The sequence below is a fragment of the Halobacillus locisalis genome (assembly GCF_013694105.1).
In the GTDB taxonomy this organism is placed as follows: Bacteria; Bacillota; Bacilli; order Bacillales; family Halobacillaceae; genus Halobacillus; species Halobacillus locisalis.
In genome coordinates this window covers 401887-515063 of record NZ_JACEFG010000003.1, presented here as the reverse complement: position 1 = coordinate 515063, position 113177 = coordinate 401887, and the positions used below count along the sequence as shown (strand labels likewise).

Sequence of the window (113177 nt, the reverse complement as noted above, 5' to 3'; positions counted from 1 at the left end):
ATTGGAATAACCGGTATTTTCTAGCGATTCAAAAGTGAGAGAAACGACTTGATAGTGTCCAGCAATTAGTGGTTCATTTTCAGCTTTGTAGTTTTGAGAGTGTAGCTTATAAACACGCTGGTTCCAGTTATGCAACTTACGATGTTGAAAAACTCTTTGAATGACCTCATCCCACCTCGGATGCTGACCAACCGCTTCGAACTCTTCAAGATTCTCTTTCTTCGCTTGTTTTACTATGTATTCGTCTATAAAATGGTTGATTTCTTGGTTAAAGGAATCGTTGTCTTCTTGCCCTATAAAATAAAATCCAGCGTTATTCCCCAGCCAAACCATCCCCGTTTCAGGTTTGTGTTTATGATCAACAAAAATTCGACCAGGATTGTTTCCCTTGATGATGGCATTCACTTCAATACTCTTCGTCCGATCAACCATCGCTTCACAACGATGAAAATCACCTGGAGTCAGTTCGACCATCTCATCTTCTTCTCCCTTCCAAGTTTCGAAATTTATGAAATATCCAATCTAACATTAACATAAATATCCATATATTGAATCATAGGCACAGCCTTAAAGACAATATTCACACAATCTTTACAATAGATCAGTTGCAATATTCTAAACCATCAGTTATATTTGTTTGTTTTAAAAAGTAACAGGGTAAGGAATAGGAATAATTAAAGGAGGAACTACCATGTTATTTGAAATCCTTTTTGTACTTGTTCTCATTCCCGCTGTTGGATTCATCCTTTCAAAAGCAAATGACCAACTCGAAACAAAAAAATCCCCCAAAACCGAGTATCCCCAGCTAAGACTTGTCGTACCCAATTCCCCACGTGCACTAAGAAAAAGATGAGTTAAGATCAAACCCAAGAAAAATGACAAACTAAAACCTCAGCACATAGGCTGAGGTTTTTCTGTTAGTATAGTCTACCTTGTCTGTACATGATTGTTGATAATTTCATAACCGAATGGATATAGCAGTTTTGTCTCAATGGGAATGGATCACCGAAGAATTGCGGCAGAATCGTATCCATCGTTTCTTTCATTTTATCGAAGAGGCGTTGATACACTTGCTCTTCAGACATGAACTGCGCTTCCCTTCCTTGAATCCACTCATAATAGGAAACGATAACCCCTCCTGCATTCGCTAAGATGTCAGGAACAATCAAAACGCCTTTATCCGCCAAATAGGTATCTGCCCCCTCCGTAATCGGGCCGTTCGCTCCTTCAATAATGAGGCGCGCTTTGATGTTCTCCATATTATCTTCATGAATTTGATCTTCAAGTGCAGCAAGCAAAAGAACATCTACATCCAACTCAAGTAAGTCATCACGCTCTTTGATTTCAGCTTTAATGTCATGTTCTTCAAGCTGACTTTTCTCTGTTGGTAAATCTCCGTCATTATCTTCTGTGTATTTTACAAGTCCTTGCACGTCTAACCCATCATCGTTATAAAGCATCACATTGTGATCACTTACAGCCACTACTTTATTCTGTAAGTAGTTGCACTGAACGGCTTCTAAAGCAGCGACAGAACCTAAATTACCGAAACCTTGCACGGCCATCTTCAACTTTTTGTCCGCTTGATCAAGGGCCGTGTGTGCAAACGTATTCTCTGTATCTCTTAACCACTTTTTGTTTTCCTGAACGAAATTGTGCATCATGTAACGGAACGTAAAGTAGACACCTTTCCCTGTTGATTCTCTTCTTCCCTTCGAACCACCGTTCATAATGCTTTTACCTGTGAAACTATTTCGGTAAGGTTGGCCAGGGTGTGTCGTTTTATATTCCCCCATCATCCAATCCATTTCGCGCTCGCCTGTTCCTACATCTGGAGCAGGAATATCTTTATCAGGACCGAGAATATCATTGAAATACTGGACGTATTTCTTACAAATCAAATTCAATTCTTTCACCGAGTACTCTTTCGGATTGATGCCAACTCCACCTTTTCCTCCTCCGAATGGAAGCTCATGCAAGGCATTTTTCAGTGTCATCAACTTTGCTAAATTGGCTACTTCTTCTTCGTTTACGCTCTCATGGAAGCGAATACCGCCTTTATAAGGGCCTACCGTATCGCTGTGTTGAACACGGAACGATGGAATCCGAACGATACGACCGTTCTCTAACGTAATCCTCAAGAACGATTTATGTATATGGTTCGGTGTGGATAATAGAGCTACTAAAGATTTGAATGCTTGCTCTCTCGTCTGCGATTGTAAGTCAGGTAAAAACGTTTCATCTTCCATTAGTGCTTTAAGTGATTCTTCAATAATAGTTTGTTGGCGTTGCATCGTGATTTCCTCCGTTCGTGTATTTTTACTCACCTAAAAATAGCTTTCCCTAATTCGAAAGTATGAAACGTTTTCAAAAAGCCGTTTTCAAAAGAAAAGAAGCCTTCTCTTATCTAAGAGAAAGCTCCAACAATGAAAGTAACTTATTTACCCCAAAATGTTATAACCGGAATCTACGTAAACAATCTCGCCTGTTACTCCGCGTGATAAATGACTCATCATCGCCAGTGTCATATCCCCTACTTCTTCCTTCGTCACATTCCGTTTCAATGGGGCCGTTTCTTCAATCTTATGCATAATTTCATTGAAGGAAGGAATCCCTTTTGCCGCAAGCGTCCGGATTGCACCTGCTGAGATGGCATTGACACGAATATCATGCTTACCAAGATCTGATGCTAAGTAGCGAACAGAAGCCTCTAAAGATGCTTTCGCAACACCCATGACATTGTATCCTTCCACAACGCGTTCAGCACCGAGGTAGCTCATAGCGATGAATGAACCACCTTCTTTCATAAGTGGTTGAGCCACTTTGGCTACTGCTACAAGTGAATAAGCACTTGTATCTTGCGCGTACGCGAAGCCACTTCTTGAGGTATCGATAAAATCTCCTTTCAAGTCCTCAGCATGTGCAAATGCGATTGAATGAACAATCCCATGCACGCAGTCGACCTTTGATCCAATTTCATCGAAAGCCCCCTTTATACTCTCATCTTCATTTACGTCACATTGAACGATATGCTTCGCTTCAATATCATGCTCGCCAAGCAGCTGCTCGAGTTTCTTCAAGGAACGATCTTTCCGATATGTAAAAATCAAGTTAGCCCCAGCCTTATGAAGGGATTCGGCGACTCCCCATGCCAGGCTGCGTTTGTTGGCGACCCCCATGACAACGATATTCTTCTCTTGCATCTTTAATAAGTCTTCCATCGTCTACCTCCCAATAAAATTCATGATGTACTCGTAGTTTACCACAAATCACTTCTTACCTGACCAATAAGCTTGATCGCTCATATGAGCAAACGGAATATCGGTATCCACCTTTCCTACGATACGCTCATCCTTAAGATCCTCACCGTTCAGCCAAGCAGAAAAGTCAAATTCAACTGGTTGTTGATCGCCACCAAGAGCGAACCATGCTTTTCGTTCATTCGGCAAGTAGCCTGCTGTGTGGATCGTCCCAGCCCAGTTGCTGTACAACTTCGAGAAGACACCTTTATCTGTATCATTCATCAAACGGAATGCATCTTGGGCACTTCCAATAGATGAACGTGAGTGATTAATCGCATCCATCCGTTTCATTGAATCGACGAGGTGGTTTCGGTTTTCTTTTGTTAAGATTTCAAAGTGATTCGTGCATACATCAGCCTGACGGACTTCTACTCCTCTTGGAGACGCTTCGATGACATAGGTGGTGTTACTTCCATCAAACACTGTGTAACTGAATGAGTGACGATGAGGAATATCACGTAACATGTCAACTGCTTCTTCCACGTTTGCACAGGACTCCAAGATCATTCGTCCGATCATACAGCAAATGAATCCATTGCCCGGACGCTTACGGTGCATGAAATTATAGCCCATGACAAGCCCCTTTTCATTCATTCCGTCCATCCGTCCGGTGATGCGCTGCGTTGGACCGATGATCGCATAGCCTTGATCGGTCGGTTGAAACAAGCTGTAGCGTCCTTCATACGTCTTCGGCATATAATCATAGTTCCGAATCAGATACCCATCCCCCGTCATGATCGAGCAGCCTGATCGCTTGTAATCGACGCGGTACCCTCCGAATTCCATCATAATCCGTTCCATCGGCCAGCCGAGCGCATCCCTTAGTCCCAATAGTTCGTTCCATATCCCCGGGGCAAAACGGGTGATCGCCTCTTTCACTTCCTGTTCTTCCACCGTAAATCTAGGCTTTCTCACCTTCCATTGTTTAACGCGATTCGGCACTGTCAACGAGTCTTTCAGCAATTCCCCCTGTTTGTACCCGAAATCATAATGAGTGCCTCGAAACTGCAGAATATCGCTGTATATCTTCTGCATGCTACCATCCTTCTTTCTGCATATTTTATGGTCTCACTTTATCACTTTTCCTATGTACATCAAAAGATCAGGCCCTTACCTGTTCTTCTTCCATTTCCTTCTCTACTTCCTCAATCAATTCGGGTGATTGATTAATCACTTTGCCAACATAAAAGAATCCACCCATGATGATGAATGCCAATCCCCAATTAATGACCTGTCTGAGAATCAACCCTTTATCAAAGGCCTCTACCCCATATTCGGTTATAAGCCATGCTTTAATAGTGGCTAATAGAATGTCCTGAAATGCAAAGGCTATGACGATCCAGTTGAAAAGTTTGAATATCTTCTTTTTGTGAAAAAGCCGCTTACTGAATGCTCGACCATAGCCTTGCATCTCTACAAAATCTAACGCGAAATAGAGCGAGATCGGTCGTTTGATGACGATTGTCACAAGAAACAGGCCGCTCATCACATAAGCGTAAATGACATTATTCCATAACAGGCGAATCGCTGATCCAGACAGAACATCAACCAAAGTCCCGACTACCAGCGTCCCAATCATGTAAATTCCGAAGACATTGAGCTTTTTTAATGCCATGAATCGATAAACGGAATAGATGATTCCAGGTACAGATGATAAGAGCATCGCATAGTAATCCCCGATATGCTCTCGGGTCAAATGCCAGACCGCTAACGGAAAGACTAAATAGAAAATCACATCATACAAAACGAATTTATTTTGATTCACAGACATTCCCCCCTTTTTCATGTACGCACCATGACCAATAGATGTTTCAAAATTCGGCAACTTATATGAAGAAATGCTCAGTTCTTGTAGTTTTTGTGTCTATTTTTTGGTAGTCTTAAAAATGTAAGAAAACCGTAAGCGTTTTCGAAAATCGAAGAAAAAAACCTCCAATGAATAGCAACTCGGATGGATTTTGAAGAAGGTGGTGTGCAGGGATGAAGAGATTAGTGATTTTGGGTGGTGGATACGGCGGCATCAATATTTTGAACGGACTTCTTGAGAACGTACCGAAAGACGTTCGAATTACGGTTGTCGATCGCAACCCATACCATTCTCTCAAGACGGAATTTTATACAATCGCTGCCGGAACAGAGTCGGACAGACATTCACGTGTCGACTTCCCGACTCATGATCAGGTGGATTATGTTTTTGATGAAATTGAAAAAATCGACACAGAAAACGAACAAGTCATTTTGCGTGGCATGACGGAGAACCTCACTTATGATTACTTAGTGATTGGACTTGGGTGTGAAGATAACTATCACGGTATCGAAGGAGCCGAGCAGTTTACCGAGAGTGTCCAAACATTCGCCAAAGCTAGAAGCGCTGGATTTGCTATTGGAAATCTCGGAGCTTACAAGAAGGTGACTGTTGTCGGGGCCGGTCTTAGTGGAATCGAAGTCGCGTCAGAAGTTCGTGAGAGTCGTCCAGATTTGAACATTCGACTGCTCGACCGAGGGGAAACGGTCTTGAAAGCGTTCGATTCTAAGATTCAGAACTACGTAGAAAATTGGTTTGAGAAAAATGACGTAGAAGTCATTCACGGTGCCAATGTCCAATACGTCGAAAAAGATGGCGTTTGCAATAATGGGGTCTGCTATATGAACGACGTAACTGTATGGACGGCAGGCGTGCGCCCTAATTACTTAGTCCGGGAATTGCCTTTTGAAAAGGACCCTCAAGAGAAAGTCATTCTGAACGACTTTTACCAAGTTCCCACCCACCAAAACGTATATGTAGTCGGGGACTGCGCGGCATCAGAGTATTCTCCAAGTGCTCAGCTGGCTGGACAACAAGGGGAGAAAATCGCCGATATCCTTTCCGCTGTACTGAACAACCGTGTACCTGAACGTCCCGGTGAAGTGAAGCTGAAAGGCGCACTAGGTTCTCTCGGCAAGAATGACGGCTTCGGAAACATGTTACAGAAACCGATGACCGGCGTACTGCCACGCCTAGCCAAATCCGGCGTCCTCTGGTTAAGCAAACGTCACTAATTAATAAGGTTCAAACAAAAGCACCTGACATCATGTCAGGTGCTTTGCAGTATGTTGAGAATGCTACTTTCGGTTCTTCCAAGTTGAGAAGGGACCGGTGGCGTGGAAACGAGGAGACTCCCGCGGGAGAAGGACTCAAGCGAGACCCCACAGAGAGTGTTAACGAACGAGGAGGCTTGCCGGCTCCCCCGCAGGAAAGCGAGTCGTTTTCCATCCCACGTTATTCTTACATGATTTAACAGAACCTCTTCACAAACTTCTTCTAGCAGCTTGATAAAGAGCCTAACATACATCAGTCTGCCCATGTTACGTTGTGACCGCTTTTAATTGGCTTTCTAAATAGCGGGCAAGCTCTAGCATTCCGTATACACCCGCGACCTCTTCCGCATCTGAATTATAGTTCGTATTCGTGTTGACATCATAAGCATACACATTGCCATCTCGGTCCTCAATGGCCTCGATAGCCGCAACGTCCACTTCATTTTGTTCTAAAAACCGTTCATACGAATCTATGAAATCGGGACGATAGTTTTCCAGGATTTCAAATTTTGCTTTTGACGGTCCATCTGTCGGGCAGTGAAGATCTTCGATAGAACAGGCATCTGCCGGGCATAGTTCGAAACCTTCTGACGTATCGACTTTGACTCCATACAAAAATTTGCCGCCGACGAACTCATGACGAATGATAAATGGTTCCGGTGCTTCGACGTATTGCTGGAGAAGGGTAATCCCGTCGACAGGCTCTTCGAAAGATTCACCCTCTACATATTGGCGCAAGGCTTCATGAGAGTGGAACAACTGCACGCCCTGCCCTTTTCCTGCACGGTTATGTTTCGTAATGAAAGAATCTTCACCGAGCTTTTCGGCCGCCTCTAGAATCTGTTTCTTCCCGACAGCTGCTATCGTGGCCGGTGTCTCGACACCCGCTCCATTCAATGCCATATATTGATTCACTTTACTCACTTCAAGTCGAAGCGCACGACTTCCGTTGATCACCTTTCGTCCATGACGTTCAAGCCATGCTAAGACAGCTTCTGTATATTCAGGGGCAAAACGGTGGTCTCTCGTATGCGATGATGCGCTGATTCTATTATAAAAAATCCCTTCAGATGGTTCACTCGTCAAATCCAATTTCCCTTCATCGAGGTGCCACAATTCATAAGGTACACCTAACTCTTGTAATCGTACGACTAAATGATCCGTCCATTCATTATTCTCATGGATGACATAGATTTTACTCACAGAATGAACTCCTCCCTCTTTAAAACTACTCTCATTTTAACATAAAACCAATTTGATTACTCGGAATTAAATTCAACTTGATTAATCTATGAAACTATGGCAAAGTATGGTGTGAAGATTCGTTTATTCAATGGAATAGGTTATATGTAGGGGGACCAGTGGAGCTGGTTGAGATTGTATCCTTTTTGATACTGACCCTTAGAACCTGATCTGGTTTATACCAGCGTAGGGAACATCCGAAACGACTCATAACTCGTTAACGATATTCGGCACCCTAGGTATAACTAGGGTGCCTTTTTATATTCACCCTGTTACGCCTTGCGACGCCCCCTCTCTACACCTTCATGACTTAAACGAAAATCATTGATTATGGAGGGAACATACTTGAAGAAATTTGTGTTATTTTTAATGATCGCTTTGTCTCTGGCCGCTTGTTCAAACAGTGAAGGAGCAAGCACAGATGCACAGGAGACGAAAGACGTGAAACTCGTCCTCGATTGGACACCGAATACGAACCACACTGGACTTTATGTTGCAAAAGCCAAAGGGTACTTTGAAGAGCAAGGTTTAGATGTAGAGATCATGCTTCCTGGTGAAGCCGGGGCCGATCAACTCGTCGCCTCGGGGCAGGCGGACTTCGGAATCAGTGCTCAAGAAACGTTGACCGAAGCACGCATTCAGGATATCCCTGTCGTTTCGATTGGAGCGATCATCCAGCATAATACATCTGGCTTCGCTTCACCCAAAGACAAAGACATCACCTCCCCCGCTGATTACGAAGGCAAAACTTACGGTGGATGGGGAGCACCTGTTGAGAAAGCCGTTCTTGATTCGTTGATGAAGAAAGAAGATGCTGACGTTGAGAAGGTCGACATCGTCAATATGGGAAATTCAGACTTCTTCACAGCTGTTGAAAGAGATATTGATTTTGCCTGGATCTACTATGGCTGGACTGGCGTTGAAGCTGAGCTCCGCGGTCAGGAACTGAACATGCAATACTTAACGGATTATTCCGAGAAACTCGATTACTATACGCCGGTCATCACGACGAATGAAACGATGGTCGAAGAGGATTCTGAAATCGTTCAGTCCTTCATGGCAGCGGCAACAAAAGGATATCAGTTCGCCATCGATCACCCTCAAGAGGCTGCGGATCACCTGATCGAGGCTGTCCCAGACTTGGATCCGGAATTAGTCCGTGCCAGCCAGGAGTGGTTATCGCCGAAATATAAAGACGATGCAGAACGCTGGGGACAACAGGAGCTCTCTGTTTGGAGCAATTACGCCGAATGGATGCTTGAGAACGGACTGCTTGAAGAGGAGCTTGATGCAGAAGCGGCCTTTACGAACGAATTTCTACCACAATAAGGAGGATGCTAGATGAGTAATTCACTAGTCAGTATTCAAATTATCCCGAAGACAAAAGATGGAGAGGATGTCATCCCATACGTCGATGAAGCGATTTCCATCATACACAACTCTGGTCTTACTTATGAAGTCCATCCACTTGAAACGACGATTGAAGGGGATTTATCCGAAATCTTTGCTTTGATTGAAAGAATGAACGAAGCGATGATTGAACGTGGCAGTTCAAATGTCATTTCTCAAATCAAAGTCTTGTACCAACCAACTGGTGCCTCCATGAACCAACTGACAGAGAAGTATCGAGGATGAAAAAAGCGATACAAAAAGGATGGAGACCCATAGTGGTCCTCATCCTTTTACTTATTGTCTGGGAAATAAGCAGTCGAATGCTGCAGATTCCTGATTGGTTGCTGCCAGCGCCCACATTGATCTTCACAGAAGGACTACAAGGTTGGTCCAGCTATTCACCGCACTTATTTTCGACCATCCGGCTGACGGTCACCGGCTTCATCATCGGATCTGCTTTCGGGTTGATGGTGGCGACTGCCCTTCATCTTATGCCGCGCATACGAGAAGCCGTCTACCCCTTACTGATCGTGTCACAAAACATCCCGATTATCGTACTCGCACCACTGCTCGTCATTTGGTTCGGTTTTGGCGTATTGCCGAAGTTGATCATTATCGTTCTCGTTTGTTTCTTCCCTATCGCCGTTGCGACGATGGATGGATTCAGACAGACTAAGGAAGAATTCATTCACTATATGAAAATGGCAGGCGCTACGAAACGCCAAATTTTCTGGAAGGTCGAATGGCCGTATGCGCTCCCTTCGATTTTTTCCGGACTGAAAATATCGGCAACGTACAGCGTTATGGGAGCCGTCATTTCTGAATGGCTCGGAGCAAACAAAGGAATCGGCGTATATATGACGCTGGCCTCCTCATCGTTTCGAACCGACCGGGTGTTTGTCGCCATATTCCTGATCGTCGTTCTCAGTATGCTGTTTTTCTTATTGATCAATCAATGGGAACGTTGGGTGCTGCGTTATCAAAGGAAGGGAGATGAGAAGAATGGCTAAATTGGAACTCGATCGTCTTGCTAAAACATTCGGCAAGCATCAGGTCATTGATGGATTGTCGTTTGATGTAAAGGATAAAGAATTCGTATCTGTTCTAGGTCCTTCCGGCAGTGGAAAAAGCACCTTATTCCACCTCATCGGCGGGCTTTATCAGCCGGATGATGGTGACATTCGATTAGGTGGCAAGTCGATTGTCGGACAAAAAGGAGCGATCAGCTATATGCCCCAAAGCTCCACTCTCTTCCCTTGGCGAACTCTTGAGGAGAATGTCCTTCTTGGTGCGGAGATTGCCGGAAACGTCGACCGTGATCATGCCCTTTCGATGATTGAAAAAGCTGGACTGAGCGGATTCGAGTCCGCTTATCCTCATCAGCTTTCCGGAGGAATGAAGCAGCGCGCTTCCTTCATTCGCAGTCTTCTAAGCCCTCAATCACTCATATGTCTCGATGAACCCTTCTCCGCACTCGATGAGTTCACTAGACAGGAAATGCAGCAGTGGCTTTTGTCCACATGGGAGGAACATCAACGCTCCATCCTCTTCATCACGCATAATATTGAAGAGGCGATCTTTTTATCAGACCGCGTCATCGTATTGTCAGACCGACCGGCAACGATGCGGAAGGAATTCCAGATTCCTTTTGCAAGACCACGGGATCCTTCGCTTATTTTGTCTACCGAGTTTTTGGAATGGAAAAAAGAGATTCATCATTCACTACGAACACTTTAATAAAGAGAATGAAGCACCTTCCTTTATTCCGAGTAATACACTATGTATAATAAAATTAAAGGAAGGTGAAGCGAATGAGCATTCCAAAGCCACTCGTCCAATTAAACCAAGCTTTTATCGTATTGACTGTTATTCTAGGTCTACTCCTTCACTATACATGGTTATGGGTTCCATTCATCGTCGGGGTCGTAACCTTAATCTCGAAGAATAATCCTGTCATCAAGCTAGGGCAGAACTTCTTAAGGAAGCCGCTGAACTCCTATACACCAGAAGATGCGGATCAGCAGCGCTTCAACCAGTGGATCGCCACAATTTGTCTAGGCCTTGCTCTTGTCTTTTTCACAACAGGCATCGAGTTTCTAGGGATCGCGTTCAGCTTGATGGTATTAGGGGCAGCTGGTATTGCGTTAATGGGATACTGTATTGGCTGTACGATCAGATACCGTTATATGATGTGGAAAAATCGTCGCCTCAAAGCGCAGCGTTCTTAATATGTTCAAGCTAACAAACGACGACCAGATCAAGAGATCTGGTCGTTTGGTTTTCATAGACAATTGTAGATATCGTGTGGATAGTCTTTATTTCCCTTAACCGTTTTCCACGTTATGAAGCTTCGAAACTGCGGAGAGAACCTCTATCTCGTCCCTTTTATTAATAGAAAACTCTTAAAGGGGTTTAGACAGATTCTCTCAACTCTTTTGACGGATGAAGGTCACAAAACGGTCGAGAACACGGGGATCTCTACCATTTCCGAAAGCGATACTACATAAATCGGTTTAGAATAGCATTCCCATGCTAGACTCCTTCCCCAGCACAAAAACAGAGCCGCTTCTCTATTTGAGAAACGGTTCCCTTATGCGTTATCCAGCTTTTCGAACTATGTCTTCTTCGACTTTCTTTACCTGCTTCTGTTTTCTGAGGCGATACATGAACCAACCGACGACAAGCAGCCAAATCCCTGCACCTAGCACCATGGATAGGCTATAGGAAAGCCCGAAGCCTTCTGGTGCATAAAAAATGTAGGAACTTACGACAGCGGTCATAAATAAAGCCGGTACACTACAAATCCAGTGGAACTTGTTGTTTTCTAGTAAATACATAGCTCCCGTCCACAACATGACGGTTGCGACAACCTGGTTCGACCAACCTACATAACGCCACAAGAAACTATAGTCCATTTGCGTTAACATAAATGTCGGTACCGCTACGGGAATAGCCAGTAGCACCGGAGCCCATTTACTATCGAAATCTTTTTTGCGGATTTCTTTAAAAAAGTCAGCCAGCATCATTCTTGAAGAACGCAAGGCTGTATCTCCTGTCGTGATAGGCAGAATGATGACACCGAGAACCGCCAAGATACCCCCGAACGTTCCAAGTGTAGTCGTACTGATTTCGTTTACGACTCCAGCTGGTCCACCAGCATCAAGAGCGGATTGAAGCGCACCTGTACTTCCGAAGAAGGTCATACCGGCAGCCGCCCAGATCAAGGCTATGATTCCTTCTGCAATCATAGCACCGTAAAAGACTTTTCTTCCTTCACTCTCTTTCTTCAACGTTCGAGCAAGAATCGGACTTTGTGTACTATGGAACCCTGAGATCGCTCCGCAGGAAATGGTCACCATCAACATCGGCCAAATTGGCAGATTGTCAGGGTGTAGATTGTTTACGGTCAAGTTCGGAATTGATTGATCGAAGAAGAACATCCCGATTCCGATTGAAACGGCCATGAAAATAAGAACCGCTCCGAAGATCGGATACACTTTTCCGATGATTTTGTTGATAGGCAGCAATGTAGCGACAAGGAAATAAGTAAAGATAATAACGATCGATGTAAAGAACCCTAATGGAGTCACCTCTGCCATCAATTGGGCTGGTCCTGCCGTAAAGGCTGCAGCGACAAGCACCATCAACGCAATCGACAAAAGGTTGATGACCGAGCGTGCAGGTCTTCCTAAGTATTTTCCTACGAGTGTCGGATACTGAGCTCCGTTATGACGAAGAGATAGCATTCCAGAGAAATAATCGTGTACCGCTCCTGCAAAAATACTTCCGACTACAATCCAGATAAAAGCTACCGGTCCATAAAGTGCACCTAACACCGCGCCGAAAATAGGACCAAGACCTGCTATATTCAATAGTTGGATCAGACTCGCTTTCCACCAACTCATCGGCATATAATCAAAGCCATCATTTTTTGTGTACGCCGGCGTCTTCTGTTGATCATCGATGCCGAAAATTCGTTCAACCACCTTTGCGTAAACTAGATAGCCGACAACTAATAATAAAATGGACGCGATAAACGTGATCATCGCTGAGCCTCCCCTCAAAAATGAATGTAAGGAGTATTCTAGCGACATCTCTCCACGCTGACAACCCGTTTTCTGAAAATTTATTATTTTTATCTTTTTTTTCTTAAATATAAAGCGTTTCCACCTAACATATGCCCGCTTTTCGTTTAGGGCACGCTTTTGAATCCATAGAAAAAGCAGATCCACAAGTGGTCTGCACAAGAAAATATATCGTCTCTATTCCGTTTTATGATTTTCGTTGTACTAGTTCGTTGGATCTTGTTTAGCATACTGATTGAGTAACTGATCCAACTCCTGTGATACTTCAAGCAGTCGTTCATCCTGAGGGTTCTCTTCATACATCCGGTACATCTTCAAACGCAACACTTCGATTTGTTCTTCTAAACCGTTCTTCTGCTGCATCTTTTTCACTGCCTTTCGTAGATTGCATAGCTCATATAGAATGGATACATCCATAGATAGGTGCCCACAAAATCCTACAAGAGCGGGTGGATTTTTATTTCTGTATTCGTCTTCTCGTGTTAGGATGAGATAAACCAATCCCTACATAGGAGGAATGTTTTATGTTCAAACCGATTTCAACCAATCAAGCACCCGCTGCGATCGGCCCCTATTCACAAGCTGTAGATCTCGGCAATATGCTGTTCATCTCAGGCCAGATCCCTCTCGATCCGAACACCATGGAATTTGTGTCTGAAGATATCGAGGCTCAAACGCATCAAGTGATGAAAAACGTTGGTGCGATTCTAAAAGAAGCTGGACTGGATTATCAACACCTAGCGAAAGCTTCCATATTCTTGGATTCCATGGACGACTTCAGCAAAGTGAACGACATTTATGCAAGCTATCTCAGCGAACCATATCCAGCAAGAGCAGCCGTAGAAGTCAGTCGACTACCCAAAGGCGCAAAAGTCGAGATTGAAGCAATCGCTGTAAAAAACTAAGTCACCCAAAGCAGTGCAGTCATGCACTGCTTTTTCAATGTGCCCGAGAAAGCCACTTTCGGTTCCTCCACAATGAGAAGAACCGATGGCGTGGAAACGACTCCCTTTCCGCAGGAGGCGGTGAGCTTCCTCGATCGCTTCGCGACCTGCGGGATCTCACCCAAGCCTCAGAATCCTGCAGGAGTGTCGCCGTTTCCACGCCACCTCACCTCAGGAAGACTGAACCTCTAGAGATTCAACTATAAGGTTGAGCGCTACTGATGACAACACAATGTTTGGAGAGGTTCTGTTCTCACTATTTGTAGCATAGTGGGATGGAAAACGGGGAGACTCCCGCGGGAGAAGGACCTAGGCGAGACCCCACAGAGAGTGTCAACGAACGAGGAGGCTTGCCGGCTCCCCCGCAGGAAAGCGAGTCGTTTTCCATCTCACGGTATTCTTATATGATTAGCCAGAACCTCTGCGCTGCTTTTTTAATCTTCGTCTTTTACATCCGGGTCCTCAGGTATCGGTTCATCCAAATATGCTTGAATCATCGCCCGGTATTTCTCCATCTGCTCTAAATGAGACTGAAATTGTTCGCGGTTGATTAAGTATTGCTCCCCGTCATGAAGAAAACGTATCTGATTTTCCCTCACAAGACGAGCGATATATTCTTCCGGCAGTTCTAAATACTCCGCCGTTTGTTTGACTGTTAGATACATCCTATCACCTTCTCATTTTTTTATCATAACATATCTGATATTCAATTCTGATCTCCCTTCAATAGGTACTAGGTATCAACGTTAAGATTCCTAGTTTCTGTATTTCATTAATAGGGAAACACTTATACATCACAATCGAGGAGGATCGGTACAATGAGTGCAACCATGCAAGCAAAAGCATCATCAGAAAAAGCCAAAGAAGAAATCAAACCTTGGATTCGACGAATTGGCCGTTTCGGTTACATGTCAAAAGGCGTCGTTTATGCGCTTGTCGGAATATTAACATTCATGGCGGCTATCGGGGTCGGAGGTAAAATGACAGGTACGAGCGGAATGTTCCGAACCGTCGCAAGCGTCCCGTTCGGAGAATTCCTATTATGGGTCATCGGCATCGGCGTCATCGGCTATATCATGTGGTCTTTTATAAAAGCCATCAAAGATCCTCATAACAAGGGGAAGGATGCAAAAGGAATCGTGACGAGAATAGGTTATGCCGTGAGCGGTCTCATTTATACGGGGCTTGCTGTAAATGCGATACAAATCGCAATGCACTCGGGATCAGGTGGTGGAAATACCAACCAAACGATTTCTGCGATGCTGCTTGGTCAACCGTTTGGCAGGTTCTTGGTTGGTGCCCTTGGACTAATCGTCATCGGGTACGGAATCAAAGAGTTTTATCAAGGCTTCACAGAGAATTTCATGTCTAAATTCCAAACTTCTGAAATGGATCAACACGAAAGAAAGATTGCCAGAAACGCTGGTAAAATGGGCTTAATGGCTCGTGGTATCGTGCTTGGAATGATCGGGTTCTTCTTCACCCTTACCGCATGGACCGCTGATCCATCCGAAACGAAAGGATTGGATGGTGCCCTTTCAGAGCTCGCCCGACAGCCATATGGCAGCTATTTACTCGGTGCTGTAGCGCTAGGATTCATTTTATATGGTATTTATCAGATGGCGCGTGGGCGTTATCAGCATATGAGCTTCGGAAAATAAATCATCATAAATAGAAAAAAGCCTCCCTTCTTTGAGGGAGGCTTTCGAATTTTGAGGCGAATGTACCGACGACCACATTCGTCGTTTAGCTTTTCAGCATATACTCCGTCTTACACAAACAGCTCATCGCCTCCTTACTATACCACGGTCCACTTCCTTGCACAATAGAGAATCTGTTCCACCCCTTTCTTTTATAGGGGCGATTGTGATTCAGTCATGGGAACAGGCAGGGGAGATTGTGTTTTTCGTTGCTTACGATGAAGGAACTTCCCTCGTAAATACGTATTCATCGGCTTTTCAATCACGATATAGACGAGGCAGCTTGATAAGACAGACAACACGATCAAAAACAGGAGCGACAAGAAGGAACCGAACAACGCCTCCATACCGAGCCTACTCCAAATATAAATATAAAGTTGCAAAAAAGGACCGTGAGCAATATAGATCGAATAGGAGGCATCACCAAGAAAGGATAAGGGTGCAGGAACTTTACGATCTTTTTTGTCTTTTTCTGCGATTGCGGTTACGACGAGTATGGCAAATATCCAGTAGAATAAGACAGGAGACAGATCGATAAAACCATAGTTATTATTTACCCACACTCCTATGAACCCAGCTAATCCGATGACGAGCAGCCAATCAGGCTTTGGAATGGTGAATCGTAACGTAACATATGCGACCACACTTCCTGAAAGAATTTCGACGATGCTTATACTGAACCAGAACGGCTGCAAGAAAACAACACCTGGGATCGCTGCTAGCAAAGTTAAGATAGACCATATAAAGATAAGAGGCAAGAAGACTTTTGGGAGATATAAATAAGCGCTGAACAACAGATAAAAAGCGAAGATATAGGTTAATGACCACGCAGAAGCGAGTATAGGTTCACCAGGAAGAAGGAAGAACGACCTCCATATTTGACCGTCCGTCATCTCTTGAGCGGCAAACGGAAGAAAGAGGGCCGCGAGCAGTGCCACGGTTGTGAACAGCCAATACAGAGGGAAGATACGGATCGTTCGTTTCATCAGGAACTTAGATACTTTCCCCTTCTCCCCAGCCTGTCCATGATACATATAATAAATCATGAAACCCGTAATGATGAAGAAAAAGTCTACTCCCCCTGTCCGTTCCCAACTCCCCATTTGTAACCAGTCATAGCCCCACTCATCCAGAAACACGACATTGGCATGGCCGATCAATACGAAAATGATGGCGATAGCTCGTGCGATTTGGATCAAATTCAAGCGCCTTCGTCTCGTCTGCTTCACTGTTTCCACTCTCCATCCTGACCTCGCAAAGAACTCTACGAGGTCCTTGAATGTTTTTTGAATGCGTGAAACGAATAGTTTGCGAAATACCACATCGAATGAGGGATCGTAATCTTTCCTACTTTTCGATACGTATTCCACGTTTTTCTGGCTGACTTCCACTTGTTACTGGATAAGGACTGATCACATTTGCGGTAAACGGCCAATTCTTCATCTATGCCGAGTGCTGTAATTCCTTGAGATAGAATCGACAGCCAAAACCCGAAATCCTCGGAACAGTCCCGATACAAAGGCATCCTCAAAGGACCGATTGCTTTCTGATCGATCACGACCGTCAATGTTCCAATCGATGTATTCTTCAATAAGTCTTGATAGCTGACTTGCTGCGGTACGTGAAATACTACGTCTGATTGAATCCCGTCTTCACTCATGATTCGATATGACGTGAAAGAGAAAGCAGCTTGATGTTCTTTCATAAGTTCTAACTGTCTCGACAACTTGTTAGGTTTCCATACATCATCGCTATCCAAAAACGCAATGTAACGTCCGTTAGCGGCCTGAAGCGCTGTATTCCTCGCATGGGCCGGCCCTCCATTCTCGTTCAATGCGATCAAATGAATGCGCGGATCTTTTCGGATTTCCTCTTCAATGATGCGAACCGTTTCATCTTTTGAACAATCATCCACTATCCACATTTCCCAATTCTCATGAGTCTGAGATTGAACAGAACGTATGGTTTCCCTCACATAGCGAGCAGCATTATAAGCGGGTGTAATAATGGAAACTTTCTCTTCAACCATTCGGTCATCCCTCCTGAATTAGTGGACTGCTTTTTGATGGTTAAGTTTTCGCGCTGTCTCTTCTTCGCGCAGCACAGCCGGAATTGATTCCAACCCTTTCGCCTGTTCACGTTGAAGCATGACTCTTATGGTTTGTAGCAGAATCCGAAAATCAAGACCGAGCGAATATTGACGGACATACATCAAATCGTAACGGAGCTTATCTTCGACTGATGTCGTGTAATTTCCTGAAATTTGGGCGAGACCGGTAATTCCAGGTTTCACATTCATCCGTTGACGGTAGTTCGCGTATTGTTCATCAAAGAGCAGGACGAAGTGTTCCCTCTCTGGTCTTGGACCGATCAGACTCATGTCTCCTTTGAGGACATTGAGCAACTGAGGCAGCTCATCGAGTCTTGTCGCACGAATCATAGCTCCCACCGGTGTAATGCGAGGATCTTTATCTGTCGCGAGTACTGGCCCAGTCTTCTGTTCTGCATCCTGCACCATGCTTCTGAACTTATAGATATGAAATGGTTTTCCATTCAGGCCGAGACGCTCCTGTTTAAAGAATGCCGGACCTTTGGACGTCATCGATACCATCAAGTAGACGATGATAAAGATAGGGCTGGTGAGAACAAGGAGCATGATGGCAACGATGATATCCACACTCCTCTTCACGACTCTCTCGTCCTTCGATATATACAAAGGTCTTATGGAAAAAACGATCATATCATCCACTTGCTCTGTGTGAGCACTGCGAATCGATAAGTCGTACATTTCAGGAATGATCAGTACTTCTTTTCCGTACTTCTCCCCCATTTCGGATGCCATTCGCTTCTGCGTTTGGCTCATGGATGGACTGAGCAGCAACGTATCCACTTCATGCATCACAGAGAGCAGCCGCTCTTCATCAAATGCATCTAAGTGGCCGGTGATCTGCACCCGACCTTCGTGCTGACGCATCAGCTTTTGGATAAATGCCTGACTGTCCTGGGACCCTTCACCAATGAACCATACCGAACGTGGACGCCTCCATTTCTTACTTATGTGCCAAACGGTAATCCGAAGGCCTAGAACCAACACGGTCTGGATCGTCCCGGCGACAATGACGAATGAATAAGTAAACCAGGACGTAACAGTTGTCACCACCAACAGGGAAGCAACGCTGAGCATCATTCCTGACACAAGAGTGTAGAGAAGGGTCATCCACGATTTCCTCCTCCAGTCAGAATATACATCCAAAGAAGAAAAGATGAAGAAGGCTACACCAAGCGCTACGGCTATAGATAGGGGGGGTAATATCATTGAATGAAAGAAGAGTTCACGAGCCAGCCAAAACCCTAAAAATAGGAGAGTCAAATCGATTCCGGTCCAAAACGATTGCTTCAATCCACCATTGTTCAAATCGTTCATCATGGATATCCTCCCTATAAATCTTTTATGAGAACGTTTATTCTTTATAAAGAACAATCAACTAAAAAAAGCATCCGATGGTTTCTCTTTCAATGTTTGTTCTCTCTTCTTCATCCTTTTTGCCCTAGCTAAAAGAAATCGATGAATTTTTCTCAACAGGTGTTTCCCATGATATTCAATCCTTTTGCCGTCCATCAGCGCGACACCATTCACGAAAGATACGGTGTGCAATCCATCAGGATAGTCGCTCAAGGGATCGGGTTCGAGGCGATACGCCGGTTCTTCACGAAATTGTTCTGAACTCAACGCAACAATCCGGTTAATGACGACCGCTCCCCCATACGTACGGGAACAATCCTGAGAAGGGCGGTACAAGCTTTCTTCCATCACGAAAGGTGTACCTGCAGATCTTGAAGATCGGACATCGACTTTGACCGGGTTCAATGGGTGTTCCTTCCAATCGCCTAGTAAATCATCTGCATAGAACACATGCAATTCTTCATTGTGACTGTTCCCACCTGAAGCTTTCGTACAGAACATCCACCACTGGTCATCATAATACGTGACGGTAGCATCGACAGCCGCAAAATCGTGTAACATGGTTTTCACTACTTTCCAATGACCTGACCATTGATAAAGCACGACGCTTTTCGCTTCAGATGTTTCCGGTATGCAGTAGGTCGTTCCATCATGGTGAACGATATATGGATAAGACATGTGATGGGGCTGACTCAACGTTCGTTTGTATTCGGTCGGCTCATCTCCATCTCTCATCACCCATTCACTAATGAAGCCGTTCGGTTCATGGTGATCCATCTCTTCTGCTATAATTCTCCAATTTTCGCCGTCGTTGTAAAAAAAGGGGTCTGCGTAATAATGATGCTTCCCTTCCTTCAAAAAGCGGAGGCTCACTCCTTCCTGACTTATTGATGATAAGTCTTGGTTGGAAAACCCGACATTCCAGTACTCATAGGCGAAAGCTTTTTTCAACACTTCTTTGCCCAAGTGCTTCGTTTGGGATAGAACGACATGGAGTCGATCCGCTACCTTAGGATCATCATAAACGGTTGAGACGACGATGGAGTCTGGATATCCATTTATAAGAATGTCCTTCGCCGCTTGAGCCGGCCACTCCACCACCCCCTCCTCCATCGCTCTTTGGTGACGCCTCCTCGAGAAAGGATGCATGTGACGGTACCCTACTTTCAAAGACTGGTAATCTTCATCATGGAACAGCCGAGCCAGCATGACCTCCGATTCTGAATTACGTTCTCTATAGTGTTGGAAAAACGGAACCTTTTCCCACTGATGCCGGAACCCCCATACCCCGTAGGCAGGGAAGTCGATAATAGCGCCTTGCCACCTCCATTTTCCTAAGGATAACAGGACATCGACCGGATGCTCTTTCAACCATTTCATTGTATCGTTAGTCAGATGAACGTCTGTCACGACCGTTCCTGACACCCAGGGAACCCCTCCCCAGCTCGCTGTTTCAGAGACCGATTTCTTACCCCTGATCGTCATCAAATAGTGAACATCCACATGGGGAGAGGCTATCAGATGGTCAATCATTTCCGCCTGCCACTTTGGCATTGCGACGTCTTCGATTAATACGCCAAAAGTGATGGTGCTTCTGTTCATGCTTCGTCACCTCCCCGTACAAACTTAAGTATTCAACAAGCGTCTTTTGGATCATTCGCTCAAGTGAGAAGTGTTGTTCCACTCGTTGTCTCCCTCTACGCGAAATCTGGTCACGGATAGTTTGATGGCTTTTCAGATAGAGAACTTTCGAGCTGAATTCTGCCAGCGAATGATCTCGGATCAAGTAACCTGTTTCATCGGTTAAGATCGCTTCCTTGATCCCTCCGCGATCGATAGAAATAAGCGGAGTGCCTGTCGCCATCGCTTCGAGTACAACCATCGGAAAAACCTCCCGTGTCGAGGTCATAAGCAAAACATCCATTTCCTTGACGAACTCTTCTGGCTTCTCGACCATCCCTACCATCTGTACCCGGCCTTCTAGCCCGAGCTGCGTAATTTTATCCTTGATCCTAGATGTGTCCGGGCCGTCGCCGGCAATCTGGAAATCCAAGTTGCTGCAGCTTCTTAAGGCAGCTGCAATCTCTACGAAAAACGACTGGTTCTTCTCTTCAGAAACCCTTCCTAAGATCCCGACTTTGAATATAGGGTGATCGACTTTCTTAGAATAGGGGAACTGCTTCAAATCCACTCCGTTATGGATCGTCTTGACGATTTCAGGTGTTACACCGACAGCCGTCATGTTTCGCTTTTCAAAATCACTGACTGTGATGACCCGCGCCACTTGTGCATTGATCAATTTTGCAAAAATCCGAGGAAATTGTTGCTCTAATGAAGTCACATTGTGCTTCGTATAAACGATTGTAAGCGGGTGATATTTCTTCAATAGTGCGGCGTACATTACCATCCGCAAACTATTGGCGTGAATCAGATCGATCTGCTTTTTTTTCACGAACCGGGCGAGACTCCAGAGGTTCTTCGCGTGGTTGGTCCGACTCAACCTGAGAAAGCGCTCTTTATATTTCAGCCGACCTTCCAACTCCCCAGGTGCAGCTGCTGTAAAGCATTCTACATCCGGGTGTTCCAGGCAGTTTTCCAACTTGCAGTAATAGCTTTCTGCTCCACCGAATATGAGTTTGTCTGTTAAGAGAAGAACGTTCATATGGCTCCTCCTTTCACTTGCTTACGAACATGGAGATGAACGGACGATTTGTACGCTTGCATTTCCTGCTCTTGCTTCGTCATATACGTCGACAAAACAGCTAGATATAAGAAGAACATGTCGTTGATAATAACGGATAAGAAACCCATTTGTAGAACGAGTCCGATGAACGTCAAAAATAAGTAGGGGCGTTTTTTATACACTTTATATTCAATCAATTGATACAAAACGAGAAGGATAAAAAGAAGATAGCAGAAGATTCCTAACAATCCAGATTCCGATAATATGTCCAGATACGTGTTGTGTACGGTCAATGTATCCTGATATTCATGCCAGTTATAGTCGGAAAAATTGAAAGCTCCAATGCCGAAGAAGGGATATTCCGTGAAGTAATTCCAAGCTCTTCCCCAAAGGTCGAGCCTTCCGCTCCCCCCATCCTCGGTGAAGTCTTTCATCCGGGAGGTGAAGATGTCGAAAATCTGAAACTTGAAATAAACGATAGAAATGTAAGCTCCGAGCGATACCGAAAGCGTGAGAGCCGTGATTATTTTCAATTGTTTCATAGGAGGATTAAGGAACATATAGAGAAGGAAGAGAACGACCATGACCATTAAACCGCCCCTTGAGAACGTCAGCAAGTTCGTCACCACGACTAACAGCAACCCGATTTTATTCATCCACCCTTTCGCGTTCGTTAAGTAAAAAGCAAAGAATAGGGTGTTGTAGAAAACGAAGAAGTTCGGGTCTTGAAGCAAGCCGATCAATCGTGGGTAATCACGATCCAACATCAACCCATATTCGTAGACGCGGTCGCCCTGGAGAACGAATCCGACTGTCTTCAATCCGATGGAATAGAGTGTAAGGCTCATCGCGTTGAAGAAGATTCCGACCATCGATATACTCTTGATAATGACTCGTTCGCTCGCTTGCCCAATGATCGACTTCATCACGAGGTAGCAGGAAAGATAAATGATGATGCCGACGAGTATTCGTAAGCTGGACTCCGGATAAATCGAAAATGCTCCAGAAAGGCTGTACATCAAGTAAAAGACGACCATGGCAACCTCGAATAAATGGAAGCGGACAAACCGGAAAGAACCAATACATACGATCAAATAGATCATGGAAAACACCATGTACGGCTTCAAGGCGAATCCGATATAGATATTATAGTTCGCAAGCGTCACCAGCAAGAAGAGGAAGACAACGATCCAACGGTTTCTTTCCCTGTCTCCTTCTTTATACATGATCACGACCCCCTCCTTCCTCGTCAGCTTGTCGTCCCGTTGTGCATCACGCGTTTATATTTACTGAAGGCCTTCACTAGATTCAGGCGCAACTCTTGATCAAGTGCAATCAATACGACCATAATAGTGAGATGGACGGTAACCGCTGCCCATGGATTCCCTCCAAGGTAGACATCAATCATCCAAAGACTTCCCGCGAATAGGCTGAGATATGGAAAAAGAACGCGTTTGAAAAGTTCTGAACGAGCACGTGTGCAAACCCAGAATCCGATTAAACCGATACATTCAATGGTTACTCCAGCGAATGCTGCCCCGAGTACGCCATAACGGCTACTCCATCCGATATATAAGAAGGCACCGATTAAAATGGCGATCGCTTGAATGATGGTGCGGGCGTTCTGTCTCTCCATTGAGGTCAAACCATCCGCCAAAGCGATATTCACAGCCTGAAGAGTCAACATGAGCGACAGGATTTTTAACGGGAGAGCCGCTTCTGACCACTGTTCACCAAACAGGAGCCGGATGACCTCTTCATTGAAGTAAAAGAACGGGATCGTCATCATCATCCCGATCAACGCCATGATTTTTACCTGCATGCGTTGATGAGAGCGATGGTCATTCAACTGATCATTTTGAAAGGTCCGGAACAATACCGGGTAATAGGCACCAGCGACAACGAAAGGGATTTGCTGGAGAGCCTGAGGAATACGGTACGCAACGGCGAACAATCCGACTTCAGCCAGCGAAATGGTTTTTTCTAATAAAATCGGTCCAAGGTGAGGCAGTAGTACAAATAGCAGTCCGCCGATCGTAAATGCGCCTAAATTCTTCAATAACCCCCGGTGGAACGGTTCAGTGAAAGATAACCGGACGTGCCTACCTACGAGAATGATAGCCACTATGCCCGCTGTTAAATAAGAACCGCCGTACATCGCCGTCACGAGGAGCGGGTTCCACTGAAGGAACATCCCGACCGACATCGACAGGACCAATGCCGTTGCCGAAACCAACCGGATCAGACCATAATACTGCATTTTTTCGATCAATTGGAAGTAGGTGGTTCCGATGCTTTGAAGGGCGACTCCCGTGACCATCGGAACGATTAACACAAAAGCCGTCTGCATCAACTTGGCATTGTCACCGTTCATGATATAGATCACAAAAAACCCTAAAGCGAAAGTGAGAATCAGAAGGAGCAGCCTCATTTTCATGTAAGAAGTAAGCAAACGGGAGTGACCGACCTCCTGCTTCGCTCCTTCCCTAAGGACGATGTCACTCAACCCTGCGTCTGTAAAATAACTCATGATCATCGCGAAGGCTAAGGCTACACTGAATAATCCATATTGATTCGATTGCAGATAACCTGCAAGCACAATCAGCGCCAGGGCGTTAAGACCACTCGATAGAGCCGTACTGTAAAATAAATGAAGGATGTTGACGACTATGGAATTCTTCTTACCCCCCATTCATGAACCCCCTACCCGGTTTGCAGGATTACACCCCATATAGGGACGTTCGTCTGCTCAATGGCCTCCTTCGCCTCTCTTGCTTCTTCGTTCTTGGATTGATGTCTTCTCACCGTCATGACCACTCCATCACAATGATTCATCACCAAGTGAGCATCCGCATAAGCAAGCATGGATGGAGCCTCGAACAGGATCAAATCATAGTTTTGCCGGAATCCTTCTCCCCATTTGACCCATATATTCTGATTCCATAACATAGAAGGCTGTTGTGTATGGGGGCCTGTTGTCAGGACAGAAAGCCCCTTCTGGTATGTTTCGTGTACAAAATCTAAAGGAGAGTGAAGGGTAGAATGAAAGGCGGTCGTCCATCCACTTTGGTTATCGACTTGAAACCATTCATGAACCTTAGGGTAACGGACATTGCAATCGACGAGTAATACCTTTTTTCCTTGTTCGGCAAAAGAGAGAGCGAGTTTTGAAGAAATCAACGATTTTTGTTTCATCGAATCAGGGGACGTTACCATCAACGTACACGGTCCCGTCATTTTCGTCTCCAACCGCGTGCGAATCATCCGGATCTGCTCAGTGCTTATACTTGTATCCCCGAGTCTTACCTGCTGCATCACTTTCCATTGTTTCTTCGCTTTTCTAAACACGGACTTCGCCTCGCTTCCTTCTTTCCTTGACACTCAACTCTTCTTCGATTTCCGTCTTAAGTTGATGCTTTTTTATCGTCCTTTTCCTCTTCTTCATATCCACAACTCCAAGCACTGGTACACCCACCTGTTCCTCCAGCTCACGGGCCCCCTCGACCGAGTCATCCATATGCTCACGCAGCATCGCGATTCCGATACCAGCAAGGACCGAGACAACCACTCCTATACCGATATTGATCAAAATGCTACCGACTTGCTGCACTTGCCCTTCTCCTGTCGGGTCATCGAGAATGACAATATCGTTGACATCGAACAGTTCATTCATTTGCGTGACGGTGGTTCGGACGATGATCTCTGCCATTTTTTCTGCTTCATCAGGATGTGAACTTCTTACGGTCACATTCACGATTTGGGAGTCTTGCGTATTCCTGACGACAATCATCTCACTTAATTCTTCATAAGGAATGGCGAAGTCTTCTCTTACTGAACTCAGCACACTCGGACTTTGAATGAAATCAATCGTAGATGCGAGCAACATGTTCAATTCTCTGTTCTCTCCATAAGTACTGTCGTCTTTATTCAATTTCCCAATGACAAGATTGTGGGTCACTTCGTAGGTAGGCTTAAGGACATATACACTCACTGCGGCCGTAATCAGGGATAAAGTCATCGTAACGAGAAGAATGGTAAGGAACCTTCTCTTCACTACGGTCATGAAACGTTTCACATCCATTTTTTCATTCATTGATCATCCCACCATTGTTTAGTAAGTATGTTCCGTCGCTCAACCATCCTCTCCCTCCCTACTATATTCCCTCTTATAAAGTACACTAGTTCTTTATAAAGAACGTTTTCTTGTATTGATTATAAACGTTCACTCTGTAGAATGAAATCGCTAAAAAAGTCGTTTTTGTTCTTTAAAAAGAACATTATCGGTCAATCCCTCTATTTTTCTCCTATTTACTCAATATCTTACTTTTTCCAACAAAAAAAGCATTCAAGGTTTACGGGCAAATCCCCCACAAATTATGAATGCTCATTCATTATTAATTCCTTAATACAAAGGGCTGGTGGATTGATTCGTCGCCCCATAATCTTCCACTAAATCAGGTGGTAAATTCGACATAAACGAATTTCTCTGAGAATTTTCGTCGAATCGGATCATAGACTCCGAGGATGGAAACGACTCATAATCCCAGACCATTGCTTCGATCTGGTTGTCGGACCCCGTTATAGTGATCGCTGATTCTATATCATCAGTAAGCTGGATTTGAATGTTGATGAATTGATTCCCTGAGACTTCATTCGGTACAGATACCCCACTCTGAAGATTGATACAACGCACGCAATCTTCAAGGGTCAGATTGACGAAGCGGTTACCATTGACGAAATTATACTCCTCCCCCTCAGGAGGGTCTGCCTGAAGCTTGAGCCCTGTATGAAAACCAGTCACGGTTACACCCTCTACATCTACAAAGCTGATAAATTCATCTGATTGATCGGCGTGGAAGAGCACCCCTGTCCCTTGATTGGACCCGCTCGTATTGATGACCTTCACATCTTCAATTCCTGTTTGATCCCACGTCCAAAATTGTTCTTCACCGTCCAGATAGATGACTTCTGATGAAAACCCGTCTGTTTGCACCATCAATAACCCTCCCTCGATCCGGGCATTCTTCTCTACCTTTAGAACACGGAAATCCCCTTCAATCAACCACTCACTTTGATGACCGAATTGAATCTCTACACCCTCTTTAAGAACTATCCCTTTCTGGATGGTATATTTTTGGTGAGTTGTCATCACCACGGGTCCACGTTTTTGTTCCGCACTGGCATCGATCGCCCGTTGAATCGCTTCTGAATCGTCCTTCCCATCATTCCCGACTGCCCCGAAGTCTTCTACACGAAGTACATGATCAGGGGATTCACCAAAAAAGATCATCCATCCCAGAACGACAATCAAGCAAACACCTATCCCCGTCAACCCCATATTCACACCTTTGATGATGGGTCCTCCTCTCTCACTATCCTTAAAATTTCTACCTTTTCCGCGAAAATCCTTCTTCGGACTGAAATAGGTACCGATCCATTTTCTTTCACTGACGCACTGTGGTAGACTATGGTATTACGAAATATGCCAAACTTTTTGGTATAGAGGAGGAAACGGAACGCATGTTATCTTTTGAAGAAAAGCTGGCCGTCATTGAAGAGTTTGAGGAATTGGAAAGAAAGGACATTTCTTTAGGTCGTGTGAATTTCCACTTTGAAGACAGCCTTTATGATAAACAAATCGTCGTCTATCGCCTTCACCCGAATGGCAACGGCTTCGTCTTTGCCGGTGAAATCGAAGACTATCCAACGGACGATAAAGGGATGGTCAACATCCGTGATTATAACGCAGATGAACTACGCGAAATCATCCGCGAATCGATTGACTCTCTCGCCCTTTCCCCCGCTGAAAAAGATCCAGTCATGGAGGAATGGTTGAACAGCAACGACCAGGCCCTCGTGTTGATGAGGGAAGATGATGGCTATTTTGTGTATGCCGATGAGCAGCTTGAGGGTTCTTTCAACTCGTATGAAGAAGCGGCTGAGTTTTTGACGCAAGAAGGGTTCAAGCGTCTATAGGGTTTTCGAGCGACCAGAGCGTGTATCTGGTCGCTTTTTTATTGCATATCGAGGGCTATAGAATGGGTGTCCGAATTCGTGTGTTAATTGTCTGAATTACTCGTGTCGATGTCCGATAAAGTGCATCAATTGTCCGAATCGGGAGTGAATGTCCGGAATAGTTGATAGCTTGTCCGAATAGCCAGATTGGATGTCCTGAATAAAGGTCACCTTGTCCGAAACGGGGATTCCTTTGTCCGAATTTGTCTCGTTAAAAGCACGGAGCATTTCAAATCGACTACCTAGATTGGAACCGTCTGTTCCAATCTTCATATAGTAAGGATAAATGCACTATAGGAGGTCCTTATGCATCCTCATTTCTTCAATCGACAGGAGCAGTCATCGATTCTAGCTTTTGCTGAAGGCGATGTGAACGGTGATTATATACAAGATTATGTTTACATCGTCGGTCAACAATCATCAGACAGTCCGTACACAACGGCCCTCACAATCGTCGTCCAGGACGGAAAAACGAATGCGTTTTATAATATTCCTTTAAAAACGGACTCAGGCTATGAACCTGCCCTATTCCTGGGGGATTTCACGGGCAACGGGGTCGACGACATTTTCATCCGGATCAATTCAGGAGGCAGCGGTGGGTTCGGTTATTTTTATGTGTATTCATTCGCAAACAATCTGGCAAATATCCTTTTTGATTACGAAGTGTTTAACGGGGAAAATCAATATGCTGTCCTTTATGAAGACCAATACAGAGTCAAGGTCATCAACGAGACGATGAACCTGACATCTACAATTGACTTAAGCAATCGTGATCCGCAGTATTTAGCCGACTTGTATAACTCAGATGGCACGCTCATTCAACCACGAGAAGGATGGGTATCCGATTTGAACCAACTCTACCCTATCGATTTTGACGGAGATGGTGTGTACGAATTGTACGCGCTTCAGCGGATCATCGGGCAGTACAACGCGGACGGACTCGGTCTCGTGCAAACACCTTTGAGTTGGGACCAAAATAAGTTCAAACCGTTTTTCGACAATCAATATGTGGCTGTCCTTGGCCAGCCTTACCGATAACAAAAGACCTCTCTACGGGGTCTTTTTCTATGAAAATGGTATAATAGCACGTACCAATCATAGAAAGAGGTGCTGTACATGATACAAGTTGCTTTACTCAGCAAATGGCACGTCCATGCTGTCGATTACGCGAAAGAGGCTACTGAGAACCCTTCAATCAACATCAAAACGATTTGGGATGAAGATCCTGCTCGGGGTGAGAGTTGGGCACAGGAACTCGGCGTCGATTTCAACAGTGACTTAGAGAACGTTCTTTCTGATCCTGAAATTGATGCTTTCATCGTTTCAACACCGACGAACTTACATACCGATGTGATTCGTTCCGCAGCGAATCACGGAAAACATATTTTCACGGAAAAAGTCCTCGCTTTCTCTACGAGAGAGTGTGAGGAAATCTTCAAGGATATCGAGGAATCCGGGGTTCAATTCATGATCTCCCTCCCTCGTCTGACGAAAGATTACTATTTGTACGCCCAGCAGGTTGTCGACCAGGCATTGCTTGGGAGCGTTACGATGATGCGCTGTCGTGTCGCCCATAACGGGGCTGTCCCAACAGAAAAAAACCAAAACGGATGGCTGCCTGACCGCTTTTATAATGAAGAACAATGTGGCGGTGGTGCCTTGATCGACCTTGGTGCCCACCCGATTTATTTAGCGAATCGCTTGATGGGAAAACCAGAAGCCATCAGTAGCCGCCTGCCGCAAATGCGTGGCCTTGGCGTTGATGATCAAGCGGTTGCGCTTCTCGATTATGCCTCTGGTGCGATGGCTGTTCTTGAGACCAGCTTCGTATCTACAGGGAGCCCGTTTCAGCTTGAGCTTTATGGTACGCAAGGAACGTTGCTGATCGAGGATGATACGATTCGATTGAAAAGCAGCAAGCTAGACTCAGATGACTGGACGCAACCGGAGAACGTGCCTGAGGATCTGCCGATGCCGATGGAGCAGTGGGCTTCGGCGATTGAGCAAAACCAACCGGTGTCGATTACGAAAGAAGATGCGTATTTGCTGACTTTAGTGAATGAGGCGGCGGCTCTTTCGCATAAAGAAGGACGCCGGGTGGATGTAAAGGAATTCGTATAAACTAAAAAGGAACTTCCATATATGGAAGTTCCTTTTTCCAGTTTGTTGAGAAAGCTAAGAAGTAAGTGGAACGGTTCTGTTAGATCATATAAGAATACCGTGGGATGGAAAAGGACTCGCTTTCCTGCGAAGGGAGTCGTTTCCACGCCACCGGTCTCTTCTCAACTTGGAAGAACCGAAGTCAACAGCCTAAAAAAGGAACTTCCTGATTTGGAAGTTCCTTTTTTAAATCTATATTAAAAGCTTGGTGCTAAGTCTCTTGCTCTCACTTTTGCATCTTCTTTGATTTCTTCTGCTTTGTCAGGGTTTAGAGCATGTCCTTCTACAAATAACCCCTCAAACGATGGGACGCCGAAGAATTGCATGATTGTATCTAAATAGCGGTGGCCCATTTCCATTTGTGCTGCTGGCCCTTCTGAATAAATGCCGCCACGTGCTTGAATGTGCAAGGCTTTCTTATCCGTCAACAATCCAACAGGTCCTTGTTCTGTATATTTGAAGGCTTTTCCTGCAACAGCGACTGAATCGATGTACGCCTTCATTTTCGGAGGGAACGAGAAGTTCCATAGCGGCGTTACGAAAATATATTTATCTGCAGAAATGAACTGTTCACAAAGCTCTGTCAAACGCTCGACTTTCTTTTGTTCCCCAGCTGATAGCTGATCCCCAGACTGCAGCTTGCCCCAGCCATTGAAAACATCTGCGTCAATTTCCGGGATATGCTCACTATATAAATCGATGTGAACCACCTCATGGGAAGGATTCACGTCTTTATATTTGTCCACGAATTCTTTTGCAACAGCCATACTATAAGAGGCCGTGTCATCGTGAGGGTGTGCGGTGATATACAATACTTTTGTCATGTTGAGTCATTCCTTTCTTGTTCGAATGTTAGTGAATGTAGTGTTTGTAAAAAGAAACCATTCATGCATTATCTCAGGTTCATTTATTATGAATACGAGATTTATTATGCAGAAGAACACTTCATTTTTCAACTCTCATGCTCAAGAAAAAGAAAAAACACCTTCCGCAGAAGATGCTTTAGGTGATTTATTCAGTTATAAAAAAGGGATTGCCGCTAAGGGCTGAACGTACTTCATTGGTTACCATGAACCGTTCTATTTCCTCATTTTCTGACTGCTTAAAGTCGTTGTGCAGCGTTCCGTCGTAATACACAGGCTTATTTTCCATATGTACGTCACCTCCGTGTGTTTAGACTTACCTATATATTACTAATTATTCATGACAAAAGTTACCCTTTTTCATAAAAAAAGAAGCCCCCTACTCAATAGGAGACTTCTACAAAATCCGGTTCAAAACGATGAGTCTTCTCTCATATCCACGAAACATTTCCACCGTCACATCGCCTGTTCGCTTGAATTGGTTCCGTTCAAAGAAACGTAAGCTATCCGGGTTATCTTCATACACCTCTGCACATACCGAATGTAATCCCAGTTTTTCTTTTATATCCCTAAGAAATAATTCCAGTGCCTTCGCACCTATTCCTTGACGCTGCCGTTCGGCAATGACCATACCGATAAATGCATCTTTCGGACTTTGATACAACTCGACTTTTCCGACAGCCTTCCCGTCTTCTTCTATGACTTTAATCATCAAGCGTGGCTTTTCACCACGAAGGTAGGAATGATAGGAATCGATAAACTTCTCATACGAACGAGGTTTTTCAATTCCCGTTTTGACCTGTAACGCTTCATTCATTTCCCACTCATGCATCCGATCAAGATGATGGGGTTGAACATCTACGATTGTGATCATCACTTCATTCCTCCTTTTTTTCTAAAGCGTGAATTTCGGGAATCTGAATAGAATCGCGATGATTCCTGATAGGGCCAATAGAATCGGATAAAAACAGAATGGAACAATCGAGACAGGAGAGATGCTCGCCACCCCTGCTACAGACAAGATTTGAGCTCCGTAAGGTAACAACCCTTGAACTGAGCTTGAGAATATATCCAGTAAGCTTGCCGATCTTTTGGCATCGATTCCGTATTCATCAGAAATCTGTTTGGCGAGAGGCCCCGCTGTGATGATGGAAATCGTGTTGTTGGCTGTAGACAAATTGACGGCACCGACGAGGCCGGCAATACTGAATTCGCCCCCACGATTGGACTTCGCCCGTCGACTGATCGCTTGAAGCAAGAAATCGATCCCACCATTTTGTCGGATCAATTCTACAAGCCCTCCGAGTAAAATGACGAGCAGCGACAAGTTTTGCATACCCTGGAAGCCTTCTCCAAGCAGTGTAACAAAGTTGAAGAGTCCGATATCATTCGTCAAAAGACCAATGACACCAGCAAAAATGATGCCGCCCATCAATACATAGATGACATTGATTCCGATTACGGCGAAAATCAGTACCCCGAGATAAGGGAGAACTTTTACGATTTCAAAAGGATATTCCTCTTGTAACGCCTGAGAAGCATCTGCCGTAATGACACCAAAGATGACGGCGGTAATGATGGCCGCTGGCAGTACAATGAAAAAGTTCGCCTTGAATTTATCTTTCATTTTCGTGCCTTGCGTTCGAACCGCAGCAATCGTCGTGTCCGAGATGATGGATAAGTTATCACCGAACATCGCACCGCTGACAATCGCTCCCATCGTAAGCGCCACACTAATGCCAATTTCATCAGCCACACCCACTCCAATCGGCGCGAGTGCAACCACGGTCCCTACAGATGTTCCCATCGAGATGGAAATAAAGCAGGCAATGATGAACAATCCAACGACAAGTAAGTTCCCAGGTAGAATGCTGAGTCCTAAGTTGACCGTTGCATCAACAGCACCCATTCCTTCCGCTACCGAAGAGAAAGCTCCTGCTAGTAGGAAGATAATCACCATCAAGATGATATCGGGGTGTCCTCCCCCTTTGGTCAGCTGTTGTAACTTCGTTTGAAAGTCCGTTTTTCTATTCATGAATAATGCCACAAGAATCGCCGCAAACAAGGCGACTAGTACGGGCATTTGATAAAAGTCTCCTGTCGCAATTCCTGATCCGATGAATAATAAAATGAAGACACCAAATGGGATCAGCGCGAGCGGATTTCCTTTTTGTTGATCTGTCATGATGTGATCCTCCTTCCAGTATTGGAATAGGTTTTTTATTCTTTTCCCTAATAAAGCACTTTTACACTCTACAATATGGAGCGGGTTACTATCAAGTTTGAACGTTCTTAGTGCATGTTTGGGTATTTCTAGATGTGGGATTGCATTTTTTAGGTTCTCTTAAATCCTGAAGATTTCTTCCATTTTTTTGTGATCGACCATGAATTCTCATGGGCGCTCGCAAATTCCGGTGAGCGCTCGCAAATTCCGATGAGCGCTCGCAAATTCCCATGAGCGCTCGCAAATTCCCATGAGCGCTCGCAAAAAAACGCAGCACATCACGGCTGCGTTTTCTCAAATAACATTCACATCTCAAAATACAAAGGATAGTGATTCGCGCACCCCTCATTAAATGGATGACGACAGCTCGGGCACTCATGAACCTTCAAATACTCCGCAATCGTCATCGTATTCTTACAGTGCCCACACAAGATGGCTTCACGGTCACGCTCGTCCTTGCTCCACTTCTTTGGAGGGTGATCGGCGAGCTCTTGATGACACTGATAGCAGCCGTAAAACTCTTCACAGCAGGCAAACTGTAAAGCCACAACATCGACCTTAGAATGATAATGCGTACAACGCGACTCATCATCAACTTGTACACCTTTGACGATCCGCTGACTCATCATAGATCCTCCTTTTTAGAAAAATGACCAACATTCCGGCTCCGTTGGATGTTCAAATAAAGAGATCGCTTTTGGCAAGGCTTCTGCGTCACTCACTTCGACCGCTCCACTATAGAGAAAGTCCTGCAATGTGGCACATCCCATCAACAAAGAAGAAAACTCGCCAATTTCAAGCGTAATCGTGACATCGGCATGTTCATCGGTCTCGACAGGTTTCCCTTCTTCAAACTTCCATACCGCCTCATAGTCCTCCTCGAGCAACGAGTCATGTACCCGCCATCCGATCCGGACCGTCTCACTTCCGAACGAGTGGTGTTTGATACCATCCAGGAACGGAGGAATATCGACAATCCGATACATCAGTCCCTGGCCCGCTTCACTCGTCTTATGATAGATTGTGTAAATCAAGTCCTGGTCGACATGATTCGGATCATCAAGCAACATCGAGAAACGTTCATCAAATGTCGGGAACACGATTGTACGGACTTGGTCCTTTTGATTATGTAAAAACTGTAAAAGTGATTGATAGGCTTTGATCGAGGTCGTGATGAAATTCCTTACAATTAGATTGTTTTGCAGAAAATGATCCCCCTGATTTTGTTGAAAATCAAAGGACAAATAGCCTGTCAGCTTCCCCTCTTCAAAGACTCCGACATTGTGCCACTCCCCTTTAGACAAAAAGGAAAACTCAAAGCCAGGCTTGTCGCATCCCCCATGTGTCCCACGTGCCCACTCGTGATAACAGCGACTTACCGCATCCCGATCATCTGAAGTCAAAACTTCCGCAGATTCCACATCCTCAAATGCCGGCAATTGAGACGGATGAAAACGGTATGTTGATAATCGCGGTCCTAAGCCGAACCCCATTTTCTTATAAAAAGAAGGTTGGAACGGATAAAGTTGGGTGAGGGGACGCCCCTGTTCTCTCGCATCAAACAAAAACTTCTTGATGATCCGCTTGGCATGGCCCTGCTTCTTGTTTATCAAATCAACGGCTACCGTACCGATGCCTGATGCTTCCATAGAAGAACCATACACGTTAGCGACTTGATCGTAAACGATGTATCCTGCCAGAAGCTGATCCTCATCATATAGACCGATCGTATGCACGTTCTCTTCTTTGTCCATCTTTTTGCGATGTTCAGTGTACCGCTCCCGGTCCTCTTTCGACTTCAGTTTCATTCCTGGATAACAGCGTTCGGACAGTGCTGTGAAGTCGTTGAAATCTTGTATCGGTTTAAAATTCATGTCTTCCACTCCCTTCTTTCTCCAATTATACACGACTCATTAAGAAAAGCCGCACTCATAGATGAATGCGGCTTCCACCATTATTTATAGCTTCCGAGAATTTCGACTGCCTTCTCCGTCAGCGACGTATCTACAGATTCGTTAAAGTCAAATTCCCCACGTGTAGCCCCGTTCTCTTCATACATTTGATATTGCGTCTTAATATCCTCGACGAACATCGCTCCGTTCGGATCAAGACCCGTCACGCTCACTTTTTCCCAAAGAGCCGGGTCCTTCAGAGCCGTGTACTCGGTCATAATCTGAATGACGTCATCCGTTCCTTCCCCTTTTACAAATGCATCATTGTAGTCGCGTACCCCTTTAAGGTATGCGGTCATGAACCGCAAAGAAACATTTGTATCCTCTTCAATAAAATCAGGTGATCCTAGAACCATCGCAATTTGGGCATCCGGTGCAAAGTCGGTCGCATCTTTGAAGCGAACGTGCAAATCTTGCTGCTCACCTTGTGTGATGAGTGGCTCAATTTGCAGCGCAGCATCAATCGATCCGTTCCCCATCGCCGCAAGCATATTCCCGAAGTCCGACATGATCACAGTCTCCACATCGTCTTCTGTCAATCCAGCATGCTTCAACATCTCTGCATAAATGTACTCATCTACCGAATTACGGGAAGATATCGCAATACGCTTTCCTTTTAGATCTTCGTAATCTTTGATTTCATCTGTCAGATCATTGCGGATCACGAAGGAGAAGTACGACTTACCATCGTTATAGTGGCCTTTATCAGCGATTATTTTGACATCAATGCCTTGTGCAATGGCATTGAAGAACGAAGCCGTCGACACCCCACCCGCGATATCGACTTCACCAGCAGCAAGCGCTGGCAACATGTCATCACTGTTCGCGAACTTTGTGAATTTCACATCAATGTTGTAGTCATCAAAGTAACCTTTTTCTTCTGCAATATAAAACCCTGCCCCAGACGCCGCTCCATCTTCCGCAATTAGCACGGTCGTTTTATTATCGAGCGGGGCTAAATCCCCTGAAGGGTTATCTTTGCTGACACTGTCATCAAGGTCTCCCCCTCCCGACGAATTCCCTCCACAAGCCACCAACATGATCAATAACAAAGGAACGAGAAACCACATTTTTTTCATTTTGCACATGCCTCCTAAGTTCTTGAACCTTGCACTTCACTGTCCAAATGACTCCGAATCTTCACAAAATGCTCCGTCATCGTCTGATCCGCACGCACCTCTTCCATCGTACGCGGCCTCGGCATTTCGATTTTAATTTCCTCGGTAATACGACCTGGTTGAGAACTCATCAGTAAGATCCGGTCACTCAATAACAACGCTTCATCAATACTATGCGTGATAAACAGTACCGTCTTCTTCGTTTCCTCCCAAATGCTGAGCAGCTCTTCCTGTAAGATGAACTTATTCTGCTCATCAAGCGCTGCGAACGGTTCATCCATCAACAGAATTTCCGGATCATTCGCGAACGCACGCGCGATACTGACGCGCTGCTTCATTCCGCCGGAAAGCTCTTTCGGATACAAGCGGGCGAACTTATCGAGTCCGACTTTTTCCAAATAAAAAGCGGTACGTTCTTGAACAACCGATTTCGGCAGATGCCTCATCTTCAATCCGAACGCGACATTTTCTTTCACCGTGAGCCACGGAATCACCCCGCGTTCCTGGAAGACCATCGACTGCAGCGGTCGTTCCTTCCCACTGGCCGCAATCTCAAAGCTCCCCGTACTCGGTTTCTCAAGTCCAGCCAAAATCCTGAGCAGCGTCGTCTTTCCGCATCCACTAGGGCCGAGCAAACAGACGAACTCACCATCCTGGATATTCAGATCAATGCCCTCAAGCGCGGTCAAGCTCTGCCCTTTCTTATAGAACACTTTCGTCAACTCATCAATCGTAATTTTCACAAGACCCCTCCTATCTCCATGGCAACAACTTCGTCTGCAATCCCCGTAGAATCAGCGAGAACAAATAACCGAAGAATGAAATCAGTACAAGCCCGACAAACATTTCTTTCAATAAAAACGCATTGTATGAAGTCCAGATTAAGTATCCGATTCCAGAGTTCGCGCCCATCATTTCGGCCGCGACAATCGTGAGCAGCGCAATTGCCTGCCCCATCTGAATGCCCTCGATCATAACCGGCAACGCTCCAGGCAAGGCAATTTTGAAAAAGAAATGTTTCGAGTTTGCACCGTAGTTATTCGCCACATCAAGGTAAATGCGGTCAATGTTGACCACCCCTGCCACCGTGTTGATGACGACTGGGAAGAAGACGCTCCCTGCGATGGTGACGATTTTCGATACTTCACCGACCCCGAAGATGATCAAGATAATCGGTAAGAGCGCGAGCGTCGGAATCGGCATGAGTGCCATGATCAGCGGTGATAGAAAGTGGCGAATCGGCGAGTATAATCCCATGAATAACCCAATAATGACAGCCGGAATAACCCCTAACAGAAAGCCCGAAAAAATCCTAAACAAAGAAATGCCGATATGGTGAAACAGCTCCCCACTCGCACTCATGGCAATAAACGTACCGACGATTTCGGTCGGCGGCGGGAAGAAGCGGGCATCGACTAACCCCGTGCGCGATAGGAATTCCCAGAGAACCAAGATGAAAATAGGAGATGAGAACGTCAGCAATTGCTTCCACCTGTTTTTCCATTGTCGCTTCTTCCATTCTTCTTGCTCGACGGCAAATGGATCTCTATATTGATCTTTCATTGGTCACCACCTCTTACCGCCCATCTTATGTCGGTCCGCCCATTTGTGTGATTTGAATAAAGTCACCTGACTTTTGTCATCTTTGCATGTGAAGCCGACTTAAGACTGTTTTCACGAAGAGCTGACTTCAAAAAGGTCTTAAGTAGTGCGATAAGGTCCTTTTTACAATTCATTCATGCACAAAAGGGTCTTAATGCTCCCCCTTACGACGTTTCCCAATCCCCCCAGCCATCAATAACGTTTTATTCTCATCCTTCGTCACAGTTTCAGACAACAAAAAAAGCCGGGGCACTGCCCCGACTCTCAGTTCACTTGATGATACATATGTTCATCCGCTTCGATTTCTAAATCAGCTGGAACTTCTATATACAACCCTGCGAATTTCCCCATCCACGGTTCACGTCGATCGTCCATCGTTTGACTGATGATGGCAGGTGTCTTGAATGTCTTGTACTCTAGCACCTCGTCAATCATCGACTCTACTCTCAACATCCCATTTTCCATAGATACGTAAGGCTTCCATTCTCTATCGATTCTTACATCCTGGACAATGAGAGGCGTTTGATAATAGTAAGCTTGAATCCCTTCCAAGCCTTCTACTTTTTCCACATAGATCGTGACTTCATCTTCCCCACCACCCATGGAATTGATGATAAGGGGTTCTTCTGGGACAGCAAAACTCCAGAACCCTTTTTGTAAATCGTCATCCAACGCTTCACGATTCCCATTTAACACCTGTCTGTATATCTCATCCGTATCATAAAGATCCTTCTTCTCTTCGAAGCCCGCTGAAGAGGATGTTTCGTCCGGCATCACGATATAGAAGACAACGGACACGAGAAGAAGGAGACTATACCCTCCAAGCATCCAATACCCTGCCTTCTTCGGCATGAGGCTCATCACGATTTGGGAACGACTGACGTACACGATGAAGCTCACGATTAGAATGATAAAAAGGATAAGCACAATAGGCATTATCATCCTTTCACCTCCAGTCGATTAGAAAGTAAGACAGCTACACTATAAAAAATGGCCGCCGTCGCTGTTGTTTTCAATAGATAGAATAGAAGGTTCGCTTCACGGTAATAGAAAGAGAAAAACGCGTTCATCACAGCTCCATCAGAAGGCTGGTAAAGAAGGATCAATCCACCGATCACAACCGCTGGCAGTATGAAAATGAACAGCTTACTCCACTGAACCATCACACCTGCTACATATCCCATCGAACTAAATAAGATAACGGAGCCAAACGTATAGAAAATAATAAGAAGTAAAGAAGCATCGACACTAGCACTGCTGATCACAGCATCCCCTTCTGCCCCGATCAGAAAAACCACCACACGCACAAGGTAAAAAGATAAGGCGGCGGTAACACTACTGATCAATCCGACCAGTGTCAAAAAGGCGATCGTCGAAATATTGCTGCTGTTCCGGTTCGTGACAAACGCAAAGTCATCTTCTCTATAAGCTCTCGTCGTTAACAGGAGGGCTGTGATAAATCCCCAAAAGATCGTGAACACAATGACCATATCCACTGTATAAGTTTGCACGCGCACATCATATCCGAGCGTCGATCTCATAGAGCCTGAAGTAGCTAGCAAGGAAAATAAAGCCCCAAGCAGTTGAATGACGACGAGTGACGTAAAAACGCCCGCATACGATTTACATTTATAAACGAGTTGCTTTCCGATCACTTCACTCGCTTTCATTTGAACGAAAGACATGATCTAATCCTCCTCCCTCTTGCTTTGTCAGAAACATGCAAGCATCTGTCGGCTGGATGCTCGTAACCGAAATACCATCAAGGCGCATGCGTTGAATCTCCCCATCCGTATAGTCATGCTTCACCGCTACTTGCACATCATCCAGGCCGCTTTCCTGTTGATCTAGAACGTCACGCCCCTCAAGCCAAGGTTGAACGCTGCTTACTTTCCCTGATAAACCAATGGCATATTCACGTAAGTCATCCATCGTGGTATGCAGCCGTAATTTACCATGGTCCAGTAAGACCACTTCTTCAAACAAATCTTCCATTTCGTTCATGTAGTGCGTCGATAACAGAATCGTCCTCGGGTGCGCTATATAATCTTTCAACAGGGCCCTGTGAAAATCTTTTCGAACCGCTGCATCCATTCCTGTCGTCGGTTCGTCGAAGATGGTCAGAGGACAGCGTGAACAAAGGCCGACAATCATGTTGAAGGTGCTTTCTTTACCCTTCGATAAATTCTTATGTGACTCTTTTTCATGAAAACCGAAATGCTCGAACAAGCGAAGCGCAAGATCATGATCCCAGTTTTTATAAAAACGACGCCCCTCTTTGAGCAGTTCCTTAAGTGTTAGAGACGGTGGGAAATTCATCTGATCATCAATATAGATCGAGTTCGCAGACACGAACAAATTGTTGAATGGCCGCTTTGAAAACACCTCAACATGACCGGATGATTCACGGAGCATACCAGAAATAATCTTCAAAAGCGTAGTCTTTCCCGCTCCATTCCGTCCAATCAGCCCGATGATTTTGTTGTCATCAATGGACAAGTCCACACCATCTAGTGCGGCCTTCCTTCTGTATTGCTTCGTCAATTCCTTACAATGAATCGCCTTCATCAGTCATCCTCCCCACTCGTTTTCCACAATTCTTTCAATGCTTTTCTTACTTCTTCTTCCGTCATGTTCAAACGCTTGGCTTCAGATACGACATCTTCAAGGAGATGCTTCAGCGACTGACCCTTCCTTTTCTCCACGATAATCGCTTGCGCTTTTTCAGAGACGAACTTCCCGATTCCACGCTTATCGTAGACAATCTCTTCATCCGCCAGCAGCTTCAGTCCTTTTGCAGCCGTTGCTGGATTGATGTTGTACATGTCTGCAAGCTTATATTGTGAGTACACTTTGTCATCTTGTTGTAAGTTGCCGTGAAGGATTTCACTCTCGATCCATTCTGCGATCTGGATGTAGATCGGCTTCAATCCGTCCGTATCAAGGATCATCACTTTTTCCTTCTCTCTGCATGAGTGCATTAGTCATGTAATGTAGTATATTACTCTTCCATTAAAATGACAACTATATTTTTCCTATTTTTGAAAATAAAACGTAAAGTACACCAGTATGAGCTTTTTCTATTGACGGAAGCTAATACAGGATGTATTATTCGATATGTATTATTCCGATGAATTTAATCAGGATTAAAATAGAGGAGGTCATTTTTCATGAAAAAGATATTAGGTTTATCAGCAATCGGACTACTTATTCTTGTTTTAGCGGCTTGCGGTTCTTCGGATGAAGGAACGGACCAAGCAGAGGACACATCAGGTAATGAAGGTTCTTCAGAGGAAACACAAAGCTTGTATGATGAAATTCAAGAAAAAGGCGTGCTTACAATCGGAACAGAAGGTACGTATGCCCCGTACACGTTCCACAATGACGCAGACGAATTGACAGGGTATGACGTTGAGGTCGCCCGCGAGATCGCGGACCGTATGGGAGTGGAAGCAGAATTCAAAGAAACGAAATGGGATTCCATGTTCGCTGGCTTGAACACAGAACGCTTCGATATGATCGCGAACCAAGTCGGCATCAAGCCCGACCGTGAAGAGAAGTATGATTTCTCTACTCCATATACGTACTCCACAGCGGTTCTTGTAGCCCCTAAAGGTGGAGACGTTCAGAGCTTTGAGGATTTAGAAGGCGCGAAATCAGCGCAATCGTTGACGAGTAACTATGCAGATATCGCGAAAGAATATGGCGCAGAAATCGTAAGCGTCGAAGGATTCAACCCAGCGATGCAGTTGCTAGCTAACGAGCGTGCAGACGCAACGGTAAACGATCGTCTATCTGTTCTCGACTTTTTGAAACAGCGTGAAGATGCACAAGTCGAAATCGTGGACCGCCAAGAAGACGCGTCAGCATCCGCCATGATGTTCCGTCAAAACAATCCGGAATTGATCGAAGCGGTCGACGAAGCACTTGCTTCCATGCGTGAAGATGGCACGCTAAAACAAATCTCTGAGAAATGGTTTGGCGAAGATGTATCTGCTCAGTAATTTCTGGCTGAGTGCAGACAATCTGCAAACACTACAGGACTCCTTTCTTCCATTGTTGAAAGGAGTTCTTTACTATACGATTCCGTTAACGCTACTCGCGTTCTTTGCCGGATTGGTCCTCGCCATCACGACCGCGTTATTCCGGATTTCTGGAGTGAAGATTCTGAGCATCATCGCCCGCGTTTACGTCTCTATCATTCGCGGAACCCCTTTACTTGTGCAATTATTCATCGTCTTCTACGGTTTCGGTAACTTAGGTGTCTCGTTCTTGAAGTTCAGTCCGTTTGTCGGCGCACTGATCGCTCTTTCCTTGAACACAGGGGCATATGCGTCCGAAATCATACGAGCATCGATCCTATCGATTAATAAAGGGCAGTGGGAAGCAGCCGAATCGATCGGCATGTCGTATTTCCAGTCGTTGAAGCGCGTCATTCTCCCGCAAGCGACACGCGTTTCGATTCCTCCGTTATCGAACTCGTTTATCGGATTGGTGAAAGAAACATCGCTCGCTTCCACCATTTTAGTAGCGGAGATGTTCCGTAAAGCTCAAGAAATCGTGGCCACGACCTATGAGCCGCTCTTAATTTATACACAGGCTGCCGCGATTTACTGGGTGCTATGTTTCATACTCTCCCTTATTCAAGGTCGTATTGAACGACGCTTAGACCGATACGTGAACTAGAAAGGAGGTTCGATCATGCTAGAAATGAATCACATCTCGAAGAGTTTCGGGAACCTAGAAGTATTGAAAGACATCAGCATTCAAGTCGACCAAGGTAAAGTCATCGTCGTCATCGGGCCATCCGGTTCTGGGAAAACGACATTGCTTCGTTGCTTGAACGTGCTTGAGCGCCCGGAAAAAGGCGAAGTGACCATCGATGATCAGACCATTGATTTTTCAGAGAAACTCGATAAAAAAACCATCCGTGAATTAAGAAAACAAACGGGTATGGTCTTCCAAAACTACAACCTCTTCCCGCATTTAAGCGTAATTGAGAACATCATGGAAGGTCCTGTTACCGTCCAGAAAATCGACAAGCAACAAGCACGTGAAGTAGCGATGCGCCTCCTTGAAAAAGTCGGACTTGGGGACAAAGCGGACGTCTATCCGCACCAACTATCCGGCGGACAGCAGCAGCGTGTCGGCATTGCCCGCGCCATGGCGATCGATCCGAAAGTAATGCTGTTTGACGAACCAACCTCAGCCCTCGACCCCGAGCTGATCGGAGAAGTCCTCCAAGTCATGAAAGACCTCGCCGAGGAAGGAATGACGATGGTCGTCGTCACCCACGAAATGAACTTCGCCAAGGACGTGGCAGATGAAGTCGTCTTCATGGATGAAGGGTACATCGTCGAGCGCGGCGCTCCTGTCGATGTGTTTGAGAATCCGAAAGAAGAACGCACGAAACGCTTCCTGAATTTAATCCAACAATAAAAGCCCAAGCTGACGTCCAGCTTGGGCTTTTACTGTTCTGTCTGTGCGGACTACTTATGACGGTTTTGAAAGGGAGATGCCTTTGAAAGTGCTTTGATCAGCGCTATTAAAGCACTTTTGAAATGCATCTTCACTTGAAACCGTCTTGATAACCTTCCTTATAACCTTTTTCAATGTGAAGAGCATTAGAAACTGTCTTGATGCGGTTTGTCTCAGCTGTTTTATGTGGTGGTGGGCTTGGAAAAGGTGGAGAGACTCTTCTGGTAGTCACCCTGAAAAAAACAAAGGATCTTTAGCAATCTGAAGTGTCTAATGACAATGAATTAATCAGAATGCTTTATTCTTGTAGATGCGAAAGGATACTAAGCCTGAACACACATATAAAATCATTATAGAAGCAACAAAGGCAACATACGCTCCTGTACTTTGCATAGTTAACAAGAATTCTACGAACGCTCTGATTCTATCGTTTAAATCCTGGATAAAAAATGACACAACTAATAAATATAAGCCAAATGCCACAATCGAAGCTGTCACTAAGTAACTGCTTTTAAATTTATAACAAAACGGAAGCATGACTGAAATGGCTGTGACGGCAATCGCGATCATGAATAAAAGATTTTTCAGCGAAGTGAATTCTCCATGGATGGCTAAGTTTCCAACGTAGATGGCTGCAGACACCATGACAGTCAACAGAAGAACTACAATATACTTTGAGCTGACAATTTCTTTTCGAGTGTAAGGTAGAGAATTAAGTAAGATATGTACAGAAGATTTTTCATCGATTGTTACAGCATTCATTGCGACGGCAATACTAAAGACAACCCCTACCCATAACGAAGACACATCCAAGAATAAATACACACACAACCCAATCATCAAACCTATGATCATTTTACTCTGCAAGACGAGATCTTTACGTATTAAGTTGTACATGTGGTACAGCTCCTTTCTTTGTATAGTACATAATATCTTCAAGTGTAGGTGCTTCGATGAGGGCCATTTCTCCGAAGACTTCTTCCGCTTTTCGCTTATTCGAAGTCAAAGCCTCAAATCCGTAAGCTGTTTTTCGAGTAGCTATGAACTCTTGTTCTGTATCTTGATCCAGTAACTCAAGCCCTCCTTTTACAATGGCGTACTCCTCTTCAATTTGGTAAAGGTCCTTTGTGAATATGTGTTCTCCGTCATGTATGAAGGTGATATAATCAGCGATCGAATCTAGATCTGTCGTAATATGCGTCGAGAAAAAGATGGTGGTATCGCCATCCTGCAAGAGTTGATGTAAGATTTCCAATAGCTCTCTCCGAAAAATCGGGTCTAACCCAGATGTGGGTTCATCCATAACAATCAATTCTGCGTGATGAGATAAAGCAATCGTTAAAGAAGCTTTAATCGCCATGCCTTTTGAGAAGGTTTTGATTTTTTTGTTTAAGGGCAAGTTGAACTTGTTCACATAGTCATAAAATAACGAATCATCCCATTTCACATAAGCCCTTTTTACAATCTCCTTCAGCTCGGCCAGTGTGAGATTCTCATAAAATACGCTCTCGTCGAATACAAATCCAATCCGCTGCTTTATTTCCTTCTCATGATTTTCATAATCTAATCCAAATACAGAAACTGAACCACTGTCTGGTTGCAATAGATTCATGATCATCTTGATTGTGGTAGATTTCCCTACGCCATTTCCTCCGATAAATCCTGTAACAAAACCTTTTTTCACATCCAATGAAAAATCCTCTATAAAGAAACCATCAAATGACTTACTCACATGCCTGAGTTCTATGACATTCTGATTCTCCATCAATCTTCCTCCTTATATAAAATGGTAAGCAGTTCTTGCAACTCTTTGAGACTGATCCCGATGTCTTTACTATTCTGGATAGCAGCTAGGAGCTGCTCCTCTATCCCTTTCATCTTTCCTTCCTTGATCATCTCTTCATTTTGATCTGATACGAAGGAACCTTTTCCAACCACCGAATAGATAAACCCATTCTTCTCCAGTTCCTCATAAGCACGCTTTGATGTGATAAGACTGACGTTCAAGTCTTTTGCTAATTGACGCATCGAAGGCAAATGGTGACCGGGTTTCAAATCGTTGGAGATGATTTGCTCTTTGATTTGCGTATGAATTTGTTCATAGATGGGGGTCTTGGACTGATTCGAAATGATAATTTTCATTTTCATACCTCTTTTTATATGTCTGTGTATGATTATATACAATATATACATTATACACAATAATAAAATGGAATTTTTTGTTTAAACTTTTAGGTTGAACCTAGATGTCATTACAAAAAAAGGAACTTCCATTTCAAGAAGTCCCTTTTTAACGAAATGATGATAAGTATAGTTTTTGACTATTAGTCGAGCAACCTTAAGCTGCAAATAAAATTTTAGTTTATATGGGTCCCTATACCACTCAACTAATCACAACCGCTATAAATGTTGGGAATCACTCAAAAGTCTTCTATGGTCTCTATGCAAGAAGACACATCATATATGCTAAACTCCCATATAAGAAGTGAAGATATGCCAGACTTAACAAATCACGTCGTTCTTATTATTGGCTCGTTGTATTCATGACTGGCCAAAATCCTCTTCATTACAGCTTCCACATCCCGGGTTACCATCTCAACTAATGTTGTTAACGGAAGGGCTAATTCGTCGTGTGTGTAACGGTAGTGGATATGGACGATATCGATATGGTCCTCAAGCATAGCCATCGTGGAATAGTAAAAAAGAGGTTGATCGTACGTATATCCAGCACCTGAAAACATAAAGCACACCTTGGTAGAATTATTCTGTATATGAGTGTACGAAATCTTCTTGGCACCTATATTTACAGCCTTTTCTTCTACCTTCATCAATCCCACCCCCTTTTTTATATGATTAACTATATTGATAGACCATGAAGATATCCAAACTCACTAGAAGAAAACAAACCAAAACACTAGCATATATGTATATTTTCTTCTCCCTACTCCACCAAAGCACCCAGGGCATGAGGGCAAACAGTAAGACGCCTGCTTGAATATTTTGGATTCTTTGTTGTTGCTGAAATAAGCTAAGCATCCGTTTAGGATCTCCCTCGAAAGGCTCTACACTTTTCACCTTTCCATACCAATGATACTCAATCACTTGACGTTGAGAGGTTTCCTCTATGAATTCTAGTTTCTTGAAACCTGGCACGGGCATGTTCAGCGAGAAAGTGAAGAGCAATCCTCCTATTACAAAAAGGAGGATTTGCGCCACTGTCTTTCTTTTCACAGAACTCCTCCTCATCATGATACTAGTATTGGTTCTCTTACGAAAATTCAGTGAGCAAGCCTATGTATGAAATAAACCTGAACGTTTGTCCGTTCATATCAAACGTCTCCTCGCTGACCTCTTCTTTAATGAATCCATTCTTCTCCAAAACCCTTTGAGAAGCCACATTATGGGTCGTGGTCTTTGCAAAAACTTTCGTGAATCCGTCATTCTTTAAACGCTTCATGAAAAGATGCAAAGCTTCAGCGGCAACCCCTTTCCCAGTGTGTTGCTTTCCAACTCGATACCCGATATGACCTGTAGTTCGAGAAGAATCTATGTCCACGACATTCATTCTCCCTAAGATATTTCCATCACTGTTCCTTATCAGAAAAAAGAATGCTTCTCCTTCAAGTTGTTCATCTAGTAATTGTCGATGCCTGATCATGAATGTATCAAAGTCGTAATAGTCTTCCCCGCGGCTTGGGACCATAGTTTCAGAATAGATTCTATTTTCCTTTTCAAAATCAAATAACGCTTTTTCGTCTTCATACTCCAACTGATTCACCGTAATGCCCATCAATTTCTCACCTGTCCTCAGGACTAATCTTTGTTTCTCTGACTTCTTTAAATATACTTTTTGCACATGCCGCTGAAAGAATGATAAGTGTGATTGATAAAAGGTCTAGTCCATTATTCAGATCTACTACATTTAGGTAAAGTAAAATCATGGCTGCTATTAAAAAAACTATATTCATAGCGATACTGGCTTTTCGTGATTTACTCAAAAAAACTCCTCCTTTTTTCTGTTATTACTTTCACATATATGATTTTAAAAAACAACAAGAGGAGGAATATTGTCTTCTCCAAGACTTAGAGAGATGCCAACGCGTTCCAGAGAATATGCAATAAAATAGCAGCTGCTAAAGAGCGTTTGATATGAAACATCAAGCCAAAGGATAGCCCCATGACGATTCCAAAAACAACATAACCGTCATGAATAAATCCGAACAATAGAGATGTGATTAGTATAGAAAGCCCAGGCCCCATTTTTTGACGAAACCCATGTAGTAGTAGCCCTCTGAAAAGAAACTCTTCATAGACTGGTGCAAAAATAATGACACCTATCAGGTAAAAGATCGGTTCAGAATAGGAACCGTATGTATAGCTTATCAAAAAGGATTCATCAAATAGAAACTCCATGGAAAAGATCAGTTCCCTTGAGAGATACAACACCAGAAGAAGTATGAATAACCATAAGTATGTAGAACGTTCTATTAACGCCTTTACTCCTACTATTTCAATAAAATGCCGTCTTAATGCAGGGAGTGTCAGAACAACAATGGTTAGTCCCGTAAACATAAGAATACTCATGAAATCTTTGTACACAAACCATTCTGAAGTTGCATCCATGACCGTCGCAAGTAAATAAGCCTCTATCACTAGGTAGGCAATAAAGAATAATAGGATTTGTATCCAAAATAAAACCTTTTCTTTCTTAAGCATGTTGCAGTCACCCTATCTATTTACACCCATCAATGGTTTCTTCAAATAATTCTATCTGTTCATTCTTTCAAGCAGCTATTCGCCCAGCTTTTTTTCATAGATTTCATTTCCCATACCATCATAAATAGATAAGCTTGCCCGAACGTCGGCATCTTCTGTTAAAAGATCACCGTAATAAAAAATAGACGCTTTCGGTGTCCGATCACTTCTCAACTCTGAGGAAAATGTCGTCCCGTTCTCTAGTACCATTTCAAGCGAGGCTCCCTCCTCCGCTATTTCTTGATCTTTAATGATCGTGAATAGATAAGGATAGGCAACGTTAAACGCGACTTTGTCTGATCGTTCTTCCCAAGTATGTGCTTTTGTCGCGAGGCTCCCATCTTGTTTTTTCGACACTTCGTAAAGACCACCCTTGAACAAAACTGCTTTACGTTCGGTTTGTTCCTCATTGGACGAAGGATCGACAACAGCTAATGGCTCCCCTTTCTGCTGTTCGATATATGTTTCAATCTGAGAGTCTAGAGAAAGGGTTTCATTTTCTGTAGTAGAAGAAGAATCTGAGCAACCTATTATAAGTACAGCCATCAGCAAAATGACTATGTATTTGATAAGATCTCCCCCCTAAGGTTCCACCACCAAAGCGGTGTTCATTTTGTTTTCTTTCCAATGTTATATCCCGTCAGGATCCCGACAATCGTAAAGATGAGGAGCCTTTCATCAAAGTCATTGAAAATCCACCCATAGACTATCGAGACAACTATAAAAGCAAGTATTGCACTGATTAAAGCCTTCACTTGACCCCTCGATTCTGACACCCTATTCTCTGAACAACTAAGTGGAGAGTGATTCTAATGTTTCGATTGTGTTCGTATTCGTGTCGATGATCCTTGTGCGCAAGTCATTCTTTGAAAGCAAAAGAGCTTCGCCGTTCTTGTCAAAGCAATAGGCTATCGGGATGGAAAAACCACAATTCCGATACGATCCGTCTGCGTGGCTGGCCCCTATGACGACAGCTTCTTGCTGCATGGCAATCTTACTTGCCTCACCAGACCAATCCGAATATTGTTCTTCGCTGAACATGCCTACTCCAATAGGATTGAATATGATGTCGAGTGAAGTTTCATCCCTCAATCCTTCTAACCCTTGGAAGACTTCCATGCAGAGTAAATATCCGTATGTAATACCACCCTCTTCAGCTTTTGATGGATGATTCAACTGCTCACCCTCAAGGGATTTCGATCTATCGAGGATGACTTCTCCGGACTTGTTGATGATGAGGACCCGATCTAAATTTTGATGATCTTTATATCCTGTTACAATGGACACATGATTTTTCTTTGCTAATTCACAAGTCCTTACGATCTGATCTTCGTTCAAATAGCTTTCTGGATAAAGAATCAAGTCAACAGATTTATGACTTTGAACATCCATTTCAAGCTGATTCATCCCTTTTTCACGATTCGGTTGACCGATAAGAATTTTCACTATATATCACTCGCCTTTAACATTTTTTCACTCACGCTTCTTATCCTCTGTGACCGTCCAATCGAGCTTGTATATATCCATAATATGCACAAGTTCCATGTTCAGATAAATCCTTCACTTCAAAACCACATTTACGATAGAAACTGAAATTATCGGAAGAAGTATGAGCAAACCAATCACCATGCGGAAGCTTTTGTACACATAACTGAACCAGCTTCCGGCCGATCCCTCTTCCACGGTAGTCTTTAGAAACGACTAAGTCCATTATATTAGCCGCCATAACTTGATCTGAAATGACCCTTACCATTGCAATCATTCTATCTTGGTCCCACATAGTAAAAGCCCATGTTGAGTTCTCGAACATTATGGTGAATTTCTCTTTTTGCCAATTGGGTGTTTCTCTTATCCACCCTGCTTCTTGGAATAATTCCTCCACATGTTCAGCAGGCACACCTTGTACACCTTCTCTATGATCAGACCGTTAAAGTATTGATACATACATTCCCTCCTAACCTACTTACCTTTTACAAATAAAAATATGGTAGATTCCTAAGCTGACAGCCAGAACGGGAGTCAAATAAAAAATGGCTACAGAACCGAACATGAATCCGATTATGAAAGGAAATAGAAAAGTAGTCACGTATCCGAGTAGTTTATTGAATTTAAATATGAAGATACTGAGCCACAATCCAAGCAAAAACAAAGACAGCATGACTAAAAACACTATGATTTCCATACGATGTCCTCCTCAGCTTTGAATTCTCCTTGCTCCTCAATCAAGATATACCTGCTTCAGCTACTCAAGTTCCAGTCAAACCATCTACCATGACCATCTGTCTCCCCCATCGTTCTATGCTCCACATGCCCGTTCAGTACCGAATCGACATGCAGCTTGCGGTCATCGATGTTATTGTAGACGTGAAAAATGTCTCGCACTTTTCCTAGTTCATTCACTTTTTGCATCAATTCTTGTTTACTAGTTTCCGGCATCTGATTGGCGACATGCGTATGGAACACACAAATCGTTGTATGAGGCGGAATATCTTTTACCACCTCTGTTAATAGAGAAACGCCATCTCCTTCCGTCAGTTGCGGTGGATTTATCCTCAGTTGCTTAACGGCATCTTCGAAATTGGTACGTCTGTCTTTATGCTCTGGCCATATGAGAGCTTTCAACCACAGGTAGTCTTCTACACTGGTCACATCGCTAATATGTAAGTCTAACCCCTGCCGATCATGGACTGGTGGGATCTTAGATAAAAAACGCCTGGGCAATTCACCTTGCCGCACTCCAGATGTCAGATGAACATAAGAGTTTTGATTACCGTAGAGTTCCGATTCTCCATAAGAATAGGCGTATTGGTCCCACAATAATTGCAGCCCAGCACTTGAGCCGATTTCAATGAGAGATAACGGTTTGTTCGTTTGTTGATAAATATAGTTGAATACAGGATATAAGTATGCGCATCGACGGACTTCATTCGTCTGCACAAGTTTCGTCTTCAGCAAAAGTTTTAGTTCCTCGCGATTTTCAAAGCAAAAGTCCTTGAATGCTTCGAATAAGCGGCTGTCCTCTTTAGGTTCATGAACGACGCTCGGGTAGTATTCCTTAAGATGGTGATGGGTACCTTTGAGAAGTAAATAATGTACAGAGCCTAAGAGCAAATTTGGAACGGGCTGCCCAACTCGCGCTGATGAACACAATTCCAACACCTCATCATCTTTTGCAACCTGTGATGCCAACTTTTCATAGAGGTCGCTTGATCCTTCACACTCTTTCCTCGCAAAGTCATGGAACCTCTCTGATAGAGACGTAAGATCCATCCAATCCCTCCGTTTCAAGCTATCGTAAAGCCTTACCAGAAACGATTTTCTGACTCCATAACCTTCGTCACTGGTGTGTTCTCACTTAACACTTCATCGCAATAAAAATCTTATGTCATGATTTCACCCTGTCTACCTAATTCGACAAAAGGGAATCTTTTCCTTCATTGAATCCATACAAAAAAAGCCAGCAATATATGCTGACTTTTCGTTTACAACATCACCTTACACCTGAATCAAGATCCAAACGGGGAGGAGATGTTGTCAGTCTCGCCCTCGCGCCAAGCGGCACTCCATAATTCGGTTAGCAATGACCGATTTGAAAGTTTTCCACAACGGGGTAAGGTACATCAGAAAAGAAGTCGTGCAGTACTTTTTCAATCTTTCTATATTCGTCGGGTTCTGCCTGCATGTTTCCAATCACTACACCTTCGACTTTGTCAAAAACCCCTGCCTGGTTGAGTTGTGTAAGCATAATATCGATTCTAAATGCAGGCTCCAACACCTCTTCGATCAATAAAATGGCGCCATCCGTATTCACTTGATAAGGCGTGCCCACTCCACTGGCTAGCAGTGCGAGGTTCCCGCCTACGAGTTTCCCTTCCCCCTCACCATCCGACACTACGTTGAGTGAGAAATTGGTGGCATCATGAACGACCGGTTCTTTTGTAAATAGAGGATGGAAGGAGGACAACGTTTCCTCCTTCCTGTCCTTATCATTCAAGTTAGCCACCATCGCCCCGTGGAAGGTAACTAGGTCACTATAATTTCGGATTGCATTATGTAGGTAGGTAATATCGCTGTATCCCCAGAAAACCTTAGGATTCTGCTGTATCATGGCGTAATCGACCTTAGGGGCCAGTCTCGCTGACCCAATCCCTCCATTCGCACAAAATATCGCACGTATTGTTGGATCTAAGAAGGCTTCGTGCAAATCAGCAAGCCTCTTCTCATCAGTAGAACCGATATACTCTTCCTCATCAAATACGTGCTGTCCAACTATGACCTCAAGTCCCATGTTCTCGAATACACGTATGCCCTGCATCAACTGCTCTTGATCTGGTGGTCCAGCTGGTGCAATCACCGCTACCTGATCTCCTTTTTGTAAGGCATTTGGTTTGATCATATACTACTCCGCTTCCTTTCATAACACCCTTATAAAAACGCCAACTGTTCGTTTAAATAAAAGCAGGGTTCTTCTTACTTAAGTTTGTTTTCGCAAAATTTTCTCCATCGCTTTTCCTTTCGCCAACTCATCGATCAACTTGTCCATATATCGAATTTCCTGCATCGTAGGTTCTTCGATTTCCTCTACTCTCACTCCGCAAATCACACCTTTGATCATCGTTCGTGAAGAGTTCAATTCCGGAGCTTGCGCAAAGAAATTCTCGAAGTCCGTCTGTTGCTCAATTTGCGCTTCTAACTCTTCCTGGCTATAGCCTGTCAACCAGCGGATGATTTCATCAACTTCTTCTTTTGTGCGGCCCTTTCTCTCTGCCTTGTTAATATAATGGGGATAAACTTTGGAGAAGCTCATCGTATAAATTTTATGTTTCGTCATGATCCTCACTCGCTTTCATATAGGTTGGACTTATTACTTCAATTATACCATTCTCCCTGTTCGTACATAGTTATCCCCTTAACGCTCTTCTCAGGGTTCCTCTCTTTTGTTCACACGCAAGTCTTGCAAAGGCGAACGGTCTACGAAGTGTTTCTTAACCGACTCCAGCACATGATCATTCCCCGGCAGAGACACCGTTTCAACCGCTTCATGAAAAGAAAGCCAGTTATAGTCATAGTGCTCCTCGTTCAACTCCACCGTTTCGCCTTCAGCCACATACCCTACAAACACCGGTGCCACGTAAATGTAGTTGTATTCGGGTGAATAGATTTGGTCAAAAAGATTCGATGTGTAGAGCGAAACATCAGTAATCCCTGTCTCCTCTTCAATTTCTCTGAACGCGGCTTGCCATGCTGCTTCTCCATCTTCTATACTTCCACCTATGTAACACCAAACGTTCCGCAGAATAGTAGAATTACGTCTCAACAGTAAAAATTTATAATCAGCTCCTTCTCTTTTCAATAAGACAGCCGCCACTCCTGTGCATTTGAATGGTACTTCTACGCTTCCCATGTAACACCTCCTTGATCTGTCATTATCTCAACGGATATACCAACTCGATATCCTTTACATTCTTGAGTGACTGATGATACCAATAGTTATGATCAGCACCGTGAATACAAAGGATACGTTTATCAGGATATTTTTCAATGGCACGCTTCACTCTAGCAAGCATAATATGATGTCTCGCGTTCCATACAATGTTTTGAACGTCGGGATTAACTTCATGTAGCCACGCATACATATCGTTCGTGACCGTATCGTAATTCAGAGAGTTCAAAGGAATATTCCCATGATTCCAAGTGGAAAGCTGCCGGTCGTTCCATTGTCGTAATTGGCTTTCTAGCTTCTGTCTCGTTTTTTCATCAAACCGATCGAACGGTTCTTCTTCAAAAACATCCTCTTCGAACCAATTGACGGGAACGAACTCGATGCCCCGCTCCTCACAGAATGGAAAGATCAAATCTGGATATTCATTTTGCGTCTCCCCTAAAATTCCATGTGGTTCGCCTTCATCTACGTAAAGCTTCCAACTATCGGGATGGACTTCACCGCAGATGACATCTGGATTGAATTCCATCATTAATTCTTTTACCAATGATAATGGGTACTGATACTTCTTCTGCATTTCTTCATCATGCGTCATTCCTAAAATTCCTACTACAGCCAATTTGATCGCTCCTTCTAATTCTAGTTCCTTTAGATTGTTACTTACGGTATTTGCACCTAAAACGTTAAGAAGTGCTTTTAAGTTCCGTTTTTTCCTCAAAATACACAGACTTGCTCGGCATAAGAACCAGTTTGATTTGCCAAACACTCAGCACCAACATCAATGTCGAAGCCGCTATGATGCTGTATCGAACCGGTACAATATCACCTGTAAAACCGATCAGCAATATGAATACAATTTGGAGAACACTTTGAAACGTTCCGTATATGCTCGAGATCCTCCCCATCATCTTTACTGGAACGTTGTTTTGATAGAACGTCATAAATCCAGTCCCAGAGAATGCATTGAAAAAACCTAAGACCATAAATCCAAACGCAACAGACCAGAAGGAAAAGGAAAAAGCATAGATGAGATAGCCTATCGCCACCATCAAATACCCACTGGACAGCAAAGCTTTGATCGACAACTTTTTGGCCGCGAAGGACACCGTGGCCGCTCCTAAAATAGAGCCAACACCTGTGAGACTTATGAGCAGGCCGTAATCTGTCTCAGAAAGGTTCAGAACCTGCTGAGTAAAGACGACCTCTTGAGCATCCATTCCAAGTGCCACAATCATAAACAACTGAGCGATGGAGTACACTTTTACAATAAAACCGTTACGCTGACTGAAGTGAAATACGTCTTTCCAATCCTTTCTCAAAACGCCCAAACTAAGTTTACGCTCCGTTATATTAGTCTCCCCATTCACGTTCGGTAAGAAATACACCATAACAGCCGAAACCATAAAGGAGATTGAATTGATCCAAATCGACACATGAACAGAGGTTATAAGGAGCAGGGCTCCGGAAATGGCAGGACCAATCAGAAAAGCACTTGATGTAATCAAGCTCCTGAACGAGTTGAATCGCTTCCGTCCATTCTCTGGAACCACATGCGTGATATAGCTGATGGCGGAAGGCTCAAAGAATGCTTTTGAAATAGAAAGGAAGAAAAGACAGACATAGATCAGCCATATCGAGCTGAAGAAAGGAATGATGGCGACTAAAAGTGCTCGAATCATGTCTGTCGCTATCATGATCTTTCGTAGATTTAAGCGATCGATCATACTCCCAGACCAAAATTTCGTGAGGATGGAAGCAATGGGTCCTATAATCCACAAACCGGCCACGGCTGCAGCTGATCCCGTTAGTTGCAAGACTAGAACGTTAATGGCTACAAGATAAATGAAGTCTCCTAAGGTAGAAATTCCAAGTCCAAATAGTAATAAGTAAGAATTCTTTTTTTGAGAAATGCTTGTTTGATGAATCGTAACACCTCCACTTAAGAACCTTTCTACAAAAATTGGAAATAACCTGTCAGGAATTGTAGCTGTCACAAAACATTCATAACCCAAAAAGAATCCTCCAACTAGAGAATTCTTCTATTTTACTATAAACTCCATCTTCCTACTCTTGGTCGTCATCCCAATAGACTCATAGAATTCGATGGCCGAAGTATTTTTCTCTGATACACCTAGTTCAATACTATCGACTCCTAGACCTTTTCCAAAGTCGAAAGTGTATTGGGGGAGTCGTTTGGCGATTCCCTTCTTTCTATGCTTTTCAGCTACGCACAAATTGTTTATGACGAAGACCTTCCTCGCTTTGACAAACGAATTCTCAGAGATCTCTTCTTCCTTTGTTACAATCACTCCGACTACCTCATCGCCTAAAGTGGCGACAAAAATATGTTGATGATCATCGCTCAGCTGACTTTCAAATAATCCTTGCACAACTGGCGTCGCATTCTCTTTGTATAAATCTGGTCGAACTGAAACGTGGAGTTCATGAACTTGTCTAAATAATGGCAACAACGACTTGTAATCGACCTGTTCGGCTTTTCGGATCGATACATTCATATTTTCCATACACCTCTTTTCATTTTTCATTGTTTCTTATATCTTTTCACTATTATGATGACAGACTCATTAAAAATCTCTACGTTAACTTAAAAGGATGGGTTTGATTTGACAATCTATGTAATGGGATAAGTGGAAGATTCAATCTAAAGAATGTTAGGGGGAGGAGATCCTTTTGAGGTCATAGTAGGTGAAGAATAGGATTCGATTACATATTCATTCTGAAAAAAATAAGGATTGGAGGTGTCAAAATCTATTTAAGTCTCTGATTGATACGATCCAATCCTTCTACTTTCGCCTTTTCTATATTCAATTCCCTTTTCAATAAAACGTTCTCTGCTGTCATCCCCGCTAATATAGAAATTCCGATCGTCGTTCTTAATACCTCAGGCTCAGTGGTCAAGTAGGTTACGGCGAATACTGAAGCTGCCGCCCCAATAAGAAAGTCAGCCAAAAACCCTAAGTAGATTCCCCTGGGACGTGCTCTTTTTTTAGGGAAGATCAGCACTTTACCATTTCTCATTAAATGAGAGACAACGCCTGTTATACCCCCGATGCACCCAGCAACAATCAACATATTCAAAAGAACGTTCCCCCCTAGACCAAAAAAACGGCAACTGGTAAAAACTTAGAAACATAAGCTACTATGCACTAAATCCTCAACCAAGCTGACCGCTTCGTTTAAGTCCGTTATTTTTTTCAGTAGGAGTGTCCACTATAATGAACACCACATATAAAGTATACAATAGAATTTTCAGAAAATAAATACTATTTTTCAAAAAAATATCTAGATTAGCAACTTATGTCAGATTTGATTCGTGGATTTTATTCAACCATTCATGGATCTGATCTTCATAGTAGCGGACTTCCTTCTTTGAAGTAGAATCAAGTAATTCCTTTCTCAACTGGTGATACTCCTCCCATTGCGGCTTCGTAATGGATAGCTCATTGGTAGGTGACTTGTCTAAGTACCGTTGGATTTCAACAAAATAATGGCGGCTCTCCTCTATCGATTGAGCATTCTTAAAGGAATTCATAAGGTCGTCATAGGTTTCTTTTTCATTATCGTTCATCATAATCAACCATCGGAACCTCCTCTGAATAGTTACTGAACAGTCGCGTTACACGGAGAAGAAAAGTCTAGGAAGGGCAAGATTCTCTTCTACAATTACATGATGTTGAACACCGATTTATACTCCATACCCATTATACAAGATTTACTAACGGATATCGTTAGTCCCTCTTCATTTTATCAAACGGAGGGACGGTTCTTGTGTTAGCTCATTGGTTCACAAACAACAGAATCAGATCAGATCATTCAAGTCTAATCCACGGTCCAGGAGTGTATGTTCATGTGCATAAAGAGGGCTTAAAACGTTATGTTGGACATTCCGAACCTGAAACCGCTCTAAACCTCGACCATAAGACGATTTCCATTATAGTTTGGATTCAATACGGCTTAAGGGCCCCTATTAAAGCCGTTTTACAAAGATCGAGAAAGCAAAAGCGTCTTAAGGTGGTGAATAAACATCAACCTTAGCTCACGCGAACAAGAGATAAGCCGACACCAGCAGCACCAGCAACACGACAACACTCGTCATGAAGACGATGATCCGGTGTGAGGATTCAAAGCGGCTTTCGTTGATGTTTCGCCTCGTTTGGTAATAGTTGATCGTGGCGCCGATGATGGTCATGGCCCCGAGGAATAGTGAAGAAAGACTGACGATGACCGATAAGTCGGCTCCGAATGAGCTCATGTCCGTTATCGTGTTCAAATGTAGTGTGGTCGCTAGAAATCCGACACCAACGAGTGCGATCGCTGTCCGGATCCATGCCAGGTAGGTCCGTTCGTTGGCTAAATGCTGTTGAATCAGTTTTTGTTCATCTACCATACGACCACGTCCTTTCTCTGCTGAAAAATCCTTCTTCTTTTATTTTATCTCTAAGCACCCATTTTTAACAGCGTCTTACAAAAAACAAAAATTTAGGATTTAGATGTAAACTTTTGGATGAATGTGTCGAAATAAGGTAAGTGTGATTTTTTAATACAGGGGGACGTAAAAATGATATTAGATAACAAAGTGGCTGTCATTACTGGGGGAGCCGACGGAATTGGTAGAGCGACTGCCTTGCATTTTTCAAGCAATGGGGCAAAGGTCGTGATCGCTGATGTAAATGAAGAAAAGGGTTCAGCCCTAGCTGAAGAGATTGGCTCTGCGGGAGGCGAGGCGGTATTCAAGCGTACAGACGTCTCCCAATTTGAAGACGTAGAAGCCCTTGTCGATTATACGGTCGATACATATGGCACGATCGATGTGATGTTCAATAATGCAGGCATCGGCGTCAACAAAAATTTCTTAGAGCACTCGATTGAAGACTACCATAAAGTCGTGGATGTCAATCAACATGGCGTCTATTACGGCATGTTGGCAGCGGCTCGGAAAATGAAAGAACTAGGTGTGGAAGGCGTCATCATCAACAATGCATCCGTCTTCGGTTTCGTCGGCACGCTCGGTGTCACGGGATATCAAGCGGCAAAAGGGGCTGTTGTGACCTTGACGAAGCACGGCGCGCTTGAACTTGCGCCTTATGGTATCCGCGTGGTCGGTGTCGGACCAGGTGGCGTCAATACGGACATCGTCGAGGGATACCGCAAAGCGGGACTTCTAGAATATATGGAAAGTCAACAACTACGCCGTAAAATGATTGAACCTGAAGAAATCGCCAATGTCGTCGGATTCCTTGCTTCGGATGCCGGTAACGTCATGAATGGAACGATCGTCATGGCTGATGACGGGTTTACAACGTTCAAATCGGATATTCGCCCTTAATCACTTCCATCTGAGAGGATCGATGTTATGAATACTGTTGAAACAATGCGATTGCATGATACGAAGAAGAAGAACATCCTGATGTTCATCGTCTTTTCTGTATCCTTAGTGGCCGCTTTCGCCAAATCTTTTTTTGAGAACAACACCGAAGCGCTATACATCTTCGGTTCGGAGATCATTGTGTTTTCTCTATTGTTCGTTGGCCTTCAGTTCCTTTTGAAAAAGTACCACCTCTTCCCTTATCTCGCCGTTACGCTGACGAATGTGTTCACGATGGTCGGTGTTTTCTTTGCGGGGGGAGGCTGGATGGTCATCCTCGTTACGTATTTCCTGACGATTTTCTCTGTCATCCATTTCAAACGGATCGTGTTCGCGATTGGGTATATGCTCGGGCTGACGACGATCATTCTGACATTGCTTTATGGAACAAAAGAAACCGCGGGTCTTGCAACGAATACACCGACGATCTTCTTGACGTATCTTCTATCAGGCGTCCTGCTTGGGGTGTTGATTCACTTGAATATCCGCCAAGAACGTGAGATGGAGCGTTTGTTATATGAATCGGAAGAGCATTCGGTCAAACAGAGACGATTGAAGGAAAAACTGGAAACGAGTGTATCGTCCATCATTGAGAGCGTTTCAAGTGTCAACACTCGTGTCCAAACGAATGTCGAAGCGCAAGGTGAAATGAAGCAGGCGTTGATGGAGATGGCGGCCGGGAGCCAGCAACAGAGTGAGCAAATCGGAAGCATCTCCTCTCATTCTTCTACTTCTCATGAAGCGATGCAACAGTTGAGCGATTCGATTCAGGCGCTGACTGTGGAATCGGAGCAAGCGACTCAACTGACGGTCGACGGAGAACAGAAGGTGGAGGAATTCACGGAGGACACAGAAGAGATCCGCTCCTTCATCCATGACTTGAATAAGACGTTCCAACATTTGAGTCAGAAAGTGAAAGAAACCAATTCGTTCTCTGGCCAAATCACGCAAATATCTGAACAGACGAACTTACTTGCTTTGAATGCGTCGATTGAAGCGGCTCGTGCAGGAGAGGCAGGAAAAGGCTTCTCCGTCGTGGCCGATGAAATCCGTAAGCTTGCGGAGATGACGAACGATACTGCCGCTCAGATTACGAGCAACTTGACGCAGGTAAACCAGAACAATCAAGAAACGTTGACCAAAATGGAAACGAGTGAGCAGAAGATCGATTCCATCCACGACTCATCAAAAGAGATCACCAGCTATTTTGCGAAGCTGAAGACAAGTATCGATCACATCACGTCCAATTTTGCCGAAACCGAAAAGATTGCTAATGACGTGATGCAGAATAGTACGGAAGTGGACCAATCCACCGCTGAGCTTGCCAGCATCATTGAAGAAGCGAGTGCCAGCATGGAAGAAATGAGCGCCACCGTCGAAACGCTGAACACGGATAATGGTCGGGTTGCAGCTTCTATGAAGGAAACGGCCGAACAAGCCGAAGCCTTAAGAAGTCAAATGGCCGATCAATGAGAAAGCTGCTTTCGGTTCTTCCAAAATGAAAAGGGGCCGGTGGCGTGGAAACAACTTTCTTTTCGCAGGAGGCGGTGAGCTTCCTCGATTGCTCCGCGACCTGCGGGATCTCACCCAAGCCTCAGGATCCTGCAGGAGTGTCGCCATTTCCAAGCCACCTCACAATAACAAGGCTGAACCTCTATGTACACTACAATGAGGTGCTCTACGGATGACAGCACCATGTTTGGCGAGGTTCTGTTCCCACTATTTGTAGCATAGTGGGAGTGGAAACGGCGAGACTACTACCGGAAAAAGAAACAAGGCAAGACCCGCAGCGACGGGAAGGCTAAGATGCGGCTTGGCGTTTCCCCGTGGAAAGCGAGTCGTTTTCCCTCCCACGGTATTCTTATATTTATAAACAGAACCTTTTCGCAGACTCCTTCATTAGAGTGAAAAGCCTCGAGCGTGATGATACGCTCGAGGCTTTTTTCTATTCTTTATTTAACTGTCTTCTTGGCAAAAACCGTCGGGGTCGTGTTCTGTTGGGCGACGAGGACGGGCCACCAGAACGGCGTGCCGCGCCAGCCGTGCTCTTTCTTCCCTTCCTGCCTTAGTAAAATCATGGCGGGATGATCTTCAGCTACACGTCTAGCGATACTCAATTCTCCCTGTCCGCTTCCCGGGGTATCCGGTGAGTTTTCAAACTTGCCGGCCCCATTCAGACGCTTGATCTGACGTTTTTTCCTGACGACGAGCCAGACGTAGGCCCCCTCTTCATTTTCTGTCGTCAAATAATCGAGGACGCTTTCGTATTCATCTAAATGAAAATCGCGCCCCTCCTCCATTTCTAGCGTCGAATGAATCGCCCTAAGGATTTCTCTCGCAGATGTGGCAGGCACGAGGTAGGCGCCTTCCTTTTCATCCACCGCACGTGTTTTTAACGATGCCACCCAATCATCCACCTTCTTTACGGTCGGTTGGATGTACGTTTTGTAGCCCGTTTGGAAACCGACCGGCAGCATACGCTTGTGTGGTTGGATCATCGTCAGACTCGATAATAGAATCTTGTTCGGGCTGCATGGTAGGATGCGGTTATTCTCTTCCTTCTGGATAAATACGACACCTTGCTCGTGACCCCCGCGTTCAAAGGCGCGTCTCAATTCAGAGTCGAACTCGTGAATTTGCTTCATGACCGCATAGATCTTCGGAGTCGTATAAAAGCGGGTGACCGCCATGTCTTCAAGCGGCCGTGCACCGTACATCCGGGAATGTTGAAGTACGGTATCCTGCTGGAAAGATCGCGGATTTCGTCCGTAGAAAAAGCCGATCATATTACGGATCGTCACGCCACGGTCCAACAATTGCCCGCCGATGAAGATGTTCATCGGAGCACGCAACTGCAGTTCGCCACGACCATCCAATAGCTCATGGACATCTTTTTCCGAATTGACGACGGAACTGATCAAATACTCTTCTTTCAGAGAAAACAGTACATCCTGATAAACTTCGGAAAAGCTTGGTTTCGGTACACTCGAAAAAGTCTGGACGGAGGCGATCAAATCATCGTAGGCGTCACGCGTCAACGTTTGTAAAAGCTCACTTTCCTTGTTTGCGTCTTCAATCAGCCGATCCTCCATATTCCGGATCAACTCGTCCTGCCACGCATGCGCCAGTTTCCCGCGTTCGGTGTGAATGATCATCGCATACTTCTGCTCTTTCTGACCAAGTTGACGTTGCTGAAAGCGTCGGATCGCACTGCCGACGATGAAATTCATGACCGCTTGGCGGATGTTCGGGATCGTCTTTTGGGTCAGGAGCTGATCCATCTTGATTTTGCGACGGTCCATCTTCTTCATCGCATCGAGTTCCTTTTCTGAGACGGCATGATACAAGTGCGACGCAAAATGATCCGGATCTTCAGCCTGATCGAAATACGTCTCCCCTCCGACATATCGATTGTGGACCGGTACAAGCTCTGTGAACGCAGGCCTGACAGGTTGATAGACTTTGTTCTCATGAATCGTCATATCGTCTGGTTGCAAATAAAGCGAATATGGGGTCGCCGTCACTTGTAAAAAGGCGGACGACGATAGCTGCTCACGCAAGGCGTTGATTTTCGTCGCCAACACGCGCAAATGCGTCACGTTCTCATCCTTCTTATGTTCATAAGCGACACTCGCATAATCCGCCTCGTCATCAATGAACAGTACCTTGCGCTTTGCCAGTTCAGGATACGTTTCAAAAAACGTTTCGCGAATGCGATCAAGGTTCTTCGTTTCTTTTTTCACGATGAAGGCAAGCTTCTGTGACAATTCATATTTCCTGAGATTCTCGGGCATCGCCATAATGTCATAGACACGCAGGTCATCGCCCTCGATCCGCTCCTCGAACTCTTGCGTAAGTCGGGCATAGGTCTGTTTGACGAGCGCATTCGTCCCCTTTGTCAAAAGGATGACGGCATCAAATCCGTGATCGTAAGCGAGCCCCATCACACCGATGAATGTGCGTGTTTTGCCTGACTGGATCTTACCGAGCAGCATACCCGGCTTGTTGATATCGGTTCTTGTATGAAGCAAGTGGCTGACGGTATTCACCATGCAGTTGCGGCTCGCTTCATCGTAGTTATTTTTATGTTGTAAGTGATTAAAAAAACGTCCATTTGTTTGTATAGAGGTCATTGTTGTCATGTTTCTCTCTCCTATCATCCAACGGGTAGCATACCATATTTCCTCTTCTTCCTTCATCCTGTTTGTGAGAACATCTGTGTGTTTTTACTAAACCAGACTTGGGAATAAACCACTATATTACATTCAAAGGAGTTTTATTCACATGGGACAGTTTGTAAAAGTCGAACCTGAAGTCAAATTATTTGTCGAGGACATCGGCGAAGGCCAGCCGATCATTTTCATTCATGGCTGGCCCGTCAATCACAAGATGTTCGAATACCAGATGAATCTGCTGCCGCAAAAAGGCTACCGTTTCATCGGGATCGATTTGAGAGGTTTCGGTCAATCGGATAAGCCAGCTTACGGCTATGACTACAATACATTAGCACATGATATCCATATGGTAGTAGAAGCGCTGGATTTACAAGACTTCTTCCTAGCCGGTTTCTCCATGGGCGGTCCGATTTCCATCCGCTATGCAACGAAATATGCGACCGACAGCTTGAAGCAGTTGATTCTGATGGGCGCTGCCGCACCGAGCTTCACCCAGCGTGACGGGTATTCACTCGGCATGAAAAAGGAAGAGGTCGATGGCTTGATCGGTGCGATTGAAAACGATCGCCCGGCTGCAATTGCTGATTTCGGAAGCAACTTCTTCCACACAGATGTATCCGATGAGCTCGCTTATTGGTTCCACGGCCTCGCCATGCAAGCATCTGCTCATGCGACAATCGCTTGTGCGAAGTCGTTGAGAGACGAAGACTTACGTAATGAGCTGAGCGAGATCAAGGTGCCGACACTGCTTATGCACGGCAAGCATGATCAGATTTGCGACTACGAATTTTCCGTAGAGTTAAATGAACACATCCAAGATTCTACTTTTGTCACATTTGAAAATAGTGGACACGGCCTTGTTTATGATGAGAAAGACAAGTGTAATGAAGTACTACTGAATCTATTAGCCTAAACAACGAACGACCCGGTATTCCGGGGCGTTTGTTCAGGTTATTGAAGAAGGTTCTGTTAGATCATATAAGAATGCCGTGGGATTGGAAAACGACTCGCTTTCCTGCGGGGGAGCCGGCAAGCCTCCTCGTTCGTTAACACTCTCTGTGGGGTCTTCCTTTAGTCCTTCTCCCGCGGGAGTCTCCCCGTTTTCCATCCCACTATGCGATAAACAGTGGAACAGAACCTTTCCAAGAATGGTGCTTAGTAAGTAAAGATCCTTATTGTAGTTGAATCTCTAAAGGTTCAGCATTCCTTTGTTGAGGTGGCGTGGAAACGGCGACACTCCTGCAGGATCCTGAGGCTTGGGTGAGATCCCGCAGTTCGCGAAGCGAGCGAGGAAGCTCACCGCCTCCTGCGGAAAGGGAGTCGTTTCCACGCCACCGTCCCTTCTCATTTTGGAAGAACCGAAAGTGGCTTTCTAGTAAGCTTGAACAAACGCCCCGGATTCCGGGGCGTTTGTTTGATTCTACGACCTTCGACGGACTCCGATACACTCCAATCGCATGACCTCAAGTTCATCCCATCCCCCGATTCGCGAACCTTTCTTTCTTTATACAATGAAACTATCCAATACAAAGAAAGAAGGTTTTCAAATATGAAAAACGTTGTACTGATCACAGGAGCTTCTCAAGGACTCGGGCGCGCGCTGGCCCTTGCTTTTGCCAAAGAAGGTTATGCCCTCGGGTTATGCGCCCGAAACGAAGAGCCACTGCGAGCTGTCGTGAAACAGGTGAAAGAGATTGGAGCAGACGTCGTCACAACCACAGCGGATGTCACGAAGCCCGCAGATGTTGATCGGTTCGTCTCGATTGTAGAAGATCGGTTCGGCAAGATTGATGTGCTCATCAACAATGCATCCACGTTCGGACCAGGACCGACGCTCCTCGCTGATTATCCGAACGATGCTTTTCAAGGAGTACTGGAGGCGAACATCATGAACCCGTTTCTCGTCACGAAGCGCGCATTACCGGGGATGCTCGCCCGCCAGACGGGATCGATCATCAACGTCACCTCGGAAGTAGGGAAGTATGGAGTCGCCGAGTGGGGGGCCTATAGTGTGTCCAAATTCGGTGTTGAAGGCTTGACCGCGATTTGGGCGGATGAATTGGAAGGTACAGGGGTCACCATCAACCTCGTCGATCCCGGTGAAATGGATACAACGATGCATGATATCGCCATTCCGGATTGCGATTATGAACTCTCTGATCCCGAAGACGTTGTCGATGTCTTTTTGTATCTCGCGATGAGTGAGGGCAACGGAGAACGTTATGAAGCTCAAGTATTTGACCGGAAAGGAGCGTCGGTCGAATGAATGCCGTTTCTCCATCCTTTACTATCCCGGATTCATTGAACGCGAAGCAGCCCGCCGAATTGACGTATAGCCGGCGGGATCACGTTCGGCTGATGACGATTGATGAATGCGCCACTGTGATGCATGGATCATTTCATGATATCGTTCAGCAGCTCCATGCTGGTGATGTACTTGTCTTGAACAATAGTCGTACCATTCCGCCTGTTCTCAGAGGGACACAAGGGCAACAAACAATCGAAGTCCGCCTGTCTAGAAAAGTAGGAGCTCAAACGTGGGAAGCCCTCATTGTGGGAGATATGTTTCAATCGAACGAAACGATTCGATTTACAGACGGTGTAGAGGCGGCGGTGACGGGACACGGGGCTGAACGTCCACTGATCACCCTCGACTTTTCTATCGAAGGAAGCGCGCTTCTGGACTTCATCTATCAACACGGTGAGCCGGTCCGCTATGAGTATATCGACGATTCCTTTCCACTCGAGACGTACCAGACGGTGTACGGATCCGTTCCGGGTTCTGTCGAGATGGCCTCTGCCGGCCGAGCATTCACATGGCAACTATTAGAAAAATTGAAATCGAAAGGCGTGCACATCGCTTTTGTCCAGTTGCACGCTGGACTGAGTTATTACGAAAACGACAAGTGGCCCTCTCCTACAAACCATCCAGAACATTTCCGTGTTCCTCGTGAAACAGCTTCCCTCCTTAACGAAGCGCGTAAGTCAGGAACTCGGGTGATTGCGGTCGGAACCACCGTCGTCCGTGCGCTTGAATCAGCCGTAACGGAAGACGGATGTGTTGAAACCCGTGAAGGGGTGACACGGTTATATGTCGATGACCAGCATACGATTACGTCTGTTGACGGTTTGCTGACAGGGTTTCACGAACCGGAAGCGAGTCACCTGCACATGCTGACCGCCTTCCTTCCGTATGCAAAACTGATGAGCGCCTATCACCAGGCACTCGAGCAAGGGTATTTGTGGCACGAGTTCGGCGATTTGAATCTGATTTTCCGTCAGCAGCCATGAGGATCCACCACATCGGCTGGTCGGTTGATGATTTAGCGGCTTCTATCAGGCTTTGTGAAAATCTGGGATTCGATTGCGTGATTACCTTGGAAATGGCAGATGAGGTGATGGCTTTTATGGAGAACGGCGCAATATTGATTGAGTTGATCGAATCCAGTCATAAGGAGCCTCTCCATTTTTGCTTTGCGGTGGAAGAGATCGATCAAACGAGCAAGTCGCTAGGGCTATCTCTAATCGGTGGTCCTTACACAATTCCACAAATGGGCTGGGTCAGTTATTTTTTCGAGGCGAGAGATGGTGTGAGCGTTGAACTTTTGAAGCCGGTGACCTCTCTTCTCTAGTGCTAATGAAGATTTCATAGTCATAAATTGGTTTACTCAACCTTTCCTTAAGGGAACACTCATCTTTATGTCCTACTATTAGGAGAACTAAGGTGATGTCTTATAACGAAAAGCAACTTTTTCAAAGGGAATTAGCCATACTCGAAGAACTAAACAGCGAATTATCTGTGTCTGAGGATCATAAGACCTTGCTGAATGACCAGATGGAGTTATTCAATAAAGCCATAGAAGAGATTAGTGAAATCTACTAATTTAAGGAGCTGTTTATTAAGTGGGGGACCTCCTCACTTTTTACATAGGGAACATCATAAAAATGGATTAAAGGTTCTTCCTCTATATCGTCTTTTAAGCTCTCTATCATTAGAGAGCTTTTTAATGCCTTTCTAAAATCCGTCGCGATTTGTCTGAACAAATCGAAGTCCATCTACCGATGAGAGAATATGGCAAAGGTGTTTATCTCGAAGCCAAAGTATGAGACACTATTATAGTAAAGTAATGAATCACCACGTGAGGAGAGATGAAGATATGTTTCATATCGTAAGAACAACGAATGAAAAAGTGGAGTTCTTGAAAGATTCGAGTAGTCAGTTCGCCAAATCGTTTTCCACCTCACAAGCAGCCGATCGTTTTTGTAAGAAATTAAATAAGTCCGTTACCATTGATAAACAATGGAGTGTAGCACAATATTAGAGGTAAGTAGTAGGGGATTCCCTACTTACCTTGTTATTTCATCGCTGAATCGCTCCTATGAATCCACATGTCCTTCCTATTCTACTTGACCACCCGACCTAAGTGACATCGATAAACCACTATCACCCAGAAGTCGATAACGCGTAATCGTCCCGTCCGTGTTCATATTGACTCTTCCTATAACAACAGCCTTCCTTTCTTCTGATTCTTTCTTTTCATAGACAACATCGACCGTAAAATCATAAGCTCCTTCTGTATTCTCATCAGCTTCCACTTCAATGTTTACCGGTTCGAATTGATACCCATTCGTATAGGCGGCATTATGATAATCCATAGCATAAGACCCGATGAACTGATCGTACATCGTTTCACTGAAGTAGGATTGATATTGATCTTCCAAATATAGATCCAACTCGGTAGGTTCTGTTGGCGTTGCTTCTTCATTCCCAATGACCGTTCCATTCTCAGGATCGTCTACTAGATGCATCAACTTTTGATCAGGCCCTGTAAACTGTTGTAGTAACACACTTTTGATTATCTCTTCGTCAGTTGACACACCGTTCGTTGAACACGCCGCTAGTAACCACCCTATTCCTACGAGTAAAAAGAGAACCTTTCGATGCATCGCGATCCGCCCCTTCCATTTTTTTCTACTTCATTTGTACGATTTGTTCTGGAAAAAGTTTCAATCAGACAAAACAAAAGAGGCGCTCTCTATCTTCGAAAGAAGAAAAAGAGCGCCCCTACAATGATTTAGATGATGGTCCTACGATTCAGCCAACGCCCTGTCTTTGAAAAGAATGTCCGCGGCTTTTTATGTGACTGGACATGAGGCTGGCAAAAAGCGTAGTAATCCACTTTCTCAATAAAGGTGATCAAACGCATCATCGCGAACAGAAAAGCAGTGGTTGAACCGATGGAGAAGCTGAGCCCGTACCCATCATATCCAAGCGGCAAGAAAGCAACTGATAGCACTAGATTCAAACTGAAGAATAAAATCGACGTGTACATCGCCCCCCGCCGATCTTCGAAGTACAGTAAAATCAAAGTAATCACGAGCACCATCGCGTTCGAAAAGGCACCTATCGTCGTAAAGCGGAAAATCGAGATGAGCCGTGGATCAAGACTCACAATCGCCGTCACGTATCCGATCGATAGGATGACGAGCAGGGAAAATACTCCCTGACTACGAAGCAGACGCTCCATTTCCTGCTTCAGAACACGTTGCATTTTCGCCTTCGATTTCCTGATCTGATTCAGCGTGCCTCCTTCATTGATGTTTCCATAAAAGACACGGTACCGTTCATAGAATCTGGTTTCCACCGAAACGACGAAAATGATCAAGGTGGGGATGATCGTCAAATACGACCAGAAAATCGCCGTATCATAGATCCGGTGATAAACGAAGGTATCCAGTAAGTTCGAGCGTCCCTCGCCGAACCAGATCACCCAGTTACATACCCAGATACCCGTATTATAGAGAAAGCCTGTCCAGAAAAGGGATGGATACTTATCGAAATAGCTCAAATAGCTGAAAGAATTCTCTGAAGTTCGCGTTCCGAACGTCATGAGCATCGCCAGCAGCAATCCGAACAATGTGACAACCATCCCACTTGTAAATCCTAATAAAAGCATGAAGCTGCTGCTGTGTGGGGGTATGACGAAGGCTTCAATGTTGATGCCGACTAAGACGACAACCCCTATTGAGATCGCGGCACCTATAAGAAAGCTGTAGGCGACCGCTTGATAGAACTTGGCCGCACTCAGAAACAGGAACATGACCCAAATCAAATTGATGGTCACGAACAATGTAAAAATCAACACTTCATAGAGAAAAGGCAAGCTCGAGAACGAGATGAACACGGCCCAAAAGATGATCGCGAAGGCAAGCGTCACCTTCGTCATGCCAATGAACGTCGCAAATACTTCTCCCGCCCGCTTTTCATATATTAAATCCGCGATATAGCGGGTGACCACAAGCTGTTGGATGCCGAAGATCACTTGTGAAAAAATGAAGCAGTAGGATACCGACAAATTGAAGAGCTCTCGTTCCTCTTGACCAAGGTCCGTAAATTGAGCGGTCAACCATTGGATGAGGGCGATTGTGACGATGACGATCAACCATGGCCCTGCCGTAACGAGTCCGGCAAACGCATATGCTTTGATACGAGAGGAGAAATAGTCTTCCTGAAACAGTTTTTGTAACCTAAACCCGATGCCCGCCATATGCCTCTCTCCTCTCTTCATATAATGCCGCATACTGCTCGATAAACTGATGGACTTGATAGTAAGCTTCGACCCGTTTCTGTCCATTCAGTCCGAACTTGATCGCCTCTTCCGGATGACTGTAAAACCATTCACAATACTGTGCAACCTGAATCGGATTGACGGGCGGAACGACGAATCCGGCCGGACCGAATGGATCGTCTTCTCTCCCATAAATTAATTCCGAGCATGAACCGACATCTGTTACGACCCACGGAATCGCCGCTGCCATGCCTTCTAGAACCGCAAGCGGCTGCCCTTCTGATATACTCGTCAACAAACAGACGTCGAACTTCGGTAAGTATTCGATGATGTTCACTTTCCCCACTAGAAAAACACAATCCGTCAGTTCGAGCTGGGTAATCAAGTGCAAACATTCTTCTGCGTATTCTTCATCTTCATCGAGTGGTCCCATGATGTACATGTCAAACGGAATACGTTGATCGGCTAGTAACCTGGCCGCTTGGATCATCGTCTTGATGTCTTTGATCGGAACGACCCGGACGATCGCTCCGATGGTCAGTTTGTCGCTATTCTTCTCTTCCCTTTGCACGACGGATAAACGGTCATATTGGATACCGTTCGGAATGACGCTTAGCTTCTCTTCAGGTGCACCGATATGTGCCTGTAACTCACTATTCCGTTCGAATAGCGTAATGACATCATCCGCTTCCCTATACGCCTGCCTCGATAAATGGTGGAAGAACGTCACCCATCGTTTTTTATAGTAGTCGGCAATCCATGCTGCCTGCAGGATTTCTTCTTCACGCTCACGCGAGTAGATCCCGTGTTCCGTGAGAATGTAGGGAACGTTCTGTTGACGTTTGATAGCAGAAGCGATCAGCCCAGCGTACCCTGTCGAGGCGGAATGAATCAAGTCCACCTCCGGAAAATCAAATTGCAACAGCTCGATGACCGGCGTGAACATGCCTTGCCACATGTAGAAATATTCAATGAAGGAACCCGACTGCTGCTCCTCCTCGTAGCTATTTTGGACGAGCTCCCAAAATAACGGGCTTGAAAAGAATTCCGACGAGCGGCCGAGCTTCTCACCTAAAAGGTCGAGTGCTTCGGAGCGGGGCTCTTTGAACATCATCCATTCGGTAAGGTTATTCTCTTCTTCTTTCGTCAAAGGAGCCTGCTTTCTACTTGCTCTTTGTTTTAAATTCAATGGTAGATTGGTCACCCCGACGACATTGCCAGGAAGCGCATAGCGGTAGTCTTCCGGAGACATGTCTTCCGGTGTGATCGCAATGATTTCAAACTCATGCTCGGGCATCTTTTGGATGACCATCTGCACCCAGCTGGCCACACCGCCGCTGACATAAGGATAACTACCTTCTACGACCATGCCTATTTTCAAGGGCCACCCTCCTCAACAAGTATTTCGGCTTTCGGTTCTGTCAATGTCACCAGGTACAAACCGGCGCTGAACGTTTCAACAGAGCCGAAGGAAAAGTCCCCTTCTTCCAAGGTTTTTCCTTCTTCTACACGAATGAGCAGTGTCGTCGGATTAATGATGCCGTCCCCCTTGATGACTATCCGTTCCGGTTCATACGACACGTCCAATTCTGACTGCTGGTATTGGATCATTTTCTTCGTCGCGTTGGATTGGGTCATCGCTTCTAAATAAGGATAATTTCCTTCGACATGTTGGCCCATCTCTTCTAACGACGTGCGCATATCATCCCAATTCCGACCACTCGATCGATAAGAATCAAGCACGTCATCTGGGTGTATGAAATGAGCGAATACACCAAAGTTTGCGATGACATCCGTTTGCAGGAATTGATCGTCGTTACTTTCTACATATCCACTAGTGATCCTCGGGAAATGATACATGCCTTCATATGTTTCGTCATATTCAAATTCCTGCTCCAAACTTCCCTCATCTCCGCCAATGTATAAGGATCCCACCGTTTGCAGTTCAGGGAGTGACTGTTCCAAAGCGGAAAGTCCCGTCTCGTTGATGACGTTGGATGGTGGAACATAGGATTTCAGGGATTCTTCAGGAAAGTAATACTTGAATAGTCTTTGTGCTTCCTGGACTGCTTCTTCCATTTGCTGTTGGTCTTGCCAAGGCCGGTAGCCAAGTTCAGGATTGATCGGTTCATCCGCTGTCACCATCGACTGGTGGTTGTATCCATGCAAGCCGATTTCCCCCCCGATATTCAGTAGGTTTCGGCCAAAATAAAGCATCGGATAACGAGCGACTTCACGTAATTCCTCCCCTTCAAGCTCCGTATCATCACGATAGGTACCGATCATATATCCCGTGTAGGTGAAATCATAACGTTCTCCGATCTCACGCATATCCTCCCACCAGATGTCTGTGTAGAAGTCCTTGATCGTCAGCCCGTATTCGGCTTTTATTTCTTCTGTCGTTGCATACGGAATCGGGGAGGGGAAATCGTCGATGTGCATCACTTTGATGGCAGCCTGAGCACTGACGAACGTCGGCGGTAATAAGGAAAGCGACTGCAGCATCAATCCCCGCATATTCTTATCCGTGACGGCTGTCGTATTCCAAAACATCACCTCACCTTGACCGAACGGATGCATCCACATGAGCGGCTCGCCCTCAGCAGTCAGATGAACATCCGCTTCAGGTGTCAGTTCAACATCAGCGATACTGTGTGAAAAAAGATTTGAAGTCGCCTCAAGGTCTACGTAACCTGGGAATAGCTCTTTGTTAAACGTCAAACCGTTAATGCCATCTTCAAAGTCTTCGACATCGGAAACCCCGATCAGTTCATTCCATTCTGCATTGATAAACCGACCGGCCACCATCACCCGTCCCCCTTGCTCAACAAACGTCGTGATCGCTTGCTTCGGCCATTCTGTTGAATGCTCCCCTGCAAGCACGAGCACCGTATAAGGAGAGGGTTCGATTTGCTCGATCTGTGAGACACCGATTTCTTCATAAGGAACTTTGGCATACTGAAGCGCATGTTTCATATTTTGAATAGCTCCAGATGATAAGTCGCTATCATTTTGATGAAGATACACACGAATCTTTGTCTCCCCTTCCAACGATTCGGAAGCGCTCATGGTGACGACCTCCTTTTCAGGTGATGCTTTTGCCGGGAACCATTGATGAAATAAATCAAGCCGTATCAATTGTAAGAGGAGGATCATTCCGATCAACAAGACGAATAAAAAGAGACTGACCTGTAACGTCTGCTTTCTCATTGTTCTCTCCCTCCCCCCATGTGTTGAACCACAAAGCGCTGGTTCTTCGGAATGTTCTCTTCCGGTACCCGCTCCTTCATAGAAGATAGGACAGAGCGGATGTGGTGCCAATCTTTTTCCTGATAATAATAACGAAGCAGACAAAGATACCCCTCTGATTGAGAAGGATACCGTTCAATCAACGCCTCTAATGTCGCGATCCCTTTTTGAGGGTATCCATGGAATAAATAGGATTCTCCTAACCTTTGCAACAACCACGGTTGGTCGAGCCCTGCATCGATTTCCCCTTCCATCAATGTCCGATATTCATTCTGCAACCGGCTGAGAGAAGCACCCTGTAACAGTCCACTTTTCAAATAACGTTCGTATGCGAAAAGAAGTGGTTCAAGAGTTGCCGGATTGGACGGTTCATGTCCCCGTTTAGAAAGTTGCACTTCCTTCTCATGCTTATCGGTCAATAAGTTCATCGTTGTCGCCGCATAATGGACCGTTTCGGAGTCAGCGTTTGACAACCCGAGTTCCAAGTAGCGGCCTTTGTCGGTAATATCCGAATTGATCAGGCGCATGATCATATCTTTTCGATGACGGTTCCCTTGGTCGGTGAACGCTTCTGAAAATGGAAGGATTTCATGACTCGCCTCTGCTTCATACCTGAGCTGTTCAAGCATCATCGGCTTATAGGTAACGTACTCATCATAATCCTCCATCATATCGTTCGTCCCCCACTTCTCCGCCGCATACCATACGAGCAGACCGAACAATTCACCAATGACAGGGATGAATACACTCACAATCAGAATCCAAGATACAACTCCGCGCTGCTCTTCTTCGACTTTTTTGTTCATTATAAAAAACACCAAAAACGCAACGCACCCATGAATCACGTAAAACAGTACAATCCATAATGGCTGTGTCCACTCAGTCAGCATAATTCACACCTTTTTCATGTAAAAACTTCTGGATACGCTTCTCGACAATCGTCGCTTTCTCCTCTTCCGTTCCAGGCAAGAGGAAGGAGAAGGTTTGCGTCGACTCATCAAAGCCGATGATATCGAGTTCCCTCAAATACGCACGTAAAATGATTTCGGCTTCGACTTTCGACATCTCATGGAACCCTTCGAAAGGCAGTTCCACGATACTGTAATCGACGCCATAGGTCTCTTTGCGTTGCTGTTGCATCGCTACTTTCTCATCGAAAGCTTCCTTATAATAAATGCGCGTGCCCGGGAACATCTGCGTTTCTTCTTCTTTCCAGACAGCGGTCTGAGATTTATCGATACGGTCCGATACCCAGTCCAGCAACAAGGATAGAATTTGAATTTCATAGGTTGTGAGCTTAGCGAAATCCAGGTCGTTAATGATCAATACTTCCTTCACTTCATAGTTCGACACGACCGGTCCGACTAATACCGGGGATCCATCCTCGTCGTCTACTGTCCGGATGGTGACCGTTTTGTTTGCGAAGAGTCGACGGTACATCGAAGACTCATGATCGACGAAAATCGTTTGCGGAAATACTTCCTTACTTCCTTTCCGGACACTGAGACGCATGGCGCTTCTTGAGGAATCGACCCGATAGATCGCGACTTCGTCCGCTTTGAACAAGTCGGAAATGATTTGGATCGCTTCATTACGGATCAGATCAGGTGTGGGCTGGTCAAGAGCCTTCCCGACTTGATAAATGCGCTTCAATGTGTATTCACTTTCCAAGACACGCTCCTGCATCGATTTTTGTGATCCTTCCATAAGCTCGATGACTTCCTTCATTTCTTCATTATCATCGTTCAATTCGTCATTCCGGTCGCTCAAGGATTCATATCGTTCTTTGAATGAAGTCCCGTACAATCCACCAATGACAGCAATCAACAATAAGAATAGCACCTCGATAAAACGGCTCGAATCATAGAATAGTAGAAACAGATCCCCGCCGCTCCTGGAAGCTTCCATTAAATAATAACCGAGCGTCAATAAAAAGCTCATCAGCCCGACATTCAACCCGTATCGCAAGGAAAAAAGCAGGATAACAAATACGAACGGGTTCAACGTCCACTCCGTCATTTCAAGCGCGAACCATTGGTCGATCAACCCTAACCCGATGATCGCGACGAGCAACTCCACACTCTTCCTTACCATGCTCGTTTGTCTATAAATCATCCAATCCCCCCTAATCATAGTCACCAAACAGTCTTATATATATGAAAATAATGGTATAATAAAATAAAAATGCACCAGGAGGACCTTGCTTTGAAAAAACAGATACGCCGATCCATCCTTTTATTTTCCTCATTGTTTCTTACCGGCTCTGCCCTGCTTTTGTCCAGCCACTTGAATGCATCCGAACAAAGCCCGCTTGCGGAAGTCTATGACTACAAAATCTATTATGATGCCCCGACACCCGAAAGGCTACAAGCAATGACCGATTACGATTTGATGATCATTGAACCGGTCTATTATTCTCAGGCGCAAATCGAACAAATCCAAGAATCCGGAACTCTTGTGTATGGCTATATCAATACGATGGAAGCGGACCGGTGGAACACGGAACTGTTCAATCAGTTGAACGACGATGATTTTTTCATTCGTGATGGTGAACGCGTCTATTATTCCGAATGGGATTCATTTTTGACCGATATTACATCCACTCACTACCAGAACGTCCTATCGAAAGAAGTCGAGAAACAAATCGTCGATAAAGGATTGGATGGTGCGTTTCTCGACACGGTCGGAAATATCGATAATGAACACCACCACGACTCCGGACTTCTGCAAGACCAGCGAGAAGGCATGGCGGATTGGATGGCCTCGGTAAAAGATGAGCATCCTGATTTATCTTTGATGCAGAATTGGGGCTTCGACACATTGACGACCGCAACATCGCCTTATGTAGACGGAATCATGTGGGAAAGCTTCCACTTCTCCAATCTCGTAGCTGATGAATGGGCCCAAGACCAGATTTTTAAATTAAGAAAGGTCCGCGAACAGCAAGGCGTCGAAGTGTTTACGGTATCGCAGAAAGAGGGCTCGGAAAGTACAAGCCTTGCCCGCGCCAATCGATTCAAGCATTACCATTCACCGGAAAGCTACAACGAATGGTAAGCACGACAATAATGCTACACCCTTGATCAGGCGGGTCTTCGATGACTCGCCTTTTTCGTTCTGTTACTTGTCGAACAGACTCTTTTCCGAGTCTTTCTAATAATCTTATACTATCAGATATTGGTTGTTTTTTCCTGAATTTTCGTGTAGATTATGGTGTAAAGTTGGCTATTCTAAGGAGGAGTTCACATGATTTTAGTCACAGGCGGTGCTGGATTCATTGGAAGTCACATTTGTGTCGAACTATTGGAAGAAGGATATGAAGTGGTCGTCATCGATCATTTATCGAACAGCCAGAAAACCTCCCTTGACCGGGTCCAAGACATCACAGGCAGGACGCTCACGTTCTACGAATTCGATTTGCTGGACCGTAGCAAACTTGAACGGGTTTTTACCGAACACGATATTGAAGCCGTCATTCACTTGGCCGGTTTCAAAGCGGTCAACGAATCCGTCGATATGCCTCTTACCTACTATCATAACAACCTGACAGCCACATTCGTTTTATTGGAAGTGATGAATCAATTCAATGTCAAAACGATGATTTTCTCCTCTTCCGCAACGGTTTACGGAAAACCAGCCTATAACCCCATCACAGAAGATTTTCCTACATCAGCGACGAACCCTTATGGCCGCACGAAATTAATGATCGAAGATATTCTCCATGACCTCATGAAATCCGATCCGGACTGGAGCATATCTGTGCTTCGTTACTTCAACCCCATCGGTGCCCACCCAAGCGGCAAAATCGGTGAAGCTCCGAATGGCACACCGAATAACCTGATGCCCTATATCACAAAAGTCGCGGTTGGTCATTATAAAGAACTCAATGTATTCGGAGATGACTATCCGACGGTCGATGGTACAGGGGTCCGTGATTATATTCACGTCGTCGACCTAGCCCGTGGTCATTTGAAGGCATTATATAAAGCTGTCACAGAAACCGGTTATGAAACGTACAACCTCGGTACGGGGGAAGGATACAGCGTACTCCAGCTCGTCAAAGCCTTTGAAAAAGCCTCCGGCCAACCGATTCCATACCGGATTTTAGACCGCAGGGTGGGAGATGTCGCCGAATGTTATTCCAACCCAGCCAAAGCAGAACGCCGTCTAGGATGGCGTGCGGAGAAAACAATCGAAGACATGTGCCTCGACTCATGGCGCTGGCGCGAAAAGAATCCAAACGGCTACGCCACGATGACGACTTAAGAACAAAGGGTATTTCCCTATTTCCGTTGCAATGTCGAGTGTTTGAAGTGCCGGGAAATGACTCGCTTTCCCACCACTAGGCCGCAAATAAGTGTGAACAGAACCTTGCAAACAATTGTAGTGTCATGGGCGCCGCTCATCCTAATAGTTGAACGCTGGAGGTTCAAACTTATTATTGCAAGGTGGCGTGGAAACGGCGACACTCCTGCAGGATGCTGAGGCTTGGGTGAGATCCCGCAGGTCGCGGGAGCGATCGAGGAAGCTCACCGCCGCCTGCGGAAAGGGAGTCGTTTCCACGCCACCGGCTCCTCTCATTTTGGAAGAACCGAAATGGGCTTAAAGAAAAGACCAGAGGGACATGGAATGATCCCCTCTGGTCTTTTATTCTTTATCCGGAAGATCGAATGTTTGAGCAGACGATCCGAACAACCGCCCCATTCGCTCCTTCGCCTGAACCTTCACCCCGTCATCAATATGACTGAGCACTTGATAGACGGCATAGATGATCACAGCACTATCATCCGTGAATCCGGCCATAGGGACGAAATCAGGGATGACATCCGTCGGCAAAATCAGATACCCCAGTGCTCCGGCAATCGTGAGCTTAGCTTTTTTCGGCGTATTGGGGCTTTGAAAAGCGTAGTACAAAAGCAAGCTATAATACACGACTTTCGCTCCGATCCGACCACTCTGCTTGCGAATCTTCTCGACGTAAGCTTTTTCCGAGAAATGCTTACGCCCTCGCTGCACAGCTTTCGCCGGATTCAAACGCTTCAAACGATCCATATAAGATTGATCTTTCATCTATGTCACCATCCTCTTGTCCCTACTTTTCACAAAAAACAACAAGTATAAACCTCTCCGCCCATACGTCGTTCAGCTCTAGGCATACCCTGTTAAAGATGATGAAACAGGAGGAATGTTCATGAATCATTACCAACAGAACCAAGCGCGCGACATGCATGCGAACCAACCGATGCCGCTTCAGTATTACACCCTTGTGGACCCTTTCGTCGTTCAAACTTTGAAAAGCGTAGTCGGGAAAATGCTGATCGTCGAGACGACTAAAGATACGATCCGCGGTCAACTGCAAGACGTCCAGCCTGACCATATCGTACTTACCGCCGGCGATTCTACGTTCTTCGTCCGAATCCAACAAATCGTGACAATCATGCCTATTTAATGGAGAGACGGCCACCTAGATGGGGTGGCTTCTTTAAAATGTCGTGGAGGACGAGCATAATCGGATTCGATTTGGTAGAATTATGGAAAAGGAGGGGTTGATTTGAAAAGTGTGGTGGATCGAAAAGCATTGGCTACTTGGATAACCGTCTCTTTCGTCGTAGTCACGCTCGCTTTCTATTTTAGTGGGCGTGCGCACAACTCATTTTTCGCATGGACCTTTGTTTCTCTTATACACGGAGGATTAACCGTCGCTTTGTTCGGAAATGCAGTGTCGATGCTTATCGAATATCTTCATTCGAAATGGTCAACGATGAACGGACTACTCTATATCACGCTTCACAGTTTCTTCGGATTATTGAGCGGAATTTTACTGGGCAATGTTGTTTTTCTCACCATTGCCATCGTCTCAGCCACGTTATTCGGAAGTGTCGACTACTGGTTGAAGATCAAGAAACGCTCTACATACGCACTTACTTCAATCGGAGTATTCCCCGTTGCAGTGATCGTGGGCATATGGCTTTTTACCAAAATCACACAAGGACCCTTTACAGAAGCTCAAGCCATTGATGTCGCAACAAATGGACAATCGGTTCCTGATTATAGTGGCGAACAAACTGAAACAATCGGAGCCTACGAGGTGAAAAGGACGACTGAAAGGGAAAAAATCGACACTAACACCTATGTCGTCATCTTCATCGAGTCATGGTCAAACGAGTACTATAGCGGAGAATGGTACATCTCCTATAAAGTGAATCGTCATGACGCTGAAGTACTCGATTCTGGAGGAAGACGGGTGCCGGACACGCGGTAAACAAAGCGATTGAAGAAAACCGAAGAACGAGTGCCTATGAAGGTAAGCCTCTGTTGCGGCTTTTTTCTTCAGTCTTAACAGCTTTTGATGTAAAAATCGCAGAAAGAACATCTGCCAAAAAGACGATGAGTGCGCTCATGAAAAAACTCCTTTTCCTATTTCGTAAATAGACCGATGATAAACAGCACAAAGTAAACGACCGGCGCTACAAAAAGCATGAGATAGATGATCATTTTGGCGGGCCAATCGATCTTCCCGCCATGCGGTGACCCCTGTCCCATGATTTTCTGTTGATGGTCTACGGCATCGTTCATTGGTTTTCTCATAAAAGTTTCCTCCTTAAATTATTCTTCCTGCACTTCTAATCGTTGAGCCGTTCGTTGTGGTGGGTTGGATTCTGCTTCCGTCCCGTTCCACTGAATCGAAACCTTCGTTCCAACCTCAAGATTTTCGTGTTCCTCATTGGTCACGTAATAATAGGCCCCTTCATTTTCCTTAGCCAATTCAATCAGCTCACGTTCTGTTTTATTCTTAAAATCGTCTTCGCTCACACCTGGGACAACAAGTAATTGCGTATTTTCATTTGAAGGGCGTTTATCAATGATGACTCCCTCGTTTTTTTCCATAGACGAGCACCCGACAGTAAGGAATAGTAAAAGAGCAAATAGTAGCAGATATCTTTTCATGCAATCCCCCCCTCTATCGTTTCCCCTCATGTTACCATACTTTTTCCATTTTTGATTCCCTCCTAAATAGATGCATAGCAGAAATAGTCTCTCCACCTTTTCATATCGTGTTCACACGAAAAATTGTCGAGACGAGATTCTTCACGACGGTTTTACAAGTTATGAACAGCCCAAATCGTCGAGATGAAGGCGATCAAGACACTTTTGAGCAATATAGGAGGAAAACAGTGACGTGATGGATCTTCTCAAAGCGGTTTTGATGACGTCCTTCTGTGAAAAACGTCTGCAATCACAAAAAAGGCCTGACCACAACAAGGGTAGTGTCTTACCCTCGCTGGACCCAGGCTTATTTTTTTCATTTTATGTGGGGACGGTTCTCATGTTTGATCCTACCAGAACCCTTGTCACGTTCATTTATACTAAAAGAAGGGATCGTTGAAGACCCCTTCTTTTTCCCTAAGGCTGTAAGAAAATCGCTTCGAGCGGAGGCTGCTTACCTGCCAATCCGACTGCGACGGCGGTATAAGCCTGATTCGGTTCAAGTGTCACGCCTGGAACCGTCAGGGCGACTTGGTTCGTCCCCGCGACTCTCACTTCCAAGTCGGCCGTCGTCGGTGGGAGCGTCAAATAGCGTGTCGCTTTCCCGAATGGAACATTCCGGAACAAGACGTCTCCCCCTTTCACCGCCACATCCACAGCCGGTGCGTTCGGTGACAAGTGCCAGAAACGGACTTTCGCTTTTCCAGATGACACGCCGTCACTATCCACGGCGGCGATCAAGCGCAGCTGATCAAGTGTTCCTGCTGCAGCAACGGTGTACTTATTCCCCGCTTCCACCGTGACATTTTGCGACAAGACCGCTTGATCGGTATTGCCAGCAGGGTAGATATCGATCTGGTACTGCCCTCCTGGTACAGATAGATAGTCGCTTTGCTGCTTATAGGTGACGCCTTGAAGAACTTGCTGACCGTTCACGTACACATCGACGGCCGGTGCGTCAGGCGAAGCATGGAGAACCCGTACCATTGCCTGATTTCCTCCCATGCCTCCCGTGCCACCCATTCCCGTCTCGCCACGATGAAGCCTGCACCAACGCTGCATGCAGTCGAAATGCTTTTGATAATAATAGATGTGCATACGTGGATCGATGTATTTATAATAGTCTGCCAACATGCCGTATTTCGCCGCCTGCCAAGCCAAATGATCGCCTTGGTCATAATAGTTCATAGATCTGCCCCCTTTTTAAAAACTCCCACCCTAAGCTTATTCAACTTTTTAAAAAAGAGAACTTTAATGAAACGATTGACCTATATAACCGTATAGGATAGGAGGAGGGATAAGCATGGGCCTATTCGATGTAGATATCAAAAAGAAAGACGACCACTTACGGATCAAATGGCAACTTAGTAAAATCGACATCCCCTTAGACGAAATCAAAGATATTATAGAAGATGAACAACATGAAGGACTGGAACGGACAGGGTTCCAAATCGGGCAGCCGTTCAGAAGCACCCACCGTGTCGTGATCCACACAGCGGCCGAAACCTACGTCCTTCATACAAGTAAAGCGGGCACAAAAAGTCAAATTTTATCGTATATGAACGAATCATGAGATAATAGGATAGGAGGTGCGTCCATGGAGAAGATTTTTTACGGAAAGAATGAGAACCAATTCGGCGAACTACGCCTGCCAGATGGAGACGGCCCTCACCCGGTCGCGCTCGTCATTCATGGTGGTTTCTGGCGTTCTGGATTCGGACTCGACCTGATGCATGACGTCGCAGAAGACCTGACGGATAACGGCTGGGCCACGTGGAATATCGAATACCGGCGCGTCGGACAAGAAGGTGGCGGATTCCCGGGTACCCTTCAGGATGCGGCACAGGCGGCAGACTACTTGAAGACGTTAGCAGAAGATCACCCGCTAGATTTAGGAAAAGCTGTTTCGATCGGCCATTCCGCCGGGGGTCACTTGGCGTTATGGATAGCGGGCAGGCACCGTTTACCGGAGGATAGCGAAATGTACACCACTGATCCATTTCCGATTGCCACCGCGGTGAGCCTGGCTGGGGTCAACGATTTGGAGCGCATGCATGACGTCCATAAATTCAGAGATGAGACGCTCGCACTGGAGCCGAATAATCCTGTTGCGGACTTTGTAGGAGGCAGCCCCTCTGAGAAAGCGGAGCGCTACAAACAAGCATCCCCGGCGGAACTGGTGCCGCTAGGTGTTCCGCAAATCCTCGTGCACGGATCACTCGATGTCCACGTCCCCGTCGGCATTAGTGACCACTACTTCCAATGGGCGGAGAACTTAGCCGACTTCATTAAGTATGTAGAGATTTCAGAGGCAGAACACTTCATGCTGACCGATACGTCGACGACTGCTTGGGCACGGGTTATGGAAGAAATGGATCTATTGAAGGAACACCTATAAATAAAAGACAGGTACACTTGCTTCCGAGCTCGTGCACCTGTCTTTTATTTGTTTTGAAACAATTGTAACGCTCACGTCATCTATGTAAAATTCAGTCTCTTCAAAAATCTTGTCAATCCCTTTTCTTTTCTAAATCATAGACAGAAAAGCCAAAAAATCCTATATTGTCATCTTTAACCTTTAATGGGTGAAAAATCAAATCACTGCTATCACAGCCTTTCTTCCCCTCTATATCCTGCATTTTTTTCACCCGACTCTATCAATCTTCCACATCCAAAATCATCCTGAAATATGACAAGAAAACCGATGATAGGATGAGAGTGTGCAAGACAAACACATTCAAGGAGGATTTCTCACTATGAAGAAAAAATCACTATTTGTCACAGGCGCGCTGGCGCTATCCTTATTAGCTGCCCCGACCTCATCATTGGCAGCGGACGGGGATAAATATTCCTATAAAGTAGACATCAATCAAGGCCAAATCCATCACGTTTTCAATTGGCTTTCTAAGAATGAAGAAGTCTTGAAGAATGGAAGCTTTGATGTTCAATCATTCTTAAAGCAATTCCACGTCCAAAAACCGGAGCCGGCCCCAATGGAAGTGCCGAAACAAGAACAGCCTGAACAAGAAACAGTAGAGCAAGAGCAGCCTAAACAAGAAGCGCCTTCTGAACCAGAGCCGGCACCAGAAGTAGAAGCACCTGCACCTGATCAACCGGATGTTCAAGCACCAGAACAGGAACAGAAAGAAGAAGTCAGCTCAGACGTCTCCGCTTTTGAAAAAGAAGTCGTAGAACTGACGAACGTAGAACGTGAGAAACAAGGACTGGCTCCTCTCAAGCTAGATACAGAGCTTAGCGCGGTTGCGAAAGACAAATCACTAGATATGCAGAATAACGGCTACTTCTCTCACACGAGCCCGACGTACGGTTCTCCTTTTGACATGATGGAATCGTACGGCATCGACTACCGCACAGCCGGCGAAAACATTGCGATGGGACAAACGTCTCCTGAACAAGTCGTAAACGGTTGGATGAATAGTGAAGGCCACCGCGAAAACATCATGAACCCGAACTTCACTCATATCGGAGTCGGACATGCGGAAGGCGGAAACTACTGGACTCAAATGTTCATCGGAAAATAAATGAGGCTATATAAAAATACGGACAGGTCCTCTTGCTCACATGTTGTGAGTAAGGGATCTGTCCCGTTTTTAGTCATCGATCACAAAGAGCCAATAGCTGTCCAAATCGAATCCCATACCGTCCTGCTTCATTGATCCAACAACCCTTACCTTTTGCCCGGGCTCCAGTTGTTCGTATTTCGCCTCTCCGATACTCAGAACATCGATGTCCCCTCTTCCACCGTTCACATTGATGGAAATCGTGACCACAGCTTTCTCTTCATGCATCGTTTTTTCCACTACTTCCCCTCTGAACGAGTGCAGGACCGCTTCATACCACCAGTAGCCGAGTCCCATGATCACTATAACGAAAACAGCTGATGAGATGATCGATTTCTTGATGGAGGCACGAACGGACGCAACCATGACAAAGATGCCGATCAAAAAAAGTATGATCGCAAACAGCGCCATGCCTTCATATTCAATCCGAAATAATATAAATAAGTAATAGAAAATCAACCCACTCGATCCGATCGACAACCCGATTCCAAGCCACATTTTTTTCTTATAATAGGAAAAGACAATCGCGGCAAGGAACAGAAGTAAGACGATTCCCGGAAGAATACCCGCTAAAAAAATCATGATGCTCCCCCACTTCCTAATGTTACCATCCAGTGTATCATCAAATGTTGGAGATAGGCAGTGGAATTTACATAAAAAAGCTTGGACGAGATGATCGCCCAAGCTTCCGGTTATTTATTTTCCAGTCTTGCGGATAAAACCCCCAAGGCAATTCCCAGAAGAGCGCCCCCGAACACTTCCACAGGCTGGTGTCCGAGCAGTTCTTTCAATTCTTTTTCTCGTTCAACGAATTCGAAGCTTGGGAAATCGCCGGACAGCTCCGCGAATTTATCTTCTAAATCATTGACGAGCTGTGCGATTTCTCCCGTATGTCTTCGTATGCCTTGTGCATCGTACATGACAATGACACCGAACACGACAGCGAGAGCCGTTTCCGGATGCCTGCTTCCTTTGTTCGCGGCCATATACGCAGCAAGTGCTGATACCCCCGCAGAATGCGAGCTCGGCATACCACCTGTGGTCGAAACTTGAGTGAGATCCCATTTGCCTGTTAATCGTTTGTACGTAAGTATTTTTAATGCTTGTGCGATTCCGATGGATGAAATCGCCGTTAAAATGCCTCGATTCATTCTTCTCATAACTAGTATTCCTCCACTCCCATTGTCCTTGTTTTCCTTTAATTACCCGAATGCAGGAGTTTTTATTCATAAAAAAGCCAGTGCTACAAGTTACGCCCCGTCTGTGAATCATTGAACAAAATACTGTTTTTTGTGCTATACTTTGAGAAAAGGTGGGATGGGAATGGATAAAATCATCTTATTCGATGGAGAGTGCAACTTTTGTGACAATAGCGTTCAGTTCATGATCAAACGAGACAAGAACGCCCGTTTCTCCTTTGCCTCGTTACAAAGTGAGAATGGCAGGAAATTGTTGGAACAATACAAAGCTCCCTCAGACCTCGACAGCTTCGTTCTCATCGAGAATGGACAATTCCATACACAATCTTCTGCTGCGCTCCGTGTCTGCAAATCGCTCGATGGTGCATGGAAGCTTCTTGTCACACTCTTGATTGTGCCGAGACCGATCCGGGATTTTTTCTATACCACCCTCGCCAAAAACCGTTATAAATGGTTCGGCAAAAAAGATCAATGCATGCTTCCATCAAAAGAACAGAAGAAACGCTTTTTATCAATATGAAGGGACCGGGTTAGAAAACCCGCTCCCTTCTTTTTTATGTGATCAGCTATATTGATGATCGTTTGGGAAATTGTTTTCAAGTTGATTCATCGACTGCTGGTGAGCCGCTTGAATCTGATCACCCATGTTTTGGAGAGACTCTTTACTTAAGGCTTGACGCGCATTATCCGCCGCTTTTTGCATCGTTCCATTCTGATTCATGCGTGAAACTCCGTACATTGCAGCTGCGCCTATCGCTCCCGCTGTACCTAATGCTACCCAGTTTGTGTTTCGGTTTTTAGCCATTTCAACGTCACTCCTATGATGTGATGAATTGGTTGGCATCTTTGCACAACAAGGATAGTTTAGGCGAGACCTTTTCAAACTATCCACCCAATAATGTCCATATGGAAAACGATACTAGACGTAGGCAAGCATGAAAAACACCCTCCTTGCAAATAGTAAGAGCAATTCGATATAGAATGGAGGGTGAAACATGAAAAGTAAATGGACAGCAATATCAGCGTCGGCCGTTCTGTTGTCTGGCCTATTGGTCGGATGTGGCGGAAATGAAATGAACGACCAGCCGGAAGATGTGACGTATGAACCAACTCGTTACGACAACAACAATATGAATTATGACGATGGTGGTCGTGGCATGGATAACGACCGCGATCCTCGTGACCGTAACCGCGACATTCGTCAGCCTGGCGAACCTGACACGCCATACAACATGGACGAAGAGGAGCCGGATTTAGACGAAGAACCGTCTGAAGAAAGAAGAGGTCAATAAAGAAACAGGCGTGTGCTCTCTGCATGCTAGTTTCTGTAATTGAAGAAAGCCTGTCTCCTATTTGGAGGCAGGCTTCTACGTTATGAAGGTTATAACCTTTTTCATCTAATTGTTGTTTGACAACTGTCTTAATGGGCTTCTTTATGACAGTTTTGAAGACATTTTATTCAGAAAAGTGTTGTAAGGAAGCTGATTAAAGCACTTTTGTGCTCTGATTACAAGCAAAAGCCTCGTAATAGAGGTTCTCTCAGCAGTTTTACAATCTTCAAACAGTCATAACTGCATACAGCCTTCTCCCACTACTTCTGATCAGCCAATCGTTTCTTCACTTCATTGTAGGATAGGCCGGACGCGGCGTTCTTTCGTTTGACCTCTTCGATATCTGTGCCTGATTTTGTCTGTCTTTTCATAGTGTCCACCTCCTACTCCTAACCTGCTCCTTTCTAACTTTTTTGATGCACCTTCGATCTACAATTCACCTTCATACGTCCCCATGAATAAAATCGAATCATACTTCTCATCCGCTATGATGTAGAAAAATGGACGGTCCGCTCGGAATTCCTTTGGTTGCTCTGCAAACCCTGATACTTTTTCGAATTCTGCCTGTGTGACAGCTGCCGCTTCTGTCCCTTTTTCCGTCACGTCAATAACGGCCTTATGATTCAATGCAGACAAAAATAAGTGAACATCCGACATGTCAGATAAGTCCGCTTCCGTCTCAGAAAAAACGTCCTCCATCCCTAGAGATTTCAAAGAATCATTGAGCGACTTCACGCCGTACTGCAGCTTGAAGGAAGGCAACGTGAGCGTAACAGGCTCACGGATCATCTGCCCCTTCATTTCAGCAAACGCCTCTGCATCAAACTTTTGAATGAGAGTGTCCAATGACTGATCGATCGGAAGCATGACATACATCGAGTAATTGCCTTCTTCGCCCTCTTCACCGTATGGAAGACGAACACCTTTCATATCTTTTGTTTCCATATAAGAAAACGACTCTTGCTGATGCATCAAATCCAATTGTTGCTCCTCACCACTCACCAAGTGAAACGTTCCTTCTTTCGTACTATTTTCCGAGAAAGGATATTGCCAGGTACCATTGAAGTAAATCGCGTTAGTCAGTAGTAAACGGGTATTTTTGCTATAAGGCTCTTTGATCAGCTGATCGATCATGCCACCTGTATGGCCCTTCACCCAACCATTCATATCCTCTACGATACTCGGATCTGACAACTTTTGCTGAAAAAGTTGAGCACGCAAATTGTCCGTCATAAGTGATTCGAACTCATCTTTCACTTGAAACTCTTCATCCAGCCACATCGAGTTTGCTAGATCAATGGATACCTCTTGATCGTCCTTCGATAGGTAGGCAGAATAATTCTGATGCGTATCAATGATCGTGGAATCATCCATGCCTTCATAATACAGCGCCCGCCTGATTTCAGACTCCGTTTCCCCCTCTGCTCCCGCAAGCGTCATCGACATGACGAGCGAAATACTGTACGGCGAAATGAACACATTCTGGTCTTCTTGCTTCAGTTCCCGAAACAAATCGAAAGCGAACGATCCATTCCCTTGCAAGGTGGCTTCATCGATTTTTTCTTCATTCACTTTCGGTCCGCACGCTACAAGGACAATCAATAACAAAATGGAAGACCATTTCAATATTTTCACTCTCATGCTTCTTCCCCCTCTTCTATCACGTTAGACGTACATCATGGGAAAATGTTACATAAAAACAAAAAACAGCTTCCTTGGCATTCGCCAAAGAACCTGTCCCTTTCCTACGATGTCTGCTCCCGTATCTCCTGTGCCTTCATCGCCGTCTGCTTAATGGCGGCGGCCACTGTCTCACTATCGTCGGTCAACGTTTCAACGGTAGCACTCATTTCTTCCATACTCGCACTCGATTCTTCAATGATGCTGGCAAGTTCGGTCGTCGACATCTCGACATCCTTACTATTTTGCATCACGTCGTTTGCCGTCTGTTCCGTCTTATGGAAGTTGCTTGTGATTTGGCCTATTTTTTCTTTCAATTGAGCAAAATAGTCTGCAATCTCATCGGAGGACGAGTGAATAGCTTCGATTTTCTGTTCACTTGCGTCCATTTTTTTCAAAGTCTCCGCGTTATTCTGATTCACTTCCATCAAGTTATCGGTGATTTGCGACGCCGTATGATTCGTCATTTCCGCCAGCTTCCGTATTTCATCCGCTACAACTGAGAAACCTTTACCCGCTTCCCCTGCCCTTGCCGCCTCAATGGAAGCATTCAGAGCAAGCAAGTTCGTCTGTTCTGAGATTTGTGTAATCTTATCAGAAAACGAGTTCGTCTCCTTCATCTTATCATTCAACTGCTGGAAGGTCCCGTTCAGATCCTGGATGAACGCTCTGATTTCTTCTGCGTCTTCTGTGAAACGTACTACTTTCCGTTCCCCGTCATCCGTCAGGCGTGTCGCTTCTTCTGAATCAGCCGTCAATTGGTGAATCGAGTCGCTAAGCGCGCGCATCTGATCATGAGACGTGACGGCGTTCGAAGAGATTTTTCCGATTTGATCACTCTGCTGCTGACTTCCAGCCGCCATTTCCACAAGCGCATGCTTCATCTCGCTTTGAGAAATGAGGTGGGACTGGATCCGTTCATTCACGTGCGTCACGCTTTCTATAATCGATGACACATTCGCCTCCAGTGTTTCTTTTTGCTGCTTTTGCATAGCGGATTGTTCCTCCGCTTCATAAAGCAAATGCTCCATCTTTGATTCTTGCTTAGCATTCAAGTACGATAAGGCACCTAGAAGAACTCCGGATAGCACGTAAACCAATATGATGTTCGGAATATTATTATGTAACAAGGCGACTTCCTGGGTGCTGTACATAAAGTTCACGATGATGGTCAACAGTCCCAACACGAATGCAAGCGCAAAGACGCCCCGCTTGAATTGAATGACCGAGAAGACCATCAAGAAATACGACACGAGCACTAACATCAACCCTCCACCGGTCAGGAAAATGCCGGCATTGGCAAAGGAGAATGCCATCAACACTCCCGCATATGCGAAGAGATCATACTTCTTCGTCACAAATTGAAATAAGGTAAATAAGAGGACAAATGTCGCCAACTGGCCGCCATATAAAGCGATGGCTACAGGGGCTCCCTGTACAACCGCTTTTCCAAGAGCAGCCACTAAAGAAAAGCAGAACACGCTGAAGAGCAACACGTTCTTCTTTTTTGTTTCCTCTACTCTCATTCGTTCTACCGCATTCATGGACTCCATTCCTTTCATAATTTTTTGTGAAAAACCGATAAATCCAACTTTCTTGTTCCAGACCCACCATTATACCCACGTACATTCTGAATCTTCATTCATTTTATCATATAAATCAGAAAACGCTTACAAAATATTCAAAATAACCATGAAAAAGACAACTACCCAGGCTCTAAAATGCCTAAGAAGCTGTCTTTATGCTCATTCGTCTTTGATTGCCATATCCTGGACCTGTGACTCATCCATGCCCTTGATCAGCCGAATCCGAACCGTCCACTCATCTGATTGTTGATGATAGGTAATGTCTTTAATGGCTTGATGTGGGCTATCATCTTCTACCTTCTCGAGAGATTGTTGAATGACTTCTTTCTCATTCAAGTCCGCTCCCTCGGGCTGCTTCGGTTTGTGGACCTTGACGTCGATTGCTTCCGACTTCGCTGGATAGGACTCCATCACCGTCTCATAACTGACGGTAACCAACTCCCCTATTTCTATGTCTTCTTTCGAATGTTGGAAAGACGTCGTAGCTAAGGACAAACGTCCATCGCCACTCGAAGTTACATATCCCGTTTTTTTATTCGGTTCTTGAACCATAATTTTGATGTCCACGTCCGTTTGTTCATTAATGAATTGCAGCTCTTCTTCACTCAATTCTTCCCTGACAACAAGATCCAGTGCACTCTGTTCCATACATAACCCGGTGCTGACTATTTTCTTTTCGAGCGACTCCTTGCTTGCGAGTTTACTCATGAGCCTATTCTGGTGATCAATCAATTCATCTTTCGTTTTGGGAACCTCCTGCACGACTACTGCCTGATCATTGTAGTACTCTTGTGCATCCTCAACAGCTTTTTCAATCGCTTCTTTCCGTTTTTTCTCTTCCCCTTTCAGTCCATCCTTCAACTGAACAACAATCGACCCTTTAAGAAAATTAAAATTGCCGACAGAATCAATCATCTCGATTCCACCAGCATAACCCTGTGATTCCAAACTTTCATTGATATATTCATATCTCGCCATCTGCATTTGTGCCACTTGAACGTCTTCTAACGACTCTCCTTCAAATGGCTCTGGAATCTCGTACAATGCCTGTTCTTCCTCTGATAAATCCGCAAAAGTCTGCCCACTAAAAGATGACTCCTCACACCCTTTGCCAATCCTGTCGTACTCCGCAGAAGGGTCTGTTTCTTTCGGTTCTGAAGAAGTCGTGTCAGTGGGACCTGGGTTTTCTGTCTGTCCACATGCGACAACGAATAAAAGCAGAATCATTCCTATATACCTTTTCATGATACCTCCCCCTTTATCATATTTGTCGCACACGCAGACAAAAAAGTTTCAGGTAAAGCCATTTTTTGAGGCGAATAAAATTATATGGTAATCCCTTTTATAATACTTTATTTAAATAGCATTTGAATATATATCCAATATCAGGTTTAAAAATACTTCGATTAGGGAAACGCGTGTTTTTGAGGGGGAATATATATGGAATTGCTCAAATTCCTGAAGGAGGAGAAGTATTCTAGAATAAGTTTCAGAAACAAACATAACCAAATTGTGCTAGGTGAGTTAATGAATTTCACTTCGAACGAAGATTTGATGACATTCATTGGCATGAAGCCCACAGGAATCTCCTATTTTCCTATGGACGTCAGACCACACATGATCTGCTTTGACAACATACATTCTTTTACATTTTATCTTTCTAGATAACTTTTCGGCCTTAGCCGACTAGGGGTTCGCTGGTTTCAGTCAACCCCTAGCTCCCCCTCAATACATCTTCATATAAATCTCTCAATACTGTTCTGAACTCGCTTTTTTCGAGTTTTTCGGGCGCTTCCAAATAGGCAAGGGTTCGTTCAAATTGGCCATCCCACCAAACGATCGTCCCCCCATTACCCTCTGAAAAATACTGATAGTAGACCTCTTGAGTATCAAACTGAATTTTCTCATAAGACTCTAATGAACCAGGATCCTCTATTTCATTTATCAAATTTCTCTTCGTGCCTACAATGTACTCCACAGCCTCTCCCGTAACATTGAAAGGATGTTCATAATCTGCTTCCACCCCTTCAGCGTAATACCGTAACGTCAGACTGCGATGGTTCCAATCAGGCCATTTTATGATATACCCCAATGATTCGCCCTGGTCGAACGGAAATGAGGTGACTTGCGTTACGTCATCAGGGTATTCCTCTAAAATCTCTTCTATGGATTTCGGCCCTATTGTTTCTGTACGATGATCACTACAAGCAGACAGAAACAATGGAATGAACAAAATGATCAATGTATATTTCCTCAAAAAACCCCTCCGAGTGTGACATTGATTTATAAACACGCATCATTAGTAGATACCTGGAAATCATTATCATCAAACCTAACAGTTGAAATAAATGCTTCCAGAGCTTGGTTTATGAGGCTGCTCAGGTCTTCCCATTGTTTCGTTGCTGATTTTCTAACCGTTCAACTTTTTCTTCTAGCTCTCTGATCTTATTGTCTCTTCTCTCTTCTCGTTCTTTTTCTTTTGTGCTTCTTGCTCCCCATAACACGATCACAAAAAATAAAAGGATGACCAGGAATTGCACCATTCGATTCGCTCACTTGTTATTAAAGGTACTGCTATTTATTTTCTATGATTCTCACCTAGCTGTTTTTCTCGTATATGCTGACCAACTACTGACTTATCAATCCCGTCCCTGACGGCTGTTGAAATGATAGCATAGAGAAGAAATAGACCTAAGATGCCTCCGACAAGAGATAAGATAAAGAATTCAAACAAAACTCACACCCCCAATGATTTCACAACAAATTCCTCCCCAACTTTAACATAATGGAAGATTTATCTACTACCAAGTTTCAACTTAGTACTCGCCTCACACTTTCAACTACAGGAAAAAGCCAGCAAAGATTGCCGGCTTTTCATTAGAAAAATATCGGTTAAGGCTTTTAAATTGATCCATCCAGTTTTCCCAATCGGAATTCCGTTAACGGCTTTTTTTCAATCATAGTCCCGTCTAATTCCGTCATCTCGACCTGCACGCTTCCATCACGAATAAACTCCTGCAATTTGTCTCCACTAATGTCTTTCTTGATTTTCAAATTATTCCCTGTGCAAAAATAGTCAGTAGGTTCACTACCATCTTCTACACCTTGAAGAAAATTTCGACTGTCTAAAGTTACATTGGAGGCATGATCGACAAACGTCCGTAATTCCCCTTCTACCTTAATATCAACTAGAAATGGCTCCAATGACTCTCCATCCAAATTGTTTTCCATACAGACCTTTGGAGCGATCAAACTTAACTCTTCTACATAAGCAATGTTACTTTCCTTTTCTATCATGCTGATTCTTGATGGTTCTTCTTCACCATTTTCGCAGGCAACGATAAGCAGGAAGACGAGGGAACAAAGCAGGAATCTCACATAAACACCCTTTTATTTTCAGATTATCATATCTTTTTTGATCGCGGGTCACCGCTTCGCTATTGCACGCCCCGCTTCTAGTCCCGTAAACAGACATCCACCTAGAAACGTACCTTCTAGCGCGCGGTAACCATGCAGTCCGCCGCCTCCAAATCCAGAAGCTTCACCAGCGGCGTACAACCCTTCAATGGCTCCACCGTTTTCATCGAGGACACGTCCTGACAAATCCGTCTGCAGTCCACCCAGCGTTTTACGGCTCAAGATATTCAGTTTCACCGCAATCAACGGTCCATTCTTCGGATCGAGAATTTTATGAGGCGGTGCGACCCGGATCAGCTTGTCCCCGACATAGTTGCGCGCCCCTCTCATCGCAGTCACTTGGAGATCTTTCGTGAACGTATTATCAATCTCGTAATCTCTCGCTCTCACCTGTCTTTCTATATCTTCCACCTTCAAAAGCGGATCGTCCGCCAACTCGTTCATGCCCTGGACCAACTCATCTAACGTGTCTGCCACGATGAAATCCTCGCCTTTGTCCATAAAAGCCTGAACAGGGGCTGATGCTCCCGGCAACGCGCGCTTCATCACGTCACGGATGCTTTTTCCTGTCAAATCGGGATTTTGTTCAGATCCAGACAGCGCAAATTCTTTTTCAATGATTTTCTGTGTCAAAATGAACCACGAGTAGTCATAGCCCGTTTTGCCAATCGCTTCAAGTGTGCTGAGCGTATCGAATCCAGGGAAATTCGGTGCCTGAAACCTCTTGCCCTCCGCATCCAACCACACCGAAGATGGCCCTGGCAAAATCCGAATACCATGCTCACTCCAAACAGGCGTATGATTCTTGATGCCTTCCGTATAGTGCCACATCCGATCACGGTTGACGATTCTACCGCCAGCCTGTTCGGTGATTGACAGCATCCGTCCGTCGACATGCGCAGGTACACCTGAAATCATCCGTTCCGGAGCACGCCCCAACCGCTCTGGCCAATGCTTGCGGACGAGATCCAGATTCGCACCGATTCCTCCACTTGAAACGAGCACCGCATCAGCACGGCACTCGAATTGTTTGATCACATCACGGTTGCTGTACTCACCACGTTCCGCTGTACTCGGCGCAAGTACAGAACCTCGGACGCCGACGACGGCTGCCCCTTCTGTCAGGAGCGCGTCTACCCTATGCCTCGCTAAGTATTTCACACGTCCTTCACTCATATGTCGCCGCACTCTACTTTCAAACGGAGCGACAATCCCCGGCCCCGTTCCCCAGACGATATGGAAGCGCGGCACGGAGTTGCCGTGCCCATCGGCGAGATGCCCGCCCCGTTCGGCCCATCCGACGACAGGAAAGAACCGCATGCCCATATTATGTAGCCAGTCCCTTTTTTCATAGGTGGCAAAATCGACGTACGCCTCGGCCCATTTCCTGCCCCAGTAATCCTCATCTTCATCCCTGTCAAAACCGGCGGATCCGAGCCAGTCCTGCCACGCCAACGCTTTCGAATCTTTTATCCCGAGTCTGCGCTGTTCCGGAGAATCGACTAAAAATAACCCGCCGAATGACCACCACGCCTGACCTCCGAACGAGGCTTCCGGCTCCTGATCGACCAACAACACACGTTTCCCCGCATCTGCAAGTTCTGCTGTCGCCACCAAACCAGCCAACCCTGCTCCGACAACAATGACATCCGTCCCCATAGACACTCTCCTTTTTTCTGAATATACAGTCTTTTTATCAGTATATCGATTTTTTCCAATAAATCCAATTCGATACATAGTGATAGAATAGAAGGAAAAGGAGGGCTGTACGATGATCTTTGAACCCATTACAGAAAACAACCTACATATTGCTCAAGAGATTTACAACTCCAACCCGACCTACAACCAACTCGAGAACGGAAAACCGGCTCGTTCGATCGAGGACGTCAGGAAAGAATTTATTCAGGACAAAACCTAAAGTTACATCGTGAATATCGACGATCATCCCGTCGCGCTTGTCGATTATCTCCCGAACAATCCGAAAGACGGACACCCGTGGCTCGGTTTCTTGATGATCCGCGGTGATGTTCACGGAAAAGGAATAGGAAGAGACGTGTACCAAGCGTTTGAAAAGCGTCTGGTTGAGGGAGGAATCGAAACATTACGACTCGCGGTCCTTGAGACCAACGACCGCGGCAAGGTGTTTTGGAAATCTCATGGATTCACCTTCTACCGTATGAATCATGTAGATGACAATCCTGTAGAATGTTATGAGAAGGAATTGTAAGGAGCCGGTTCGTGAGAGTGATGCTGCTCAGGGGGGTGTGGTGGGTGTCCGAATTATCAGAGTGGATGTCCGAAAACGCAGATCATTTGTCCGAATTATCCCTAAATGTCCGAAATACTGTGTTACTTGTCAGAATTGGCTGAGGAGATGTCCGATAAGTCACGTCTCTTATCCGAATCACTCTGCCAAGTGTCCGAAATCACTTTCACAGGAGGCATGCTCCCCACCCCCGAGCTTCCTTATGTTCAGGAACGTTCCTGATTGAGGTCCGTTCAACCAATATAACGCATGGAGGGAAGGGAAAACAGGTAGACTCCTGCGGGAAAATGGAAAAGGCTGTGACCCCGGAGGGTGAAGCCTGAGGAGGCTCAGCGTTCCCCGCGGAAAGCGGACTGTTTTCCCTTCCCTCCCACACGCTCATATTTGAGAACGGACCAGAACATCTTGAAAACAAAAAAGGATCACGAGCGCGAACGCTAGTGATCCTTTTCTTTCGTTTCCACAGCCGGACTGTTCAACAACCGGAACGTCTGATTCATCTTCCAAATGTAATACAAGTGGTGGACAAGGTCGCCTTGCCCTTTATCGCGCGTAGGCGCGTGGCGCTCCAACTGTTTGCGCTCCTCTTGCAAATCATGAAGTGGTGGAATCGGTTGTTCCTGTTCGATCGATTCTTTGATGATTTGGATATTGTCACTGAACTTCTTCTCGACTTGCTGCAACCATTGATGCACATCTTCAGGGTAACGGAAATCTTTTTCATACGACGACGCTACCAAGTGCTTGGCGTAATAGTTGAGTGCCGTGAATAAGGTCACCCTGCGCGGCAGGCCGGAGTATTTCCGTCCTCCCGGTCCTTGTAGAATCGGTTTCGCTTCTGCTTCTAGCGTCTGCAATTTTTCATCCAACGCAAACCCATGCTCAGCCAGTGGTTTTACAGGCGTGGATTGCTGCAAACTTTCAAGGTAAGCTTTCACGTACACATCCAGTTCATCCAAATAATCGATGAGCGTATCCGATACTTTGTCCATCGTCTTCGTCGGGTAAATGTAGGCGGAGACGCCAAGCGCGATGGCCGCTCCGGCAATCGTATCGATCACCCTGGCCCCGAGCAGTTCATAGCTGATACCACCAAGAAGCAAGTCGTACATGAACGCGATCAGCATGGTGATGAATAAACTCATGAGCGTATAGGATACCGTCAATAAATAAAACGCTAAAAAGACGACAATGAAGATAAGCGCGACTTCAAGTTCTGATTGCCCGGACACGAGTCTTGCGACAATAAACCCGATCACGGCACCGATCACGGTCCCGACCGATCGTTCGAATCCTTTCAAGTACGTCCGTCCGACCGTTTCCGTTCCGAGCTGGACGATGAATGTCGTCAGCAACACCCAGTAGGGCTGAATCGGCGAAATGAGATAGCCGACCACGACGGCGATCGAGCCAGCGATCAACGATTGAATCGCTTTTTTCGTCGTCGGCTTCATGCCCTCTTCTTCGGATGCCTCCTCCTCTTCTTCTTCCACTTCCATCTCAACGTCGATTTTTTCCACAGAACGGATCGAGGATTGCACAGCCATCGCTCCCTCGGTGACATGAGAGACCATCGCTTCGATGCGACGGATGATATAGTGCCAGTCTTCCGTTTCTGTTCGGCTGAAGAGGTCTTCGGTCAACGCACGAAGCGATGCCATGACTTTTTCCGCTTCCGCCAGGTTATAGTTTTCAACGCGGTCATTCAACACTTCTGCCTTTTTCAAAAGCGTAATCATCCGGATGAGCAAGGTGCGGATTTCATACATCTCAAAAGCTTGATCTTCCTTCAGCCGCTGCAGACTACCCGAAAGCGTGGCGACCAGCATCGCCGTATCGAACACATACAACTTCAGCTGTCTAGGTTCGAGGCCCGGCCATATGTCGCGGGTTTCTTGTGCCTGCACATCAGCAGAAACATTGGTCGCATATTCGCGTAGTTTGCGCACATTCAAGGTAAGCTTCTTTCTTCTCGCTTCACTCGTTTCGGGCTCCTCGATCACCTCGATGAACAATTCGAATGTGAGGTTCGCTTGTTTATGAAACGAACGCATACTACGCCTTAACACCTCGGCAGAATCTTTGAAAAGGATGAAATTATACAGATACGCATAGCTGATTCCGATGAGAATCGTCAGATAGAACCACGGGAATTGAGCCGGTGATAATTTAAGGAATGAGGATAGGTAAACCGTCATGAAGCCGATCATGCCCATCGAAAAGTAGCGGCTACCGAATCTTGAGAAATAAAAGGCACAGAAGATCACGGCGACCATCAAGGAAGAAACGAGGATGACGTTATTGGCGAGTAACGCCCCTAGTGTCACCCCACAGATGGCGGATACACCAAGCAGCCATGTGGTGATCTGTTTTTTCTTTTTCGTGTCATCCATGACCACCATGATTCCGATCAAACCAGCCATCCCGGACAAAATCGATGGCAGCAAAGCGGGTTGTCCAAGCAACGCTAACAATAGATTACTTGTAAAAACCGCTGACATCAGGCTGAGCGTCGCTTTTCCTGCCTGCATCAACCGCTTGCGCCCAGGATCTGATGCAAGGAATCGCCGAACCCAGTAAGGCCGTTTAGATATTCGCTGCACGCGGTCTCCTCCTTTCGTTTACGTTTTTACATTCTTTCTATATTAAACTATTTCGCAAATCGAAACAACCGGATCGTACAGGTTCATAAGATTCTTACAGAAACCCATCCACTCGGTGTTCAAGCGTTATGCCAAACAAGGAAACGGGTACACTTACATGATTGCAATTTTTTCAAGGAGGAATGAAAGTGGCTTATACGGTTATTACAGGAGCAAGCTCAGGAATCGGCTATCAGACAGCGCTCGCGTTTGCGGGTAGAGGGAAAGACCTGATCCTCACGGCACGACGAGAGGAGAAACTGAATGGGTTGAAAAACACCATTCAAGAGAATCATCCGAATGTTGAGGTGCACCTGTTGATCGCTGATTTATCAGAAAATGAGCAAGTGTACAGCTTTTATGAGGAATTGAAAGACTTTGAAATCGAAACCTTCATCAACAATGCCGGGTTCGGCAACTCCGATCAGATCAAAGATCAGGAATTACCGAAAATCGAGCAGATGCTGCGCGTAAACAATGAAGCGCTAACGATATTATCTACCCTATTCGCAAGAGATTATGCCTCTAAAGAAGGAACACAACTGATTAATGTGTCTTCGAATCTCGGCTACAACATCATCGAAGGCGCCGTCAGTTATTCCGCGACGAAGTTCTACGTGAGTGCCTTTACCGAAGGGCTTGCCCAAGAACTTGAAGCGAACGGTTCGCCGTTGAAAGCGAAAATACTCGCTCCCGCTGCAACAGAAACCGAATTCGCCGGGAAAGCGGCGGATGTCGAGGAATTCAGTTATGAAGAGAACTTCAAGCAATATCATACATCTGAAGAAATGGCCCAGTTCATGTTGGAGTTGTATGACAGCGACAAAGTTGTCGGGATCGTAGACGGGGAAACGTATGAGTTCCAGCTGAAGGATCCGATGTATCCATATGTCTCCCGTTCAACTGACTAATCCAATCATTAAGGAGGAATGAACATGGCCTATACTGTCATTACAGGAGCAAGTTCAGGTATCGGATATGAATCCGCGCTTGCTTTCGCAAAAAGAGGAAAAGATTTGATCCTGACGGCACGACGAGAAGAAAAACTGAATGAGCTGAAAGATAAGATTCTAGAACAACACCCGGAAGTGGACGTCCAATTGATGACCGCAGACCTTTCTGAGAACGAACAAGTTTATCACTTTTATGATCAACTGAAAGAGTACGAGCTTGAGACGTTTATCAATAATGCCGGATTCGGCAACTTCGATCCGGTCCCAGATCAGGAACTGCCGAAGATTGAAAAGATGCTTCGCTTGAACAATGAAGCCCTGACGATTCTATCAACGTTATTTGCACGTGACTATGCTTCCAAAGAAGGCACGCAACTCATCAACGTTTCGTCAGGCGGCGGCTATGCCATTGTTGGCGGTGCGGTCACGTACTGTTCGACGAAATTCTATGTTAGTGCGTTTACGGAAGGATTGGCTCAAGAATTGGATTCTTCAGGGTCCCCGATGAAAGCGAAAGTCCTCGCCCCTGCCGCAACCGAAACGGAATTCGCCGAACGCGCAATGGATATGGAGGAATTCAGTTATAAAGAAAACATCAAGCAGTACCATACGTCGGAAGAAATGGCACAGTTCATGCTGGATCTGTACGACAGCGACAAAGTCGTCGGCATCGTTGACGGTGAAACGTATGAGTTCCAGCTGAAGGATCCGATCTATCCTTATGTGTCCCGTTCAAGAGACTGAATGACAATATGTAAGGTAAAAGGCAGGCCATGTGCCTGTCTTTTTTCTTGTTTGTGGTAACTGGACGAAAGTTGTCTCTCGACCGTTTTAACAGGGAGGCGTCTCAAAAAGTGCTGAGATCCGCTTTATCACATCACTTTTGTAGTCAATTTGAGTCTATAACCGTTTTGATGCCTCTCCTCTCCACACTTTTCAACGTTGATAGCCATCCAAACTGCTGAGAGGGAATCTATCTCGAGGGTTTTACGTGGTCGTGAGCTAGAAAACGGTAGAGAACACGCCTCAGGATGCCACACCCTTGATACCATAACGGACCGAAAGTTGTCGTCTGATATAAATGCGTGAAGTCTGTCTTTATTTTTTAATAAATGAATCCTATCAATTGGACAAAACGTAGAACACTATATCGATAGGTAAGGAGGAAGATGTATGAAAGCCATGACGAAGAAACGGACAAAAGCGGTGCTGATCGACTTGGCCATTTCGGGCGTGGTTACCGCTGGTGTGGAATGTCTTTTACGGAAAAAAGTGAGGAAAGAATGGGTGCACGCGCTCATTACTCCGACGACTGTCGCCTGGGGACTTGAGTATGCTCAACTGAGAAGCTGCGGGCAAACGGTCGGATACAAGGCGATGGGATTGAAGCTTGAAAGCGAAGATGGGTCTCCTGCCTGTAGTGCTCAGATTATCAAACGCATGGCTCACCGCGACATGATCGGTGGTATTGTTTATTTGAAGAATCGCCGAGATTTTGAGGGACAAGATGGGGCTGTCCTCCCTCACGATACGTTCAGCGGAACGATAGTAAAAGAGGAATAGTAAACAGAGGGTAGGGTCATTAGGGAGTATCAGCCTTCCTGGTCCTTTCCCCCTAGTTTCAGCTTTTTCTACCCGGGGAATAGAAGGATTCGTAGCGAAAAAGGAATGAAATAGAATTTATTTTAATATGTAAATATATGGGTTTAAATTCTTTTCGCTACGGGTATCTTTTTATAACTTTTGTAGGAGGGGTCGAATGATACATAATATCTGGGTCAGACGTGCAGCAAGCTGGCTGGGCATTGTTTTGAATATCATTCCTGTACTGATTCTTTTCTCGATTATGAGCGGTGAAGGGGGATCGGTTCCACTGATGTTCTTTCTCTTGACGGTATCACTGGTCATATCGATTGCCGGGATCTATTTGAATAAAGAAAAAAGCCACATCAATATGCGGGTCGCCGTCTTGGGGACTTCGATCACGATCGGGATTACAGCACTTATTTTATTTATCGTATCGATTACAGATGTAAGCCAAATCGTGTGAACAAAAACACAGCCGCTTCCTCAGGCATTCTGAGGAAGCGGCTGGTGTTTTTATGGGGACGGTTCTCGTGTTAAACACCGAACCCAAACATGATAGGTCCGATGAGAGCTACAATGAGGCAGGCATTTATAAAAGCTGGAACGGTAATAATGACTTTCACTGTTTTGGACATTCTATCAAACTCTAGGAACATTTTAGTAAACAGGCCGGCCAGAATCAGAAGAATAGGCAACGAAACGAAGATGGCGAACACGTCAACTTTGTCAAATGGCGCATTGAGGTATCCATCAAGGATATAACTTACACTGATTAATAGAGTGAATATCAAACAATCATACACAAAAAACTTCACATAGGGCACTTGAACTCTCCACCTTCACCATTATGGCTTACCATCTATTATGTAATTCAAAAGATATCCCCCGAACATGAATAGAGGAAAACTGAACAGCATGATGACGTTCGACACGATCAGCCGGTAATGCTTCACTAGGCTTGCACTGAGGATTCCGATTGGCGCCACGATAAACGTGAGGATCCACCATGGACTTGCGGTCTGAAATACTATATTCGGAACCCACACCGCTACGCAAAAGAGGAAACTGACGATAGCAATTGTCTTGAAGAATTTTTCCTTTGTCATGTTAGAGTCTCCTTTCGTTCTCATTAGTTTTGATCAATCAATTTTTCTGCAATATCCCATAGCAATCCAACGATGACGCCTAAGAATATCGAGATTCCGTAGAAGGACGTCATATCGGTGTCGGTCATCATGCTCAAAACTACGTTGACGACAAATCCTGCCACCCCTCCCCCGATTACGGATAGAGTGGTTAGTCCTTGCTTCGTATTCTTTCTATCTCTTTCCATGAAGAACCTCCTAGTTTGATATGGGGACGGTTCTCGCGTTTGCAGACGCGAGAACCGTCCCCATGTTCACCCATGTTCATTCCAAAACGTTCCCAATTTATTGTTTGGTGCCACTATTTTTGTAGTTTCCTCACTTTCAACCTTACTCGGACAATGGCAAACACGTACATACTAATTAGAACGATATACAGCCATTTCATGACCTCTATCATCGAAGCGTTCGGTCTGTTCGGTACGATGATCGTCAAAAAGATCGCCACCGTCATGAGAAAGATCGGAATCAAGAAATTGACCAGAGATTTATATTTTTGAGATTCAGAATGACGATCCGAGTATATGACGGGCTCCTCTTCTGAACCATTCTTCACCTTCCTGAAATAATGCCAGCCGTGGAAACGATCGACATGCTCCCAGCCCGCATCTTCAAAGAACGTCACATATTCTTCAAGATCTTGGTCTGAGGATCCTTTGTAGTCCAGTTTATATACATAATCAGCAGCCTCCGCTTTCTTGAATGTGTATAAACCGAATTTGTACTTGGAGAAATGAAAGCCTTGCTCAGCCATCTCCGTCAGCCACTTTTCTTCCGCTTGATCCTGCCAGGCAAAGAACAACCTGAATATCCGTTTCTTCATTTTCCCCACCCTTTTCTCACCTTGCTCAATTTATACCGATACCCGACATAAGGCATTCCCGAGAATACGAACACGATCATTGTTGCGAAGCCTGACCAAATTAAGACTTCTTCCATGAGACCAGACACACCTTCCAAATTCCCACAGATAAAAAGCAGAATGGTTGCGATCAGCGAAGGCAAGGCAACCATTCCCGTGTTCTTTTTTTCCACTTCATATTTCTCAAGCGTCGTCTCGCGGTCTGAATAGATCGGTTGGGTTCCTTCTGGGCTTGAGAAGACGTGTATGTAATCCACCCCGCTGCACATATGAGTCCAGCCAGCCTGTTCAAAATAAGCGAAATATTCATCATCCGGATCCTTGTTATAATCGACCGCAAATGACAAGTGTTGCACCTTTCCTTTTTTCAACAAAAAGCCGAACGGAGCGAACCGTTCCAATACCCACCCTTGTTTCGCGTAAGAGGTCAGTTTGGCCATATCTTTTTCTTCACCAAAAGCAAGTCCTCTTGACACCACGTATTTCTTTTTCATCCTAATCGGTCTCCTTTCTGATTCAGCACTTGTTTCGCATGAAAAATCATCTGTTCTCTTCTCTTGATGTCTTTTTCCAACAACTTCAATCCCTTATCGGTGGCGATGTATGTCTTGCGCTTCCCTTTCCCATCTCCGTACTGTTCAATCAATTCAGCCGATAACAGTTTCTTGATCGTCGTGTACATCGATGCCGGCCCGATTGAAAATCCGCCATCAGTCAGCTCTTCGATGTTTTGCATGATCAAATATCCATGCCTTGCTTCGACAAGCGACAGCAGGATATAAAAGGATGTATCCGTCAGCTCGCCTGTTTCAAGTGAGTCATTTCTCGCCATATTCATGCTCCTTATGTTTTATATCATTAAATGATATATCAATAAATGTAATATATCGTTAAGTGATATAAAAGTCAACACATTTCCAGGAACAAATTTCCTCCTAGACCTTGTAATACGATGTACCTCGTAATACAATGACCATAACAATAAATTCCATATTAGTGGAAACCTAACAAAAGAAAGCGGGAAGGGGCAAAATCATGGATCGTGAAATTATGAAAGGCAGCATCGACATCCTCATGCTTGGCCTGCTCTCAAAGCAAGATATGTACGGCTATGAAATTGTGAAACGGCTCAAACAACAAAGCGATGACCTATACAATATGAGTGAAGGAACGTTGTATCCTGCATTAAAGCGTTTGGAAAAGAAAGAATGGCTGACCTCTTATTGGTCGGAAACGGCGAGTGGTCGCCGCAAGTATTACCAGATCACGGACGAAGGGAATGCGATGTTAGCTAAGAAGCTCGGGGAGTGGAAAAGCGTCAACGACCTAATTTTGAAGACATCGGAGGAAGGCACATGAATCGATTAGAGAAGCATATCGAGAAAATCCTGAATCAGATGCAAAGTGACGAAGAAGAACGAGCCGAGATGAAAGAAGAAATGCTCACCCACTTGTCTTCCTTGAAAGAACAATACGAGGAGGAAGGTCATACTTCCAAACAAGCGGAGAAGAAAGCGATCGAGGAGTTCGGCGATGCGGGCTTAGTCGGAAACGGGCTCCAGGAAACGATGTATCCGTACCAACGCAGCCTTCTGTACGTCATCGGGTTTGCAACCATTGCGCTAGGCATCTTTCTCCACTTCGCTTTTCTAGCAACATTCAATGAACCATCACTTGGTTGGCTTGCGATCCAGCTAACATTCGGAACACTCGTCACGCTTGTCGCCATGAACATTCCCCTGCTCGGCCGCTTTTATTGGTCAGTAGGCGCGCTCGTTTTTTTGAACGCGGGTTGGAATGGGTTCAGCTATTTTGCCATCATCCAATTTCCAGAACTCCAAACGATATTGTTCGGTATTTACTTAGCTGTTCTCGTACTGACATGTCTCACGTTCATCATCCGCAACTCCTACTTTCATTCGATTGATGAAACGAATGATAAACGAAACCGTCGCCTGAAAAAAGTGAGTCACATCGTCAATATTTTAGCTGGCGCCTTGATTTGCGGCGTCGCCATATTCTTTGTGTACGGATTCATCGCTATGATCGGACTCAATTGGCTCGTTCTCATTCCGGTGAGTTTCGTGGTCGGCTGGCTCTTATTCTACAAACTTTTGATCAAACTCATTGCGCGGAAACCCGTCGCCTCGATGATTCCCGCCTTAATCGTCATCGTCCTGTTCACCGTAGTCACACTGAGACCATTACTGCTATAGGAGGGGATTTGTATGGAAATACTGCACAATTATTGGGAGTGGGGGCTCATTGTCGGACTCTTGGCGCTGCACGTCACCCTTCTCTTTTTCAAAAAAAGAAAAGTGGCCCTGATCACCTCCCGCCTGATGATCGGACTTGGTGGCATTGCATTAGTGGCGGGCCTGCTATTCTATTTGAAATTAGGCATGTACGGCGTGGTCGTCCTCTTACTCGGCTTCGTCCTCTATTTGACGACAAAAGATTTGATGCAAGGAAGGTGAACGCATGAAGCGAATCAATAAAAAAAGCCTCTGGTTTATCGCCGGGATGATCATTCTCTACGTCATCCTCTCGAGCACCGGAAGCATGTCAGCCGGACCGACGGGCTACACCGGACTCGAAGATTTCCCCGCCCTGTCACCAGATGATGAGACCCTGATTTTCCCCTATGCCCATAACGGCACGTCTTCTCTTTATAAAATGGCAATGAATGGTGGAGAAGCTGAACGGATTCTGCCGCCGGATGAAGGGTTCTCCTTCGAAGAGCCCACGTTCGCACCAGACGGAGAATCGTTTACGTTTCTGAAAAAGGGGCAAGTGGAGGAAGACGTTTACGCTCAACTGATGTTGTATGAATATGGATCCGCTCGCCCGCTAACAGAAAAGCAGCACAACGTACTGGATACGGCCTTTACCCCTGATGGAAAATCGATTTATTATACGATGTACCGAAACGGAGTCGTAAAAGATTTCGAATTCCGCAAGATGAACCTGGATTCGGGTGAGAGCGAAGTCGTCGATCATTCTGTTGATTTCAAATTCGGAGCGATTGATATGCTATCTGATAATGAAATCTTTTATTTAAACATCAGTGCCCCCTTCGAGTTCAGTGACCAGTTGATGTTCGCCGATTTGAACACGGGGGACCAAACGCCCGTGACATTGGAAGAAAGCTATGAATCCCAAGCCGGTCACGGCCCCGCTCTCTCCCATCCCGTTCTTTCATCTGATCATGAAAGAATCGCCTTCGCTGATGTCGGATCAACCACAAAGAGTGGGAGGTACATCTACAACATTTTCGTCATGGACCGTAACGGAGAAAATATCGAACAAGTCACAAATGTCCAAGATTACGCCGGCTCCCCGACGTTCTTCCACAATCGCGATCGACTCCTCTACACCCGTGACCGCAATTTCGGAACGAGTCGTGAGCGCGACCTCGAGTATTGGATCGTCGACCTCGAGAACAACATCGAAAAAGAACTCATGATCGACATGCCTTAGTGTGGGTGCCCTAGCGCGGGGACGGTTCTCATGTTTGCATCATGAGAACCGTCCCTATATTCTTTAGGTAAACCCTTGTGGAGGAATGACTATGAAAATTGCTATCATCGGACTCGGAGATATTGCCCAGAAAGCCTACCTCCCTGTCTTATCCGAAAAAGAAGGAATAGAACTTGTCCTTTGCACACGAAACAACGAAACACTCGACCGGCTCGCAAACAAATACCGGATCGAAGAAAAAACGACCTCCATCGATGAACTGATCGAGAAAAAGATCGACGGTGCCATCATCAGCGCGGCGACCGAAGCACACGCAGATCTAGCTGAGAAACTCATCATAAACGGCATCAACGTGTACATAGACAAGCCGATTTCATTGAGTTTTGAGGAAACCGAGCGAATCGTCCGACTAGCAGAAGAAATGAATGTCACGGCCATGGTCGGCTTCAACCGCCGCTTCATCCCTCCCGTCAAAGCGTTGAAAGATAAAGGAAAACCGAGCCTGATCCTCATGCAGAAGAACCGCTTCAATGAACCGGATTACGTGCGCCGCTATGTGGTGGAAGACTTCATCCATGTCGTCGATACACTGCGATTCCTCATGGACACCGAAGTTCTGAACGTCCACGTGCGTGCTATGAAAAACGGGGACATGATGGATCACCTCATCATCCATCTGATTGGAAAAGACTGCACCGCGATCGGAATCATGAACCGTAACGGTGGAGTCACCGAAGAAATCATCGAGTATTCAACCGCTCATGATAAATACGTCATCCAAGACCTTGTGGAAACGACACATTATCATAATAAAGAAGTCAGTTACTCGACCTTTGGCGGCTGGGACCCCACGCTCTATAAACGTGGCTTCTATCAAATCACGGATCATTTCATAGAATGTATCCAGCAGCAAAACGTCCCTTCCCCTTCCATTCAGGACTCGCTTCAAACGCACGAGATTTGTGAGCGGATTGTTCAGCAAATTTGAAATGGGGACGGTTCTCGCGTTTGAACAAACGCAAGAACCGTCCCCATCAACACTATTCCCAGTGCTCCCTATTGATTGTCAAAATCAAGCCCTTCATTTCCTGCAAATTCTCATTTCCCTGGTGGAACACATCATGCCCTCCACCATCAGCCGCCTCCACAAAATATCCTCGCGTCTCGCGCGTCCACTCCGCAATCATCTCATACTCCTGCAAGAACGGCTCCAACTTCCCGAGCTCATCCGCCACCATGCGACTCATCTCCTGCACCTGATCTTCCTCAGGTTCTTCCTGCAACCCGAACGCCAACGTAACAATGTTCGTTTTAAAAGAACCGAGCGCCTGCGTTCCATAAGGATCCGCCTGGATATGATCAGGAGGTAATGAGGTGATCGAGTTCAAGTCCTTCGTCGCTTTCGCAAACGTGTATCCATTTTCGTAATAGATATAATCTTCAGGATTGACTAACCTCGATTCACCGTACTTCTCTCCCCATTCCTCAAGCGTCAGCCGCCCTTCCTCCGGGAGCTCATAGTCCCCCAAGGTACGAGCGATTTCCTGATACCTTTCCGAAAAATCCTCAAGAGGCTTTGTCGAGTCGACGACAAAGGATTCCCCATGCGCGTGCGCGTGCCCGTGCCCATCTTCTTCCCCTTCCGCATGCTCATCGACGGACTCGACATGGTCCTCAACCACATCAGCACTCTCTTCCGCTTCGACCTCCTGCGGCTCTTCAACCGGGGCCTCCTTCTCTGAACAAGCCGCTAAGAGACCGATCAAGGCCAACAGCCATACCCACTTCCTGATCATCGTACATCTTCCTCTCCCTAATCTACCTACCATTCTAGCAAAAAAGTCGAACCAGTGGGACAGGTCTCTTGACTCAGGCGATCAAATGCGATTCTCTGATTTTTTAAATGAGAGAAGCTAGAGTGTCCGAAAAAGCGTGGAGTTTGTCCGAATCGACCGCGCAAATGTCCGAATAAAGGCAGAATGTCCGGAAAACTCCTGAGATGTCCTAAATCGCGCAGCTCTTGTCCGAATTGCTCTGGCAGATGTCCGAAATACCACTCGCTTTGTCCGAATCCCCCACACAGCATCCAATAAAAAAGGAGGCCCCACTGGCTCAGGCCAGTAGGTCCTCCTTTTTGTCATGTTCCACAGAACGTCCGATACGGTTCAGCAGACGGTGCAGGTAACGTCGTATAAGGTTCCTGTTTTTCAGAATAAGCATACGGATCCGCAAGAACATCCAGCAACGCTTCCGAAACCGTTACATCCTCTCTCGCAACCGCCGCCTCGATCGCTTCTTCTACACGATGGTTCCGCGGAATCACCGAAGGATTCGAACGCTTCATCAAATAAAGCGACTGCTCCCACGATTCATCCTGGCGCCCGAGCCGCGCTTCCCACTGCTTGTACCACTGGTCAAAAGCGGCAACACCAGCAAGTCCGGTATCTTCCGGTCTGCCGAGCGTCAACGCTCGGAACGTATTCGTATAATCGGCTTCATTCTTTTTCATAATATCCAGTAAATCTTCGATGATCGGCGCGTCCTGCGCCTCTTGGTTGAACAGTCCGAGTTTCGAGCGCATCCCGTCGAGCCAATACTGGCGATACGATTTCGCAAAACGACCAAGCGTATCTTCCGCCATCTTGATCGCCGTGTCTTGGTCCTCATCAAGGAGCGGCAGCAGCGTTTCGGCAAAACGGACGAGGTTCCACTCCGCGATCCCGGGCTGATTGCCATAACGGTAACGGCCCTGGGCATCGATCGAGCTGAACACCGTATCCGGATCATAAGCATCCATGAATGCACATGGGCCATAATCGATCGTTTCTCCACTGATCGTCATATTATCCGTGTTCATCACGCCGTGGATAAAACCGACGTGCTGCCACTTGGCAATCAACTGCGCTTGACGGTCGATCACTTGCTCGAGAAGATACAAATACGGATGATCCGCTTCTTCATTTCCCGGGAAATGTCGATTAAGCGCGTAATCGGCTAGGGCTCTCAAATCATCCTTCGAACCCCAATTCGCAACATATTGGAACGTGCCGACACGTATATGGCTATCCGCTACACGCGCAAGAACCCCACCTTCATGTGCCGTTTCACGCTGGACCGCTTCCCCCGTTTTCACGACGGATAGACTGCGGGACGTCGGAATCCCAAGACCGTGCATCGCCTCACTCATAATGTATTCCCGAATCATCGCACCATATGGCGCCCGTCCGTCGCCTGCTCTGGAAAACGGCGTACGTCCGGATCCCTTCAATTGAATATCCACACGCTTCCCATCAGGCGTGAGCTGCTCACCGAGCAAGACCGCACGTCCATCCCCGAGCATCGTGAAGTTGCCGAATTGATGCCCGGCATACGCCTGCGCAATCGGCGCCGCCCCTTCCGGCAAAGCATTCCCCGCAAGTTCCTCTGTCACCCCATCACATGGTAAGCCGAGCGACTCCGCCAAGCTTTTGTTGAAGAAGACGAGCTCAGGCTGATCGACCGGTACAGGTTCTGTCTTTGCATAAAAAATACCAGGCAATGCGGTATAGCTATGGTAAAGGTTCCACGCTTTAGGCAGTTGTTCGTTCGTCATGTCATCACCTTTTCATTTAGAATTCGGTATCGTTAGCGTCTGTTCGATTTGCCATCCTATACGTCCATCGTAGCATCGTTCAGGCGATACACCAAAGGACAGGCACCAGCGATTGCCAGTACACCTGTCCTTTTGGTTTCACGATTATTCAACTAGACTTTCCTTGATATCTTCAAGCATCATTTCGTTCGCGATCGGCCCCGTATAAAGCCAGCTTGAATCTTCAGATGCATACTCATAAATGTTGCCGTTTTGAACGGCCGGGATGTTCTGCCAGATTTCATCCTGCAGCATTTCAGAGCCTTCCCCATCATCATTGATCAAGATGATATGATCGGCATCGAGCTGAGCCAGTTTTTCTAGTGAAATCTCAGACCAGTTCGATTCTGAGCTGTTGGCGATTTCCTGCACGACGTTCGGAGCCGTTACGCCCAAGTCATTGTACAATACGTCTCCCGCAGACAACTGATCGTTGACGACATAGAACGTGTTTCCGACTAACCAGATCGCCGCAATCGAGTCATCACCGATCGCGTCTTGGACCGCTGTTTTCGTTTCTTCTACATTTTGCTCATAATCTTCGAGGATTTGAGCAGCTTCGTCTTCTTTTCCTAGAACTTCACCGACACGTTCAAGCTCGGTTCTCCAGTCGTTGTTCTGCGCTTCACCCACGACATACGTAGGAGCGATCCTAGAGTACTGGTCGTATTTATTCCCTTCGACCATGCCGGCTGAATCCATCAGAAGCAAGTCCGGCTCGAAGCTTGCGACCGATTCTAATGGAAGATCATAAGGAATTGTCGGCACATCACCGAGGGAATCCTGGAGATATCCTTGAACCGATTCCCCGCCTTGAACGGACCATTGTGCAGCTGGTGTGACATCAAGCGCTACTAAATAATCCTCTAAATAAGAAGCGATGATATTCTGTGGATCAGCCGGAATCGTGACTTCATTCCCGACCGCATCCGTCAGCGTGCGCTCTTCGCTTGCCGCTTCTTCGTTCTCTGTATTTTCTGTTTCTGTATTCTCTGTCGTATCGGCTTCGTCTTGGCTATCATTCGTATCGCCGCCACAAGCCGCTGTAAATAGGATAAGACCGATCATAGCCAAAGCTATGTAAAACATCTTCATCGATTTCATGTTGTATATTCCTCCTTAGCATCTCTTATACCCTTAACAACCCCAATGATAACAATTATCATTATCACTAGCAAGCTTTTTGTGAACCCATGAACACTCACTTTTCCTAATCCGAGATTGCGAGTATCCAGTTGCTCAATAATGGCGCGTATAATACAATGGTCATGCTTATCCAAGCCAAACACTCTGTAATAATAAGCGCCTGATAGAAATCACACTTGATCAGATGTAAGTCTAGTAAACAACCTACGAGGTTCAATGAGAAGGAGGGCGTTGTCTTTGCCCCAAAGCCATTCCAGAACGTTTTCATTCACGAATAAAACCTTGGCGGCCACCATCATTTTGACAGTGGGGCTCGCCCTTTTGATATTATCGATGGCATTATCCATCATGTACGGAGCGGCAGACATTGACCTCTCCACCATATGGAATAGTCTTAACACGTTTAATGAGAGCCAACCCTCTCACCAAATCATCCGGAACTTGAGGATTCCACGTGCCTTAGCAGCCGCTATGATCGGGGCCGCTTTGGCGATGTCCGGTGCAATCATGCAAGGCATGACACGCAACGCGCTCGCTTCCCCATCCATTATGGGTGTAACGGCGGGTGCGATGTTCACGATCGCCATCCTGCTCGCCCTTTTCCCATCGGCATCCAACGTCATGATGATGCTATGGGCGTTTGTCGGGGCAGGTCTTGGAACAGCCACCGTCTTCCTAGTCGGCTCCGTTTCCAAATCCGGCTTGACGCCTGTTAAGTTAGCCCTTGCCGGAACCGCGGTAACTGCGCTTTTCACGTCGATTTCGACCGCGATCACGATTCATTTTAACGTGGCGAAGGATATCAGCTTCTGGTACGCTGGCGGACTGTCGAGCATCCAGTGGATTCACGTCAAACTGCTGGCGCCGGTTTCGATTATCGGATTGATCCTTGCGCTTATGTTAGCAAAGTCGATTTCAGCGCTGAACCTCGGTGAAGATGTCGCGAGAGGATTAGGCCAGCAAACGAAACTCACGAAATTCCTCGGTACCATCGTCGTACTCATGCTGACAGGAGCCGCGGTTTCTGTCGCCGGCACAATCGGATTCATCGGGTTGGTCATTCCGCACATCACCCGCTTCTTAGTCGGAGCGGATTACCGGACGATCATTCCGTGTTCAGCAGTTCTCGGAGCGATCCTGCTCGTCGTCGCGGATACCGTTTCGCGTATGATCAATCCTCCGTTTGAAACACCTGTCGGAACGGTCACGGCGCTGATCGGTGTTCCATTCTTCCTCTATCTAGCCAGAAATGACGGGGGGAGTACATCATGAGCGCATATGTAAAAAGAAGTTGGACCATCGCGTTTTTATTGATCGCAAGCATCATCACGACGCTGATCATCAGCCTGAACCTTGGCGTCATCAGCATATCGCCAATGGAAATCTTCCGCACGCTTACAGGTGACGGAGAGGCACAAAATCAGATGGTCCTCGTCCATTTCCGCTTGCCGCGAATGGTCATCGCCCTGCTCATCGGAGCGGCCATGGCCGTATCTGGTGCCATCTTGCAAAGTGTCACCCAAAATGACCTCGCCGATCCCGGGATTATCGGCATCAATGCCGGCGCAGGCTTTTCCGTCATCCTTTATATCTTTTTCTTCCAAGGAGATATGGGAGGATCTGATCTATCCGTCTTCTTCATGCCGATCGCGTCCCTGTTCGGTTCGACGCTCGCCGCCGTGCTCATCTATGCGATTTCATGGAAAAACGGCGTATCGCCGATGCGCCTCGTGCTCGTCGGAATCGGAATCAACAGTGCCTTTTCAGCATTGATCATCATTTTTCAGTTGAAAATGGATCCGAAAGACTTCACACGCGCAACGGTCTGGCTTTCCGGTAATATCTCCGGCACGGACTGGGTGTATGTCCTTACGCTATTGCCTTGGGTTCTGATCCTTATTCCGTTTGCCATCTCAAAGGCCGGCACGTTGAATACGCTCCACTTCGGCGATGAAGTGGCAGCCGGCCTCGGTGCCGCTGTTGAACGGGAGCGACGGATCCTGCTCATGATCGCGGTCGCTTTAGCAGGAGCGAGCGTATCCGTCGGCGGAGGCATCGCCTTCATCGGACTCGTCGTGCCCCACTTGGCCCGAAAACTCGTGGGATCAATGCACGGTGCCCTTATCCCGATTTCCGCCCTGATGGGAGCCCTGCTTCTATTGGTCGCGGATACCGTCGGACGAAATGTTCTCGCTCCATCCGAAATCCCCGTTGGACTGGTGGTTTCGGTGATCGGGGGTATTTACTTCCTATATCTATTAATGAAGTCATAAAAAAAGTGCCTGACGCCAAGCTTTTTGCAGTGATAAAGCATTGGGAGTCAGGCACTTTACATTTGAAATGAGGCTATATAAAATGAAGCAGTCCAACAAACCTACTAAAAAATTCTTAATTCTGATGTCTATCCTTTTCGGAATTCAAATCATCGTTTTCAGTTATACCGTTATGTTTACACCGTACACTTTTCTAAGAGGGTTGAATCTATTGGTCGTCATTGTTCTATCCTTTGTGACCGGAACATTTGTAAGAGAGCTCTTTATTGCGATTAAGGAAAATAGATAGCTTGTGTAATGGTTTCTACGGAAAGGAAACGAACCGGAGGAAAAAAAGTGAGACGAACGCAATCGACGAAACTCCCATCAATAATACACCCCATACTTTACTACCCTCTTCTACGCAATCTCTATATCCAAGAATGAACCAGTAAACCAACATGCTAGGCGTCCAAACCATCATCGGCACGTCAATTATATGTAACATTGAATCCAAGATAAGAAAAGATAAACTCAGCACCAGTATGATCAAC

133 protein-coding genes, 1 pseudogene and 1 riboswitch (1 of these 135 running past the window's edge) are annotated in these 113177 nt (G+C 45.4%); of the genes and pseudogenes, 46 read left to right on the top strand and 88 right to left on the bottom strand.

Translation table 11 applies throughout. The annotated features are described in order from the left end of the window. Positions 1-474, bottom strand: partial view of a GNAT family N-acetyltransferase gene (locus H0266_RS15830; RefSeq protein ID WP_181473392.1) — the 5' portion only. It extends 357 nt beyond the left edge of the window; only the first 474 of its 831 coding nucleotides appear in the window; the start codon lies at positions 472-474; its stop codon lies off the left edge, out of view. A gap of 217 nt (positions 475-691) precedes the next feature. On the opposite strand from H0266_RS15830, the gene H0266_RS15825 reads away from it, so the two are divergent. Further along, complete coding sequence (locus H0266_RS15825) at positions 692-853, top strand: hypothetical protein (protein ID WP_181473391.1); 162 nt, start codon at positions 692-694, stop codon at positions 851-853. Positions 854-917: 64 nt separating this feature from the next. On the opposite strand, the gene H0266_RS15820 is transcribed toward H0266_RS15825, so the two are convergent. The 4 genes from H0266_RS15820 to H0266_RS15805 all read right to left on the bottom strand — a co-directional run bounded on the left by H0266_RS15820 (position 918) and on the right by H0266_RS15805 (position 5067). Then, positions 918-2294: a Glu/Leu/Phe/Val family dehydrogenase gene (locus H0266_RS15820; protein WP_181473390.1), complete on the bottom strand. Its 1377-nt coding sequence runs from the start codon at positions 2292-2294 to the stop codon at positions 918-920. Positions 2295-2441: 147 nt separating this feature from the next. Further along, positions 2442-3221: an enoyl-ACP reductase FabI gene (gene fabI / locus H0266_RS15815; protein ID WP_181473389.1), complete on the bottom strand. Its 780-nt coding sequence runs from the start codon at positions 3219-3221 to the stop codon at positions 2442-2444. A 48-nt stretch (positions 3222-3269) separates the two neighbouring features. Beyond that, positions 3270-4337, bottom strand: coding sequence for a C45 family autoproteolytic acyltransferase/hydrolase (locus tag H0266_RS15810; protein ID WP_181473388.1), 1068 nt, complete (start codon positions 4335-4337; stop codon positions 3270-3272). 67 nt (positions 4338-4404) lie between these two features. Beyond that, positions 4405-5067 (bottom strand): VC0807 family protein, encoded by a 663-nt coding sequence (locus tag H0266_RS15805; RefSeq protein WP_343063312.1) that lies wholly within the window; start codon positions 5065-5067, stop codon positions 4405-4407. A gap of 215 nt (positions 5068-5282) precedes the next feature. On the opposite strand from H0266_RS15805, the gene H0266_RS15800 reads away from it, so the two are divergent. Beyond that, positions 5283-6341: an NAD(P)/FAD-dependent oxidoreductase gene (locus H0266_RS15800; RefSeq protein WP_181473386.1), complete on the top strand. Its 1059-nt coding sequence runs from the start codon at positions 5283-5285 to the stop codon at positions 6339-6341. Between the two features lie 306 nt (positions 6342-6647). On the opposite strand, the gene H0266_RS15795 is transcribed toward H0266_RS15800, so the two are convergent. Then, positions 6648-7583, bottom strand: coding sequence for an ATP-grasp domain-containing protein (locus H0266_RS15795; protein WP_181473385.1), 936 nt, complete (start codon positions 7581-7583; stop codon positions 6648-6650). Between the two features lie 138 nt (positions 7584-7721). Further along, a riboswitch (TPP riboswitch) is annotated at positions 7722-7832 on the top strand. A 135-nt stretch (positions 7833-7967) separates the two neighbouring features. Between H0266_RS15795 and H0266_RS15790 the strand changes: the two genes are divergently transcribed. The 5 genes from H0266_RS15790 to H0266_RS15770 all read left to right on the top strand — a co-directional run bounded on the left by H0266_RS15790 (position 7968) and on the right by H0266_RS15770 (position 11242). After that, positions 7968-8951: an ABC transporter substrate-binding protein gene (locus H0266_RS15790; RefSeq protein WP_246364070.1), complete on the top strand. Its 984-nt coding sequence runs from the start codon at positions 7968-7970 to the stop codon at positions 8949-8951. A 12-nt stretch (positions 8952-8963) separates the two neighbouring features. Further along, on the top strand, positions 8964-9257 hold the full coding sequence (locus H0266_RS15785) for a thiamine-binding protein (RefSeq protein WP_181473383.1): 294 nt from the start codon (positions 8964-8966) through the stop codon (positions 9255-9257). Then, positions 9254-10024 (top strand): ABC transporter permease, encoded by a 771-nt coding sequence (locus H0266_RS15780; protein ID WP_181473382.1) that lies wholly within the window; start codon positions 9254-9256, stop codon positions 10022-10024. Before H0266_RS15785 ends, H0266_RS15780 begins: the two co-directional genes overlap by 4 nt. Next, the gene (locus H0266_RS15775; protein WP_181473381.1) at positions 10017-10751 is read left to right on the top strand and encodes an ABC transporter ATP-binding protein; all 735 of its coding nucleotides are present in this window, start codon (positions 10017-10019) and stop codon (positions 10749-10751) included. Before H0266_RS15780 ends, H0266_RS15775 begins: the two co-directional genes overlap by 8 nt. Positions 10752-10825: 74 nt before the next feature. Continuing rightward, entirely contained in the window at positions 10826-11242 is a 417-nt protein-coding gene (locus H0266_RS15770; RefSeq protein WP_181473380.1) for a DUF4395 domain-containing protein, read from the top strand. Positions 11243-11611: 369 nt separating this feature from the next. Here the strand turns inward: H0266_RS15770 and H0266_RS15765 are convergent, their stop codons facing one another. Then, complete coding sequence (locus H0266_RS15765) at positions 11612-13060, bottom strand: carbon starvation CstA family protein (RefSeq protein ID WP_181473379.1); 1449 nt, start codon at positions 13058-13060, stop codon at positions 11612-11614. Positions 13061-13303: 243 nt separating this feature from the next. Then, a complete protein-coding gene (locus H0266_RS15760; RefSeq protein ID WP_181473378.1) occupies positions 13304-13462 on the bottom strand; it encodes an aspartyl-phosphate phosphatase Spo0E family protein in 159 nt (52 codons plus the stop codon). A gap of 161 nt (positions 13463-13623) precedes the next feature. Here H0266_RS15760 and H0266_RS15755 point away from each other — a divergent pair, with 161 nt between their 5' ends. Further along, complete coding sequence (locus H0266_RS15755; RefSeq protein ID WP_181473377.1) at positions 13624-14004, top strand: RidA family protein; 381 nt, start codon at positions 13624-13626, stop codon at positions 14002-14004. Between the two features lie 473 nt (positions 14005-14477). Here the strand turns inward: H0266_RS15755 and H0266_RS15750 are convergent, their stop codons facing one another. Continuing rightward, positions 14478-14708, bottom strand: a complete 231-nt coding sequence (locus tag H0266_RS15750; RefSeq protein WP_181473376.1) for an excisionase family DNA-binding protein — start codon at positions 14706-14708, stop codon at positions 14478-14480. Between the two features lie 153 nt (positions 14709-14861). On the opposite strand from H0266_RS15750, the gene H0266_RS15745 reads away from it, so the two are divergent. Then, entirely contained in the window at positions 14862-15704 is an 843-nt protein-coding gene (locus tag H0266_RS15745) for a DUF1206 domain-containing protein (RefSeq protein ID WP_181473375.1), read from the top strand. A 191-nt stretch (positions 15705-15895) separates the two neighbouring features. Here the strand turns inward: H0266_RS15745 and H0266_RS15740 are convergent, their stop codons facing one another. From H0266_RS15740 to H0266_RS15695, 10 genes are all read right to left on the bottom strand, one after another. Further along, positions 15896-16972, bottom strand: a complete 1077-nt coding sequence (locus H0266_RS15740; protein ID WP_181473374.1) for an acyltransferase family protein — start codon at positions 16970-16972, stop codon at positions 15896-15898. Between the two features lie 35 nt (positions 16973-17007). Further along, the gene (locus H0266_RS15735; protein ID WP_181473373.1) at positions 17008-17772 is read right to left on the bottom strand and encodes a glycosyltransferase family 2 protein; all 765 of its coding nucleotides are present in this window, start codon (positions 17770-17772) and stop codon (positions 17008-17010) included. 18 nt (positions 17773-17790) lie between these two features. Beyond that, a complete protein-coding gene (locus H0266_RS15730) occupies positions 17791-19167 on the bottom strand; it encodes a sugar transferase (RefSeq protein WP_181473372.1) in 1377 nt (458 codons plus the stop codon). A 57-nt stretch (positions 19168-19224) separates the two neighbouring features. Next, entirely contained in the window at positions 19225-20808 is a 1584-nt protein-coding gene (locus H0266_RS15725) for a glucosamine inositolphosphorylceramide transferase family protein (RefSeq protein WP_181473371.1), read from the bottom strand. Beyond that, positions 20732-21868 carry a glycosyltransferase family 4 protein gene (locus tag H0266_RS15720; RefSeq protein ID WP_181473370.1) on the bottom strand — a complete coding sequence of 379 codons (1137 nt, stop codon included), beginning with the start codon at positions 21866-21868 and terminating at the stop codon, positions 20732-20734. The genes H0266_RS15725 and H0266_RS15720 overlap by 77 nt, the downstream gene beginning before the upstream one ends. Further along, positions 21865-23115, bottom strand: coding sequence for an O-antigen ligase family protein (locus H0266_RS15715; protein ID WP_181473369.1), 1251 nt, complete (start codon positions 23113-23115; stop codon positions 21865-21867). The genes H0266_RS15720 and H0266_RS15715 overlap by 4 nt, the downstream gene beginning before the upstream one ends. 23 nt (positions 23116-23138) lie before the next feature. Continuing rightward, a complete protein-coding gene (locus tag H0266_RS15710) occupies positions 23139-24581 on the bottom strand; it encodes an oligosaccharide flippase family protein (protein ID WP_181473368.1) in 1443 nt (480 codons plus the stop codon). 11 nt (positions 24582-24592) lie between these two features. Next, positions 24593-25204 carry a CpsD/CapB family tyrosine-protein kinase gene (locus tag H0266_RS15705; RefSeq protein ID WP_181473367.1) on the bottom strand — a complete coding sequence of 204 codons (612 nt, stop codon included), beginning with the start codon at positions 25202-25204 and terminating at the stop codon, positions 24593-24595. Between the two features lie 25 nt (positions 25205-25229). Next, positions 25230-25982, bottom strand: coding sequence for a YveK family protein (locus tag H0266_RS15700; RefSeq protein WP_181473366.1), 753 nt, complete (start codon positions 25980-25982; stop codon positions 25230-25232). 309 nt (positions 25983-26291) lie between these two features. After that, positions 26292-27227 carry a glycoside hydrolase family 55 protein gene (locus H0266_RS15695; protein WP_246364138.1) on the bottom strand — a complete coding sequence of 312 codons (936 nt, stop codon included), beginning with the start codon at positions 27225-27227 and terminating at the stop codon, positions 26292-26294. 182 nt (positions 27228-27409) lie between these two features. On the opposite strand from H0266_RS15695, the gene H0266_RS15690 reads away from it, so the two are divergent. Then, the gene (locus H0266_RS15690) at positions 27410-27865 is read left to right on the top strand and encodes a hypothetical protein (RefSeq protein ID WP_181473364.1); all 456 of its coding nucleotides are present in this window, start codon (positions 27410-27412) and stop codon (positions 27863-27865) included. Positions 27866-27961: 96 nt separating this feature from the next. On the opposite strand, the gene H0266_RS15685 is transcribed toward H0266_RS15690, so the two are convergent. Further along, positions 27962-28177, bottom strand: coding sequence for a hypothetical protein (locus tag H0266_RS15685; RefSeq protein WP_181473363.1), 216 nt, complete (start codon positions 28175-28177; stop codon positions 27962-27964). 33 nt (positions 28178-28210) lie between these two features. Here H0266_RS15685 and H0266_RS15680 point away from each other — a divergent pair, with 33 nt between their 5' ends. Together H0266_RS15680 and H0266_RS15675 are read left to right on the top strand one after the other, a co-directional pair. Further along, entirely contained in the window at positions 28211-28942 is a 732-nt protein-coding gene (locus tag H0266_RS15680) for a VCBS repeat-containing protein (RefSeq protein ID WP_181473362.1), read from the top strand. 78 nt (positions 28943-29020) lie between these two features. After that, positions 29021-30025, top strand: a complete 1005-nt coding sequence (locus H0266_RS15675; protein WP_181473361.1) for a Gfo/Idh/MocA family protein — start codon at positions 29021-29023, stop codon at positions 30023-30025. A 236-nt stretch (positions 30026-30261) separates the two neighbouring features. Here H0266_RS15675 and H0266_RS15670 read toward each other — a convergent pair whose 3' ends face one another. The 13 genes from H0266_RS15670 to H0266_RS15610 all read right to left on the bottom strand — a co-directional run bounded on the left by H0266_RS15670 (position 30262) and on the right by H0266_RS15610 (position 40804). Then, positions 30262-30888: an FMN-dependent NADH-azoreductase gene (locus H0266_RS15670; RefSeq protein WP_181473360.1), complete on the bottom strand. Its 627-nt coding sequence runs from the start codon at positions 30886-30888 to the stop codon at positions 30262-30264. A gap of 187 nt (positions 30889-31075) precedes the next feature. Continuing rightward, entirely contained in the window at positions 31076-31216 is a 141-nt protein-coding gene (locus H0266_RS15665) for a hypothetical protein (protein ID WP_181473359.1), read from the bottom strand. A gap of 108 nt (positions 31217-31324) precedes the next feature. Further along, positions 31325-31801, bottom strand: coding sequence for a GNAT family N-acetyltransferase (locus H0266_RS15660; protein WP_181473358.1), 477 nt, complete (start codon positions 31799-31801; stop codon positions 31325-31327). 21 nt (positions 31802-31822) lie between these two features. Further along, complete coding sequence (locus tag H0266_RS15655; protein WP_343063326.1) at positions 31823-33151, bottom strand: Na+/H+ antiporter NhaC family protein; 1329 nt, start codon at positions 33149-33151, stop codon at positions 31823-31825. A gap of 305 nt (positions 33152-33456) precedes the next feature. Continuing rightward, positions 33457-33777, bottom strand: a complete 321-nt coding sequence (locus H0266_RS15650) for a CHY zinc finger protein (RefSeq protein WP_181473356.1) — start codon at positions 33775-33777, stop codon at positions 33457-33459. Positions 33778-33792: 15 nt separating this feature from the next. After that, positions 33793-35025 (bottom strand): GNAT family N-acetyltransferase, encoded by a 1233-nt coding sequence (locus H0266_RS15645; protein ID WP_181473355.1) that lies wholly within the window; start codon positions 35023-35025, stop codon positions 33793-33795. An 80-nt stretch (positions 35026-35105) separates the two neighbouring features. Then, positions 35106-36182 carry an ABC transporter substrate-binding protein gene (locus H0266_RS15640; RefSeq protein WP_181473354.1) on the bottom strand — a complete coding sequence of 359 codons (1077 nt, stop codon included), beginning with the start codon at positions 36180-36182 and terminating at the stop codon, positions 35106-35108. Between the two features lie 14 nt (positions 36183-36196). Beyond that, positions 36197-36964, bottom strand: a complete 768-nt coding sequence (locus H0266_RS15635; RefSeq protein WP_181473353.1) for an ATP-binding cassette domain-containing protein — start codon at positions 36962-36964, stop codon at positions 36197-36199. A gap of 10 nt (positions 36965-36974) precedes the next feature. Continuing rightward, complete coding sequence (locus H0266_RS15630) at positions 36975-37784, bottom strand: ABC transporter permease (RefSeq protein ID WP_181473352.1); 810 nt, start codon at positions 37782-37784, stop codon at positions 36975-36977. A gap of 303 nt (positions 37785-38087) precedes the next feature. After that, the gene (locus H0266_RS15625) at positions 38088-38765 is read right to left on the bottom strand and encodes a hypothetical protein (protein WP_181473351.1); all 678 of its coding nucleotides are present in this window, start codon (positions 38763-38765) and stop codon (positions 38088-38090) included. Next, a complete protein-coding gene (locus H0266_RS15620) occupies positions 38762-39508 on the bottom strand; it encodes a hypothetical protein (RefSeq protein WP_181473350.1) in 747 nt (248 codons plus the stop codon). The genes H0266_RS15625 and H0266_RS15620 overlap by 4 nt, the downstream gene beginning before the upstream one ends. Then, the gene (locus H0266_RS15615) at positions 39480-40391 is read right to left on the bottom strand and encodes an ABC transporter ATP-binding protein (RefSeq protein ID WP_181473349.1); all 912 of its coding nucleotides are present in this window, start codon (positions 40389-40391) and stop codon (positions 39480-39482) included. The genes H0266_RS15620 and H0266_RS15615 overlap by 29 nt, the downstream gene beginning before the upstream one ends. Then, positions 40391-40804, bottom strand: a complete 414-nt coding sequence (locus H0266_RS15610; protein ID WP_343063311.1) for a GntR family transcriptional regulator — start codon at positions 40802-40804, stop codon at positions 40391-40393. Before H0266_RS15610 ends, H0266_RS15615 begins: the two co-directional genes overlap by 1 nt. Positions 40805-40993: 189 nt before the next feature. Here H0266_RS15610 and H0266_RS15605 point away from each other — a divergent pair, with 189 nt between their 5' ends. From H0266_RS15605 to H0266_RS15595, 3 genes are read left to right on the top strand one after another with little or no spacing between them, the layout of a single operon-like run. After that, on the top strand, positions 40994-41827 hold the full coding sequence (locus H0266_RS15605; protein ID WP_181473348.1) for an amino acid ABC transporter substrate-binding protein: 834 nt from the start codon (positions 40994-40996) through the stop codon (positions 41825-41827). Beyond that, entirely contained in the window at positions 41811-42509 is a 699-nt protein-coding gene (locus tag H0266_RS15600; protein WP_181473614.1) for an amino acid ABC transporter permease, read from the top strand. The genes H0266_RS15605 and H0266_RS15600 overlap by 17 nt, the downstream gene beginning before the upstream one ends. Positions 42510-42524: 15 nt before the next feature. After that, positions 42525-43262, top strand: a complete 738-nt coding sequence (locus H0266_RS15595) for an amino acid ABC transporter ATP-binding protein (RefSeq protein ID WP_181473347.1) — start codon at positions 42525-42527, stop codon at positions 43260-43262. 327 nt (positions 43263-43589) lie between these two features. On the opposite strand, the gene H0266_RS15590 is transcribed toward H0266_RS15595, so the two are convergent. From H0266_RS15590 to H0266_RS15485, 22 genes and pseudogenes are all read right to left on the bottom strand, one after another. After that, positions 43590-44198 (bottom strand): ABC-2 transporter permease, encoded by a 609-nt coding sequence (locus H0266_RS15590; RefSeq protein WP_181473346.1) that lies wholly within the window; start codon positions 44196-44198, stop codon positions 43590-43592. Continuing rightward, complete coding sequence (locus tag H0266_RS15585) at positions 44179-45066, bottom strand: ABC transporter ATP-binding protein (protein WP_181473345.1); 888 nt, start codon at positions 45064-45066, stop codon at positions 44179-44181. Before H0266_RS15585 ends, H0266_RS15590 begins: the two co-directional genes overlap by 20 nt. Further along, positions 45066-45443, bottom strand: coding sequence for a GntR family transcriptional regulator (locus tag H0266_RS15580; RefSeq protein ID WP_181473344.1), 378 nt, complete (start codon positions 45441-45443; stop codon positions 45066-45068). The genes H0266_RS15585 and H0266_RS15580 overlap by 1 nt, the downstream gene beginning before the upstream one ends. Positions 45444-45811: 368 nt before the next feature. Then, the gene (locus tag H0266_RS15575; RefSeq protein WP_181473343.1) at positions 45812-46129 is read right to left on the bottom strand and encodes a hypothetical protein; all 318 of its coding nucleotides are present in this window, start codon (positions 46127-46129) and stop codon (positions 45812-45814) included. A gap of 25 nt (positions 46130-46154) precedes the next feature. Continuing rightward, entirely contained in the window at positions 46155-46532 is a 378-nt protein-coding gene (locus H0266_RS15570; RefSeq protein ID WP_181473342.1) for a hypothetical protein, read from the bottom strand. Between the two features lie 37 nt (positions 46533-46569). Continuing rightward, complete coding sequence (locus H0266_RS15565; protein ID WP_246364067.1) at positions 46570-47091, bottom strand: GNAT family N-acetyltransferase; 522 nt, start codon at positions 47089-47091, stop codon at positions 46570-46572. A 7-nt stretch (positions 47092-47098) separates the two neighbouring features. Beyond that, complete coding sequence (locus H0266_RS15560) at positions 47099-47299, bottom strand: hypothetical protein (RefSeq protein ID WP_181473340.1); 201 nt, start codon at positions 47297-47299, stop codon at positions 47099-47101. An 85-nt stretch (positions 47300-47384) separates the two neighbouring features. After that, the gene (locus tag H0266_RS15555) at positions 47385-48017 is read right to left on the bottom strand and encodes a CPBP family intramembrane glutamic endopeptidase (protein ID WP_181473339.1); all 633 of its coding nucleotides are present in this window, start codon (positions 48015-48017) and stop codon (positions 47385-47387) included. A 75-nt stretch (positions 48018-48092) separates the two neighbouring features. After that, the gene (locus H0266_RS15550; protein ID WP_181473338.1) at positions 48093-48602 is read right to left on the bottom strand and encodes a hypothetical protein; all 510 of its coding nucleotides are present in this window, start codon (positions 48600-48602) and stop codon (positions 48093-48095) included. Positions 48603-48848: 246 nt separating this feature from the next. Further along, on the bottom strand, positions 48849-49502 hold the full coding sequence (locus tag H0266_RS15545; RefSeq protein ID WP_181473337.1) for a hypothetical protein: 654 nt from the start codon (positions 49500-49502) through the stop codon (positions 48849-48851). A gap of 40 nt (positions 49503-49542) precedes the next feature. Continuing rightward, positions 49543-50000 (bottom strand): annotated as a pseudogene (locus H0266_RS15540) (GNAT family N-acetyltransferase). Positions 50001-50019: 19 nt separating this feature from the next. Next, positions 50020-50238 (bottom strand): hypothetical protein, encoded by a 219-nt coding sequence (locus H0266_RS15535; RefSeq protein ID WP_181473336.1) that lies wholly within the window; start codon positions 50236-50238, stop codon positions 50020-50022. Between the two features lie 56 nt (positions 50239-50294). After that, positions 50295-51326: a DUF2332 domain-containing protein gene (locus tag H0266_RS15530; protein ID WP_181473335.1), complete on the bottom strand. Its 1032-nt coding sequence runs from the start codon at positions 51324-51326 to the stop codon at positions 50295-50297. Positions 51327-51630: 304 nt separating this feature from the next. Continuing rightward, positions 51631-52452: a S66 peptidase family protein gene (locus H0266_RS15525; protein ID WP_246364065.1), complete on the bottom strand. Its 822-nt coding sequence runs from the start codon at positions 52450-52452 to the stop codon at positions 51631-51633. Between the two features lie 78 nt (positions 52453-52530). Continuing rightward, on the bottom strand, positions 52531-52887 hold the full coding sequence (locus tag H0266_RS15520) for a DUF2200 domain-containing protein (protein WP_181473334.1): 357 nt from the start codon (positions 52885-52887) through the stop codon (positions 52531-52533). A gap of 90 nt (positions 52888-52977) precedes the next feature. Continuing rightward, positions 52978-53460, bottom strand: a complete 483-nt coding sequence (locus tag H0266_RS15515; RefSeq protein ID WP_181473333.1) for an NUDIX hydrolase — start codon at positions 53458-53460, stop codon at positions 52978-52980. 22 nt (positions 53461-53482) lie between these two features. Beyond that, positions 53483-54118 carry a hypothetical protein gene (locus H0266_RS15510; RefSeq protein ID WP_181473332.1) on the bottom strand — a complete coding sequence of 212 codons (636 nt, stop codon included), beginning with the start codon at positions 54116-54118 and terminating at the stop codon, positions 53483-53485. Between the two features lie 64 nt (positions 54119-54182). Beyond that, on the bottom strand, positions 54183-55511 hold the full coding sequence (locus H0266_RS15505; RefSeq protein WP_220127292.1) for an MFS transporter: 1329 nt from the start codon (positions 55509-55511) through the stop codon (positions 54183-54185). A gap of 27 nt (positions 55512-55538) precedes the next feature. After that, positions 55539-56024, bottom strand: coding sequence for a GNAT family N-acetyltransferase (locus tag H0266_RS15500; RefSeq protein WP_246364062.1), 486 nt, complete (start codon positions 56022-56024; stop codon positions 55539-55541). 244 nt (positions 56025-56268) lie between these two features. Next, positions 56269-56592, bottom strand: coding sequence for a DUF4257 domain-containing protein (locus H0266_RS15495; protein WP_246364133.1), 324 nt, complete (start codon positions 56590-56592; stop codon positions 56269-56271). Between the two features lie 223 nt (positions 56593-56815). Next, positions 56816-57097, bottom strand: a complete 282-nt coding sequence (locus tag H0266_RS15490; RefSeq protein WP_181473330.1) for a hypothetical protein — start codon at positions 57095-57097, stop codon at positions 56816-56818. Positions 57098-57556: 459 nt separating this feature from the next. Beyond that, complete coding sequence (locus H0266_RS15485; protein ID WP_181473329.1) at positions 57557-57907, bottom strand: YidH family protein; 351 nt, start codon at positions 57905-57907, stop codon at positions 57557-57559. Positions 57908-58078: 171 nt separating this feature from the next. Here H0266_RS15485 and H0266_RS15480 point away from each other — a divergent pair, with 171 nt between their 5' ends. After that, a complete protein-coding gene (locus H0266_RS15480) occupies positions 58079-58846 on the top strand; it encodes an SDR family NAD(P)-dependent oxidoreductase (RefSeq protein WP_181473328.1) in 768 nt (255 codons plus the stop codon). A gap of 27 nt (positions 58847-58873) precedes the next feature. Then, complete coding sequence (locus H0266_RS15475; protein WP_181473327.1) at positions 58874-60358, top strand: methyl-accepting chemotaxis protein; 1485 nt, start codon at positions 58874-58876, stop codon at positions 60356-60358. A 479-nt stretch (positions 60359-60837) separates the two neighbouring features. On the opposite strand, the gene H0266_RS15470 is transcribed toward H0266_RS15475, so the two are convergent. Further along, positions 60838-63027 carry a Z1 domain-containing protein gene (locus tag H0266_RS15470; RefSeq protein ID WP_246364061.1) on the bottom strand — a complete coding sequence of 730 codons (2190 nt, stop codon included), beginning with the start codon at positions 63025-63027 and terminating at the stop codon, positions 60838-60840. A gap of 142 nt (positions 63028-63169) precedes the next feature. Here H0266_RS15470 and H0266_RS15465 point away from each other — a divergent pair, with 142 nt between their 5' ends. The 6 genes from H0266_RS15465 (at position 63170) to H0266_RS15440 (ending at position 67382) form a co-directional block, all read left to right on the top strand. Next, entirely contained in the window at positions 63170-63973 is an 804-nt protein-coding gene (locus H0266_RS15465) for an alpha/beta fold hydrolase (protein ID WP_181473326.1), read from the top strand. Between the two features lie 636 nt (positions 63974-64609). Beyond that, on the top strand, positions 64610-65326 hold the full coding sequence (locus H0266_RS15460) for an SDR family NAD(P)-dependent oxidoreductase (protein ID WP_181473325.1): 717 nt from the start codon (positions 64610-64612) through the stop codon (positions 65324-65326). Further along, positions 65323-66351, top strand: coding sequence for an S-adenosylmethionine:tRNA ribosyltransferase-isomerase (locus tag H0266_RS15455; protein ID WP_181473324.1), 1029 nt, complete (start codon positions 65323-65325; stop codon positions 66349-66351). Before H0266_RS15460 ends, H0266_RS15455 begins: the two co-directional genes overlap by 4 nt. Beyond that, positions 66303-66692, top strand: a complete 390-nt coding sequence (locus H0266_RS15450) for a VOC family protein (RefSeq protein WP_181473323.1) — start codon at positions 66303-66305, stop codon at positions 66690-66692. Before H0266_RS15455 ends, H0266_RS15450 begins: the two co-directional genes overlap by 49 nt. Positions 66693-66787: 95 nt before the next feature. Then, positions 66788-66943, top strand: a complete 156-nt coding sequence (locus H0266_RS15445; RefSeq protein ID WP_181473322.1) for a hypothetical protein — start codon at positions 66788-66790, stop codon at positions 66941-66943. Between the two features lie 274 nt (positions 66944-67217). Beyond that, complete coding sequence (locus H0266_RS15440) at positions 67218-67382, top strand: hypothetical protein (protein ID WP_181473321.1); 165 nt, start codon at positions 67218-67220, stop codon at positions 67380-67382. A gap of 76 nt (positions 67383-67458) precedes the next feature. Here H0266_RS15440 and H0266_RS15435 read toward each other — a convergent pair whose 3' ends face one another. From H0266_RS15435 to H0266_RS15410, 6 genes are all read right to left on the bottom strand, one after another. Continuing rightward, positions 67459-68007: a hypothetical protein gene (locus tag H0266_RS15435; RefSeq protein ID WP_181473320.1), complete on the bottom strand. Its 549-nt coding sequence runs from the start codon at positions 68005-68007 to the stop codon at positions 67459-67461. 128 nt (positions 68008-68135) lie between these two features. Beyond that, positions 68136-69608, bottom strand: a complete 1473-nt coding sequence (gene pelG / locus H0266_RS15430) for an exopolysaccharide Pel transporter PelG (RefSeq protein WP_181473319.1) — start codon at positions 69606-69608, stop codon at positions 68136-68138. After that, a complete protein-coding gene (pelF, locus tag H0266_RS15425; protein WP_181473318.1) occupies positions 69589-71010 on the bottom strand; it encodes a GT4 family glycosyltransferase PelF in 1422 nt (473 codons plus the stop codon). Before pelF ends, pelG begins: the two co-directional genes overlap by 20 nt. After that, positions 71007-72839, bottom strand: coding sequence for a DUF2194 domain-containing protein (locus tag H0266_RS15420; RefSeq protein WP_181473317.1), 1833 nt, complete (start codon positions 72837-72839; stop codon positions 71007-71009). Before H0266_RS15420 ends, pelF begins: the two co-directional genes overlap by 4 nt. Then, entirely contained in the window at positions 72836-73684 is an 849-nt protein-coding gene (locus H0266_RS15415) for a tetratricopeptide repeat protein (RefSeq protein ID WP_181473316.1), read from the bottom strand. Before H0266_RS15415 ends, H0266_RS15420 begins: the two co-directional genes overlap by 4 nt. Positions 73685-73757: 73 nt before the next feature. Then, positions 73758-74993 carry a hypothetical protein gene (locus H0266_RS15410; RefSeq protein WP_181473315.1) on the bottom strand — a complete coding sequence of 412 codons (1236 nt, stop codon included), beginning with the start codon at positions 74991-74993 and terminating at the stop codon, positions 73758-73760. A 90-nt stretch (positions 74994-75083) separates the two neighbouring features. On the opposite strand from H0266_RS15410, the gene H0266_RS15405 reads away from it, so the two are divergent. Beyond that, entirely contained in the window at positions 75084-75935 is an 852-nt protein-coding gene (locus tag H0266_RS15405; RefSeq protein WP_181473314.1) for a glycoside hydrolase family 191 protein, read from the top strand. A gap of 189 nt (positions 75936-76124) precedes the next feature. Continuing rightward, positions 76125-77144 (top strand): UDP-glucose 4-epimerase GalE, encoded by a 1020-nt coding sequence (gene galE / locus H0266_RS15400; protein WP_181473313.1) that lies wholly within the window; start codon positions 76125-76127, stop codon positions 77142-77144. A 381-nt stretch (positions 77145-77525) separates the two neighbouring features. Here galE and H0266_RS15395 read toward each other — a convergent pair whose 3' ends face one another. Then, positions 77526-77948 carry a YkvA family protein gene (locus tag H0266_RS15395; protein WP_181473312.1) on the bottom strand — a complete coding sequence of 141 codons (423 nt, stop codon included), beginning with the start codon at positions 77946-77948 and terminating at the stop codon, positions 77526-77528. Positions 77949-78069: 121 nt separating this feature from the next. On the opposite strand from H0266_RS15395, the gene H0266_RS15390 reads away from it, so the two are divergent. Both H0266_RS15390 and H0266_RS15385 read left to right on the top strand, forming a co-directional pair. Beyond that, positions 78070-78327 (top strand): YuzF family protein, encoded by a 258-nt coding sequence (locus H0266_RS15390; protein ID WP_425484315.1) that lies wholly within the window; start codon positions 78070-78072, stop codon positions 78325-78327. Between the two features lie 102 nt (positions 78328-78429). Further along, entirely contained in the window at positions 78430-79140 is a 711-nt protein-coding gene (locus H0266_RS15385) for an LTA synthase family protein (protein ID WP_181473311.1), read from the top strand. Between the two features lie 155 nt (positions 79141-79295). Here the strand turns inward: H0266_RS15385 and H0266_RS15380 are convergent, their stop codons facing one another. The 3 genes from H0266_RS15380 to H0266_RS15370 all read right to left on the bottom strand — a co-directional run bounded on the left by H0266_RS15380 (position 79296) and on the right by H0266_RS15370 (position 81053). Continuing rightward, positions 79296-79466 (bottom strand): hypothetical protein, encoded by a 171-nt coding sequence (locus H0266_RS15380; RefSeq protein ID WP_181473310.1) that lies wholly within the window; start codon positions 79464-79466, stop codon positions 79296-79298. An 18-nt stretch (positions 79467-79484) separates the two neighbouring features. Next, the gene (locus H0266_RS15375) at positions 79485-79826 is read right to left on the bottom strand and encodes a DUF3221 domain-containing protein (protein WP_181473309.1); all 342 of its coding nucleotides are present in this window, start codon (positions 79824-79826) and stop codon (positions 79485-79487) included. Between the two features lie 456 nt (positions 79827-80282). Next, positions 80283-81053 carry a DUF4397 domain-containing protein gene (locus H0266_RS15370; protein ID WP_181473308.1) on the bottom strand — a complete coding sequence of 257 codons (771 nt, stop codon included), beginning with the start codon at positions 81051-81053 and terminating at the stop codon, positions 80283-80285. A gap of 115 nt (positions 81054-81168) precedes the next feature. Between H0266_RS15370 and H0266_RS15365 the strand changes: the two genes are divergently transcribed. Both H0266_RS15365 and H0266_RS15360 read left to right on the top strand, forming a co-directional pair. Further along, positions 81169-81438, top strand: a complete 270-nt coding sequence (locus H0266_RS15365; RefSeq protein WP_181473307.1) for a SunI/YnzG family protein — start codon at positions 81169-81171, stop codon at positions 81436-81438. Positions 81439-81462: 24 nt separating this feature from the next. Then, a complete protein-coding gene (locus H0266_RS15360) occupies positions 81463-82263 on the top strand; it encodes an alpha/beta hydrolase family protein (RefSeq protein WP_181473306.1) in 801 nt (266 codons plus the stop codon). Between the two features lie 112 nt (positions 82264-82375). Here the strand turns inward: H0266_RS15360 and H0266_RS15355 are convergent, their stop codons facing one another. Then, positions 82376-82513: a hypothetical protein gene (locus H0266_RS15355; RefSeq protein ID WP_181473305.1), complete on the bottom strand. Its 138-nt coding sequence runs from the start codon at positions 82511-82513 to the stop codon at positions 82376-82378. Positions 82514-82621: 108 nt separating this feature from the next. Between H0266_RS15355 and H0266_RS15350 the strand changes: the two genes are divergently transcribed. Further along, positions 82622-83407, top strand: a complete 786-nt coding sequence (locus H0266_RS15350) for a CAP domain-containing protein (RefSeq protein WP_181473304.1) — start codon at positions 82622-82624, stop codon at positions 83405-83407. 69 nt (positions 83408-83476) lie between these two features. Here H0266_RS15350 and H0266_RS15345 read toward each other — a convergent pair whose 3' ends face one another. Together H0266_RS15345 and H0266_RS15340 are read right to left on the bottom strand one after the other, a co-directional pair. Continuing rightward, positions 83477-84028, bottom strand: a complete 552-nt coding sequence (locus H0266_RS15345) for an NfeD family protein (protein ID WP_181473303.1) — start codon at positions 84026-84028, stop codon at positions 83477-83479. A gap of 110 nt (positions 84029-84138) precedes the next feature. Continuing rightward, complete coding sequence (locus H0266_RS15340; protein ID WP_181473302.1) at positions 84139-84606, bottom strand: divergent PAP2 family protein; 468 nt, start codon at positions 84604-84606, stop codon at positions 84139-84141. Positions 84607-84769: 163 nt separating this feature from the next. On the opposite strand from H0266_RS15340, the gene H0266_RS15335 reads away from it, so the two are divergent. Beyond that, entirely contained in the window at positions 84770-85165 is a 396-nt protein-coding gene (locus tag H0266_RS15335) for a thiol-disulfide oxidoreductase DCC family protein (protein WP_181473301.1), read from the top strand. A 42-nt stretch (positions 85166-85207) separates the two neighbouring features. On the opposite strand, the gene H0266_RS15330 is transcribed toward H0266_RS15335, so the two are convergent. Then, on the bottom strand, positions 85208-85450 hold the full coding sequence (locus H0266_RS15330) for a hypothetical protein (RefSeq protein ID WP_181473300.1): 243 nt from the start codon (positions 85448-85450) through the stop codon (positions 85208-85210). Between the two features lie 190 nt (positions 85451-85640). On the opposite strand from H0266_RS15330, the gene H0266_RS15325 reads away from it, so the two are divergent. Then, positions 85641-85937, top strand: a complete 297-nt coding sequence (locus H0266_RS15325; protein WP_181473299.1) for a hypothetical protein — start codon at positions 85641-85643, stop codon at positions 85935-85937. A gap of 468 nt (positions 85938-86405) precedes the next feature. On the opposite strand, the gene H0266_RS15320 is transcribed toward H0266_RS15325, so the two are convergent. From H0266_RS15320 to H0266_RS15290, 8 genes are all read right to left on the bottom strand, one after another. After that, on the bottom strand, positions 86406-87617 hold the full coding sequence (locus tag H0266_RS15320) for a serpin family protein (RefSeq protein WP_181473298.1): 1212 nt from the start codon (positions 87615-87617) through the stop codon (positions 86406-86408). Between the two features lie 104 nt (positions 87618-87721). Further along, positions 87722-89200: a methyl-accepting chemotaxis protein gene (locus H0266_RS15315; RefSeq protein ID WP_181473297.1), complete on the bottom strand. Its 1479-nt coding sequence runs from the start codon at positions 89198-89200 to the stop codon at positions 87722-87724. 201 nt (positions 89201-89401) lie between these two features. Further along, positions 89402-90487, bottom strand: coding sequence for a DUF3221 domain-containing protein (locus H0266_RS15310; protein ID WP_181473296.1), 1086 nt, complete (start codon positions 90485-90487; stop codon positions 89402-89404). A 469-nt stretch (positions 90488-90956) separates the two neighbouring features. Continuing rightward, on the bottom strand, positions 90957-91499 hold the full coding sequence (locus H0266_RS15305) for a hypothetical protein (protein WP_181473295.1): 543 nt from the start codon (positions 91497-91499) through the stop codon (positions 90957-90959). Positions 91500-91620: 121 nt separating this feature from the next. Next, complete coding sequence (locus tag H0266_RS19655; RefSeq protein WP_281374351.1) at positions 91621-91752, bottom strand: hypothetical protein; 132 nt, start codon at positions 91750-91752, stop codon at positions 91621-91623. A 68-nt stretch (positions 91753-91820) separates the two neighbouring features. After that, on the bottom strand, positions 91821-91976 hold the full coding sequence (locus tag H0266_RS15300; protein ID WP_181473294.1) for a hypothetical protein: 156 nt from the start codon (positions 91974-91976) through the stop codon (positions 91821-91823). A 167-nt stretch (positions 91977-92143) separates the two neighbouring features. After that, positions 92144-92620, bottom strand: coding sequence for a hypothetical protein (locus H0266_RS15295; protein WP_181473293.1), 477 nt, complete (start codon positions 92618-92620; stop codon positions 92144-92146). Positions 92621-92668: 48 nt separating this feature from the next. Then, positions 92669-94318 carry an FAD-binding dehydrogenase gene (locus tag H0266_RS15290; protein ID WP_181473292.1) on the bottom strand — a complete coding sequence of 550 codons (1650 nt, stop codon included), beginning with the start codon at positions 94316-94318 and terminating at the stop codon, positions 92669-92671. Positions 94319-94430: 112 nt separating this feature from the next. On the opposite strand from H0266_RS15290, the gene H0266_RS15285 reads away from it, so the two are divergent. Next, positions 94431-94577 carry a hypothetical protein gene (locus H0266_RS15285; protein ID WP_181473291.1) on the top strand — a complete coding sequence of 49 codons (147 nt, stop codon included), beginning with the start codon at positions 94431-94433 and terminating at the stop codon, positions 94575-94577. Between the two features lie 9 nt (positions 94578-94586). After that, complete coding sequence (locus tag H0266_RS15280; RefSeq protein WP_181473290.1) at positions 94587-94886, top strand: GNAT family N-acetyltransferase; 300 nt, start codon at positions 94587-94589, stop codon at positions 94884-94886. A 476-nt stretch (positions 94887-95362) separates the two neighbouring features. On the opposite strand, the gene H0266_RS15275 is transcribed toward H0266_RS15280, so the two are convergent. Further along, entirely contained in the window at positions 95363-97528 is a 2166-nt protein-coding gene (locus tag H0266_RS15275) for an FUSC family protein (protein ID WP_343063307.1), read from the bottom strand. Positions 97529-97716: 188 nt separating this feature from the next. On the opposite strand from H0266_RS15275, the gene H0266_RS15270 reads away from it, so the two are divergent. From H0266_RS15270 to H0266_RS15255, 4 genes are all read left to right on the top strand, one after another. Further along, positions 97717-98478, top strand: a complete 762-nt coding sequence (locus H0266_RS15270; RefSeq protein ID WP_181473289.1) for an SDR family NAD(P)-dependent oxidoreductase — start codon at positions 97717-97719, stop codon at positions 98476-98478. 24 nt (positions 98479-98502) lie between these two features. Next, positions 98503-99264 carry an SDR family NAD(P)-dependent oxidoreductase gene (locus tag H0266_RS15265; RefSeq protein ID WP_181473288.1) on the top strand — a complete coding sequence of 254 codons (762 nt, stop codon included), beginning with the start codon at positions 98503-98505 and terminating at the stop codon, positions 99262-99264. 429 nt (positions 99265-99693) lie between these two features. Continuing rightward, the gene (locus tag H0266_RS15260) at positions 99694-100083 is read left to right on the top strand and encodes an RDD family protein (RefSeq protein ID WP_181473287.1); all 390 of its coding nucleotides are present in this window, start codon (positions 99694-99696) and stop codon (positions 100081-100083) included. Between the two features lie 196 nt (positions 100084-100279). Further along, positions 100280-100570, top strand: coding sequence for a hypothetical protein (locus H0266_RS15255; RefSeq protein ID WP_181473286.1), 291 nt, complete (start codon positions 100280-100282; stop codon positions 100568-100570). Between the two features lie 70 nt (positions 100571-100640). Here H0266_RS15255 and H0266_RS15250 read toward each other — a convergent pair whose 3' ends face one another. The 6 genes from H0266_RS15250 to H0266_RS15225 all read right to left on the bottom strand — a co-directional run bounded on the left by H0266_RS15250 (position 100641) and on the right by H0266_RS15225 (position 102946). After that, positions 100641-100922 (bottom strand): hypothetical protein, encoded by a 282-nt coding sequence (locus H0266_RS15250; protein WP_181473285.1) that lies wholly within the window; start codon positions 100920-100922, stop codon positions 100641-100643. Positions 100923-100952: 30 nt separating this feature from the next. Beyond that, the gene (locus H0266_RS15245; RefSeq protein WP_181473284.1) at positions 100953-101213 is read right to left on the bottom strand and encodes a hypothetical protein; all 261 of its coding nucleotides are present in this window, start codon (positions 101211-101213) and stop codon (positions 100953-100955) included. 23 nt (positions 101214-101236) lie between these two features. Continuing rightward, a complete protein-coding gene (locus H0266_RS15240; RefSeq protein WP_181473283.1) occupies positions 101237-101440 on the bottom strand; it encodes a hypothetical protein in 204 nt (67 codons plus the stop codon). A gap of 113 nt (positions 101441-101553) precedes the next feature. Next, positions 101554-102075, bottom strand: a complete 522-nt coding sequence (locus tag H0266_RS15235) for a DUF2812 domain-containing protein (protein WP_181473282.1) — start codon at positions 102073-102075, stop codon at positions 101554-101556. Further along, positions 102072-102608 carry a DUF2812 domain-containing protein gene (locus H0266_RS15230; RefSeq protein ID WP_181473281.1) on the bottom strand — a complete coding sequence of 179 codons (537 nt, stop codon included), beginning with the start codon at positions 102606-102608 and terminating at the stop codon, positions 102072-102074. Before H0266_RS15230 ends, H0266_RS15235 begins: the two co-directional genes overlap by 4 nt. Next, positions 102605-102946, bottom strand: coding sequence for a PadR family transcriptional regulator (locus tag H0266_RS15225; protein WP_181473280.1), 342 nt, complete (start codon positions 102944-102946; stop codon positions 102605-102607). The genes H0266_RS15230 and H0266_RS15225 overlap by 4 nt, the downstream gene beginning before the upstream one ends. A 203-nt stretch (positions 102947-103149) precedes the next feature. On the opposite strand from H0266_RS15225, the gene H0266_RS15220 reads away from it, so the two are divergent. The 5 genes from H0266_RS15220 (at position 103150) to H0266_RS15200 (ending at position 106582) form a co-directional block, all read left to right on the top strand. Further along, the gene (locus tag H0266_RS15220) at positions 103150-103473 is read left to right on the top strand and encodes a PadR family transcriptional regulator (protein WP_181473279.1); all 324 of its coding nucleotides are present in this window, start codon (positions 103150-103152) and stop codon (positions 103471-103473) included. Then, positions 103470-104330 carry a permease prefix domain 1-containing protein gene (locus H0266_RS15215; RefSeq protein WP_181473278.1) on the top strand — a complete coding sequence of 287 codons (861 nt, stop codon included), beginning with the start codon at positions 103470-103472 and terminating at the stop codon, positions 104328-104330. Before H0266_RS15220 ends, H0266_RS15215 begins: the two co-directional genes overlap by 4 nt. A gap of 12 nt (positions 104331-104342) precedes the next feature. Continuing rightward, positions 104343-104591: a hypothetical protein gene (locus tag H0266_RS15210; RefSeq protein ID WP_181473277.1), complete on the top strand. Its 249-nt coding sequence runs from the start codon at positions 104343-104345 to the stop codon at positions 104589-104591. A gap of 4 nt (positions 104592-104595) precedes the next feature. After that, positions 104596-105594 (top strand): TolB family protein, encoded by a 999-nt coding sequence (locus H0266_RS15205; RefSeq protein WP_181473276.1) that lies wholly within the window; start codon positions 104596-104598, stop codon positions 105592-105594. Positions 105595-105685: 91 nt separating this feature from the next. Beyond that, on the top strand, positions 105686-106582 hold the full coding sequence (locus H0266_RS15200; protein WP_181473275.1) for a Gfo/Idh/MocA family protein: 897 nt from the start codon (positions 105686-105688) through the stop codon (positions 106580-106582). Positions 106583-106634: 52 nt separating this feature from the next. Here H0266_RS15200 and H0266_RS15195 read toward each other — a convergent pair whose 3' ends face one another. The 3 genes from H0266_RS15195 to H0266_RS15185 form a co-directional block, all read right to left on the bottom strand. Then, positions 106635-107390, bottom strand: a complete 756-nt coding sequence (locus H0266_RS15195) for a hypothetical protein (protein WP_181473274.1) — start codon at positions 107388-107390, stop codon at positions 106635-106637. Positions 107391-107731: 341 nt separating this feature from the next. Further along, the gene (locus H0266_RS15190) at positions 107732-109186 is read right to left on the bottom strand and encodes a protein adenylyltransferase SelO (protein ID WP_181473273.1); all 1455 of its coding nucleotides are present in this window, start codon (positions 109184-109186) and stop codon (positions 107732-107734) included. A gap of 144 nt (positions 109187-109330) precedes the next feature. Next, a complete protein-coding gene (locus H0266_RS15185) occupies positions 109331-110329 on the bottom strand; it encodes an ABC transporter substrate-binding protein (protein ID WP_181473272.1) in 999 nt (332 codons plus the stop codon). 258 nt (positions 110330-110587) lie between these two features. Here H0266_RS15185 and H0266_RS15180 point away from each other — a divergent pair, with 258 nt between their 5' ends. The 3 genes from H0266_RS15180 to H0266_RS15170 all read left to right on the top strand — a co-directional run bounded on the left by H0266_RS15180 (position 110588) and on the right by H0266_RS15170 (position 112933). Further along, the gene (locus tag H0266_RS15180; protein ID WP_181473271.1) at positions 110588-111643 is read left to right on the top strand and encodes a FecCD family ABC transporter permease; all 1056 of its coding nucleotides are present in this window, start codon (positions 110588-110590) and stop codon (positions 111641-111643) included. Next, complete coding sequence (locus H0266_RS15175) at positions 111640-112644, top strand: FecCD family ABC transporter permease (protein WP_181473270.1); 1005 nt, start codon at positions 111640-111642, stop codon at positions 112642-112644. Before H0266_RS15180 ends, H0266_RS15175 begins: the two co-directional genes overlap by 4 nt. Before the next feature lie 82 nt (positions 112645-112726). Continuing rightward, positions 112727-112933 (top strand): hypothetical protein, encoded by a 207-nt coding sequence (locus tag H0266_RS15170; protein ID WP_181473269.1) that lies wholly within the window; start codon positions 112727-112729, stop codon positions 112931-112933. The last annotated feature ends 244 nt before the right edge of the window (positions 112934-113177 follow it).

Excerpts from the sequence above, each read along its gene's own strand:
- H0266_RS15825 (WP_181473391.1), top strand. The coding sequence starts at position 692 with ATGTTATTTGAAATCCTTTTTGTACTTGTTCTCATTCCCGCTGTTGGA.
- H0266_RS15820 (WP_181473390.1), bottom strand. The coding sequence starts at position 2,294 with ATGCAACGCCAACAAACTATTATTGAAGAATCACTTAAAGCACTAATG.
- fabI (WP_181473389.1), bottom strand. The coding sequence starts at position 3,221 with ATGGAAGACTTATTAAAGATGCAAGAGAAGAATATCGTTGTCATGGGG.
- H0266_RS15810 (WP_181473388.1), bottom strand. The coding sequence starts at position 4,337 with ATGCAGAAGATATACAGCGATATTCTGCAGTTTCGAGGCACTCATTAT.
- H0266_RS15800 (WP_181473386.1), top strand. The coding sequence starts at position 5,283 with ATGAAGAGATTAGTGATTTTGGGTGGTGGATACGGCGGCATCAATATT.
- H0266_RS15785 (WP_181473383.1), top strand. The coding sequence starts at position 8,964 with ATGAGTAATTCACTAGTCAGTATTCAAATTATCCCGAAGACAAAAGAT.
- H0266_RS15780 (WP_181473382.1), top strand. The coding sequence starts at position 9,254 with ATGAAAAAAGCGATACAAAAAGGATGGAGACCCATAGTGGTCCTCATC.
- H0266_RS15775 (WP_181473381.1), top strand. The coding sequence starts at position 10,017 with ATGGCTAAATTGGAACTCGATCGTCTTGCTAAAACATTCGGCAAGCAT.
- H0266_RS15770 (WP_181473380.1), top strand. The coding sequence starts at position 10,826 with ATGAGCATTCCAAAGCCACTCGTCCAATTAAACCAAGCTTTTATCGTA.
- H0266_RS15765 (WP_181473379.1), bottom strand. The coding sequence starts at position 13,060 with ATGATCACGTTTATCGCGTCCATTTTATTATTAGTTGTCGGCTATCTA.
- H0266_RS15760 (WP_181473378.1), bottom strand. The coding sequence starts at position 13,462 with ATGCAGCAGAAGAACGGTTTAGAAGAACAAATCGAAGTGTTGCGTTTG.
- H0266_RS15755 (WP_181473377.1), top strand. The coding sequence starts at position 13,624 with ATGTTCAAACCGATTTCAACCAATCAAGCACCCGCTGCGATCGGCCCC.
- H0266_RS15750 (WP_181473376.1), bottom strand. The coding sequence starts at position 14,708 with ATGTATCTAACAGTCAAACAAACGGCGGAGTATTTAGAACTGCCGGAA.
- H0266_RS15745 (WP_181473375.1), top strand. The coding sequence starts at position 14,862 with ATGAGTGCAACCATGCAAGCAAAAGCATCATCAGAAAAAGCCAAAGAA.
- H0266_RS15735 (WP_181473373.1), bottom strand. The coding sequence starts at position 17,772 with ATGGTTGAAGAGAAAGTTTCCATTATTACACCCGCTTATAATGCTGCT.
- H0266_RS15730 (WP_181473372.1), bottom strand. The coding sequence starts at position 19,167 with ATGAACGATTTGAACAATGGTGGATTGAAGCAATCGTTTTGGACCGGA.
- H0266_RS15725 (WP_181473371.1), bottom strand. The coding sequence starts at position 20,808 with ATGAACAGAAGCACCATCACTTTTGGCGTATTAATCGAAGACGTCGCA.
- H0266_RS15720 (WP_181473370.1), bottom strand. The coding sequence starts at position 21,868 with ATGAACGTTCTTCTCTTAACAGACAAACTCATATTCGGTGGAGCAGAA.
- H0266_RS15715 (WP_181473369.1), bottom strand. The coding sequence starts at position 23,115 with ATGTATAAAGAAGGAGACAGGGAAAGAAACCGTTGGATCGTTGTCTTC.
- H0266_RS15710 (WP_181473368.1), bottom strand. The coding sequence starts at position 24,581 with ATGGGGGGTAAGAAGAATTCCATAGTCGTCAACATCCTTCATTTATTT.
- H0266_RS15705 (WP_181473367.1), bottom strand. The coding sequence starts at position 25,204 with ATGCAGCAGGTAAGACTCGGGGATACAAGTATAAGCACTGAGCAGATC.
- H0266_RS15700 (WP_181473366.1), bottom strand. The coding sequence starts at position 25,982 with ATGAATGAAAAAATGGATGTGAAACGTTTCATGACCGTAGTGAAGAGA.
- H0266_RS15695 (WP_246364138.1), bottom strand. The coding sequence starts at position 27,227 with ATGGGGTTGACGGGGATAGGTGTTTGCTTGATTGTCGTTCTGGGATGG.
- H0266_RS15690 (WP_181473364.1), top strand. The coding sequence starts at position 27,410 with ATGTTATCTTTTGAAGAAAAGCTGGCCGTCATTGAAGAGTTTGAGGAA.
- H0266_RS15685 (WP_181473363.1), bottom strand. The coding sequence starts at position 28,177 with ATGAAGATTGGAACAGACGGTTCCAATCTAGGTAGTCGATTTGAAATG.
- H0266_RS15680 (WP_181473362.1), top strand. The coding sequence starts at position 28,211 with ATGCATCCTCATTTCTTCAATCGACAGGAGCAGTCATCGATTCTAGCT.
- H0266_RS15675 (WP_181473361.1), top strand. The coding sequence starts at position 29,021 with ATGATACAAGTTGCTTTACTCAGCAAATGGCACGTCCATGCTGTCGAT.
- H0266_RS15670 (WP_181473360.1), bottom strand. The coding sequence starts at position 30,888 with ATGACAAAAGTATTGTATATCACCGCACACCCTCACGATGACACGGCC.
- H0266_RS15665 (WP_181473359.1), bottom strand. The coding sequence starts at position 31,216 with ATGGAAAATAAGCCTGTGTATTACGACGGAACGCTGCACAACGACTTT.
- H0266_RS15660 (WP_181473358.1), bottom strand. The coding sequence starts at position 31,801 with ATGATCACAATCGTAGATGTTCAACCCCATCATCTTGATCGGATGCAT.
- H0266_RS15650 (WP_181473356.1), bottom strand. The coding sequence starts at position 33,777 with ATGAGTCAGCGGATCGTCAAAGGTGTACAAGTTGATGATGAGTCGCGT.
- H0266_RS15645 (WP_181473355.1), bottom strand. The coding sequence starts at position 35,025 with ATGAATTTTAAACCGATACAAGATTTCAACGACTTCACAGCACTGTCC.
- H0266_RS15640 (WP_181473354.1), bottom strand. The coding sequence starts at position 36,182 with ATGAAAAAAATGTGGTTTCTCGTTCCTTTGTTATTGATCATGTTGGTG.
- H0266_RS15630 (WP_181473352.1), bottom strand. The coding sequence starts at position 37,784 with ATGAAAGATCAATATAGAGATCCATTTGCCGTCGAGCAAGAAGAATGG.
- H0266_RS15625 (WP_181473351.1), bottom strand. The coding sequence starts at position 38,765 with ATGATAATGCCTATTGTGCTTATCCTTTTTATCATTCTAATCGTGAGC.
- H0266_RS15620 (WP_181473350.1), bottom strand. The coding sequence starts at position 39,508 with ATGTCTTTCGTTCAAATGAAAGCGAGTGAAGTGATCGGAAAGCAACTC.
- H0266_RS15615 (WP_181473349.1), bottom strand. The coding sequence starts at position 40,391 with ATGAAGGCGATTCATTGTAAGGAATTGACGAAGCAATACAGAAGGAAG.
- H0266_RS15610 (WP_343063311.1), bottom strand. The coding sequence starts at position 40,804 with ATGCACTCATGCAGAGAGAAGGAAAAAGTGATGATCCTTGATACGGAC.
- H0266_RS15605 (WP_181473348.1), top strand. The coding sequence starts at position 40,994 with ATGAAAAAGATATTAGGTTTATCAGCAATCGGACTACTTATTCTTGTT.
- H0266_RS15600 (WP_181473614.1), top strand. The coding sequence starts at position 41,811 with ATGTATCTGCTCAGTAATTTCTGGCTGAGTGCAGACAATCTGCAAACA.
- H0266_RS15595 (WP_181473347.1), top strand. The coding sequence starts at position 42,525 with ATGCTAGAAATGAATCACATCTCGAAGAGTTTCGGGAACCTAGAAGTA.
- H0266_RS15590 (WP_181473346.1), bottom strand. The coding sequence starts at position 44,198 with ATGTACAACTTAATACGTAAAGATCTCGTCTTGCAGAGTAAAATGATC.
- H0266_RS15585 (WP_181473345.1), bottom strand. The coding sequence starts at position 45,066 with ATGGAGAATCAGAATGTCATAGAACTCAGGCATGTGAGTAAGTCATTT.
- H0266_RS15580 (WP_181473344.1), bottom strand. The coding sequence starts at position 45,443 with ATGAAAATTATCATTTCGAATCAGTCCAAGACCCCCATCTATGAACAA.
- H0266_RS15575 (WP_181473343.1), bottom strand. The coding sequence starts at position 46,129 with ATGAAGGTAGAAGAAAAGGCTGTAAATATAGGTGCCAAGAAGATTTCG.
- H0266_RS15565 (WP_246364067.1), bottom strand. The coding sequence starts at position 47,091 with ATGGGCATTACGGTGAATCAGTTGGAGTATGAAGACGAAAAAGCGTTA.
- H0266_RS15555 (WP_181473339.1), bottom strand. The coding sequence starts at position 48,017 with ATGCTTAAGAAAGAAAAGGTTTTATTTTGGATACAAATCCTATTATTC.
- H0266_RS15550 (WP_181473338.1), bottom strand. The coding sequence starts at position 48,602 with ATGGCTGTACTTATAATAGGTTGCTCAGATTCTTCTTCTACTACAGAA.
- H0266_RS15535 (WP_181473336.1), bottom strand. The coding sequence starts at position 50,238 with ATGGAAATCATAGTGTTTTTAGTCATGCTGTCTTTGTTTTTGCTTGGA.
- H0266_RS15530 (WP_181473335.1), bottom strand. The coding sequence starts at position 51,326 with ATGGATCTTACGTCTCTATCAGAGAGGTTCCATGACTTTGCGAGGAAA.
- H0266_RS15525 (WP_246364065.1), bottom strand. The coding sequence starts at position 52,452 with ATGATCAAACCAAATGCCTTACAAAAAGGAGATCAGGTAGCGGTGATT.
- H0266_RS15520 (WP_181473334.1), bottom strand. The coding sequence starts at position 52,887 with ATGACGAAACATAAAATTTATACGATGAGCTTCTCCAAAGTTTATCCC.
- H0266_RS15515 (WP_181473333.1), bottom strand. The coding sequence starts at position 53,460 with ATGGGAAGCGTAGAAGTACCATTCAAATGCACAGGAGTGGCGGCTGTC.
- H0266_RS15500 (WP_246364062.1), bottom strand. The coding sequence starts at position 56,024 with ATGGAAAATATGAATGTATCGATCCGAAAAGCCGAACAGGTCGATTAC.
- H0266_RS15495 (WP_246364133.1), bottom strand. The coding sequence starts at position 56,592 with ATGTTGATTGTTGCTGGGTGCATCGGGGGTATAACAGGCGTTGTCTCT.
- H0266_RS15485 (WP_181473329.1), bottom strand. The coding sequence starts at position 57,907 with ATGGTAGATGAACAAAAACTGATTCAACAGCATTTAGCCAACGAACGG.
- H0266_RS15480 (WP_181473328.1), top strand. The coding sequence starts at position 58,079 with ATGATATTAGATAACAAAGTGGCTGTCATTACTGGGGGAGCCGACGGA.
- H0266_RS15475 (WP_181473327.1), top strand. The coding sequence starts at position 58,874 with ATGAATACTGTTGAAACAATGCGATTGCATGATACGAAGAAGAAGAAC.
- H0266_RS15470 (WP_246364061.1), bottom strand. The coding sequence starts at position 63,027 with ATGACAACAATGACCTCTATACAAACAAATGGACGTTTTTTTAATCAC.
- H0266_RS15465 (WP_181473326.1), top strand. The coding sequence starts at position 63,170 with ATGGGACAGTTTGTAAAAGTCGAACCTGAAGTCAAATTATTTGTCGAG.
- H0266_RS15460 (WP_181473325.1), top strand. The coding sequence starts at position 64,610 with ATGAAAAACGTTGTACTGATCACAGGAGCTTCTCAAGGACTCGGGCGC.
- H0266_RS15455 (WP_181473324.1), top strand. The coding sequence starts at position 65,323 with ATGAATGCCGTTTCTCCATCCTTTACTATCCCGGATTCATTGAACGCG.
- H0266_RS15445 (WP_181473322.1), top strand. The coding sequence starts at position 66,788 with ATGTCTTATAACGAAAAGCAACTTTTTCAAAGGGAATTAGCCATACTC.
- H0266_RS15440 (WP_181473321.1), top strand. The coding sequence starts at position 67,218 with ATGTTTCATATCGTAAGAACAACGAATGAAAAAGTGGAGTTCTTGAAA.
- H0266_RS15435 (WP_181473320.1), bottom strand. The coding sequence starts at position 68,007 with ATGCATCGAAAGGTTCTCTTTTTACTCGTAGGAATAGGGTGGTTACTA.
- pelG (WP_181473319.1), bottom strand. The coding sequence starts at position 69,608 with ATGGCGGGCATCGGGTTTAGGTTACAAAAACTGTTTCAGGAAGACTAT.
- H0266_RS15420 (WP_181473317.1), bottom strand. The coding sequence starts at position 72,839 with ATGAGAAAGCAGACGTTACAGGTCAGTCTCTTTTTATTCGTCTTGTTG.
- H0266_RS15415 (WP_181473316.1), bottom strand. The coding sequence starts at position 73,684 with ATGAACAAAAAAGTCGAAGAAGAGCAGCGCGGAGTTGTATCTTGGATT.
- H0266_RS15410 (WP_181473315.1), bottom strand. The coding sequence starts at position 74,993 with ATGATTTATAGACAAACGAGCATGGTAAGGAAGAGTGTGGAGTTGCTC.
- galE (WP_181473313.1), top strand. The coding sequence starts at position 76,125 with ATGATTTTAGTCACAGGCGGTGCTGGATTCATTGGAAGTCACATTTGT.
- H0266_RS15395 (WP_181473312.1), bottom strand. The coding sequence starts at position 77,948 with ATGAAAGATCAATCTTATATGGATCGTTTGAAGCGTTTGAATCCGGCG.
- H0266_RS15390 (WP_425484315.1), top strand. The coding sequence starts at position 78,070 with ATGAATCATTACCAACAGAACCAAGCGCGCGACATGCATGCGAACCAA.
- H0266_RS15380 (WP_181473310.1), bottom strand. The coding sequence starts at position 79,466 with ATGAGAAAACCAATGAACGATGCCGTAGACCATCAACAGAAAATCATG.
- H0266_RS15375 (WP_181473309.1), bottom strand. The coding sequence starts at position 79,826 with ATGAAAAGATATCTGCTACTATTTGCTCTTTTACTATTCCTTACTGTC.
- H0266_RS15370 (WP_181473308.1), bottom strand. The coding sequence starts at position 81,053 with ATGAACTATTATGACCAAGGCGATCATTTGGCTTGGCAGGCGGCGAAA.
- H0266_RS15365 (WP_181473307.1), top strand. The coding sequence starts at position 81,169 with ATGGGCCTATTCGATGTAGATATCAAAAAGAAAGACGACCACTTACGG.
- H0266_RS15360 (WP_181473306.1), top strand. The coding sequence starts at position 81,463 with ATGGAGAAGATTTTTTACGGAAAGAATGAGAACCAATTCGGCGAACTA.
- H0266_RS15350 (WP_181473304.1), top strand. The coding sequence starts at position 82,622 with ATGAAGAAAAAATCACTATTTGTCACAGGCGCGCTGGCGCTATCCTTA.
- H0266_RS15345 (WP_181473303.1), bottom strand. The coding sequence starts at position 84,028 with ATGATTTTTTTAGCGGGTATTCTTCCGGGAATCGTCTTACTTCTGTTC.
- H0266_RS15340 (WP_181473302.1), bottom strand. The coding sequence starts at position 84,606 with ATGAGAAGAATGAATCGAGGCATTTTAACGGCGATTTCATCCATCGGA.
- H0266_RS15335 (WP_181473301.1), top strand. The coding sequence starts at position 84,770 with ATGGATAAAATCATCTTATTCGATGGAGAGTGCAACTTTTGTGACAAT.
- H0266_RS15330 (WP_181473300.1), bottom strand. The coding sequence starts at position 85,450 with ATGGCTAAAAACCGAAACACAAACTGGGTAGCATTAGGTACAGCGGGA.
- H0266_RS15325 (WP_181473299.1), top strand. The coding sequence starts at position 85,641 with ATGAAAAGTAAATGGACAGCAATATCAGCGTCGGCCGTTCTGTTGTCT.
- H0266_RS15320 (WP_181473298.1), bottom strand. The coding sequence starts at position 87,617 with ATGAGAGTGAAAATATTGAAATGGTCTTCCATTTTGTTATTGATTGTC.
- H0266_RS15315 (WP_181473297.1), bottom strand. The coding sequence starts at position 89,200 with ATGAATGCGGTAGAACGAATGAGAGTAGAGGAAACAAAAAAGAAGAAC.
- H0266_RS15310 (WP_181473296.1), bottom strand. The coding sequence starts at position 90,487 with ATGAAAAGGTATATAGGAATGATTCTGCTTTTATTCGTTGTCGCATGT.
- H0266_RS15290 (WP_181473292.1), bottom strand. The coding sequence starts at position 94,318 with ATGGGGACGGATGTCATTGTTGTCGGAGCAGGGTTGGCTGGTTTGGTG.
- H0266_RS15285 (WP_181473291.1), top strand. The coding sequence starts at position 94,431 with ATGATCTTTGAACCCATTACAGAAAACAACCTACATATTGCTCAAGAG.
- H0266_RS15265 (WP_181473288.1), top strand. The coding sequence starts at position 98,503 with ATGGCCTATACTGTCATTACAGGAGCAAGTTCAGGTATCGGATATGAA.
- H0266_RS15260 (WP_181473287.1), top strand. The coding sequence starts at position 99,694 with ATGAAAGCCATGACGAAGAAACGGACAAAAGCGGTGCTGATCGACTTG.
- H0266_RS15255 (WP_181473286.1), top strand. The coding sequence starts at position 100,280 with ATGATACATAATATCTGGGTCAGACGTGCAGCAAGCTGGCTGGGCATT.
- H0266_RS15245 (WP_181473284.1), bottom strand. The coding sequence starts at position 101,213 with ATGACAAAGGAAAAATTCTTCAAGACAATTGCTATCGTCAGTTTCCTC.
- H0266_RS15240 (WP_181473283.1), bottom strand. The coding sequence starts at position 101,440 with ATGGAAAGAGATAGAAAGAATACGAAGCAAGGACTAACCACTCTATCC.
- H0266_RS15235 (WP_181473282.1), bottom strand. The coding sequence starts at position 102,075 with ATGAAGAAACGGATATTCAGGTTGTTCTTTGCCTGGCAGGATCAAGCG.
- H0266_RS15230 (WP_181473281.1), bottom strand. The coding sequence starts at position 102,608 with ATGAAAAAGAAATACGTGGTGTCAAGAGGACTTGCTTTTGGTGAAGAA.
- H0266_RS15225 (WP_181473280.1), bottom strand. The coding sequence starts at position 102,946 with ATGGCGAGAAATGACTCACTTGAAACAGGCGAGCTGACGGATACATCC.
- H0266_RS15220 (WP_181473279.1), top strand. The coding sequence starts at position 103,150 with ATGGATCGTGAAATTATGAAAGGCAGCATCGACATCCTCATGCTTGGC.
- H0266_RS15215 (WP_181473278.1), top strand. The coding sequence starts at position 103,470 with ATGAATCGATTAGAGAAGCATATCGAGAAAATCCTGAATCAGATGCAA.
- H0266_RS15210 (WP_181473277.1), top strand. The coding sequence starts at position 104,343 with ATGGAAATACTGCACAATTATTGGGAGTGGGGGCTCATTGTCGGACTC.
- H0266_RS15205 (WP_181473276.1), top strand. The coding sequence starts at position 104,596 with ATGAAGCGAATCAATAAAAAAAGCCTCTGGTTTATCGCCGGGATGATC.
- H0266_RS15200 (WP_181473275.1), top strand. The coding sequence starts at position 105,686 with ATGAAAATTGCTATCATCGGACTCGGAGATATTGCCCAGAAAGCCTAC.
- H0266_RS15195 (WP_181473274.1), bottom strand. The coding sequence starts at position 107,390 with ATGATCAGGAAGTGGGTATGGCTGTTGGCCTTGATCGGTCTCTTAGCG.
- H0266_RS15190 (WP_181473273.1), bottom strand. The coding sequence starts at position 109,186 with ATGACGAACGAACAACTGCCTAAAGCGTGGAACCTTTACCATAGCTAT.
- H0266_RS15185 (WP_181473272.1), bottom strand. The coding sequence starts at position 110,329 with ATGAAATCGATGAAGATGTTTTACATAGCTTTGGCTATGATCGGTCTT.
- H0266_RS15180 (WP_181473271.1), top strand. The coding sequence starts at position 110,588 with ATGAGAAGGAGGGCGTTGTCTTTGCCCCAAAGCCATTCCAGAACGTTT.
- H0266_RS15175 (WP_181473270.1), top strand. The coding sequence starts at position 111,640 with ATGAGCGCATATGTAAAAAGAAGTTGGACCATCGCGTTTTTATTGATC.
- H0266_RS15170 (WP_181473269.1), top strand. The coding sequence starts at position 112,727 with ATGAAGCAGTCCAACAAACCTACTAAAAAATTCTTAATTCTGATGTCT.